The organism is Paenibacillus sp. Marseille-Q7038 (genome assembly GCF_965111595.1).
The window spans coordinates 3,115,967-3,231,309 of record NZ_CBCOOM010000001.1; the positions used below are offsets into that span (position 1 = coordinate 3,115,967).

Consider the following 115,343-nt stretch of genomic DNA (forward strand, 5'->3'; position numbering starts at 1 on the left):
TTTAAATACAATCGTTTTTTTACTGATATTGATTAAGGCTCTGAGCTAAAATAGAACACTAAAAAACCACCAGAACAAGCGACTTATCGCTTCTTTCCCTGGTGGTCTTCTTTTTTTAAAATAATAAAATTGATTTCACATTACAGATCCTTCTTGCGGAATCGCAGAACTCCCCATACAAAAGCAATGGCAGCATATAACATCGCATAGATTACAAAAGTACCCGATGGGACATCTCCAATGAAAAATCCAGATATCATATGGCTTACCTCAACAACACCGCCTAACTCATCGAGTCCGATGAGTCCATGCATCATTTTTCGCTGCAATGCATCTACCGGCATAATGATGGACATCAGCCCTGAAATATTAGACAGCGTATTACCGAGATCTTCTGCGCCAAAGGCCTCAAAAATCCCGATCTTCTGCACCTTCTCCAGCATGCCGCCAAGCCAACCAGCCCCAAATAACATCGTCATGAACACACCGTTTCCAAGTGAGGTGAATTTGGTAGAACCAAGCATCGTAAGAGAAATAAGCAAAACAATAATAAGAGCAAGTAACAGCAGAGCCTTCACATGAACCATTGGTTCCTTCGGTATCGCCGCATGAATATCCGTAATGATCATTATTGCTGTATATAAAATCACCGTATAACAGCAGAGCAGCGTGACGAATCCGAGCCAGCGACCAATATAAAATTGAGATCTTGATATCGGGCGTGTAAGTAGCGCCTGCATGACTCCCTGCTCCGCTTCCCCAGCAATCGAGGAGAACGCACTAAAGATCGAGAGGAGTGCAATGACAAAACCAGCAAAGAAGAAGCCAATCATCATCATAAGAACTCCCGCCGAATAGTTAGCAATGATCGAACTTCCATCCGAAAATCCCCCAAAGCGCTCGCTTCCTGTCACAGCATCTGCAATAAACCAGTATGCAACAAGAAAAAAGAGGGTCAGGATCATCGCAAGAATCATCACTCGCTTACGAATCATCTCTTTCCAGGTCATATTCATAATGAGTATCATGCGTCTTTTTCCCCCCGATGGCTGAGCCCCTTCACTGCCGTTAGGAACCAGTCTTCCAATTTACCGCTCTCTTTGCCAACTTCATAGAGCGTAAGGCCTTGCTCAATGAGTAATGAATTAATCCACCCCGCCTGTTCTTCATTCTGTAATTCAGCTTTGAGCCAAACTGTATCATGCCCTGAAATAACAAACTCCTGCTTCGCTGCATTAGCTATATTAATTGGCAAATCCGGTTTATGTACCGTTTCTACTTCGAATTCAAATCCCGTCTCATCCTGAAGCCACGTTCTCACAAGCGGTGTATAACCGCTCACTTTAAAGCGGTAGGTTACTTTTTGCTGAAGTACATTCCCTACATCGCCCGTACGCAGAATCTCCCCATTATTTAGAAGTGCAATTTGGTCACATACCGCTTCTACATCCTCAAGCATGTGGGAATTCAAGAAGATGGTTTTGCCTTCTGCTTTCAATTTCATCAGAATCGAGCGAACCTCTTTACGTCCAACAGGATCAAGGGCTGAGGAAGGCTCGTCTAGAAAAATAATATCAGGATCACTGACGAGTGCTGCCGCAAGTCCTAGTCGCTGCTGCATTCCTTTGGAATAGTTCTTGATCTTGCCTTTGCCCCGGCTGCCAAGTCCTACCTCATCAAGCAATTTGGGAATTCGCTCTTTAGCTGTTCTTACATCCACTCCGCATATTTTCGCATGAAGCTTCATCACTTCTTCCCCTGTCAGCCATTCTTGGTACCTAAATAGTTCAGGCAAATACCCAATTCGTTTTTTTGCTTCGAGGGTATGTATGGGATGACCGTAAATCGTCGCAGTCCCCTCTGTAGGATGGATTAAACCGACCAGCATTTTTACAAAGGTACTCTTTCCTGCCCCATTCGGTCCGAGGAAGCCAAAGGCTTCCCCTTCTTGAACGTTGATCGATACATCACGGCAACCACGGCCATTATCGAATTCTTTCGTCAATCCTTCGGTATGAATAGCTGCTGTCACTGGTTCATCAGCTCCTTGATTTCTTGGATCATTTTCTCTTTTGTATCAAACAATGTATCCCCCTCTAAGTGATACAACACATCACCTTTAGTCCAAGTAGCCGTATAATAAATAACCTCTTCTGTACCTGATGGTTGATAATAGTTGTAAGTACTCTTTTCTAATATGACAGGAATACCATCAACACTCACTTTTTCAGCAGAACCATCAGTAACTACGGGTACTGGAAGTTTCCCTTGTAATATTTGCTCCGCTTGGATTCCCGTCTTTAGATGATCAGGTAATAATGGGAAGTTCAGTACTGCTTTTACTGCATCTTCAACAGCCACTGATGAATCTACATTAATAGTTGGAATTTTTCGTTGAGATAAAATCGCCCGTTTCTTTTCATCATCTGTTTGATAGGTTTGGTACAATGACTCTGGTATCTGAAATGTAATAACCTTTCCATCTAGTGATTCTGGCATAAGATCATCCGCTCCGAGTCGTTTCATTGTTGCATTTACTTTAGGAATATCCAGTTTCATCGTTATCGTCTGTGAAATGCCAAGTCCGAATTTTTTTGGATTAATATATTCATCTGCAACAGGTTGTAAACCGATCTCCTCACCAATCTGCTCGGTCGTTTTGTTCTTCGACTTGATATGCTCGCCTGATTCATTTGTAAACGTTCCATACTTACTAATGAATTCTCCCATATCTTCTCCCTCAGAGATGGTACTCATAAAATCCATAAGTGCTCCTTCATCTACGGATGTGACTTCCTCCATTCGGAATTGATTCAGGATCGCAGCAAGGGCTTTATCCCCAATAGGTGTTGCCACCATCACGCCGGCAATCGCCGCAGCAGTTGCAATGCTAATCCACTTTTTAGCAGGATGTCTTCTTGCTTTCTTCCTCTTTGGCTTACTGTCTTGGTTTCTAGTCACTAGATTTTGTTGTTCATCATTTACCTGCATTTCTCTCATCTCTCCTTTAATCACTTTGGTTGCGGCTTGATTTACTTGATCTATTTCTATCTCATCTGATTTCTTCATATCCAGTTGGCTCGACGCCCAAGCTGCCCATTTGGGACTCATCTCTTCTTTCTGGAGCTTGGATGTGAGCTTCTGCCATGCATCATCTATCCGTTCCTGCTCATTGTTGTCTTTTATTGAGGTCATGGATATTCAACTCCTTTTCTTTCATTTTCCGTGTACTTGTTTACTTAAGTTGCCGAGTTTCGTATTACTTTCCGTTTCAATTTATTCGTTGCCCGGCTCAACATGGAGCCGACAAGAGGCGGTCTTACATTCAGTTCCTCCGCAATTTCAGCGTAGCTGTAACCCGAGTATTTTAGCATCAGCACCTTACGATCTCGTTCAGGCAGTTCTTCCATCCACTCCCGAACCTCTTCTTGATCCATGCGCCTCAGCACTACTTCTTCTCCAGAAGCCATCTGCTGCCCCATATCATAGTGTTGCTCCTGCTTATCTTTCAATTTACGCTCTCTAATCTGTTTACTTATATAGTCATAGCCGATATGAGTCAGTACACGATGTAACCATGCACCCATTGCGGCCGGATCGTCGGGCGGATTACGGTATAACCTGATAAATACTTCTTGCGCAAGATCTTCCGCCGCGGCTTCATCCTGAACTAGTGCAACGAGTTTACGTTTCACGATCGGATAATGCTCTTCAAATACGGTGCGGAATATATCGATTTCCGGTCCTTCCATACGTTATTCGTCTCCTTTCAGCTGCAGCTATCTATAAGACGGAACCTGTAACTATTTTGTAGCACTAATTATAAAATATCTAGCATCGTGGACCAATGATCACATAGAGTTAGAAGAAGGAAAAGAACGAATTAACTCGAATATAGAAAATAAGATAAAGAACTTTATCGAATTTTCATCCTGACGCGCTGTATGCCGAAAGTAAGAGAATCTACAGGGCGGAACATTAAACTACCTAGTTTAAACACCGTCCTTCACCGGATAACAGGACAACGGGCTCGTCCAGACAAGGAGAAACCAAAAAACATCCACCAAAGAACTTCCTAAAACAACTATAATTCGACATAAACTGAGAGATTTATAAATCATTATAGATATGGGGGATAAAAAATGTTCAATTCAACGTTGGATATTCACGCTACAGCTATTGTTCATCCTACAACGGTAATCGGAGAGAATGTTACCATTGGGCCGTTCAGCATTGTTGAAGAAGGAGTGAAAATCGGAGATGGATGCAAAGTGGGGAGCCATGTTCTTATTGGTTCACACACACAGTTAGGGGAAAATAACCAGATATTTCAAGGTGCAATCATTGGGGCAATCCCGCAGGATAAATCATGTAAAAACGGAGGGGACCGACTGATTATCGGTGATAACAATACAATAAGGGAGTATGTAACCATTAGTAAAGGAACACACAAGAGCGATGGTGTGACACGTGTAGGAGATGGCAATCTCCTTATGAATTACGTCCACATTGGGCACGATGCGATCCTGGGGAGTCACATCGTGATTGCTAATAGTGCTCAATTAGCGGGTCACGTGGAGATTGAAGACTATGTATTTATTGGCGGCCAGGTTTGTATCCTTCAGTTCTGTAAAATCGGTAAACTTTCCATGGTTGGTGGGACAAGCGGTGTTTCTCAAGACATTGTACCCTACTCTCTAGCTAACGGTGAACGGGCAAATATATCGGGTGTAAATATTGTCGGGTTAAAGAAAGAGGGAATATCCAGAGATGAAATAAAGATCATAAAAGAAATACACTCTATTCTATTTCGCCAAAAGTTATCACTTGCCAAATCTATCGAAGTGATAAGTGCCTTACCCTCGTCGGAGTGCAAGCAGCATACACTTCAATTCCTAAGTAAATCTACACAAGGGATCGCAAGAATGAATGATAAAGATTCCTCCTCCTTTTAATATTGATACCTTGCTTGGTTCGTTCCAACTACTCAAAAAAGCTGCCGAGGAATACTCCTCAGCAGCTTCTTTCGCTTCCATACAGTAGAACTTGAACTTCAAATCCTAATAAATCGTTCGATTCTGTTCATCCGCAATCCCTGATTTACGATAGAAATACGTATTAATAATATCTCGCCATTCTTTAGCATGCTTATGCTGATGTTCAAGTCTTGCCGTCACACCCGCATAACGCTTCGCATCGATCTTTCCCTCCAGACTGCTCCACTGCTGAATAAGATTCTCTACTCCTTCTACTCCGGCAAAGTGAGTATCATAAATATGCTGGATAACTGTACTTCCCGAATGCAGCTTATGCGTATACGGTACATGATGGAAGAAGAGCAAAAGCTTATCCGGGCAGGTCACAAGTGACTCATATCGTTCGGCATTTTCCGGGAAATATTGACCTGTGTACCCTGTGCCGTTTTTTACCGTACGATTCACCCCAATCCCATCGCAATCGGCAAAATGATATGTACCCCAGACCGAATATTCATATCCGTCCACATTAGGCCCATAATGATGCTCTGGATTGACCATCCAGCCCACACCAAGCGGAGAGGTATAACTTTCATAGATCCCCCAAGACTCAGCAAGCATAGAGCTTACATGCTCTATAACATCCCGATCATCTCCAAATGTTTGATGTATCCACTCCGAAGTGATTTGCTGTTCAGACAAATCTGGATTCCAAGTTAATCGTCCGTACCCATACAAATTAGCTTGAGCCAGCGTATGTCCTGTCCAGTTGTCATCGTCCCCCACATTTATTACAGCTGAAATCCCGCTGTGCGCATACGGATACAGTTCACCAGATACTACTTTCTTAATCTCGGATCTGGCACTTTTAGCGTATGTATCAAAATCAAGGATCTCTTTCCACTGCGGAATCAAATAACACAGATGCCTTTGCTGCCCCGTATATTCCTGAGTGATCTGGAACTCCAGTATTTGATTCGTATTCGGCATGGCACCAAGCAGCGGAGATACCCCTTCACGCACTTGGAAATCCATCGGTCCATTCTTAATCTGTAAAATTACATTATCTTTAAACTGCCCATCCAGTGGTTTGAAATGATCATATGCTGCTCTTGCACGATCTGTTGTGCGATCCCGCCAGTCTTGCAGGCAGTTATATACAAAGCAGCGCCAAATCACGATCCCGCCATAAGGTTCCAGTGCTTCAGCCAGCATATTCGAGCCATCTGCATGAGTTCTTCCATACGTAAATGGTCCGGGTCTATGCTCCGAATCTGCTTTGACCACAAATCCGCCGAAGTCCGGTATAACATGATATATTTCTTCCGCTTTCGTCTTCCACCATGCACCGACTCTTTCATCAAGAGGATCTGCTGTCTCTAGTCCTCCAAGTTGGATCGGGCTCGCATAATTGACACTCAGAAACAATCGGATTCCATACGTTCTAAAAATCCCCGCTACTTCCGCTACATCCGGTAAAAACTCTGACGTAATCAGCTTCGTCTCTACTTTATGAACATTTACATTATTAATAGAAATCCCATTGATCCCAATGGAAGCCATCATCCTTGCGTAATCCCGAATTCGCTCATCATTTTGCACAAACCGGTTATCTTTGAAAAAGATCGACTTTCCTGCATATCCTCGTTCAATTGAACCGTCCATGTTATCCCAGTGATTCATCATACGGAGTGGGTTCTTTGGATTTTCGATAACATCAAGCTGAGTAAGCGTCTCTCCCTCTGACTGCAGAAGCCGCAGCAGATGGAACGTTCCATACAGTAAGCCCTTCTCTGTTTTCCCTATAATATATACTGATTCACCTTCTCCTTGCGGCAGTGACCTCAGGGCAAAGCCTTCTTCCCCCAGCTGTTCCGAGAGTTTCTTCGTCTGTAACGCTTCAGGCAAGTCTTCCGCAGAAACCAAAGCAAACTGTAAATGCGGACGATGAGCAGCATCATCAGATAGGTGGGATGTCGTTGTCAGTTCAGGTTCAATTCCGGTCATCTGTACAATAGCGTAACGGAGTTCACGTATGGCGGACTCTGCTGTTTCTCCTGATGCGGAGTTATGTCTTACAATCGTGGATAAACAAGGTGAATCCTGTCTTTTCTCATATCGTAACCAACCTTGGTCGGCCGAAGAATATGGAAGCTGTTCCAACACAGTCATGAGGTCACTCATCCTCTCTATTCCTGAAAGTTTTTAAACCACTGAAGGGATTATAGAATGATTCAATTAGACAAAATAATGCGGATATTTCTCCAACAAGAAATCTTGTTCCACTACAGCGAGCCGCAAGTGATTTTCCATGATTTGAACGGCCTGCGACGTCTCTTTGTTCACAATCAATTGATAAATCTCCTTATGCTGAGAAATGATATTATCCCAGTTCAAGTCTTTGGATAATCTGAGCAGACGAAGCCGATTGAAATGAATATTCAGTTGCTGCAGCATTTTCCAAGTCCGTGCCTTTCCTGTACCCTCAAACAAAATCTGATGGAACTCTTCATCGAGCTCATAGAGTTTGTAAAAATTATTCTTGCCCGCACAGAGATCCTGCATCGCAATATTAGTTTCCATCCGAAACCGGAATTCTTCGTCAAAAGATTCGCACGCAAGTGCTACAATCTCTCTCTCAATCTTCTCTCGTATGAACCTTCCTTCTTCCACATGTGCAAGATTAATCAGGGATACCGAGCTTCCACTTTGCGGAATAATATCAAGTAGTTCCTCTTCTGCCAGTTTCATAAAAGCCTCACGTACAGGAGTTCTGCTGACATTAAGCTCCTCTGATATTTCTTTCTCGGAGATTTTCGTTCCTGGCTCCAATTCCAAGTGCATGATTTTATCTTTCAAATAATGGTACGAGTAAGCCCGAGTAGAGCCTTTCAGCTTTTGTTCTGTAGACATATGGTTCCCTCTTTCTTCTCCAATACTTATATCTCTCTAGTTATCTACTATGTCACAACACCTTAATGCCCCGAGAATTGGGTATAAAATAAACCGGAAGATCCGGAAAATGATCTTGTATCTGCTGAGCAACTGCTTTCATTCCTGGCTCTTCACTAGCTGCATGACCAATCAGGATTTGCGATTGCCTACTTCCTTGACTCACCGCATCCTGTACATATTCCGGTGTTTCCCACTCCGGACCTTCTCCTGCTATTAGTAAATCGATTCTTTGTTCTGTGAATAAAGGAAGCGAGATATTGCCCCCACCCCGATAACCGACAGTAAGGGCAATTTCACTACACTCTTGTTCACTGTCTCCAGCAAAACGAACATAAGGAAGATCAAGTCTATCTTTTAGATGATGAACGATCTGCTGCACGCTTAGCGGCTCAGGAAGAGTAATAATACATGCATACTTCAGATGGCTATATTGATACCTATCCCAGCCTAACGCTTGAAGGAGACCATGGGTGATGATATCGGGAACCGTTTGATGCGGAGCGTCATGATATCGGTATAAAACCATTTGGTGCGATTGAATCTGTTCCTGTTTTCTTAAGATGACAGGGTCATTTACTTCCTTCTCTTCCGCTCTGCTCCCACGATGTTCATAAAACACCCCTTCATGGGTAATAAAAAGATTGGCTCCAAGCTCTGCTGCTTTCTCGATAGCTTCATGGGAAGCAACAAAGGAAACCACCACTCCCTGAACAATTTGTTTCAAATTCCCCGTAATAAGCCCATCTACCGTAGAACCCTCAGGTCCAGATGAACGAGGAAGCACACGAATCACATCCTGAACAGTCAATGACAAATGATCACCTTACCTTCTGTGCCTTAGATCAGAGAACGGGAAACTATTTTCCTTCTTTGTACTCTTTATATGTTGTGTTCGCAAGTTCTAAGTACTGTGTTAGTCCTTGACTCTCCAGTTCTTTAACAAACGCATCAAACTCGGATAGATCTCGGTCACCCAGTATAAATTTAAGTGTGTTTTGATCTGTATAATCCTTAAGCGGTGTACTTAAAAGAGTAACTCTCTCACGCTCTTCTATAGAATACGGGATTGGAGGTTCTGCTGGAAGGACCTCTTTCACTTCTTTCATGTCATTCTGGAACTTTAGTTCTTCTTCACTGAACATCGAGTGCAGCAAATCCGTCGTCCCGCCATATGCGAATACCCCACCGGAGAAACCATAATCGATACGTAAATCTTTCGTTCCTTTTGGATTCAGTCCATTGAAGTTAATATCATCTACGAGTTTACGTACACCATTTTCTTTCGTATACGTTTCTCCTTCGATTCCCCATTTCGTGAACTCTTGTCCTGCATCGCTGTAATATAACCAATCAATAAACTGGAGAATGGCTTCAAAGTTTTCACTTTCCTTTGCTTTTGCAGAGATCATCACTCCGTTCTCTAGTCTGCCCCCAGACATGAGCTGACCGGCAGGTCCACCAGGTACCGTGATTTTGGCAACAGAGAAGTTATCTTCTCCAAGCGTTTTATTCATATCATTGCGGTGAAGAACAACGGTTTGAGAATTCCCATTAATAATAAAAGATTTCCCGTTTATAAATTTTTGAATAGCCTGATCATCATCTTGAGTAAAGCTTTCTTTATCCAGCAGCCCTTCTGCTACGAGCTCGTGGAAATAAGTCAACATATCCTTATATTCCTGTGTAGCCGCAGTATATACGAACTCATCTTGTTCTGGCTTGTAAGTCAGGCCGCTTCCAAATCCCCATCCGCCTTTCGTTCCAAATCCGGTCGAGGCAACGTTTAATGTACTAAGGAATTTAAAACGATCTGAGAACGGAATGGAATCTGGGTACTCTTTTTTAAGCTCCTGCATAACGGTCTTCAGTTCATCCCATGTCTTCGGTATAGCAAGATTGTGTTTTTCTAAAATATCTGTACGTACGATCAGCGTATAATCTGGCCAAATTTCTTCGTGTAAGCCTGGAAGAACATAGTATTTCCCGTCCTCTTGACGGAGACCTTCTAGTTCATCTTCTAACTTCCACTTTTCTACTTTGTCCTTGAAATTCGGCATCAGGTCAATGTAGTCACTGACAGGCAGGATTGCACTAGAGGACACAAAGGCAGATTCTTCACCTGGATACGTTTTAGGAATAATGAGCGGTGCATCACCGGAACTAATGAGCAAAGATCGTTTTTGAGCATAATCACTCATCGGAACAATAACAGGATCGAGCGTAACACCGGTCATCTCTGTGATTTTATTGAATAGCAACCAATCTTTTTTATAAGGATAGAGCGGCTGGTCACTATACATAATCGATAGATTAAAAGGTTCCGTTGCTTTAAACGTATCGCCTACGGCGTATGATTCCATTGCTCCTTTATCTTGGATCTCTGCTTCTTTCCCACCCATACCATTGCTGCAAGCTGCCAGTGCTAAACTGAGTATGGCTGCAAGTGTTGTTTTTCCTATCAAGCGTAGAGAAGGTTTCTTCATTTTGTTATCCCCCCATAATTTGATGATTCCCTTACGAATGAACGACCTTTCCATGTCTCAGCTATTAGCCTTTGACGGATCCAAGCATGATACCGGATACAAAATACTTCTGGACAAAAGGATAAATCGTTAAAATAGGTAGAATCGTCAAAACCATGGTGACTGATTTGATGTTAGCCGAAATTTGAGTCAAATTATCAGCAGAGGTAGCCCCTGCCGACGTTCCCCCTGTAGCAGCAGCAATCATATTTCGAAGATAAATGGTGACTGGGAACTTTTCTTTCTGATCAAGGTACAGAAAAGCCGGAAACCAGGAATTCCAGTGCCCAACAGCATAGAATAGAACCATCGTCGCCATAACCGCTTTACTGAGTGGCAGAATAATACGGAACAAGATTCCATATGTGCTTAATCCATCAATAGCTGCGGCTTCTTCTAATTCTTCAGGCATATTCTCAAAAAAGGACTTCATAATGAGCATGTTATATATACTGATCGCTCCCGGAATGACAAGGGCCCACATGGAATTACTAAATCCAAGACTGTTTATCAGTACGTAGTTTGGAATCAGTCCACCATTAAAGAACATAGTGAATACGGCAAACATCGTTAAGAACTTTCGTCCCATGAGTCTTTTTTTAGATAAGGCATAAGCAAAGATCGTAGATAAAAACATGGAGATTGCGGTTCCCACTAAAGTATAAACAACCGTGTTCTTGTAATTAGTCCAGAACATATTGTCTTTTACGACGGTCTTGTAAGTATCGATATTAAATCCCCTTGGAATGAGACTGACCTTACCCGAATTGATATAGGCTTCACTGCTGAACGACTGTGCGACTACATTCAGAAAGGGATACAAAGTGATGAAGACAATACATAACAAGAAGACCGCATTACAAGTCTTAAAGATTTTATAAGATACGGATTCTCTCATATCGCTCGCCCCCTTACCATAAGCTTCGTTCTGTCAGTCTGCGTGAGATCGCATTTACTGAAAAAACAAGGATAAGACCAATCACGGATTCAAACAGACCAATCGCTGTTGCATAGCTGAAATTACTGGATCCAATCCCGACACGGTAGAGATAAGTGGATATCACATCGGAAGTCTCGTAGATCAGCGGGTTGTACAGAAGGAGAATTTTTTCAAATCCTACCGCAAGGAAACTTCCCATATTTAGAATAAGCAGAGTTACGATCGTTGGTAAAATACCTGGAATGGTTACATGCAATGTCTGTTTCCAGCGATTCGCTCCATCAATCCTTGCTGCTTCATATAGAGAATCATCGATTGTAGTGAGTGCTGCCAGATAGAGTATGGCTCCCCAGCCCATGCCTTGCCAGATTTCAGAGGTAATATAGATGGTACGGAACCACTCTGCCCGCTGCATAAAGTTAACCGTCTCACCTGTGAAGAATTGTACCAGTGCATTGATGGAACCATTTGTAGCAGTCAGTTGCAGAATCATCCCTGCCACGATAACGATCGATAGAAAGTGTGGGAGATAAGAGGCAGTTTGAACAAATTTTTTGAACTTCTTACTCTTCACTTCATTAAGTAGAAGGGCAAAAATAATCGGCATCGGAAAAGTAAGAAGTATTGTGAGTCCACCTAAAATGATCGTGTTTGTGAATACTCGCCAAAAGGTTGGATCTTGGATAAACATCTGAAAATAATTTAGCCCTACCCATTTTTCTCCGAAAATACTTCCGCCAGGAACAAAACGACGAAACGCAATAATGTTTCCAATCATCGGTCCGTATTTAAATATGAGTAAGTAGATAATAGGCAGGACAAGCAAGGAATATAGCTGCCAGTCTTTGCGAAGAAGGGAACCCATCGTTTGCAGTTTGTTTTTTGGAGCCACTTTTATTTGGGGCTGTGAACTGCTTACGGTTTTCGTATCCATGTTCATCATTCACTCCAATCCATTTAAGCTCGACCCTGCTAGATGTCATTACTGTACTTGGAATCTAAGTTTCAACTCACGAATGAGCTCACGAATGAATATCCTTATCACTCGATGAGTAACCACTTCTATTAATTCTGCGAATCTTTCCCCCTTTTCTATTAGATCAATAGGTTTGAACACAATAGACACATTCCATATTACATAACGTATCCCATAGACCCACCCATTTAAAAAAGCGCTTACAATACAGCTTTTAAAACAACACGGCTTTTTCAATAGGCTCTTTACAAAACGCCACTTGAAGAACAAGCAACTACTGAAATGCCTCAAAACTGACTTCAGCTGCTTTTGAATACTAGTCATACTAGTATGTTAGTTGGGTTTATTGTAATCTACCATTTCCATTAATTCAATATATTTCTTATATTTGGTCCTGATTTTTTTCTGAGACTCCCTAATTGCCTCCATTTGCTCACAAAAAAAAGCACCCTCTAAGAATCAAGTATCCTAACCCTATGGTTAGTTACCTGATCTATAAAAGTGCTATAGTTATTTATCTATTCTTTTTTTGATATTGCATGAATTAGACGATCCGCCATCTTCACCATCTCTTCTTCACTTAATGCTTCACTTGCGCTATCTTCCATAAAGTATACTGTGGAAGTTGATTCATCATACCAAGCGATTTTGGTGGTAAAGTAAGTGTTACTTGGATCCTGCATAATCAGTGCTTCCTGTGTACCTATCTTTATTTTCCTGCTTATCGCGCCAGCTGGTTGAGGTACGCTTATTTGGGTACCATACGAGGCAAGGACTGAAAGACTATACGGTTCATTCTTTGTAGAAAAGTAGAGATGAACGCCACCCGCCTTACTCCACTGCAGAGTCTCTGAGGTTATTTCTTCGTTGGTTCCCTTTGCTTTCGAACTCAGCCTTTGAAGCAGCTTATCATATTCGGGGCCTTCTCCATCTCCAGCTAAAGGATATTCCGGCCAGATTTCTGCATAATAAAATGAATATCCTTTTGGTAAATAAGAGGACAGAATCACACTAGGTGCACTTGTACTTTTCGCTTTTTTATAATACTCGTTGATATCGTAATATTGGATGGGTTTATACTCATAAAGAATTTCAGTTGGGCCAAGGTATGCTTTCAAGTCAGCTTGATTGGGAAAATATGCTATGAGTTCACCGGGTTTGGCTTCTGGCTTCAATTGCTCTATCCGTTTAGATTCTTTTGAATAATAGTTACGATCTTTCATAGGAACCGTGTCAACGAGGATTTTGCCCTTCTTATTATAGATTTGCACAAATTCCGCAGTGGCATAAGTTGTTACAGAAGCAATGCACACACAGAGGATAAGGATAACAGGCACCGCTGTCCACCTTTTGTTACTTTTTTTCTTGGTTGTTGAGTTCGTGATCTGATCTATAACGCGCGGGGCAACCGAAATCTGCCTAAGTTCTTCGTCTGTGACACTATGCTGCCTTATGCTTTGGTTTTCATTAGGGTTATCGCCCATTTCTCCTCATCCTCCCGCTCTATCATTATTTTTTTCACTTTCATCTTTGTTCTGCTGATTCTTTTTCGGACAGCCTCTGAGCTGGTTGTTCCTGTTATGTCCGATATTTCTTGATAATTTTTTTCATGAAATACATGAAGAATGAGTAGACTCCTCTCTTGATGACTCAGACTTAGAAGTGCTTTTTCAAATGCAGGGCTAAAAATACTTCGCTCTTGAACTTCCGTATTTGTTTTACTTCTCTCCTCCAAAAAAAGCAAAGACTTTGCCTTTTCATATACTTTTCTTTTTCTCAGGGTATTAATACAGTGATTATAAGCAATCTTGTACAGCCAAGAGTTAAAACTATACTGTGGTTTGTAGGAATGGATCGACTTATACGCCTTGAAGAAAATCTCTTGGATCGCATCCTCCGCATCTTGTTCGCTATTCAGGATCCGACTGCAATAGATGAAGATCTGCCTTTCATATTGATTTACAATATAACTGAATTTCTCGATGTCTCCGGCCTTGATGTCAGCTATGTATTGTCCGATCCGATCCATTTTCCTCTCCCCCTTTCTGCTTGTTTATCTATATAACAGTTATGAACTTAAGACACGGACACAGTAAAGTAAATATCTTTATTCTCTTTAGTACATTACTTAAAAAACGACCCGAATTCGTTCCTAAATCGCCGTTGCTAATAATAGGGAATCTTTATTTAATTTCATCACAACAAAAAAGACCCTGATATTCTATCAAGGTTCTCAGATTCATATTCGATTTTAATACTCCAGCTTGTAAACTACTTCCCCATCGATTAGACGACCCTCTGGTACAAAACCTAATTTCTCATATAAATGCTTTGCCCAAGCATTCTCTGGTTCAAAGCTTATGTAAATTACCTGATACTTTTTATCTTCTTTAATCCTATCAATTAATTTCTCCATCGCAGCTTTTCCATAGCCTTTTGACTGATACTTCTCATCAATCATTAAGCGGGAGATCCAGTATTCTTTATCCTCATCATCTATACCGTACATCGTGAATCCTACTAAAATGTCATCGTGATAGATTGCCAAGCCAATACACTCCGGAAATGCCTTAGCCTGTGCCAAAGAAAACAAATTATCCGCTACAAACTTTTTCTGTCCATCTGCTACACCCAGCTTAATAACATCAAAAAAATTAGTTCTATCGATCTCCCTAAATTCGATCATAATCTACTACCTCCACATATAATCTGTTATCTCTTATTGATTGTGAACAACCCTACCTATTAGTTCATATTTATGCTATCCGAAAAACTCTCTTTCTTTTGGTATATCATGTCATAATCAGCAACATTGGGACAAGGGGGATATTAATTTAATATAAACTATCCTATCAGCCCCTCTTATAAAAAAACATAAGAACCTTGATATTATTCAAGGCTCTCGATGAGTTCGCTACTAAATGTTAATTATTATTTTTCTAATAATATAGATTCAAACGATAGATTATCTTTTATTAAACTAGTGCTATCTGTTAGTTAATTTTATGATATTTCAATTTCCCCTTAAGTTCATCGCTTGGAGCCTTTAACTCCATACCCTCTTTCCAAATTAAGATGTCCTCACTCGAGGATCGGAAGTATATTGCTTTTAAATCCGTACCATATCTATTCTTGTAAACACTTTTCTCATGCTCAAGATTGTTATATATTTCTGATGAAATTTCAGGATCTTTCTTTGTTCTGATTATAGAATGAAGCGGTACTAAATAAAAATTCCCCTGTTCATCCATTTCATATTTAATACGATTTAATTCGTATCCATCTGTTATTTCGGCATGATAAACAACTCTACCATTCCATAATTCAGCTACTTCATAAACCTCAATCCGATCAGAAGGTACTTTCATGATTTGCCACTGTGTCAAACCCACGTACATTCCAAATATCAGTGAGGCAACAAGAATTCCTATGACAAAAGCTCTTAACTTGGATCGCCTCCAAACCAACCGCAGTCCTTTAATTGCTTCTGCTTCATTCTGGTTTTCTGCCACTACTGGTTGCGGAAGGCTGATCTCTGTTTTAATCCGATCCAGTTCGATACGACAACTCTCGCAATTTTGGAGATGATCTTCGACCAATTTTATAGACTCTTTACTGCATACCTCATCGTAATACAGTGGCAGCAAATCTTGTACGATCTCGCATGAGATCTCTTTCATATATTTATACCTCCTCTAATAAACACTGGATTTTCCGCTTCGCTCGATGGAATGTAACCCTAGACCAACTCTCTGTTTTCCCAAATATCTCGCTGATTTGAGCAAACGACAATTCACCAAAGACTCGTAGTGTAAATACTTCTTTATATGGTTCCTCTAGGTCATGTAAAACTTTATGAACTCGGAATGTCTGTTCCTTTGAAAGCATCATTTCTTCGATACTATGTGTACTTGATTCATCGTTTCGTTCATGTGCCACAAATCGCTTCTGCTTCTCTGCATAAGAGAAATATGTATTCTTCGCAATTTGGCAAAGCCAGACGCTGATCTTACAATTGCCTTTAAATTGGTTTATACTGCCTAATGCCTTAAAGAAAGTTTCTTGCGTAATCTCTTCAGCAATTGCCCTATCCCTACACATCGACAATACAAATCTATATACATCTTTAAAATATTGATTGAATATATTCTCAAAATCGGTCACATTTTCACCTCCTACTGAGTATTAGACTAACTAATGATCGATTCGTTACAAAGATTATCAAAAATAAGCAAGCCTAAGAGCTTGCATTAACCAATAAAACGGATTAACCACTATCTTTCTGGTTTATCTTTCATTTCTTATCGCATTAACACCGACGGAAATCGTACCGAGCTTTTATCTCATTTAAAATGTAAAAAGATAAGTATACAACGAGCCTATGGTTAGCAAAAAAAGAAGGCAACCCTATTGGTTGCCTTCTTTTCTTATCCTCTCGGAATTCCATCGTCTATTCTGTTGTTGTCGTTTCTGTAGGATCCGTGGAATCTGTAGATTCAGTAGATTCTGCTTCCTCAAGTTTATTGGTTATCTTTGCATTGGAACGCAAATCGCTTAACCATGTTGGGGAAAGTTCACTAACTTGTTGATCTACTAGTAACTTACGAATCTCTTCTTTTTTATCTTCAAGCGTTGGATTTGCAGCTTCTTTATGATCTGTTTTCTTAATGATATGGTAACCATTTTCAGTCTTCACTGGTTCACTAATTTCATTAATTTCCATGGAGAAAGCCGCTTTCTCGAACTCTTCTACCATTTGACCTTCACCGAAGAATCCTAGATCTCCGCCATTTACGGCAGAAGCTGTATCTGTAGATTTTTCTGATGCCAGGGTAGCAAAGTCTGCTCCTCCATCCAGTTCTTTCTTAATCGCTTCAGCTTCTTCCTTCGTTGCTACAAGGATATGGGAAGCTTTTACCTGCTCTGGAGTTGCAAACGAATCTTTGTTCTCCTCGTAGTACGTACTAATATCTTCGTCTGTTACCTTCGTTTGTGGCTCTAGAATTTTACGGATTTTCACTTGTATTTCCGTGTTTTCCTTGAGATTATCAAGTGTCATACCTGACTGGGCAAGAGCTGCATTCAGGGCTTCTTCACCGCCAAATTGTGTCTTAAGCGCTTCGATCTCAGCATTCACGTCTTCTTCCGTAATAGAGACATTAGCCTCCGCTGCCGCCTGATCAATCAATTCCATAGTAATCATATTATCAAGTGTGGACGCGCCTCCGAGTGCCACCAATTCGTTATATAGGTCGTCCTTCGTAATCTTGGTACCGTTAACTGAAGCCACAGCTTCGTTAGTTCCCCCAAACGGAGGCTTTATTAGTACGATTATAAGAACTACAGCAAGAACTCCTGATACAATCATCCAAACTAAGCTGCTCTTCCCTTTTGTAGCAACCTCAGAATTATCATCTGCTAACTTCTCCGTATTTTCCTCTTGTACTTCTGCCTCTGGAGAGGTTTCTTGCAGTGCTGTTTCCTGCTCTTCAGTTAAAGAGTCTTTCTTTTCTTCTTCATTATCATTTTGTAATGGTTTATTATCCAATTTTTAAAATCTCCCTTCGTGATTTCCTTCTCACTCTATTAAATATAAGGGTTTTATAAAACAAAACATTAAAATAACATAAAAAATTTAAAAAATATCAAATTTAATGACTTTTTTCAAAAGATTTGTATCGAGTATCTCTTGTGTTCACTTAGTTCTGTTCACCCGATTCCCCTACTTTCCACTTCATTAGAAAAACACTATTCCAAAATGACAAAGCTTGAAAAAATAAAATACAGCCCTAAAACAAGTACAAGAAGCACTACCGTATTAAATACGAGCACATTAACTGCCCTTCGTTTCTTATACAAAATCACGGCTATAAAACTTGTAATTATTGATAATATGGAAAACGTAATGCTAAGTACAACAGGTAAAAACATAATCGACAATAATGCAATGATCCCTAGAGTATATGAGATCCGAATCATGCCCCAGTTCTCTCCTTTTTGAACTTTCAATGGTACCTCACTCCTAAACTTCAAATACCGCCTTATTTTACCATATTGAGACTTGAAGAACCTAAAAAAACTGCACCTCCCTTGTTAGTCGTATTTAACAAGTGTGAGCGCAGTTCAACTATAGAATCGATCTATTCTTTTATTTTATTGAATTAACCTATATTTCTTCAAATCAATTAACTTATTCTTTTCATTTTTCACATTAAAACTAACAATGCACTTCATTCGCAAATAATAAAAAGAATATGTGTTACGTATGTGTATCATCAATATAACTTCCTAAGATGAGAAGATCATCTCATTCTTTTTAGTTGTTAACACCGCTTGTCACAATTACTAGCAATGTTTCTGCTGGTAATGATGGTCTTAGAAGTACAAGGTCCAGCCGAAAAAGAATTACCTCGAGTATTCAATACTTACTCCCTTATAAAGGTAAAAATAATAAAAACCCCTTCGCTTTCGCGAAGAGGTTTACAAATGAAGCGGGTGATGGGAATCGAACCCACGCTATCAGCTTGGAAGGCTGAAGTTCTACCATTGAACTACACCCGCGTATAAATATCGGGATGACACGATTTGAACATGCGACCCCCTGGTCCCAAACCAGGTGCTCTACCAAGCTGAGCTACATCCCGTAATATATGATGCCGGTGAAGGGACTCGAACCCCCACGGTTTCCCTCACGATTTTGAGTCGCGCGCGTCTGCCAATTCCGCCACACCGGCTTGTTGCTTATTTCATATTTAAAAATATAATGGCGCGCCCTGAGAGATTCGAACTCCCGGCCTTTTGATTCGTAGTCAAACGCTCTATCCAGCTGAGCTAAGGGCGCAAAAAATATAAAAGCGGACGACGGGAATCGAACCCGCGACCCTCGCCTTGGCAAGGCGATGCTCTACCGCTGAGCCACGTCCGCAATTAAAGGATGCGCGTGAAGGGACTCGAACCCCCACGTCAAAGACGCTAGATCCTAAGTCTAGTGCGTCTGCCAATTCCGCCACACGCGCATATAAATGATGGTGAGCCATGAAGGGCTCGAACCTTCGACACCCTGATTAAAAGTCAGGTGCTCTACCAACTGAGCTAATGGCTCGTACTAAAAAAATGGCTGGGGATATAGGATTTGAACCTATGCATGACGGAGTCAAAGTCCGTTGCCTTACCGCTTGGCTAATCCCCAACAGTGATAAGGTTTAAAAATGGGCGATCGATGGGACTTGAACCCACGAATGCCGGAGCCACAGACCGGTGCGTTAACCCCTTCGCCACGACCGCCATACAACGACAAACTTTGAAAATAAATCTGGTGGAGGATGATGGATTCGAACCACCGAACCCGTAAGGGAGCAGATTTACAGTCTGATGCGTTTGGCCACTTCGCTAATCCTCCATATGAAACTGGTGCCGACGAGAGGACTTGAACCCCCAACCTACTGATTACAAGTCAGTTGCTCTACCAGTTGAGCTACATCGGCTAATTTTTGAATGGTGGCTCGGGACGGAATCGAACCGCCGACACGAGGATTTTCAGTCCTCTGCTCTACCGACTGAGCTACCGAGCCTTATTCAGAATAAAAATGGCGGAACTGACGGGATTCGAACCCGCGATCTCCTGCGTGACAGGCAGGCATGTTAGGCCTCTACCACAGTTCCAGGTATTACAATTGCGGGGGCAGGATTTGAACCTGCGACCTTCGGGTTATGAGCCCGACGAGCTACCGAGTCGCTCCACCCCGCGATATTTATATGGTGGAGATTGAGGGGATCGAACCCCCGACCCTCTGCTTGTAAGGCAGATGCTCTCCCAGCTGAGCTAAATCTCCATATAAAGTGACCCGTAGGGGATTCGAACCCCTGTTACCTCCGTGAAAGGGAGGTGTCTTAACCCCTTGACCAACGGGCCTTACTGTATTAAACATTCTAGAAAATTCGCAACGGAGAAAGAGGGATTCGAACCCTCGAGACGCTTGTGACGCCTACACGATTTCCAATCGTGCTCCTTCGGCCAGCTCGGACACTTCTCCAGAAATGGCTCCCCGAACAGGGCTCGAACCTGTGACAACTCGATTAACAGTCGAGTGCTCTACCAACTGAGCTATCAGGGAATATTGGTGGAGCCAAGCGGGATCGAACCGCTGACCTCCTGCGTGCAAGGCAGGCGCTCTCCCAGCTGAGCTATGGCCCCATAATGGAATTATAAATTTGAATGGTGGGCCCTAGTGGACTCGAACCACCGACCTCACCCTTATCAGGGGTGCGCTCTAACCAGCTGAGCTAAGGGCCCTCATCGTTAATGAGTAACGATAAGGCAAAAAAATAACCCAAAAGGGTATTCGCTTGGCGACGTCCTACTCTCCCAGGACCCTGCGGTCCAAGTACCATCGGCGCTGGAGGGCTTAACGGTCGTGTTCGGGATGGGTACGTGTGGAACCCCTCCGCTATCGCCACCAAACGAGCATTTGTGTAACAAATGCGATCCGCGTTGGTTTTGGTACATCACTATAACGTGTGTATAAAACCAATAGCGTATTCAAGGAATTGCTCCCTGAAAACTAGATACGAAACGTTTTTTTGCGATTTTTATTTTAGGATAAGCCCTCGACCGATTAGTACTGGTCAGCTCCATGCATTCTTTGCACTTCCACCCCCAGCCTATCTACCTCGTCGTCTTCAAGGGGTCTTACTAATTGGGAAATCTCATCTTGAGGTGGGCTTCGCGCTTAGATGCTTTCAGCGCTTATCCCTTCCATACATAGCTACCCAGCGATGCTCCTGGCGGAACAACTGGTACACCAGCGGTATGTCCATCCCGGTCCTCTCGTACTAAGGACAGCTCCTCTCAAATTTCCTACGCCCACGACAGATAGGGACCGAACTGTCTCACGACGTTCTGAACCCAGCTCGCGTACCGCTTTAATGGGCGAACAGCCCAACCCTTGGGACCTACTTCAGCCCCAGGATGCGATGAGCCGACATCGAGGTGCCAAACCTCCCCGTCGATGTGGACTCTTGGGGGAGATAAGCCTGTTATCCCCAGGGTAGCTTTTATCCGTTGAGCGATGGCCCTTCCATGCGGTACCACCGGATCACTAAGCCCGACTTTCGTCCCTGCTCGACTTGTAGGTCTCGCAGTCAAGCTCCCTTGTGCCTTTACACTCTGCGAATGATTTCCATTCTGAGGGAACCTTTGGGCGCCTCCGTTACTCTTTAGGAGGCGACCGCCCCAGTCAAACTGCCCACCTGACACTGTCCTCGCACCGGATCACGGTACCAAGTTAGAACCTAGATACGATCAGGGTGGTATCCCAACGTTGCCTCCACACAAGCTGGCGCTCATGCTTCTCAGGCTCCCACCTATCCTGTACAGATCGTACCCAAATCCAATATCAAGGCGCAGTAAAGCTCCATGGGGTCTTTCCGTCTTGTCGCGGGTAACCTGCATCTTCACAGGTATTAAAATTTCACCGGATCTCTCGTTGAGACAGCGCCCAAGTCGTTACGCCATTCGTGCGGGTCAGAATTTACCTGACAAGGAATTTCGCTACCTTAGGACCGTTATAGTTACGGCCGCCGTTTACTGGGGCTTCGGTTCATAGCTTCGGATTGCTCCTAACCACTCCCCTTAACCTTCCAGCACCGGGCAGGCGTCAGCCCGTATACTTCGCCTTGCGGCTTCGCACAGACCTGTGTTTTTGCTAAACAGTCGCTTGGGCCTTTTCACTGCGACCCCCTCGTGCTATTCACACTACCGGGGTACCCCTTCTCCCGAAGTTACGGGGTCATTTTGCCGAGTTCCTTAACGAGAGTTCTTCCGCGCGCCTTAGAATTCTCTTCTCACCTACCTGTGTCGGTTTACGGTACGGGCACCTTCATCTGGCTAGAGGCTTTTCTTGGCAGTCTGAGATCATGACCTTCGCTACTGTAATTTTCACTCCCCATCACAGCCCAGCCTTACGATGTGCGGATTTGCCTACACATCAGCCTCACTGCTTGGACAGACATCCATCAGTCTGCGTCACTACCCTACTGCGTCCCCCCATCGCTCGTAACGATTTACGGTGGTACAGGAATTTCGACCTGTTGTCCTTCGACTACGCCTTTCGGCCTCGCCTTAGGTCCCGACTTACCCTGAGCGGACGAGCCTTCCTCAGGAACCCTTAGGTTTTCGGCGGATCAGATTCTCACTGATCTTTTCGTTACTCATACCGGCATTCTCACTTGTATACAGTCCAGCAGTCCTTCCGGTCTACCTTCAACCCGGTATACAACGCTCCCCTACCCCTGATACATAGTATCAAGCCATAGCTTCGGTGGTGTGTTTAGCCCCGTTACATTTTCGGCGCAGAGTCACTCGACCAGTGAGCTATTACGCACTCTTTAAATGGTGGTCGCTTCTAAGCCAACATCCTGGTTGTCTGTGCAACTCCACATCCTTTCCCACTTAACACACACTTGGGGACCTTAGCTGATGGTCTGGGCTGTTTCCCTCTTGACAATGGATCTTAGCACTCACTGTCTGACTCCCGGAATACAAGTCTATGGCATTCGGAGTTTGACTGAGCTTGGTAACCCTTGCGGGCCCCGCACCCAATCAGTGCTCTACCTCCACGACTTACTTGTTCCGAGGCTAGCCCTAAAGCTATTTCGGGGAGAACCAGCTATCTCCGAGTTCGATTGGAATTTCTCCGCTACCCCCACCTCATCCCCGCACTTTTCAACGTGCGTGGGTTCGGCCTCCAGTGCGTGTTACCGCACCTTCACCCTGGACAGGGGTAGATCACACGGTTTCGGGTCTACGTCCACGTACTAACTCGCCCTATTCAGACTCGCTTTCGCGCGGCTACGGCTTTTCACCTTAACCTTGCACGGGAACGTAACTCGCCGGTTCATTCTACAAAAGGCACGCCATCACCCCTAAAACGGGCTCTGACTTTTTGTAAGCACACGGTTTCAGGTTCTATTTCACTCCCCTTCCGGGGTGCTTTTCACCTTTCCCTCACGGTACTGCTTCACTATCGGTCGCTAGGGAGTATTTAGCCTTGGCAGATGGTCCTGCCGGATTCATACGAGGTTTCACGTGCCTCGCACTACTCGGGATCCGTCTCGGAGGGAACAGACTTTTGACTACAGGGCTTTTACCTTCTCTGGCGGGCCTTTCCAGACCTCTTCAACTAATCGGTTCCTTTGTAACTCCACGTGAGACGTCCCACAACCCCAACCAGCAAGCTGATTGGTTTGGGCTAATCCGCGTTCGCTCGCCGCTACTGACGGAATCACTATTGTTTTCTCTTCCTCAGGGTACTTAGATGTTTCAGTTCCCCTGGTCTGCCTTCAACCACCCTATGTATTCAGGTGGAGATAACTATCCATTACGATAGCTGGGTTTCCCCATTCGGACATCCCCGGATCAAAGCTTGCGTACAGCTCCCCGAGGCAGTATCGTTGTTCGCCACGTCCTTCATCGGCTCCTAGCGCCTAGGCATCCTCCGTGTGCTCTTAATAGCTTAACCATATGCTCATTTTTGACTGATTCACTCCGGTTGGCATTCGCCAAAAGTCGTTCATCATTCAAAAATTTCGCTATGCAATCTATTAATCTTCACTTGTTTAACACAAGTTCAGCTTAAAGGATATTTCTAAAATCGCAAAATTGTTTCGTTATCTAGTTTTCAATGAGCAAAGCTGTTTCACTGAAACAGCGATCATGGAATTTTGGTCCAACACAAACCGTGTAGATAAAATTACATGACTTGATTTTGAGAGATTAAACTCTCAAAACTGAACAACGAGTGAGTGTGTTTGGAAGCTTAGCTTCCGATTTGAATGTTTCCATCGCAGGAAACGATTCTCCATAGAAAGGAGGTGATCCAGCCGCACCTTCCGATACGGCTACCTTGTTACGACTTCACCCCAATCATCTACCCCACCTTCGACGGCTGGCTCCTTGCGGTTACCCCACCGGCTTCGGGTGTTGTAAACTCTCGTGGTGTGACGGGCGGTGTGTACAAGACCCGGGAACGTATTCACCGCGGCATGCTGATCCGCGATTACTAGCAATTCCGACTTCATGCAGGCGAGTTGCGGCCTGCAATCCGAACTGAGACCGGCTTTTAAGGATTTGCTCCACCTCGCGGCTTTCTTTGCCCGTTGTACCGGCCATTGTAGTACGTGTGTAGCCCAGGTCATAAGGGCATGATGATTTGACGTCATCCCCACCTTCCTCCGGTTTGTCACCGGCAGTCACCTTAGAGTGCCCAGCTTTACCTGCTGGCAACTAAGATCAAGGGTTGCGCTCGTTGCGGGACTTAACCCAACATCTCACGACACGAGCTGACGACAACCATGCACCACCTGTCTCCTCTGTCCCGAAGGAAAGATCTATCTCTAGACCGATCAGAGGGATGTCAAGACCTGGTAAGGTTCTTCGCGTTGCTTCGAATTAAACCACATACTCCACTGCTTGTGCGGGTCCCCGTCAATTCCTTTGAGTTTCAGTCTTGCGACCGTACTCCCCAGGCGGAATGCTTAATGTGTTAACTTCGGCACCAAGGGTATCGAAACCCCTAACACCTAGCATTCATCGTTTACGGCGTGGACTACCAGGGTATCTAATCCTGTTTGCTCCCCACGCTTTCGCGCCTCAGCGTCAGTTACAGCCCAGAAAGTCGCCTTCGCCACTGGTGTTCCTCCACATCTCTACGCATTTCACCGCTACGTGGAATTCCACTTTCCTCTTCTGTACTCAAGTTACCCAGTTTTGGGTGCGACCCGAGGTTGAGCCCCGGGATTAAACACCCAACTTAAATAACCGCCTGCGCGCGCTTTACGCCCAATAATTCCGGACAACGCTTGCCCCCTACGTATTACCGCGGTTTGCTGGCACGTAGTTAGCCGGGGCTTTCTTCTCAGGTACCGTCACTCCTTGAGCAGTTACTCTCAAGGACGTTCTTCCCTGGCAACAGAGCTTTACGATCCGAAAACCTTCATCACTCACGCGGCGTTGCTCCGTCAGACTTTCGTCCATTGCGGAAGATTCCCTACTCTCGCCTCCCGTAGGAGTCTGGGCCGTGTCTCAGTCCCAGTGTGGCCGATCACCCTCTCAGGTCGGCTACGCATCGTCGCCTTGGTAGGCCTTTACCCCACCAACTAGCTAATGCGCCGCAGGCCCATCCATAAGTGACAGATTGCTCCGTCTTTCTTTCTTCTCTCATGCGAGAGAAGAACCTATCCGGTATTAGCTACCGTTTCCGGTAGTTATCCCAGTCTTATGGGCAGGTTGCCTACGTGTTACTCACCCGTCCGCCGCTAAGTCTCAGAGAAGCAAGCTTCTCATTGACTCCGCTCGACTTGCATGTATTAGGCACGCCGCCAGCGTTCGTCCTGAGCCAGGATCAAACTCTCCAATAAAGTTATTGAAAAGAGCGATATGCTCATTTAGAAAATGCTGACGAGAACTAAAAGTTCTCTATTCAATTTGTTATGACCAACAAATTGAATTTGTATTAATTCACTCACGAGTTTTACTTGCGTAAAACTCCTCGTTGTTCAGTTTTCAAAGATCAATCTCGTTAACAACTCTTGTCGTCAACAACTTTTATATCATATCATGTCCGGTTCAGAATTGCAAGCTTTTTTTCGAAGTTTTTTCAACTTCGTTTTACGAAGTAGGTTATTCAGTGTGTTGCTTACTGGCTAACTTCTTGGCCGGAATTAGAATATACCATGCTGATAAATATTATGCAAGTCCTTTTTTCAAAAAAATTAATAACCATTTTTTGGTGTTAGTTTGCAGTACACAAAGCATCAATTACAGTCTATATCTTCTATATATAAGTACAAACCCATTGCCTCTCATCGAGGTGTGCACAACACAGGTAATTATCTTACCGTCTATCGTGTTATCAATGCTCATAAATAAAGGTTAGTCCACTCCGTTGTGATCAGCCTTATTCTTTTTGAATCTATCATTTCCAAAAGATGATCGATCCCATCAACCAATACTTGCTCCTACTACCAACCACTCAACATTTGTTTTGGTGTCAATGTACTGCAAATAGCCTGTCATTGTTTCTTCGGTAATTTCTATCGCTTCTGTTCGGCTATCTTGGACATTATTATTGACTGCATCCTTTTTAACAGTCGCGCAACCTAATAACAAAAAAATCGTCAGTGAGAATGAGCACTCCCTTGTACTTCACTCTATTAAAACAGCTTCTCAAAAACTAGGGATACTGGATACATCAACGCCTGACTATGATTTTGTGTTCCATTTAAAAAATAATGATCTTTTTTCATTTCTATATTGGTTGAAAAACACCGAGGATATAGATGAAAATGATAAGTGTACATGATAATGAGATTATTTCTTACGAAGTGAATATGAAGAATCATACGATTACTATTACTACAATTGAGTATCGAGCTCAAACAACATTATTAGTTAAGATTGAGTTCTCTGAGGTTTTAGCCCATATGTTTCGAACAGAATTAGAAGGCAGTATTATATTTGATAAAATCAGAAATCACTGATTTTGTTAGTGATAATCGCGATATGCTAGATGAATACAAAAACTATTCTTGGCCGATCGTTTATAACACAATTGAAGAATTGTCAGATGAACTGCTCATGGAGAGTTATAATTATTACACTATAATGGCTTCCTTAGGGCTCAATGGTTGGGTAGTAGCTAGAGAATACAAAATAATAGAAGGCTAGTATTCCTCCCCTCTCCTTCTTACTCAATATTCAGCACTACTAGGGAGAATTCTATCAAGAAGAAAAAAATCACGTATATTTGACTCCACAATTGACATTATATTAGAAGAGAAACTTGGTAACCCTGAACATGTCCCTTTCGTAGGCAGACTGACTACATGTGAGGAGAAATTAGTGCAGCATTCTATAAACAATTGGATTCAAGTGAAACAATAAAATGTTTTCCTGATACATGTTAAAAATAAAATTGAGCCTATCTGTAACAGACAGGCTCATTGATTAGATATTCATTCAATCCACTTAGGATAGCGTATTTTCTATTATTTACTCACTAGCTCATCTCTTCTTGTTCCTATGACCTCACATACCTATTCCAAGAGTTGATTCGGAATATCTTCTTTTTTTATTAAAATCCATTCTTTCGTATATGCTCCCTTGGAAAGCACTCTAACATAGGAATTCAGATCCAGTTCTTTACTTGAAGAGAAAGTGACCTTTTCCTTCTCTCCCTGCGCTGTGGTACCTGTCAGATTGTATCTGTAGCGTATACGTTCATCTTTACCTTCGACTTTACCTGGCTTCGTGATTGCAGTATAGACATACTGTTCTTTATACAGTGGATTGAACTGATCAAACTCCCGTTTGTATACTATATATAGACCCGAGCAAATCAGTACAAAGATAAGCATAAAGGTAACTATTTTTTTCATGAATATACCTCCGTTAATCGTTTTTTATGACATAGCGTTTCTAACAATCTTCCGGTAATAACCTAGCGTGAAGAGAGCGAACAGAAAATAAATGGCAGTGTAAGCAACTATGGAAATAACGGCTGGAATGGTAATATCCGAAATAATAATGAATGAAGCAGCTTTAATTGCAAAGACGGAATGCAACACACCGATAAACAGCGGGAGAAGAAACACAACCATCTGCTTTCGCGCAATGCCCTTCATTAACATTTTCTCGTCAAATCCGAGCTGTCGAAGCGTTTTAAAGCTCTGTTTTTCCTGCTCCGCCTCCGTCATTTGTTTGAAGTACAGGATGCTGCCGGTAGAGGCTAGAAATGCAAGGCCCAGAAAAGCAGCTATAAAAATCAACAGTCCAGAAATCTCAAGTGCTTGTTTATATTGTGAATAGAAATCGGACGTAGAATATTCATCAAGATTATATTTCTGATATAGAGAGGAAGCTAAGGCAAGCTCTTCTGTGTCTGGAATACGGTACGTATCTAGCTGCACCCTCTCGTAACCAGCAGTACTAGACATACGTTCCTCAATTTCTCTTAATGTAGTTTCAGATACTAGAAGTTGATTACCAAGTATATTGGAATTCACGAGATTTTCCACGACCACTTCTTTTAACGGATAGCTATCTGTCTGCCCATTTGACTCCAATTCAATTTTTGTTGGGTAACGCTTTGAAAAATCACTATCGTTAAATGCAGTAGCAGCATAAACACTGTATTCTACAGCCTCGCCATATGAAGGAACGGTCAATTTGTTCCCTGCTCTTAAAAGCTGTTCGGCTGGAAGCCACAACAAGTTTCCCTCTAGTCGGCTGGATTCATCAAGTGGATTAAGAATAATCCCTGTAGTTCGAAATGCCTCAATGGGAAAATAGCGGAAGTTAATCCCTTCGCGTTCAAGCTCCTTTGAGAACGATTGTGCATCTTGCTGCCTATTCTCAAACGAAAAATCAAAAGGCATCGCCATGCGGGTTTCTTGTTCCGCAGAATAGTAAACAGAATAAGCCATAGTAACGAGTGTGATAGTTAAGGCCGACAATATGGTAATCAAGGTCAGCGAGTTGGCATTCCCTTTCATCCGGTGCATCAGTGGAGCAAGTGACAGGCTATTATACAGACCAAGATTACCGTTTTTCTTTTTGCGTAGCCAAGTAAAGCACCATCTGATCGTCACCCGAAACAATATATAGGTCCCTGTTATCGTAGATATAAGTACCAAGAGCGCATTTAAAGTTAACTGATCATCTACCATTCGACCCGACAATTCGTAGCCATAACCAATAAGCACAATACCAAGCAAGGCAAAAACTGCCGTAAAAATAGAAGCAAGTTTAGACGGTGACTGGCTGGATAAGTCAGGCTGTTGATCGTCTTGAAATAAGTTTAGCAGTGTACTGCGATATATCCTGATTATCATTTGAATGGAAGTAATAACAACGACAAGGACAAAGACGAGTGCGGTATCAAAGGTCGCGGGTAAGGAAAAGTCAATGGCAGGCAGTCCATTCAGACGAAGCAATTTCATTAAGATCAGGACAAACAAACGAGAAACCAATGCACCGCAGATAATTCCTGCGATTAGTGCACCCAAACCGAGTAGTACATTCTCAATGATTAGATAACGTGCAACCCATCCCTTAGATAAACCGATGAGCTGATACAATCCGAGTTCACGGCTGCGCCGCCGAAGGAAGATTCGGTTAGATGAGATGGTGAAGATGATTATTATTACAATCAGCAGGATTGCTGCAGACTGAAAAGCTACCAGAAATCTATCACTTGATTGCAGCATAGACTGAACCTGCTGATCATGTTGCAGGGAAGAGAAAACAAAGAACAGACTCATACTGAAAATCAAAGCGAAGAAATATAAATAATAATGCTTCACATTTTGCCGCATGCTGCGAAGTGCTAATTTAAATACTGTCAATATGGTCGCCCCCTAAAACAGCCTGGACATCAATGATCTCTTTAAAAAAAGACGGTCTAGATTTCTCTCCCCTATATAGTTCGGAATAGATCTTTCCGTCCTTCAAGAACACGACACGGTTACAGTAACTGGATGCGACTGGATCATGCGTGACCATGATAATTGTGACCTTTCTTTCCCGGTTCACCTCCTCCATCACTGACAATAACGAGGAAGCCGCTTTGGAATCTAAAGCACCTGTAGGCTCGTCTGCAAAGATGATGGAAGGCTGGTGAATTAGGGCTCGGCCAGCTGCAGTGCGCTGTTTTTGTCCACCTGATATTTCGAATGGGTATTTTTTCGAAAGTTCCTCAATTCCTAACACATTTGCTATCGCTGTAAACTCGTTCTCTGCCTGCTGTTTGCTTATTTTGCTAAGTGATAGTGGCAAGAGGATATTCTCCTTTACTGTCAGCGTGTCAAGAAGGTTGTAATCTTGGAAGATGAACCCTAGCTTGTTACGTCGGAATGCCGAAAGAGCAGTATTATTCATGGTAGAGATATCTTCATTCTCTATTAGGATTGTGCCATCTGTTGTCCGGTCTATCGTCGCAAGTACATTAAGTAGTGTTGTCTTTCCAGAACCGGATGGTCCCATAATTCCTACAAATTCTTTGCGAAGTACACGTAAATCGATTCCTCTTAATACTTGTTGGGCACCGCCCTTTGAACCATATGATTTTTGAACATTACGAGCGTGTAAGACGGTTTCTTGTTCATTTATTGCATTCATGTTTTGTTGTACCTCCCAAATTTGATTGTAGCTTAAGTGTAAGCCTAGGCTCCGGACCTGTCGTACGTTCTAGGTGACGAGACCAACAGGTACATGACAAATTTGTCACGTTCATAAAAAAAGCAGTCAAGAAATTTATCTTGGCTGCTTATAACGGAATATTGTTCTCTTGTTCTCTTCTGACCGTTTCGAATGCATTGGGATCTGTAAAAGTGATTCGCATCGTCGTACCTTGCGTCTGACCAGGCAGGACATAAAGTGCAACACCTATTCTCTCTGCTACCATTTGGGCAAGATAGAGTCCAAGTCCGGTTGCAGCATTGTGAATTCTTCCATTCTCGCCTGTAAATCCTTTATCAAAAATACGGGGTAGATCATGCGGTTGTATCCCTGGACCTTCGTCAATTAAGTCTAGGCTCACGCTCTGTTTTTCCGTCACCGTTGTCAGAAATGTAATCGCTTTGTCTTCGGGACTGTATTTAATGGCATTAGTCAATAATTGTCGGATGATGAAGCGGCACCATTTACGGTCTGTAACGACCATGGCATCTTTCCCTTCGATGCTGACCGCCAAATTTTTCTCCATACACCAAGGAGCCAGTTCCCGAATTTCTTCTGCAACAAGGCGGTGTATAGATACTCGTTCAAGCATGTAGTCCGATTCCAAAGCAGGAAGACGTGACATATACAACTGACGGTCTATAAGTAAATGAATTCGCAACCACTCTGATTCCATTCTACGTAGGTCTGGATCACTTTTTCGAGCGTCTAAAATCAGTTTCATCGCAGTAAGAGGGGTTTTCACCTCATGAATCCAAGAGGCAGTAAAATCATTTTCGATCAACTGGGCTTCTTTAGATTGAGAAAGCTTACGCTTAAACTGGTAAAAGGCCGTCCGAAATACATCGTTCGTCATGCGATCCAGTTCATTATCCGGTTCGGGAAGGCTCTCCATCCAGTCCGAGTCCATATTTTCTTGTAGCTTCAATACCACTGCTACATATTTAGTTTCTTTTTTGTAACGCCATAGAAAAAAAACAAGAAATAAAATAATGTAAAGAGCATTTAGATAAAGCAGAGATGTGAATTTTACATTTATCCCTTGCTCAATAAGGATAAGTAAATCGGTCAGACCCAGCAACCCGACAAACAGAAAAACCCAACTTTTTCTTGAATCGATGTAACGGATTAACATTACACTATTCCTCCTATAAAGTGACGGCCATATAACCCATCCCTTTCTTTGTTACAATCGCGTCTGAAAGTCCAAGCGGTTCTAATTTTTGTCGCAAACGGGTGATATTCGCTGTAAGGGTATTATCGTTCACGAACTGCTCGTCTTCCCATAGCTTACGGATCAAGTCATCTCGTGAGATAACGACATTATTTTCCTTCACCAGTGCAATTAATAAAAAAAATTCGTTTTTTGTTAAGTCTGCTTCTGTGTCTGAGTTTCGGATTAGACCTCGTTTTAAATCAATCAAGGCAGCATTCCATTCGAGAATATCTGTCTGGCTATCTCCATAAGCATACGTTCTGCGAAGAATAGCTTGAATTTTGGCATAGAGCACATCAGTATGAAATGGTTTCTGGACGAAATCGTCCGCTCCCATATTAAGGGCCATGACCATATCTAAGGGGTGATCGCGTGAGGATAAGAAAATGATAGGCACCTCGGATACGGAGCGAATTTCTCTGCACCAATGAAAACCATCGAATTTAGGGAGCGTGATGTCCATAATAACAAGATGAGGTTGCTCTTCAAGAAACGAATGCATGACCTCTTCAAAATCACTCGGTCTCGTTACACGAAACGCCCATGATTCCAGCCCTATTTTGAGCGCTTCATATAACGCATGATCATCTTCCACTACGAATATAGTAAACTCCATCAAAGTGAACCCCCTTCTACTTAAAAAATGAAAAAGCAGTCGATGATTGTATCGGCTGCCTCATTGTTTTATTCAACACGTTTAGTGTCATACTAAACCGCCTAGAAAAATTTAGAAAGACCCTGCAGCTTGTTGATTACGTGGAATAACAGGAACGACGGGATCATTTACATCTACTCCTTGAACTTCCCACTGTGTGGATTCATTCAACCCGTAATGAAGTGTAATTGTTTTTTCCATATCTGAAATCCAGAGTTTATCACCTACAATGGCAGTGATCTCCACCTTCAGTTCTTCCTCTCCCTCTGTAAATTTCACTTCCCATTCGTCAAAAATTAGAGGGGTTAAAGCGATTTTTTCATCTTTCTCCTCTGCATCACCTAATAAAATATTAGAAGCCGACATTTCAGCATCTCGTATTACCTGATCGGGTGTAGGTAACTGGGGACTTCGTTCACTCCCACAGCCTACTAATCCAAGCAATAAAATGAGTACTAGGCTAATAGTAGTACAGGCTTTTATTATGATGAACTCCCCCTCTAACTTATCTACTCGTTGAAGAAAGCTCCCGGTTCTCCCTTTCACCTTCGCTGAGCACCAGACTCACGAAAGCCATTTATCCCTATCACCTTCAATGAGCACAGACCTGAGTGACTTTTGGCTTTGGCTAGACCTCCTACTTCGGAGCATTACTCCGTTCAGACAAGACATGTGGAGCACAGGGCTCGTGAATACCATTTCCCTTCTAATTACGCTAATCACAGAGCTCGGAACACCGTGCCCCCTTCCACGCACCAGTAATCATCCTTCATTAGACACGTTGCTTTCCCTCAAGAAGCAACGTTGTCCCTGCCCCTCCCCGTATCAGGGGGAGCTGTTTTTCATCACTCCACTTTGCCGATTCAAAGGGCGTAACTCCAGGGATTTAGGTGTTCTCGAGATCTGAGCGACTTTTGGCTTTGGCTGGACCTCCTACTTCGAAGCAATACTTCGTCCAGACAAAACAAGCGGAGCACAGAGCTCAAGAACACCGTTTTCCCTTCCACTTACGCTAACCTCACAGCTTGTGAACACCGTTTCCCCCTTCCACCTTCGCAGAGCACCAGTAATCCCTATCCTTTACACCACGTTCTTTTTCAGCTGCCCATGATACAACTCACTATAAAATCCATCCGCCTCCAGCAATTCCTCATGCGACCCTTGCTCAATCAGCTTCCCATGCTGCATCACAAGTATCTTGTCTGCTTGGCGAATTGTATTCAGCCGGTGAGCAATAACAAAGCTCGTTCTGCCCTTCATCAGGCGCTGCAATCCTTCTTGAATCTTAATCTCCGTTACCGTATCAATACTGCTGGTCGCTTCATCAAGAACAAGCATAGCAGGATTCGCGAGCATTGCCCGGGCAATAGCGAGCAGCTGCTTCTGCCCCTGACTGATCCCGCTCCCATCTGCATGAAGTACTTGGTCGTAACCATTCTTCAATCTAGTAATAAAAGAATGGGCATTGGCCATCTTCGCCGCTTGCTCTACTTCTTCATCGCTAGCACTCAGACGACCGTAGCGGATATTTTCACGAATTGTCCCCTCAAACAAAAACGAATCTTGCAGTACAAATGCCATATGAGAGCGCAGACTCTTTCGCTGAATGGTAGTTACATCCTGTCCATCTACCGTAATCGTCCCTTGATCTGGACTATAGAATCTTGAAATTAACTGAATCAGTGTAGTTTTACCTGCCCCGGTAGGTCCGACAAGTGCAATCATTTCCCCTGGTTTGGCTTCAAAAGAAATATCTTGAAGGGTGGCTCCCTTCTCTTCATAGCCAAAGGATACATGATCAAACTTTACTGCACCTTCTACATGATCGAGTTTCTTAGCTCCAGCTTCATCTATTACCTCAGGGTCTTCATCCATAATTTCAAAGACTCGCTCCGCCCCTGCAATCGCAGATAAAATGGTATTCCACTGGTTTGCCAGATCATTCAGCGGTCTTGTAAACTGCCGTGCATACTCAGCAAAAATAATAATGACACCGACACTAATCGATCCAGAGATCGCCATGATCCCGCCAATCCCTGCAATAATCGCAAAACTAAGATTGTTCAGTCCATTCATCAGCTTGGGGATGAATCCAGATATGGTCTGTGCCCAAAAACCAGATAGACGAATTCGATCATTTCGCTCTTTAAACGCAGTAAGAACTCGTTGCTCCTGAGAAAAAGCTTTTATAATTCGCTGTCCAGACAAGGTTTCTTCAATATATCCGTTCAGTTCTCCCAAATTACGCTGACGTTCCTTAAACAAAGGACCAGTCCGTTTCGTAATCCAACGCATACCAAGAGCCATCAAAGGAACGACGGTAAAAGTGAGCAGCGTGAGCAGCGGACTCAGTGTCAGCATAACAATGACAACCCCTGCAAGTGTCAATATGCTGGATGTAATCTGAATAATGGAACCATTTAAAGTGGCACTGACATTTTCAATATCGTTCGTGAGCCTGCTCATAATCTCGCCTTGCTGACGCTTACCGAAGAAAGGGATGGGCAATCGATGAAGATGTGCAAATAAATCATGACGCATCCGGTATACCGTTTCCTGAGCAACTTCAATCATCCAAATGTTCTGCAAGAAAGCAAAGAGTGGATGAAGGAGATAGACACTGCCGAGCGCAATTAAAAAATACACCCATGTGTTCTCTCCCTCTCCTGCGAGATACGTATCTACCGCTGTACCAATGAGGTACGGTCCAAGTAGTGCTAAGGCAGAAGTAAGAACGACCATAACCAGGACCAGAATCAGCTTCAGCCTTCTTTTAGCGAGATAATCCCATATTCGGAGGAGTGTCCAAGACCAATTTTTCGCTTTGACTGCTTTTTTACGGGTTCCCTTTTCAAATTGGTTCGTATCTTTAAGTGCCTGGGAACGTTCCTGACGAAACGGTTCGACAAGTTGTTTAAGCATGCTGCGCCTCCTGTCCGTATTGGGATTCATAGATGCGGCGATATAGAGATGATTCTATAAGCAGCTCCTCGTGTGTACCACTCGCAATCAGTCTTCCTTCGTCGAGAAGTAAAATGAGATCTGCGGATAAAGTAGATGATATTTTTTGCGTAATAAGAAACGTCGTAGAAGATAATTCATTAAGTTCATGTAAAAGGGCAGCTTCCGTCTTCACATCAAGCGCACTTGTACTGTCATCGAGAATCAAAATCTGCGGATGACGAACGAGTGCTCTAGCAATAGATAAACGCTGTTTTTGTCCACCTGACAGGTTGACTCCCCGCTGTCCAAGCATGGTATCGTAACCATTTGGCAAGGAGAGGATCGTATCATGGATTTGTGCTTTGCGAGCGGCCTCTTCCATTTCTTCAAGACTTGCATTCTGATTGCCCCAAGCTATATTGTCACGCACTGAACCAGTAAACAGGACCGCTTCCTGCGGTACGTAACCAATCGCGTCTCTCAGTTGTTCTACCGGCATCTCTTGAATATCATGACCTTGAATTGTAATAGTCCCTTGGTTTGGCTCATATAACCGGAGAAGCAGCTGAACCAGCGATGTTTTCCCCGATCCCGTTGCACCCATAATAGCGATCCGTTCACCGGGCTTGGCCTGAAAGGTAATATCACTTAGGACATTCATCTCCCCTTCTGGATAATGAAAATGAACGCCTCTATACTCAATGGTTCCTTGTAATGATACCGGACTGAGAGAACTTGCACTCTTCTTGGTATCGTACACATCCTGATCCGTTTGCAAAACTTCCTGAATTCGGTCTACAGAAGCATTCGCCCGGGAAAAGGTCGCTACGATCCATGACAGCATCGATAATGCTCCCATTGTACGAACAGCGTAGTTGATCACGGCAACGACTTCCCCGAGAGAAGCACTGTCCGTTGCTACAATTTCTTTGCGTCCAAACCATAAGATGAACAGAACACTTGTGTTCATGAGAAGCATAATAAAAGGCATGGTTGTCTCCGCGAGACGCTGGGCTGACATTGTTGAAGTCATTAACTTATGTATCGAACGACCAAATCGTTCTACTTCATGACCCATACGCACAAATACACGAATAAGCCGTATACCAATGAGGTTTTCCTGCGCTACTCCGTTCACTTCATCTAGCCGTTTCTGTACATTCCTAAAGAGAACAGATACCTTTTTCATAATAAAGAAAATAAAAATGAGCAGGATAGGCACCGTGACAGCTAGAAACAACCCCAATCTCACATTGACAATCAGTGCCATAATGACACTGCCGATGACAACTAATGGTAACCTTGTTGCGAAACGCAAGCTCATAAATACCGTGTCCTGAATTTGCGTAATGTCTCCAGTGAGCCGAATAATAAGTGAAGACGTAGCAAAGCGGTTAAAAACTGCGTACGAAAATGCCTGTACTTTTTCATACAAAGCTTCCCTGAGATCTGACCCGAAACCTTGACTGGCATGCGCTGCATAAAATGAACTCGAAATTCCTGCTACAAAGGCGACTACCGCACTACCTAGCAAGAATCCGCCCCATTTCCATACAACCGCCAGGTTCTCCTGCTGAATCCCATCATCAATAATCTTCTGAATGAGGTAAGGTTGAATCAGTTCCACCGTGAGCTCGAGCAGCAGCATAAAGAGTGCAGCGATTGCGGCCACTCGGTATTTCCGTAAATAAGTGAACACTAGGGCCATATTCATTCCTCCGACGTTTGAAACGTATAGTCATAATTGGATTGTCTCTACTCCACTCTTACCCCAAATAATACACTCATATCCATATTATAGCGTATACATCTATCCCATTCTTCACTTCAGAAAAATTCACCCAGAAAAAGTTAGAAAATCAAAATTAAGATACATTCATTTCCTTACTAGTCTTGTCAAAATAAAAAAAGACAGTAGGTAAACTAGTTTAAGCTAGTTTACCTACTGTCTGAACTGCTGAGTTTTCCTAGGCAGCCTTTGAACTATAATAAGGGTTCTGCCGTTCCATTATATGTAGGAATCGAAATCCCCCATTTTATATATCATGCCTGATTTGCTCTTTGTTTCTCCAGATTACGAAGCTCAATCCGGCGAATCTTACCTGAACTTGTTTTTGGTAATTCACTAATAAATTCAATCTTACGCGGATATTTATAAGGTGCTGTTATCTCTTTTACATAATGCTGAATTTCTTTGATGAGAGAATTGGAACCTGTGGTGCCGTCTTGCAGCACAATGAACGCCTTCGCAATATGCCCTCTTGTCTCATCCGGACTTGCTACTACAGCACATTCTTTTACCGCGGGATGCTTCATAAGTGCTTCTTCCACTTCAAACGGTCCAATCGTATACCCCGAACTGATGATAATATCATCCCCGCGGCCTTCAAACCAGAAGTACCCTTCCTCATCAATACTTGCACGGTCTCCCGTAAGGAAGTAATCCCCTTTTATACTTGCCTGTTTCCGGTTCTCATCTAAATAATAGGCACTGAAAAGTGCTGGCATTTCCGTATGAACGGCAATGTTTCCTACTTCTCCAGGAGGAACCAGCTGTCCTTCCTCATCTACGATCTGAACAAGTCCTGGTGATATAGACATCCCCATCGAACCTTTACGGAAAGGCATATCTTTCAGGTTACCGATCAGCAGCGTACTTTCGGTCTGCCCATAACCATCACGAATCGTAATATCAAAATGGCGCTGGAAGCTGCTAATCACCTCCAGGTTCAACGGCTCACCCGCAGATACTGCGCTGCGCAAGCTCGACAAGTCATAATGACCTAATCCATCAAGTTTTGCCATCAACCGATATTCCGTCGGGGTACAGCAAAGCACATTGATTTTGTGATCTTGCATAAACCGTAAATACCGCTTCGGCTCAAACGAACCGCTGTACACAAATCCCGTTGCTCCGTTTCCGAGTACGGAAAGGAAGGGGGTCCAAATCCATTTTTGCCATCCAGGTGCAGCCGTAGCCCACACCATGTCTTGTGACTTTATATCGAGCCATGACGAAGTAATTCGCAGATGAGCGTAACCCCAACCGTGATTATGAACAACCCCCTTGGGATTTCCCGTTGTACCTGATGTATACGTCAGAATAGCTGCATCATCCCGATGTGTTTCCACAGCTTCGCGTACCTCTGGTTGTCCTTCCATCAGTTCATTCAGCATACGGTATCCGGCTTTTTCTTCCCCTGGTTTAGCAGATACCGCAATTCGATAAGCCAAGGAAGGAATCGTTTCTTCCATCTTATCAACTTCGTCCGTCACACTGGACCATACAATGACAGCACGAGCTTTCGAATGTACAAGCCGGTAAGAAAGGTCTTTTGCTCTGAGCATCTCAGAAGAAGGAATAATAACAAGGCCGAGTTTCAAACAAGCAATATAAATGGCGTACGCAATTACGTTTCTTGGGACCATAACAAGTACCTTGTCACCTTTAGTTAGACCAAGATCTGCGAGGCCACCTGCAATTTGGTTTGCCTTTTTTAGCAAATTCCCATAAGTTACTTCCTCTTCATGTTCATGCTCATCCAAGCACTTGAGTGCAACGTTTTCAGCCGGATGATGTTCCATTTCTGATGTCATATTATATTGTTCAGGTGCAATCCAGTGCTCGTAATTCACGCTCATCGTCTCCTTAATGTCATGTAGGTATTAGGACCATTATAACATTAATTAGTACCTGGTGCTAATTTTTTAAGGACCTACTGTTTCCGTCCCCTCTTGATTCTTAAAACGAATCAATAGACTTGGCAACACACTGATGAGAATAATAGCTGCTGAAATCAGGTAAACCGTAAGTAAAGATGTCGCATTCATGAGAAGACCTGTAACCGAAGATCCAATAAGAATGGCTCCCATAAATAAAGGCATAATGGTTCCATTGACTCTACCAATCATCTTCTCTTCCACCTGCGCAACCATAAAGGTCGAGATGACCACATTGATAAACGCTAAACTAATAGCACCAAAAAAGCTGATGGTCAGAGTCAAAGCGAAGGAAGTAGATAAAGCTTCACCTATGGTAGTAAGTGCCATCACACACATCCCTGCAACAAGCAGGAACGTTTGATTTATTTTTTGACCTATAAAAGCAGCAATTCCGCTTCCTATAAGCAGACCGAGACCTGATATTCCCGAAAGATAGGAAACATAAGTTGCTTCCAGTTCTAATCTATCGGTAACGATAAAGATCTGTAAGGGACTAACCAACCCTTCTGCGAGACCTACAATAGCGAAGACTACGGCGAGCCATTTTAGAGAAGGCGTCCTTAGAATGAAGCGCCACCCTTCGAGCAGATCCTCGTATAAAGAGTTCTGTTTTTCCCTTTCCGCAGTAGTTGAAGGCAGAAAAGTAAGCAATACAGCGGACGAGATAAATAAGAAGAGTAAGGTATATAGGGAGGCTTGCAGTCCAAGAGTGGTATAGATGAACGTCCCAAGCAGCGGACCCACAATAATAAACAGTGAATGAAGACTTTGCGTAAGTGCAATTGCGGACTGAACGTGCTCTTCTGGAACATTCCTTTTAAAGATTTTAGCTGAGGAAGGCTGTGAAAACTGGCTCACGATGGCAGATACAAAAGTGGCTGCATACAGCACCTGCCAGTACCCAAACCAGAACAGGGTAATAATCAGAACAATGGAAAGCGTGCTTAAGATATCACCCCATATCATCGTTTTTTTAGGATTCCAGCGATCTGCAAATCCCCCGCCAATAAAGGAAAAAACAAAAATGGGGACATATTCTAAAACCGTAATGAGCGAAACAGCGAAGGGATCTCCCCCTGTCCGTTCAACAATAAAATACAAGATCGCCATATTTCGTATCCAAATCGCTAGATTTTGCAATAAATCAGAACCCGTTACGATTAAAAATGACTTGTTGCGAAGCAGTTGGTTCATTTTATCTCTCCTTTGCCTTCGTTTTTAGACCGACCGTTCGGTTTATTATTATGAAAAAGAAAAACTGATCCTTCCATCAGTCCTCTTCTGTCATTATCTTTTCGGTAGGCATTTCCATTCCGGCTAGCAATATTTCTATTCCTTTTCTGTAAATACGCCGTATCTCTTCTAAATCTTTTTCGTAATAAAGCATACTCATTCCGTTTAATAGTCCATTAAGTATATACATCACATCCTTCGGACTATCTTTCTTCAGCTCCCCGCGCTCCATGCCTCTTATAATCAACTGTTCGTACGTCTTATAAGGAAGCCGTGTCACCTCTAACATATCATTTAGCATATCCTCAGTGACGACTTGGCTGGACATGAACTCATTAACCGCATGAGTGAGTGGATTGTTCATATCATCTACATAGTGATCCGCTAGAGCAAAGAGCTTATCTCGGGTTGTCTCGTGTGCTACTTCCTTAGCCATCCAGGCTTCCATCCACTCCTCGTTGTTCAGCTTGATGAGATACATAAACATTTCCTCTTTGCTCTTAAAATGATAATAGATGCTGCCTTTACTTCGGCCTGTAACTCGGCAAACCTCTTCCATTGACGTGGCATTGTATCCCTTTTGTGAAAACAGATCCTTGATTTGATGAGCGATATCTTTTTTAATCTGAGTTGCATCTTTTCTTCGCTTGATCTCGATGAGAACCGTCTCCTTTCCCTAAACCGACTGTTCGGTATAATAGTAATATATGGGAATGATGGATGTCAATTAAAAACCCCTTAACCTCGCCAAGACCTTGTTATCTCAGCAAATATAAGGGGTTCTCTATTCTTAATCGCACCATAAATGGTCTGATTTTAATTCTCTCTTACGAAAGCATTCCTTTATACATTCCAGGAATCGAACCTTCAATAACGGTAGCACCGGTTGTTTTTGCATAAAATTCGGCCGGCCCTGCTCCTCCGATAATGGCATATCCGTAACCTTCCTGCTTCATATAATCCATTGTATACAGCAGCAGCATTTTCCCGATCCCCCGTCCACGCTCGTTCTGATCTACTCCGGTAGGGCCAAAAAAGCCTTTAACCGTAGCATCATAACAAGCAAAACCAAGCATTTTACCGTTCTCTACCGCGATAAGACAGGTAATAGGCGACCTTGCGAAAGCAACTTCCGCTTCACTTACCCATCCCTTTCCAAAATGCTTTCCCACCCAGTCGGCGACAACGTGCTTTTCTGGTGCAATCGCACGGCGTATCGTAACTCCTGTACGCTGTTCATAACTTCTTATTGGTTCCATTTCAGGCAAGTCATATAGTTTCACGAGCATATCGGGCATAAGGAGTACCTCCGCTGATTTCTGCATCGATGTTGAACAAGAATAATGTAGTGTATCAATGTTCAACATCGATCAGGTCTATTTTGGAATATATCGCTATAAGTATACTCGGATGATGGTCTTATTGGCTTGTTCTAATGCGCTGTCTATTTGCAAAAACTTGCGATTATGAGTTAAACCCGATAAGTATTTATATTGATTGGATAAAAATTAAAGAATCTTTAGCGAGATAAAAAATCCCCCTGATCATCTGACAAGGTGAAAAACCTTGATGGAATGAACAGAGGGATTTAACATCGTATTCCTAGTTATAGATTAGCGATCATTAATATGTACGTAAATAGCTTGGCAAGATCTCTTGAAACATTCGGTCCCAGCTGAAGAGCAGGTTTTCCAGAACTCAACATAATATCACCATAGATCAAGCCCCAGTCACTTGTGAATTTCGGCTGTTGTGGCTCCGGCGGATCAAGATCATATTGCCTTCTTATTCTGTCTTCTTCTTCCTTTGATAATGACAATTCCCTTCCCTCAGCAAGGTTGTTTACCCGCTCCATCTGAGTAGAAAACGTGCTAAGCGTTGCCACTTGTGCCTTGGTATTTATTACTCTCTGTGCTTCAGCAGTTTCGAGTTGAAACAATAAGAGAATCACACAGAAAAAAGCGGAAATCATTCCTTTATACATTTCTTCTCTCCTCTTTATTAATACATCCCTTTGTAAATACCATACAAATGGTATAATTGTATTTAATTATTAAAAAATCTCCATGTTTTTATCTTTAAAATGGAAACTCTAATATAACACAAAATTATCGTTCTCTCAATTGGTAGAACATATACGAAGGAGGACTTAGCCATGGTATTTTTGATACTTTTACTGTTATTATTTATTATTTTCTTGTTATTTAACATTAATTCTAAAATTCCACCGCGGGATTATGTGAAGGAAGCTCTGGAGAAAGATGAAAAATGGCGTCAGGACATGGAAAAGAAAAAAGAACAGGAAAAATGGAATACTTAAGGATTGTAAGTATTCATTCTAATAAAAAATGGATACCGTTATGGTATCCATTTTCCATTCTCTTTTATTACTATCGCGAATTACTTCTAACCAGTTTCTTCTATTTAAATAGTCAGCTTATTCCAGACCTACTGTAACATTCACATTTCCTTTAATGGCTTTAGAATAAGGGCAGTAATCATGAGCAAGTTTCACATACTTCCGTGCTGTTTCCTCATCCAGTCCATCAATACGAACGTTCAGTTCGACTTCTAGTTTAACTCCATTGTCCTCAGGATCTGCTTTTAGCATAACAGTCGCTGTTACTGTACTCTTCTCAATCTTTACTTGATTCTTCTTCAATTGAAATTCTAGTGCAGAGTTAAAGCAAGCACTGTATCCCGCAAACAAACAATTGTTCAGGGTTGGTCGCTGTCGTTTCTTTTCCTCCAAGTTCAGGCGGTGCGGCCACATCTAGCATAAATGTATTATCTGGAGATTGTACAAATCCTTGGCGTCCACCTGTGTTGGTCACGGTTGTTTCATATAATGTTTTCATTTTTCATTCTCCTCTGGATTACTCATGTATTGTTTTTTTTCGTTTAATCTTACTTCATTTTATTTCAAATCAATAAACTTTCTAACAATTCAATTGTACACAATCTAATATTGAAAGTAAATCCTTTTCTTAAAATGAATGTATTTTGCTCTCTTTACTCTTTTCAGAAATTCCGAATAACGCGTTCCCATGTAACGAACACTACCTTTGTCCTTTTTAGATATGTCCCTAGGTTGTAGGGGTCAAACCCCAGTATCTTTCCTTTGAATTTGTCAAGGGCTTTGTTTACAATTTTTATTGACTCCAGTAAAAAACCTTATAAATTTCAAGCTGCAAGTTGATATCGTTTTCTAAAATTCTGGCCAGTTTGTTTTTCGTATAATTTTACAAGGAGCGTGGATTCATGAAGAAACCCAGTGAAAGAACGGTTCAAATGACCCGGTTTCTTCTTGCAACGCCAGGCCGCTTTGTAACCGTACGTGAGCTGTCAGATGAATTGGATGTTAGTGAAAAGACGATTAAACGCGAGCTGTCAGCTATGGAAATATGGCTCAGCGATTATGCTCTTACGCTAAATCGCAAACCCGGAGCTGGTCTTATGCTTGAAGGAGAACCTTCTGCTTTCGAATCCGTTCGTGACGCGATAGAAAGCTTTAAAGCACCCACCAGTTATACCCGAGATGAACGCCGATATTTTATGATTAGTGAGCTTTTGCTGAGTTCTGAACCTATCAAACTTTTCAACTTCGCATCAAGATTTAAAGTAACGGAAGGTACGCTCAGCCACGATCTGGATCTTATAGAAGGCTGGCTCGAAGCCTTTCACATTAAGTTAATGCGTAAACCTGGATATGGGATTTATGTAGAAGGCACCGAAAAAGATTATCGTGCCGCACTCATTCATCTGCTTCATGAAAGTGTGGATGAATATGAGCTCATTCGTCTGGTTCGCGACCCGCTGAATGAAAGCGGTCAAAATATAGGACGAATTCAGCAACATATCCGAAACCGTCTCTTGAATCTTGTTGAAGATAGTACGATTGTGATTATTGAGAAGTATTTGACAGAACTCGAAGCAAAAACCGGCATGAAGCTGACGGACAGCGCCTTTATCGGACTCGCCGTCCACCTCGCTCTCGCGATCGAGAGAATCAAAAAGGGACAGCGTATCACTATCCCCCCAAGCGTGCTAAGCGAACTGCGATTGCACCCTGATTTCAATGCAGCTCAGATGCTTGTAAAACGCTTAGAGGAAGCCCTTAATCTGACGATTCCCGAAGATGAAGTTGGCTATATTACCATGCACCTAAAGGGTGCCGAGACAAGAATTCAAACCGAAGCCGAATCAGAGGCAGCTTATGAGAATGTCAGTTTTGAGCTGGTTCGTCTGGCTCGAAAAATTCTTAAAGAGGCGGAATCAGAAACAGGTTTTGAATTAAAAAGCAACAGCAAGCTTTTCTATGGTTTTATCAGTCATCTAGGTCCTGCTATTGAGCGATTACGGCTTGGGCTCGATATTCGTAACCCTCTGCTCTCTCAGATTAAAGAGCAATACGCTGCCACCTATGAGGTAGCAAGAAAGTGCGCCAAAGTTCTAGAAGATTATCTAGAAAAGCCTGTACCGGAAGCGGAAATCGGTTACATTGCCCTCCACATCGGAGCGATGTCGGAGTATGCAGGAGTTAAGTACAGAGAACGACCTGTTCGTGTCTTAATCGTATGTGCAAGCGGGATGGGCACCTCTAGTCTTCTCCAAACCAGAGTAAGAAAAGAATTCCCATCCCTTCAAATTGTCGATGCCATCTCTGCTGCAGAGATCAGTGAGCTTGATGAACAAGTCGATCTGGTGATCTCAACCGTAGATCTGACTAGCAAAAGACAGGTAGTCAGGGTATCACCTCTTCTTGGAGAAGCGGATATGAAAAACGTAAGAACTTCTCTGGAACATCTTGAACCTTTACCTGAACTTCGACCTGCTTCGAATGAAGCACCCGCTTATCTACCAGATACGCTGGAAAAGCAGAAGAATCTAATTCAAGGTATTCAAGATCTCATGAATAATCTGGTGATTGAAGATCAAGTGGAATCAAGAACGATTAATGAGCTGATCCATAAGATTGCTAGGCAATTTACGACTGAGGAAGAAGAAGCTTCTACACTTAGCCTTGAACTTCATGATCGGGAACGACTTGGGGAAACGATTCTTTCTACTGAGGGAATCTTTTTACTACACTGTAGATCGACCGTTATTCATCGTTTAGCTCTTGGTATTATCCGCTTTAAAGAACCGCTGACATATGGCACAGAAAATGATGCAAATCTCTATGCTGCCATCATTTTATTAGCACCAAAACAAAGCGAACGTACGTATCTAGAAGCGGCAAGCGAAGTCAGCAAATCACTGATAGACCGTCCTGGCTTTGCTATTCGTTTAAGTGTAGCTCGCCAAGCTGCCTTAACGAAAGAAATTCAAGGTATTTTGAAAGATCTATATTTACGAAAAATGGAACAATATACAATGGAGGTAGAACAAATATGAGTACGCTGGAAGCTACTAATGAATCTGTCCCTAAAAAAACGGGCAATATCAAACAAGCAACTCAGAAATTTGGACGCTTTCTAAGTGCAATGGTTATGCCGAATATCGGTGCCTTCATTGCCTGGGGGCTTCTGACTGCTCTCTTTATTGAGGCAGGTTATTTCCCGAATGCTACACTGGCATCCCTTGTGGATCCAATGATTAAATACCTTCTTCCCTTGCTGATTGCATATAGCGGCGGTAAAGCTGTTCACGATCATCGAGGCGGGGTACTAGGTGCCATTGCCGCAATGGGTGTTATCGTCGGAGCTGATATTCCGATGTTTATCGGTGCCATGATTATGGGTCCGCTCGGCGGATGGGTAATCAAGCAATTTGATAAATATGTCGGAAGCAAAACTCCTTCTGGTTTTGAAATGTTGGTTAACAACTTCTCTGCCGGTATTATCGGTATGCTTTTGGCCATCGCAGGACTTTACGGTATCGGACCTGTCGTAGCCGCATTCACTAACATTTTGGCATCCGGTGTAGATGCGATGCTGAACTGGGGAATTCTCCCGCTTGTATCCATCTTTATCGAACCAGCAAAAATCTTGTTCTTGAACAATGCAATTAACCATGGAATTCTGAGTCCAATCGGTATTCAGCAAGCAGAATCTACGGGTCAATCGATCATGTTCTTGCTTGAAGCAAACCCAGGACCAGGTCTTGGTGTACTGCTTGCTTACAGTTTCTTCGGAAAAGGCTCAATTAAAGGATCCGCTCCGGGCGCAGCAATCATTCACTTCTTTGGTGGTATTCATGAGGTTTACTTCCCATATGTCCTGATGAAACCAATTATGTTCGTATCTGTTATCGTATCTGGTATGGCTGGTGTATTCACATTTAACATGCTTGATGCAGGTCTAATTGCTGCATCTTCTCCAGGAAGTATCATTGCGATCATGGCGATGTCAGCTAAAGGTTCTTATCTCCCTATTCTTGCGGGTGTTCTTGTATCTGTTGTTGTATCTTTCTTGCTCTCTTCCTTATTCTTGCGCAGATCTTCTGCAGATGAACAAGACCTAGAAAAAGCAAAAGAAGCAGTAGCAGGCATGAAAAAAAGCAGCAAAGGGATCACAGAGACTCCTGCAGCTAACTTGAATGATAAAGCAGAAATCAAGAAAATCATCTTTGCATGTGATGCAGGTATGGGTTCAAGTGCAATGGGTGCTACTTCTTTCCGTAAAAAAGTAAAAGCAGCGGGTCTGCCGATTGATGTAACAAACACAGCAATCGAGAATATTCCGAGCGATGCAGACATTGTTGTTACTCAGCAGAACCTGACACCACGTGCTAAAGGAAAAGCACCGAATGCAATTCACGTCTCGATTGATAACTTCGTTAACAATCCGATTTATGACAAGTTAATTGCAGACTTAAAAGCAAAACAAGAACAAAGTACTTCTCCAATACCTGAACACGCAAAAGAGGATGTATCTGGTGCAGCAGACAAAGCAGTGCCTGAAGAAGTGAAAGAAACTTCCGAAGATACAAAAGGCGGCGACGTACTACGTAAAGAAAACATTGTACTTCAGCTTCCATCCGAAAGTAAGGAAGATGCAATCCGCCGTGCAGGTGAATCCCTTGTTGCCGCAGGATATGTAAAACCACATTATGTGGATGCCATGATTGAACGTGAAGGGGTAGCAACCACTTACATCGGTAACGGTGTAGCGATTCCTCACGGAGTAGGCGATGCGAAGAAAGAAATTAAAACAAGCGGTATTGTCGTTCATCAATATCCAGAAGGTGTTGAATTCGAAGGCGGCCGTGCATATCTCGTTATCGGGATCGCTGGAGCAGGTAGAGAACATTTACAGATTCTTACGAAAATTGCAGAAGCCATTGAAGATGAATCTACCGTAACAAGACTGGCACAATCCAAAGATCCTAATGAAATCTACAGCATTTTCGGAGAATAAAGAATAACAAATCTTTAAAACGAAAGCGGGTTTTTCATATGAAAAAAGCAATTCAATTTGGAGCAGGAAATATCGGGCGTGGCTTTATCGGCGCCCTTCTCTCCCAAGCTTCTTACCATGTCGTATTTGCCGATATTAATGAAGAAATGATCAATGAACTGAACGAGAAAAAAAGCTACCAAATCCACATCCTTGATTTGGAGCAAAGACAAGAAACAATTACGAATGTTTCCGGTGTACTCTCGAATGGTCCAGATATCGTGAACGAAGTGGCAGAGGCTGATATCGTCACTACTGCAGTAGGTCCAAACGTTCTGAAAATCATTGCTTCTACGATTGCTAAAGGGATTGAAGCTCGTAGAGAAGCAGGCAGAGGTGTTCTGAACATCATCGCTTGTGAGAACATGGTCGGCGGAAGCAAGCATTTAGAAGAACAGGTATACACTCACTTGTCCGAGGCAGGTAAAGCATATGCTGAGGAGAATGTAGGTTTTGCTAACTGTTCCGTAGACCGTATCGTTCCTCCTTACCAAGGCGAGAACATGCTTGATGTCGGTGTTGAGTCCTTCTATGAATGGATCGTAGAAGAACCTTCCCTTAAAGGTGAAGTGCCTCAAATTCCAGGAATGAAACTGACAGATAACCTGCTCGCTTATGTTCAGCGTAAACTGTTCACATTGAACACAGGTCATGCGATTACTGCTTACCTTGGTTACCTTGCTGGTATGGAAACCATCGAAGAAGCAATCAACAATGATGAAATTCGTGCAGTGGTACGTCAAGCAATGGAAGAAAGCGGCGATGCACTAATCAAAAAGCATGGTTTTGATAAAGAAGAACACTATAAATACATTGATAAGATTGAAAAACGCTTTAAAAACCCATATATTCGCGATGAAGTTATTCGTGTAGGCCGTGAGCCGTTGCGTAAGCTCGGTCCAGCAGATCGCCTAGTAGGTCCTGCTAATATGGCGATTCAATATGGACTTGGACATGTTGCTCTTCTGAAAGGTATTGCTGCTGCATTCCATTATGATAACCCGCAAGATCCGCAGTCCAAAGAGTTGCAAGAGCAAATTGCCCAAAATGGCATTAAATCTGCTGTGTCCTCTGTTACTGGATTTACGGAAGGCAGTGAAGATCACCGCATCATCTGTGAAGAATATGCGAAGACTTCCAAAGCCTAATAAATGTAATGTGAAGCTCAATTATTCTGTATCAACCGTCATCCTTAGAGGATGGCGGTTTTTTGTATCTCCAGTACAACTTCCTCTACTAAAATGGTTCTATTTGTCTATATATAGTTACAAATTTATCGTGTTAATGAGTTTTGAAATTGATTTTTGTATATAATGTTTTTCACAAATATGTTAATCATTTAATCATAATGGGTATTCTATAAATATATAAAAGGATAAACAGGACTATTTACATCTTGTATTCACATAAGCAATTCCCTTATATTAAAAGAAAGCGATTACAAAAATATATCTTCACTTTTTTCTTCCTGCTACCGACATAGTTATTATGAACTACTCAAAAGCGAACGGAGGAATTACTATGATGAAAGAACTACAAATTGCTGAGCGAAAAGGTTATTCTGTACATCTTTCTTTAACGGATGGATCTGTCTATTCTGGGGTCGTAAGTCTTCAGCTCCCGTATAAGAAGCTTCGTCTAAAACATACACAAGGTATTGTCAGTATTCCTTTCCAGGAAATTAAACACTGCTCTACGCTCATTCCTGTCCCTTTTTGAATCTTAGATCCCTATCCTATCATACTTTTTACTAGACCAGCCGATGTCCACTCTTTTAATAAAAGGAGCGAATATCGGCTTTTGTTATGGAGTTTTACGGAAACAAAAACCATACTTACCAATGTGATTTTAGACATATTCTCACTCACACAACACTCCTGCTACATTTTGTATACAAGAGAATTATTTATTTTAATATAATTTAAAATAAATAATTAAGAAATAAATAGCAAAAAAGCCCTTATATAGGGCTTTTCAAACTTTCTAAAATATTTATTGTCCTAACATAAACAAACTTACAGCACCCAAAACCAAAATCACGATGGAAAGCACCTGAATCCATGATCTAAGCTCCCAATACCGAATAGCATAGACCACAGACATACTAAGGAAAAACCAGCCTAGAGAAATCGTTGAGTTCACTAGCGAAACAATGAGTAAAATCAGGGCGAGGGCAGTAGCAACCGCCTCTGCTATAACAAACTTAGGATTGCGTTTTTTCTTACCCGGGTTCAGGATAACAATCACCTCCGGATACCATTTAACCATAGGTTCTAGTCACTTGAAAACAGCTTGTCTTCATATACATATGCCCTTATTTCACACCATTATATACGAATGCTTTAATAATCGATCGCTGTGCAAAAAAGAAGATAATGAGAATCGGGACAACCAGTATCAAATTCCCTGCCATAAGAACATTCCATGTGGTTAGCCCTTCTGTTTCTCGAAGCTTAGCAATCCCGAGCGGGAGGGTACGTGCCGTTTCGTTCGTTGTCATCACCAGGGGCCAGAAATAGTCATTCCAGTGACTAATAAAACTAAACAAGCCGAAGGTAATAAGTGCAGGACGAGCCATAGGGATCATAAGTTTTAGCATAATCTTCCACTCTTTTGCTTTATCTAGACGAGCTGCCTCAATCAGTTCATTCGGCACTTGCTTAAACGATTGCCGCAGAAGAAATATCCCGAATGCACTGGACGCAAAAGGTAGGATCAGCCCAAGATGCGTATTAAGCAGATTCCAAGAACTGAGTTCAAGATACACGGGCAAGAAGATCAACTGAGAAGGAATCATCAGCGTTATCATGACAAGTCCAAACAAAACACCTGATCCCTTAAACTCAAACCTCGCAAACGCATAGGCAGCGGGAATAATCGTAAGCATCTGCAACAGCAGAATACCTCCGGAGATCATCACGCTGTTCATAAAATAGTGAAGAAACGGTCCTGAGTTCCAAGCTTGAGTAAAGTTTTGCCACTGCGGGCTTGCCGGAATCCACTCGGGCGGAAAGATCATCGTCTCCGGCAGTGTTTTGAGTGATGTGGACACCATCCAAACAAAAGGTAAAGCAAAGATAAGAACAAGCACTCCCATTAGAATCACATTAATGACGGTTAGGAGACGGTTCACCACCTTCATCCCACTTGCTTCCTCTTTCACTTTGTCTCGCGCGCTGCGTTTTGCGCTTGCTGCGGGATTAACTACATTCATTAGTACCCTCCTCTCTCTTTTTACCGATAATGAACCTTTTTGGATAGTAGACGGAAATAGATAAGGGTAAGAACTCCAACAATCATAAGCAAGATTACTCCAGCCGCCGAAGCATAGCCAATCTTAAAGAAACGGAAACCATACTGATAGATGTAATAGACCAGCGTGTTTGTTGAATTCACAGGCCCACCCTGCGTCATAATCGCGATCGTCTCAAATACTTGAAAGGAACCAATCATACTCATAATCGCCAGGAAAAACAGCGTTGGAGATAACATGGGTAACGTTAATCGCGTAAACGTACGCCATGGTTTGGATCGATCCAGTGCAGCTGCTTCATATATACTTTGCGGGATGCTTTGCAGCCCGGCAATAAAGACAAGAGTGTTGAACCCGATCCCTTTCCACACCGCCACCAGAATGAGTGACATTAGAGAAGTATCCGGATGAGATAACCACTCTAATGGTCCAAAGCCCAATAGGCCGATAACCCAGTTCAAAAGCCCATACTCCGGGTCCATCAGCCAGCTCCATAATAGGGAAATGGATACTAAAGAAATAATATGCGGACTGAATATGGCCCCTTGGACAAATCCATAGAAAGCTCCGGAACGATTTAACCAAAGAGCCAGCAGTAAAGAAATACTAAGGGTGAGAAGCACCGTAGCAACGGTGTATATTGTCGTATTTAGTATGACCTGACGAAACTCTGCATCCGACAATAAAGCCGAAAAATTTTGCAAACCGACATAATCCTTTGTTGGGCTGACAAAATTCCAGTCAAATACACTGAGATAGATCATATAAAAAATAGGATAAATGAAAAATACACCAAAAACGGCTAGTGCCGGCGTTACCATTCCATAGGGTCTAAGCTTATGCCATATGTTCGATGTCGAACCCACCATGCCCTTAGCCTCCTCCGCTCACCGAAATGAGTTCAAGAGATTTCGTAGCATCATTTTCAATCGCAACGGCTCTATATTCTGCTTGTCTTACCCTGAGTCCGCTAGAGTCAAAATAGTACAGCTGCTCGTATGGAACCGTAACGGTAACCATGGTATTCATAATAAGAGGAGCGAGGAACGTCTTAACGGCGAACATACCGAAGCTAGACTGGATCTGGTATATATTTTCTGCCCCAAGGCTTTCCCGTGTCATGATTTCTCCGCTGATTCTAAGACCCTCTCCTTTTAGCTCATGCCCAGCATGCAGCTGCGCATGCTCCGGACGAAATCCAAAATGGCGAATCTCTTCTTTGCTGTTTGCCGATAAAGAGGGGAAATGGATCCCTTTATAAGGAAGAATGTTCATTGCAGGAGTTCCGATAAACTGAGCAGCAAACCTATTTGCTGGATTGTGATACAGTTCAATTGGGGAAGCTGCTTGCTGAATAACCCCTTTATTCATAATGACTATTTCATCGCCCATCGACATGGCTTCTACCTGATCATGGGTTACATACACAAATGTCGTCCCCAGCCTTTTATGCAGCTGAATAAGCTCTGTCCGCATCTGATGGCGGAGCTTCGCATCTAGATTACTGAGCGGCTCATCGAGTATAAACACCTCAGGTTTTTTAACCATAGCGCGAGCAAGAGCTACACGCTGGCGTTGTCCGCCGGAGAGCATCTCCGGTTTCTTTTTCATATAATCGCTCAAACCTACAATTTCAGCGATATCGGCAATCAGCGTCTCACGTTCCTTCTTCGGAATCTTCCGATTAATCAGTCCAAATTCGATATTGTCATAGACATTCATGGTTGGATAGAGTGCGTAGTTTTGGAAGACCATCGCCACATCACGCATACCCGGGGGAACTCCATTTACTCGCTTACCATCAATCCATATATCACCGCTGGTTTGGTCATCAAGCCCCGCAATCATGCGGAGCGTTGTTGATTTACCACAGCCAGATGGACCGACAAGCACCGTAAATGAACCATCTTTTATCGTAAGGTCAAGGTCCTTAATTACCTCTTCCTGCTTAAAAAACTTGCTGATTCCTTTTAGCTCAATTTGGCCCATCTTCTCCACTCCTTTTATTTACTTAACAGTGTATTTGCTTTCTCATTCGCTTCGTTCATCGCATCCTGGGCAGAGACTTTGGGATCAAGCAATGTTTTCTCAATTGCATTCTTAACGATCTTCGCAACTTCAGGATACGCCGTCTCCATCGGACGAGGTCTAGCATAAGCCAGTTGATTTACAGCAACTTTATATTGCGGGTATTCCTTATAGAGCGACTGTAATTCTTCACTTTCGAGTGCTGAGATTCGAGTAGGTAAGTATCCCGTGTATTTACTTTGATACGTTGTACTCTCAGCCGTTGTCATGAAGGTAAGGAATTCCCAAGCTGCCGCGGTTTCTTCTTCACTAAGTTTTGATGTAATCACTAGCTGACAACCGCCTGTAGGCACTCCATATGATTTATTCGCCGGCATAAAGGCCGTATTGAATTCAAAATTATTCCCTTGTGAGATTTCAATAGCACCGGCAACCCCTGCAGTTGAACCAAAACGAAACGCAGATGTCTGGTTAGCCCAATCTTTTTCCGCAGTTGCTCCGGCTTCATCTCCCACTGGAATTTTAATGATCCCTTCGCCGGCTAATTTCTTCCAGAACTCCACAGGAGCGATCCCCTCAGGAGAGTTAAATAGAGCGGACTTCCCATCATCGGTTAATACCTGACCACCAGACTGTGCTACCAGTCCCTCATAGAACCAGATATCTGTAGGCATTGTCATTGCTGTTTTTCCTTTTGCTTTCAGCACTTTACCGTACTCTTCGAATTCGTCCCATGTCTTCGGTCCAGCAGGGTCAAGCCCGGCCTCTTCTAGCATGCTAACATTCATGTACATAATCGGTGTACTGCGCATAAACGGAAGCCCGTATAACTTGCCATCCACATAGGCATTCCCCATCAGTCCTGGGTTAAAATCGTCAATTTGCAGTTTTTCTTTATCCTGTTCTGCTAAAGCAGTAAGGTCCGTTATCATCCCGTACCTGGCAAAGGTCCCGGTGGAGGAAATCTCTAGATCCGATACGGCTGGCGCATTGTTTGCAGCAAAAGCAGCTTGTACTTTGGCATGTAAATCATCATAGTTTCCTTGATACTCGGCAACGACTTCGATTCTGTCCTGAGATTCATTAAAACGTTTCACCAATTCTTGTTTCGCCTCTTCAATCTTTTCTCCATAGGCATACCAGTATTTAATTTGAATCTTTTCCTCCGTATTTCCGCTGTTCCCTGAGGCAGCACCTGCAGTACTTGTTGCATTGCTTCCTCCTGAATCCGTACCGCAAGCAGCAAGTAGAACGCTCATTCCTAGTACAAGTGTTAGTAAATTCCGTCTCTTTCCTCTTCTCATCCTTTATATCCTCCTTAGAATGAACATCATTGACCCAGCCTCAGCCACCTGGTTATAACAAAAAGAAGAAACCTCTATCAGACCAAGAACAGCCAGTTACAGGCTCCCTCTTGATCCGATTAGGTTTCTCCATCACTCCAACCCGGGTACTTATTTACTTGTCAGGAAATACGTTAGTTCACTTATCTCTTCTTATCATAGGACGTTACTGTTAACCGAATTGAAGATTCGTGTTAAGTAAGGATAAACTTTATTATTTACAATTTGGAAGGAATCACTCTTAGAATGATTTTTCCCACATTTGCTGACTAGATGAAGAAATGGCCGTTGCCCCCTCCAATAAACATGCTTCCGCATGCTCTCGCTTTTGCAGCAGACCGCCGGAGATGACAGGAATGTCTGTCATTTCTCTTACCTTGTGGAGTACCTCAGGAATACGTGCGGGCATAATCTCAATAATATCGGGTTCAACCTGAGCGAGACTTTGTGCAATATTAGCAAGTCCTTCAGAATCAACAAGAAAGAATCGCTGGATGGTAGTAAGACCTAATTTCTGTGCTTTCTTAACGACTTGAATTTTCGTTGTAATAATCCCGTCAGGCCGAATCGCATTTGCTACATATTCAAGCCCCTGCTGGTCATAAGAGAGCCCTCCAATCTTCTCCACATGTACGAAAACCGGGACATGATGTTTTTGAAATAATTCTACATAACTTTTAATCACACCAATACTTCCGGTAAGAAGGAACACCGCACTGAGCTGATCTCGATAAGAAAGAGCGGTTTCAAGGTAACGTACATCCCGAATGGAGGCTACATTACGATATTCGGATAGTCGTTTTAGCAGATCATCCACAGCATACTGCTGTTTTGTTTTTTTAGTGAAAAGTTTTGTACTTTCCGCTCCTTGGGCTAACTGAGATACACTGTTAGACATGCGCTTTATCTCCTCCGTGTCTGGTGTCTGCACTGATTTGCAGGTCCTCTTCATTCAGCTCCGCTTCCAATGCATCGAATAAATCTGATTCATTCAACCGATCGCTCAGTAGCTGCACATTGCACTCTCGCTCCTGCTGTTTTCCGCGAGCATGCGGAGTAGCTCTAAAGTGGTTCATATAGGTAAGAATCTCTGGCAACTGGTCGGTAAGGGACGTATCCGTTATATCCACCGCCTGAATCCGGACTTCTTCTCCTGTAATTTCGGCGATACGATACGCTTGCTCATCCAGGCAGGCAGACAACTGAATGAAAGTCCATCCATGCCGTTCCGTAATTGAATCTACATGAGTATGTCCGTTAAAATAAACCCCTGTTCCTTTTTTCTGGCGGAGAATATGCCACATATCAATGGAAGGGTCGATGGAACCTTTTTCACGATCCGATCCTGTCGTCGTTAAATGAACCGGGTGATGTGCAAAAACCAGCATCGGCTTTGATCCAGACATTTGGACCACTTCTTCGAACCAGTTCAGTTGCTCTTCGTCTAGCCAACCTCCCCAGTTTTCTAAATCCATCTCTCTTGTGGTATCTAGAAAAACAAGAATGAAATCTTCCATGGTTATGGAGTAATAACAGGCTTGTCCTGTTTGTTTTTGAATCTCTTTTTTAGGCTGAGTATACGTATCGTGATTACCCAGAACATGATGAAATCTGCGTTCATAGGAATGTATGATCTCATAAACTTCTTGCAATTCGCGCTTTGTTCCCAGATTAGTCAGATCCCCAAGTGATATATACAAGTCGGCTTCAGAGCTTAAAAAATGATGCAGCATATTTTTATAAAATGCATCTCTTGCTTCTGTCCAGTTACCTAATGTTTGATCCGCCTCATGATAATGTAAGTCACCTATCATTGCTATCCTCATGGTCTTGTACACTCTCCTTTGAGTTGATCTGTAATGAAGTATAGAGGGAGAATGTTATCTGAGATCTTTATCCAGTCGTGTTTTTTGTAAATGTAGAGTCTGATAATTATATATTGACATTTTAATGTAAATATGTTATAATAATTAATTAAAGTTTACGTATGTAATTTAAATTGGTATGATAGTGTCCACCATATTTAAATGGAGGGATCTTACCATGTCAGTGTCGATATCGAAACATATTAGTATGCTTGAATTGTCTCAAACGGTGATGGGCTCTGCCCAGACTATCTATCCGGTTCTTTTACACGATGATAAAGAATTGATTCTGGTCGATACCGGATATCCTGGTCAATTACCTCTTCTTGAAAAGGAGTTGGCAAGTCTAGGATACAGAGTAAGTGATATTAATCGAATTATCCTGACACATCAGGACCTCGACCATATTGGCAATCTGCCTAGCCTTAAACAAGCTTCACCTGCTGCCGAGATTATCTCAGATCCACTTGAAAAGCCCTACATTCAAGGAGACTTGCTACTCCTTAAAATAACATCTGATTCCGTTACAAGTTCATTAGAATCTCTACCTGCTGAGATTTCGGATCAGATGAAGCTCGCCTTCAAACAAACACTTGAAAATCCGCCAAAGGCACCTGTAGATAGGACGGTTATTCATAAAGAAACTTTACCGTATGCCGGAGGAATCATTATTATAGAGACTCCGGGTCACACCCCGGGACATATTAGTCTCTATCATACAGCGAGCAAAACACTCATTGCGGGCGATGCTCTCGTTATAGAAAACAGTGAATTATTCGGACCAAGCCCTGCCCACACATTAGATATGAATAAGGCTATTTCCTCTCTCCAACAGCTAGACAACTACGATATAGAATGTGTCATATGTTTTCACGGTGGTATATATAAAGGAGAGGTAAATCAAAGAATTAATGACATAATTAAACAATTTTCACATTAATATTCATATGAAGAAAGGGCACGAATACATCGCGCCCTTTTATTGTTTACATTTTTTTCATCCAAATGTGAAATAATTCATAGGATTGCATATCCCGATCGCTTATTTTAATTTAGGTCGAGGTTAGATGCGTTCTCTTCTTACCTTAGTATTTTGACTAGAAATACATACACTGACTTTAACATGGACATAATCTTGTAAAGAATCTGGAATCATTATCGATTTACTATTTGTTTCGCAGAATACGGAGGGATCCATTTGGAAGCAGAAGGTTTACGACAAGTTGAGAAATATGCGTTAAGAAAGCAAAGAGTCTACCAAAAAGATTGGAAAATGTACATTCTACGAGCGATGCTTGCCAGTATGTTCATTGGATTCGGGGTTATTGTTGCTTTTAAGACAGGCAACTATTTTTACATAGCGGATTCACCGGCAGCTTATCCTATGGCCGCCCTTACATTTGGAGCAGCGATCATCCTGATTGCTTATGGCGGAGCGGATCTGTTTACTGGTAACACCTTTTACTTCACTTATGCAGCCCTTAAGAAAAAAATGGAATGGAAAACCGTATACAAACTATGGGGGCTCACCTATGTTGGCAACCTGCTTGGTGCACTGGTATTTGCGTTTCTCATTGATGTAACGAATCTCTACGCCTCACCTAGTGTTAACTCATTCCTGATTAATGTAGTGGAACATAAACTGGATGCTACCGTAGTTGAATTGTTTTTCCGGGCTATTCTATGTAACTGGCTCGTATGTCTCGCTTTTTTTGTACCGATGTTCATGAAGGAAAATGGCGCAAAATTGTTTGCAATGGTCCTCTTTGTCTTCTGCTTTTTTATATCGGGTTATGAACATAGTATTGCTAACATGTGTACCTTTGCGATTGCACTTGTGCTAGATCATTCGGAAACGATCACGATTGGTGCAATACTCCACAACTTAATTCCGGTTACGATTGGTAATATGGTCGGCGGCGTATTTATGATGGGGTATTTTTACTACTACATCAATAAACCGTTTGAGGACGATGAAGAAGAAGTGCAACACTAACATACGCTTAACGATAAACAGGGTGCGGGGAACGACTAATGTTCCTACACCCTGTTTATGCATTCACTTAATATAAGGAGCAGCCTGTACTTAGTCCCCTGATCCCTTAGTTACACTGCAGCCATTTCAATATGAATCGTTGTTTTTAAACCAAGTGCATTCATCACACTTTGAATCTTTTCTGTCGTTGCCCCTTCATATTCATTTCGTTCATCTCTTGATACTTGAGCTTCCGATACCCCAAGTCTTTTTGCAAGTTCAGCCTGAGATAAGTTCATATAGATCCGATGAGCAATTAAATTTTTGCCGACTTCCATAATCGTCTCAATCGGAAGAAAGATTCCTTGTTTAATCATCTCATAATGTTGAATATCTTGTTCAAGCTCCCCCTTAAAAGCAAGCAGCGGCTGAACAGCATGGGAAATTTGGTCTTTACTAAGTCCCATACTTTCTAATCGAAGTTTCTCATTCGCGATATAGGCTTTGTGGTCTTTCAGTTTTTCTTTTGCTCTGCGGTAAGCGGTTTCAGTCTTAATCATTCTATTTATCCTTCCTTTACTCTTTTAGCTTATTATTGAACGTTCATGTTGTTCTTATTTCCTTATGTAATGCAATCTATACCTAAATTATGCCTTAAAAATGAATCTATTAGTAAACTTAACAGCTGTGTTAATATTATAATCTTGAATTATATAGTGGTCAATTCATTCCTTAGTTTACAAAAAAAAGACTGTTTCCATGAATAGAAATACAGTCCCTTTTATCATCCTATGTATCACTCTTATGGTTATTACTTCTTTTCCCCTTTGATACTGTGTTAGCCTTTCATTCCAAAATGACCTGGAATTTCTTTTACTACTACACCGAACAGGAGGATACACAAGTAACCAAACATAATAACCATATCTATACGTCTACTCATCTTATTTCCTCCTATAACTTCTTTTTTATTAATTTAACAGCACACTAACCATTTGTATATATTTTCCTTTGTCTCCTTCGAACAAAACCATTTCACCCTCTTTCTTTTTATCGAATAAAGAAGCGTATTTCTGTAGAGAAGGTTGGCCATAAATAATAAAAAGCACCTGCCATGGTAATGACAGATGCTTTTTAGAAGCATACTTTGTTTTGTTATTTCTCTACTTTCTCCCGGTCCTTCCCTTTATCCGACTCTCCTGCATTTCTAGATGCTGCTTCGCGGTCTTGCTGCATCTCCTCCACCGTCTTCACTTTAATGCGTGCCGCACCTTCGTAATCTTTAACCGGAATCCAGGTGTCTGAGGCCATTCTTTGTTTTGCCTCGACCACGGCATGACCGTATTGCGGAAGCCACTCTTCCTGTGCAACGAGCATCTCATCCACCATCTGCCAGATCTCATTTGGATTACATACCGCACCTACAAGCGGGTCCATCATAAAAGCCTGACGAAGCAGCTGATCATCTCCCTGAATTGCCGCCTCTACGGCAAGGCGCTGTACTGAAATACTCACATTACATACCGCAGCCGGTCCAAGGGGAAGTTCACCTACATGCGGCATAGAGATACCGTTACGATCTACATACCCTGGAGCTTCGATCACGGCATCATCCGGCAGATTCGAGATAACTCCGTTATTTATGACGTTAAAATGTCCACGATAGATTCTTCCCGTTTCGAGGCTCTCGATAATATAAGAGCCATGTTCCTGACCACGCTGATCTGCTGTAAAACGATTAGGTTCATCCTTCATCCAGTTAGGAAAATCCGTCTCAAACCAGTTGCGACCTTCCGTGCACACACGCAGATATCCACCTGTTTCGCCATTAATCCAGCTACCGAGGTCAATCCAATCCTTAATCTCTTCAGGACGTTTACGGTACCATGGAACATATTCACTGAGATGTCCATTGGATTCTGTACTGTAGTATCCGAATCTGCGAAGCATATCAATCCTTACTTTTTCGGTACGGCTATATTCTGGATGCTTCAGGAAGGCTTCAAGCAGACCTGCAGTCAGATCTTTACCTTCATGACTTGCTTTAATATACCAAGTCTGATGATTAATCCCCGCACATACAATGTCCACTTCTTTCATATCAAGTCCGTATACTTCAGCAATTTGATGATGTCCATGCTGTACACCATGGCACAAACCGATGGTGCGAACACCCCCATATTGATTACACGCCCAAGTAAGCATCGCCATTGGGTTGGAGTAGTTTAGCAGTAGTACATCTTCCGAACACACGTTACGGATGTCTTTACAGATCTCCATCATTTCAGCAATACCGCGCTGACCATACATGATTCCGCCCGCACAAAGTGTGTCCCCTACACACTGATCGACACCATATTTTAGAGGAATATCGACATCGCTCGCAAAAGCTTCCAGACCGCCGACACGAATCGTACAAATGACATATTTTGCGTCTTTCAAAGCTTCGCGCCGATCGGTTGTCGAATGAATCTGTATGCTAAGTCCATTCTCTGTAATGTCCCGCTGACACAACTCGGTTACCATATCTAGATTATGTTTATTAATATCATGAAAAGAAATATCAAGGTTGCTGAATTCCGGTACGGTTAATAAGTCACGTAGTAATCCACGTGTAAATCCAATACTTCCAGCTCCAATAAAAGCAATTTTACATGACATATAAGATGCTCCACCTTCCATTATTGAAACCTTCTCCCGTAAAAAAAGGATCCGATTTGTATACGATTATTGTAGCAATCGCAAGATAGGAAGCGTTACCAATATCATGACTTCTTTTCGCTAACTTCGTATAATATTCTCACTTTTATTCTTGTTTTTCTCTATTTCATTGTTCGTTATCTCACATCTACAGCATGCTCTATAAGAGGAATAGAGAGGCCAAGTTCGTAAGCAGATATGACTGCTCCTATAAAATAAATAATGAACCAAATGTCACTGCTTGAGTATCCGATATGATAATAGTAAGTCCGTTTGTTCTCACTTTGAAACCCCTTTGCTTCCATCGCCACGGCAATCCGCTGCGCTCTTCGAATACTTTGTGCCAGCAGCGGAATCGCATATGGTTTTATCAGCGCATAAATATTCCACTTTGGTGCTCGGTTCCCTCCTCCTCGTATCATCAAGGCGTGCCGAAGTGTCTGAAATTCGTAGACTAGAATGGGGATCAGATTCATCGCAGCCAGGAAACTATAAGCATATTTAGGCGGAAGTCTCCACTGTTGCATCAGAGAGTAGAACAAGCGCACAGGCCTCGTTGTCAGCCCAAATAACAAACCGATCGCAGCCATTGATAACGCCCTGCAGCCCAGATGTACACCGCGCAAAAAACTCTCTTCTGTGATATGGATAATGCCATATTTCCACCAAGTCGTTTCTCCTTTTCCGAAAAACATCATTCCCGTCGAAGTCGATATAAATACCAGAATAAATGGGGATGCATACAGGAGTAGACGAAGCGGAGGATGACCGGAACCGATTAAGAGAAGCAGCATAGCGATTGTTAAATAGATCATCATATTGAGATTGTGGATGAGGATTACCACAAGAAACATCAATGCGAACGTAATCAGCTTAAACCCGGGGTTAACCCGGTGCAACCAAGTGTCATGGTATGGGATATTTAATTGCAAATGGTGATTCTCCCCTCTGCTGCCTGCCATACAGAAGTACAATACCGAGCTACGATCTCTTCGTCATGAGTCACCATGATAATAGCTGTTCCTTCACTTCGCAGACGCTCAAGTTCATCCAGCATCGCAAATGTATTTCTTGCATCCTGCCCAAAGGTGGGCTCATCAAGCAGCAATACACGGGGATTACGAACAATTGCGGAAGCAACACTCAGCCTTCTTTTTTGTCCAAGAGACAGCTCGTAAGGATGCCTGTTCTCTAGTCCATTCAGATGGAACCTTTGCAGCAGTTCTTCCACTCGTACTCGGCGTTCTTTCTTCGATATGGGCTCAGACAGCAGTGAATATTCAACTTCATTCCATACGGAATGCGTAATAAACTGCAATTCTGGATTCTGGAATACATAGGCCATCTGCTGTGCTGCCTGCTTGGTATTTTTCGGCTCGATACCTTTCATTAGATACGTACCGGTCATAGGGAGCAGCTTCATTAATCCAAGCAAAAATGAACTCTTCCCTGCACCATTGGGTCCCGTAATTCCAATAAAGTCACCAGGTAGCACCTGAAGCTCCTCTGCTCGAATCACAGGCTTGCTGCTACGATGAATCACACATTCACGAAGCAAAAGAAGTGGCTCTGCTCCCTTCTCAATAGCTGCGGCATTCTCCTGCCTAAGAGGTCTAGGCCAATTCTTCCAAGTCCCCGGATACCAGATGCCATAATCCGTTATCGTCTGCTGATGCTGACTGAAGATCTCTTCCGCCCTGCCATCTGCCATGATCTCTCCTTCGGAAGATAAGACAATAATGCGATCTACAAAATCAAGGATATAATCAATCTTATGTTCGACTATAATCACGGTACGTTCCCCAGCAATGTCTCGAATCGTAGCCCATACTTCAAGCGTCCCTTCTTTATCTAGCAGCGCTGTTGGTTCATCTAGAAAAAGGACACTAGGTTCTACTCCAAGTACCGAAGCAATGGCCAGACGCTGTTTCATACCTTGGGAGAGAGCTTGCACCGGTGTATGTAAGTCAGGTAAGTCAAGTCCAACAAGACTTAGAAGTTCTCTAATCTTCGCTTGCATCTCTTCTCGGGGAACCTGACGATTCTCTAACACAAAAGCCAATTCCTCATCTACATAGGGCATACAAAACTGAGTATCTGGATCTTGAAAAACAATACCTGGATGGGCAGGAATATGTACATGATCTGCCTTCATCGGCACATCAACGGAATGAGGAATAAGTCCGCTCAGCACTTGAAGTAGTGTTGACTTTCCGCTGCCACTAGCACCAAGCAGTAACACTTTCTCCCCTTGATTTATAGTTAAAGATAATTTGTTGAACCAAATCTGAGATTCTCCGGGAAACTTCAGACGCAGATCGTCAATAGCTACTGCTACTGACTGCTGAGTAACGTATGCTTTCTCCTGTGTCTGCAAAGCTTTGTCCTCCATCGGACCTGTTATAGAAGGACACATTAGTGCAGTGCCTCCATATCTTCTTTCGTCGTTTTTCTTAAAGATTTCGTTACCCCCGTTATTTCCAAAGCTTTATACAGTGAATAAGCAACAATACCAGCTAACAAAATACTTCCGGCTAATCTTAGCCCAATAAGCAACGCATAACTCCACGTTTGCAATGAATCGATATAACCATATCCAAAATCAAGGATTAGGGAGCCGGCCGCTGATCCGATAGCAGCAAGTGACGTAATCCATACATTTACTTTTCGATAGAAAAACAGCGCAAAAATAAGTTCAGCTCCGAGTCCTTGTACCGCGCCATAGATCAGCGTAGAGATCCCCCACTCACTTCCTAAAAATGCACTTACGGTCGATGCCGCAATCTCTGCTAGAAGGGCAACACCTGGTTTACGAATGACGAGAAAAGCAAAGGTCCCTGCCATAAACCACATGCCGTAAATCATTTGTTCCGCATGGAGTCCAAACGGTTTGACTAGATCATAAGTAGGTCCCCATATTTTATAAATGATCCCAAATACAACAGCAAGCACAATCGTAACTAGAATATCGGTTAATGTAAGTCCTTTGCGCCCTGACTCTGAACTACGGCCTTTTGTCTGCAACATGTACAATTCCTCCTTAGAATATCAAAAAAAGCCTCCCCAATTCGGGCAGGCCAGGTAAGGACGCATCTGTATTCGCATCTAAAAAACAAAGGGTACACTTGGTCGGCAGCAATGGCTTGGAGAGTTACCTCACATCATTTCGTTCAGCTGGCTGCTTCTGCATTCATGCATCACATTTGTTCCTACATACGATTCGCGATATTCGTTCTCTACGCTGGCATTACCCAGATCAGATCTACGGTCAGCGGCATAAGGCCGCTCTCTCAGCCTGACTTCATCAAGCTCCCGTTCGTGCTTTTTAAGTTAGTTACAATGTACATGAAATATGCTTAATTGGCAATTACTTCTACAAAGTCACCAAGATCTGCGCTCCGTCTGTTCTCTGTAGGTACTAGGAGTGAGTCCGGTATGTTTTTTAAACAGAGTATGAAAATACTGACTGCTGCTGACCCCTACATAGTCACATAGTTCGTATATAGGTATGTCTGTCTGCTGAAGCAGCATTTTGGCTTTTTCCATCCGAATCCCAGTCAGATATTCTGTCAGCGTCTGGGATGTGCTTATCTTAAATATTCGCTGTAGATATCCCGGATGAAGACGGACTTCCGCCGCTAAATCCTTAATTTGAATATTGCGATCATAATTCTGATGCATGTAGAGAATACATCGTTTGACATAACCTTCTGCACTCGGTTCTCTTGTCATTACCACTTCTTCGCGGAGCCTTGCAATACGTACAAACAGTTGTAAAAACAACAGATCCGTCATCGTATTTTTCTGTCCTACCGGTTGCCGGTCCAGCTCCAACACCAGACTTTTGAGCACATAATATACCTCTTCCGGATCGGAGAGGACCATGTACTCAAAAGGAGATTTCACAAAATCGGATAAGGCCTTTTCTTCTGCCAATAACGATTTCACTGACGAATCAAATGAAGTGTCTCCTTCTTCAAAACCAAACTCCACATTTAGCATCCGGCAGGCAACTTCCGGCTCTACGATGAGTCTATGCGAGACATCTGCGTCCAAAATAATAAACTCGCCTTTACGCAGCATGATCAATTCACGATGTCCATCCTTGCACTTCACATCAATGGTACATCCTCCTTGAATCACATACATAATCTCAGTCCAGCGATGTTCGTGGTAGGCCATCTCATAGTCTTTCCATTGCTTATAGTAGTAGGCATAGAAGTACGGGTTCCACGAGCCTTCTGACGGATGCATGCAGAAGAAACTGCCTGACATGTTAAAGCCCCCCTGTATTTCGAATCAGAATTATAGATTCAGAAGATGAAATACCACCAGGGGACCTTACGTCAGTCGTAGGGTTCTGAACTTCTCGATAACCTCAGATATTGAATTCATACTTAATGGCTTGCTTATATATTCATCCATGCCCAAAGACATGTACTTCTCCCGATCTCCTTTTATTGCATGTGCCGTTACAGCCACAATATAAGGACTATCCTCTGCTAGCTGTTCACGAATCAGGCGTGTAGATTCCACTCCATCCATGATCGGCATTTGAATATCCATAAACACGATATCATAGGAATCTTCCAAACAAGCTTTCAATGCTTCTTTTCCGTTAGGAACAACAATAGCCTTGTAACCTAATTTATTCATCATTTTAACAAGGACGATCTGATTAACCTCATTATCTTCTACGACAAGAATACGCAGTCCACTATCTATTTCATCATCGTATCTTTGATTATGTCTGTCCTCGATCAATTCGAGGTTGGTCTGCAGAGAAAAGTAAGCAGTAAACACAAAACGTGAACCCGATTGGTACCTTCTAGGCTCATATCTGATCTCTCCGCCCATCAGTTCTACCATCTTCTTACTGATCGCAAGACCGAGTCCCGTTCCTTCGATTTGTCTTGTCATGTAATGATCCACTTGGTAAAAAGGTTCGAAAAGCCTTTCTGCTTTACTTTCCGGAATGCCAATACCCGTGTCCAACACTTCGAATTCAAGACACACTTCATCATCGTCTTGGTCGATTTTTTTGGCAGATAAAGAAATGGTACCCTTCTGTGTAAATTTAATCGCATTACTGAGCAGATTAATTAAAACTTGTCTCAGCTTATTACCATCGCCCATCAGCTTATCAGGAATACTCTCATCGACTGATATTTCTACATGCAAATCTTTATTCTTAGCCCTTGGCAGATTTAGATAGTAGACATCAGAAAGAATCGAGTTTAACTGCATCGGTTCAATCGATAGTTCCATTCTTCCAGATTCGACTTTAGAGAAATCAAGAATATCATTAATGATCGTAAGGAGCGCTTCCCCACTCTGCTTAATGATGGATGCATACTGCATTTGTTCATCAGATAGCTCCGTCTCCACAAGTAAATCTGTCATTCCAATTACACCATTCATCGGAGTTCGTATCTCATGACTCATCATAGCTAAAAACTCACTTTTTGCTTTGTTCGTTCTTTCCGCCGCTTCTTTTTCAATAATAAGCCGCTTCTCTTCTGTCATATCTTTCGCAATTAGATAAAAACCGACTTTATGATCATGGATAATAATAGGCGCCAAAGTAGCGAGTATTTCCACCACATGTCCATCCTTGTGACGAACCACATTAATATCTCGTTCAATTGCCGTATAATCCTCGTCTACAAAAGCCAGATTGGCAATGGCTTCTTCCCCTACAATACGAGAGATCCGAGTACCAATTAATTCAGAAATTGTATATCCCGTAAGACGTTCTGCTATCTGGTTTCCATTAATGATACTCCCATCAAGCCCAAAAGAAATAATCGCATCATGATTATACTTTTTAAGTGATGTATACCTTTCCACACTCTCTAATAGTTTCAGTTCTGCCACCTTACTGCTTGTAATATCTATCATATGAACAACATAATAGGCAGGTTCTCCCGTTTGTGGATCACAGTATAAAGAGATATAGACACAAGCCCAGACTACATTACCGTTTCTATGTAGATATTGTTTTTCATTCTCGTAACCAGAAGACATCTTCGATACAAGTTCAGTTGGGGGTATATCCTCTGATAGTATATAGTCAAGTGCAGGAAGCGTAATAAGCTCTTCTCTGCTAAATCCTATGATTTGGCATGCTGCAGGATTCACATCGATCCATTTACCGTCTAATGATACAAATGCAACTCCAACAGGCGCTTGAGTAAAAATGTGCTCTACTAAATTTATATTTTCTAATCGTTCCAGGTCACTCATCTCAGCACCTCCTCACATGGACTATTATACAACTAGTGAGTGGACTTGTGGACGGGTTGTTTTATGAAAAACTACCATAATGATCAATATTTTTGTAAAAAACGGTTAAAATACTCATTTTCTAAAAAGTAAGGCTGATTCCAGCTTTTTTTCGCTTCTTTTTCTCGTTTATTCTCACTAAAAAAGAGATGACATATGCGCCATACAAGGCATGTCATCTCTCTTTATCATGATTTAAAATGCAGGAATCATCGTATCCTTATGATAATCTTCAATAAATTTTCTAGCTTCGTCACTTGTCAGTGCAGCTGCCAGTTTTTGAATTGCTTCGGAGTCTTTGTTATCTTCACGTGCAACCAGCGATATAGCAAATTCCTCATCCAGTGCTTCCGTGACAATCGCATCCTTAGGTGTTAAACCAAGCGGAGAAGCATAGGCAGGATAGAGTGTAACCATATCCACGTCATCATAAGCACGGCCAAGCATGAGAAGATCTACTTCTTGGAACTTATAGTTCTTCGGATTCTCGATAATATCAGACTGAAGGGCGTTAATACCCACGCCATCCTTTAGTGTAATCATTCCGTTCTCAGCAAACATCGCAAGGGAACGTCCAATATTGGCTGGGTCATTCGGAATTCCAATCGTTGCACCCTCTGGTAACTCCTCAATACTGTTGTATTTCTTAGAGTAACCACCGTAAATAATGTGATAAATGGGTGTAACCATGACGAGGTTTCCGTCATTATTTTCGTTATATTGCTCCATGAACACTTTATGCTGGAAGAAGTTCGCATCCACTTCTTTGTTCTTCAAAGCCTCATTAGGCTGAATATTATCGGATACACTCACGACTTCAAGCTGAATGCCATCTTCTTCAAGCACCGGTTTTATCGCTTCCATCATATCGACCATTGCAGACAGACTACTAGCTACTTTGATCTTCTGCATCTCTCCTTCTTGAGAAGCACTTGAGTCCCCCTGAACCCCGTCACTGCTCTCTGAACTACAAGCAGCTAGAGCTAACATCAATACCGCCAACATAGCAAGTCCAAGCCATTGTTTCATGCCATTCTTTTTTGTCTTAATCATCTGTTATTCCTCTCTTCTTCCTATTCGAATGCAAAACATTGTACTTATTAACGTTTATCCAGAATACGTGCCAAAAGATTCCCCAAATACTGAATAAGCTGCACGAGTACAATCATAATGACAATTGTGAATACCATAAGTTCGGTTTCATACCGCTGATATCCATATCTAATAGCAAAATCGCCAATTCCTCCGCCGCCAACGACACCGACAACAGTGGAGTAGGAAATAAAGCTGACCGTAGACAAGGTTAAACCTCGAACCAGGCCTGACCTTGCCTCGACATACAAAAATTTATAAATAAACTGAAACAGATTCGCACCCATGGAAGACGCGGCCTCAACCACACCTTTCGGCACTTCAAGCAGTGACTGCTCAGCCAGCCTTGAATAACTGGCGATGGCTACAACAGCAAGCGGAATCGATGCAGCGGTTGTACCAAGCGCGGTTCCTACAATCATTCGTGTCAAAGGAATCATAAAAACAACGAGCAACAAGAATGGAAAAGAACGAATGATATTTACGACAACGTCAAGTATGGTGAATAATACAACGTTCTCATATTTTTGACCTTTTCGCGTTAAGTATAGCAGTGTTCCCAGCGGAAGTCCGATTAGGATTGCAGCCGCCAGCGAGACGCCAACCATAAAAAAGGTTTGTCCGATGGCTTCCCACATTTCACTTTCATATTTTTCTATATACGTTTCATAAAAATTCATCTCTCGTCATCACCTGCTTCCTGCTCCTCATACCAGGCGAGCATATCAGGTGGCAATGACCCTTCCCTAATTGGCAGTGTACGCACGATTTTTCCTGAATCCATAAAGGATACAGCCGTACACAGCCGCTCAACAACCGGAACTTCATGTGTGACGATGACGATCGTAATCTTCAATGCTTCGTTAACATGTCTAAGTACCTCGAGCACACCCGAAGTGGTCTTTGGATCAAGCGCAGAGGTAGGTTCATCACAAAGCAGTACCTGAGGTTCATTTGCAAGTGCCCTGGCAATGGCCACACGCTGTTTTTGTCCACCGCTAAGCTGCGCAGGATACTGCTTCGCCTTGTCCTCTAGCCCCACAAACCGTAAATATTCGTGTACCCGGGTCATACGTTCATCCTTTTTCACACCTGCAAGCTCAAGCGGAATGGCTACATTCCCTTCTACCGTCCGGTTTCCAATCAGGTTAAAATGCTGAAAAATCATTCCGATCTTTCTTCTTGCTTCTCTGAGCTCCGCTTCTTTCATCTGCGTTAGCTCTTGTCCACCTATGTAAACCTGCCCTTCTTCCGGTCTCTCCAACAAATTCATGGTGCGAAGCAGTGTCGATTTCCCCGCGCCGCTTGCCCCTATAATGCCATGAATACTGCCCTGTTCGATATGTAGCGAAACATTATCTACTACCGTCAGTCGCTCTCCATGCTTCTTAGGACCAAAACTCTTGCTGACATGGTCTAGCGATATCAAGCCTATTCCTCCTTCATTATTGACATAAAGAAAGCTCGCGCAAGACATCCGTCTCGTGCGAGCATGTATTTCTATCATCGTATTTCTTAAAAATGCTAAAATCCAGTTTGTCAATTTCATTTCGCACTTTCAAATCATACCATACGGATAGGGATTTGACTCTAATTTTTCTTAACAAATTCAGAGGAATTTCACATCCAATTTTATGAAAGCTCTATTTTCTTATTTAAACCAGCCTTTTTCTTTAAAATGCTTAATGGCTTCAATCCGGTTGCCCACCCCGAGCTTGTCTAAAATGACGGACACATAATTTCTAACCGTTCCTGTGGTGATGTATAGTTCATTTGAAATTTCTTTCGTGTTTTTGCCATCTGCGATCAGTTCCAGTACAGCTTTCTCTCGTTCCGTAAGCGGATTTTTCTCCCCATATCCTTCATCCACAAGTTCCGCTGCATAGATTCTTCTTCCCGACATAACACTGCGAATCGTCTGCGCTAGTTCTTCAATGGGACTGTCTTTCAGTAAATATCCGCTGACGCCCGCCTTCAGTGCCCGTTCAAAATAACCGCTGCGAGCAAAAGTGGTTAGGATAATAATTTTCACATCCTGCCCCTTCATCTCTTCCGCAGCATCAAGTCCACTCTTGACCGGCATTTCGATATCCATAATACATATATCAGGTTGATGCTCCCTGACAAGGTTAACGGCATCTTCTCCGTTATTTGCCCGTCCAATGACTTCCATATCTTCTTCTAAATCAAGCAAGGAGGCGAGGGCTCCAAGCAGCATTCGCTGATCCTCAGCAATGACTATACGAATCATATTAACTCAAACTCCTCTCACATTTGACGCTGAACGGCCCGGGGCACTGCAATACGCAGCTTAGTACCTTCTTCCGAAGTAATCGCAAGACTGCCGTTAACAAATTCTAAACGTTCTCTCATTCCCCGAAGTCCATTACCGCGAATCCGTTCCGGCGCGTCTTTCATCCCTTTTCCATTATCTTTTACGGTGATAACAAGTTCGGTATGATTCGGTTCAATCCTAATCTCACATATACTCGCTTCACTATGCTTAATGACATTCGTAACTGCTTCTTTCAGGCACATACCCAGCACATTCTCTGCCATGAGAGAGACGCCTGTCAGATTATCTTCTCCTTCGATCTGCAGCTCGATGTCCGCAACCTTCAGTATCTGTCTGATACGGAACAATTCATCTTCAAATCTTGTGCCTCTCATCTGGGTGACCATCTCCCGTACTTCCTTCAATGCCGTTCTTGCTGTTATGGTCACATCCTTCATTTCTTCCTGAGCTTTAGCTGGATTACGTGTTACCATCTTGCTGGCAAGCTCACTCTTCAGACCGATAAGCGAAAGCTTTTGCCCCAGTGTATCATGTAAATCTCTTGCAATCCGCTGTCTTTCTTCCTGTTTGACTAGTTCTGATATACGTTTATTCGCATCTTCCAGCTGACCCTGAAGCGCGTCTTGTTTATTCTTGTTATATGTACTAACGGGCAGCAGAATAACAGCGATCATACTAATAAGTACAAAAGGCAGCTGTTGAATTACCACGGGATTAGCGGAGGCTAGCGAGTAATTAATGGTAACAAAGGTACTGACTAAATGAACTGTGTATAACGTAATGAAGCCGGCTTTATTTTGAATCGTACCAATAAAAAAAGCGAGAAATAAGGAGAAATAAACGAAACCAAAAATAAGTGCCATTAAAATGGAAATGGCAATCTGCAGACCATACCAGATATATACCGGCCAGCCTTTCATCACAAGCCCGAGCAAATTAGAAGCAAAAAACAGCATAATCGCCAGGACACCAAAGACGACATATCCTTTGGAAGAGGAACCAATGATAAAGTAGAAAGGGAGGATCAAACACACTAACCATACATACGGATTCAGACCCGTATTTTTGCGAAAAACGTCCTGCCAACGATGCATCATACTCACGAACTCACACCTGCTTCTATTCCGAAATATCAAGAAAAAATGACTATAGATTCTAATCATCTATAGTCATTTATCTCATTTTAGCTTATTAAATATTGTATCATATCCTGTGCTTTAACTGACAGGCGCTGAAGTAGATACCTTATCTTTGCGAGACTCTTTTTGGGCGAGCTCCAGCTTCTGCTCGTGAAGCACTTTCTTGTATTCTCTAAATGTTACAAAACGCTTGCTCTTCTCATCCCAAAGTCGGAACCGCATAGCCTTTAGACTTGTAGCCACTGTGATTGTCGTCGCTTTGTGCAAAGGAGGTGTCGCATTATGTGCTTCCTCCAAAAGATAATTCGGCACTCTTGGACTTAAATGATGCACATGGTGGAAACCAATATTCCCCGTAATCCACTGCAATACTTTAGGAAGCTTATAGTATGAGCTGCCTTCTACAGCTGCCTGAATATAAGACCAATCCTCTTCATTCTCGAAATAGGAATCTTCAAATGTATGTTGTACATAAAACAACCATATGCCCAGCATACTTGCAAAATAGAAAATAGGAACTTGAATCATTAAGAAAGCTTCCCATCCTACTGTAAGGCACAAAGCAGTGTAAACCGCTACAATCAGCAGATTGGTCAGGTACGTATTCATCCGTTCTTTACGTTTCACATTTTTCCGATTAAAACGATATTGAATTAAGAATACAGCGATCGGGCCGACCCCGAACAAAACAATGGGATTACGATACAGGCGGTAATACAATTTCGTCATCCATTTAGATGATTGATACTCTTCCGTAGTCATCATCCAGATGTCGCCTGTTCCTCGCTTATCCAGATTACCACTGGTTGCATGGTGCATAGAATGACTATACTTCCACTGCATATAAGGAGTAAGGGAAATGACACCCACAAGTGTCCCTACGATATCGTTTGCCTTGCGGCTCTTAAAGAAAGACCCATGACAGCAATCATGAAAAATAATAAATGCACGAATAACAAATCCGGCGGCAATCAGACATAGGGGCAATGTTATAAAATAAGAAACCGACAGACTTTCAAAGGCAAGATACCAGAGTAAAAAGAGTGGTACCAATGTATTAATCATTTGAATGATACTGGATTTCAGTTCTGTTTTCTCATAAGGGGCTACATCTTTTTTCAATTGAGTTTTAAAGGATACGGACATGGCATGTTCTCCTTCACGCGTATGAACTACGCATATAATATCCTAATTATATAAGGAGACTGTCATATGGGTAAGTCATAAACGTCAGTGATAAAGTATGATAAATGTCATACTCCATTGACAAAAGGAAACCGCCTATTTTATAATCTTCAGGTTGCATATTACTTATACTTAAAGTAAACTGTCATATACAACTTGTTACATGAAAGGAAGGTAGATAACAATGATCATCCCTTCAATCAATAGGATTAACGAACTGAGCCGCAAGCAAAAAACAGAAGGCTTAACTCAGGAAGAGCTTGCTGAACAGCAAGTCCTGCGTAAAGAATATCTGCAAGCCATTCGCGGACAAGTCATGTCCACCATTTCCGGTCTTACCATTGTTGATCCCAATGGTGAAGATGTTACACCGGAAAAGCTCAAAATTGAGCAACAACAAAATAAATCGAAGCTTAACTAAAGCGTAAGACGGATATATTTCGTTATAGATCAAAAAGGATAGGAACAAGGCAGTTATGCCCTGTCCCTATCCTTTTTTTCATTGGACACTATATAGAAAGAATCTCCCGAATTTCATGCTCACTGAGCGGTGAAACTGCTTCTTGCCCAGGCTGAATAATCTCTTCGATCAGATTTTTTTTGCGTTGCTGAAGTTCGTGCATTTTATCTTCTACCGTTCCTTGGGTCACTAGACGTATGACCTGAACTACATTTTTTTGTCCCATACGGTGTGCTCTGCTTGCTGCTTGATCTTCAACCGCGGGATTCCACCATAAATCATACAAGATCACCGTATCGGCCCCCGTTAGATTAAGCCCTGTACCGCCTGCTTTCAATGAAATCAGGAACAGATCGCTTTCCCCTTCATTAAAACGTTCGCAGAGTTCGACTCTTTCTTGGCCTGGTGTTTGACCATCAAGGTAGAAGAACGGAATTCCTTGTAGTCCAAGTTCTCTGCCAATGATTCCGAGCATCTCCGTAAACTGAGAGAACAACAGAATTCGTTTTCCTGCACTCCGACTTTCTTCAATCAATTCCATCAGCTGCTCAAACTTCGCAGAACTGCCAGTATATCCTTCTACGAATAAGGCAGGATGACAGCAAAGCTGTCTCAATCTCGTTAATCCTGCTAGAATTTTAATACGGTTCTTCTGAAATCCTTCTTCATTTAAGTGCTTTACCGTTTCCTGTCGTAGCTTGGCAAGATAAGCAATGTACAGCTTTTTCTGCTCTGGCAACAGTTCGGAAGCTTGCAGTGATTCGATTTTATCTGGCAGTTCCTGCAGTACATCAGATTTTACCCGGCGCAGCAGAAATGGACGGATTCGTTTGGCAATCGATTCTCTGGATAACTCCTGAAAAGCTTTTCTTCCGGAAAATAGTTCGGGAAAAACAGCATCATAAATGGACCATAGTTCTTCTTGACTGTTCTCGATCGGAGTACCCGTAAGTGCAAAACGGTGTTTCGCCGAGAGTTGCTTGACCGATTGTGCCGTCTGCGTCGAGTGATTCTTGAAAGCCTGCGCCTCATCTAGAATAAGGATATGGAACTGATGCTTCGCATATAGGTCGCCGTCTCTTCGAAGCAGTGGATACGAGGTAATGACCACATCCACCTCTTCGATCTGATTCATGACTTCTCCTCGTTCTCCCTTACTGCCATCTGCAATGACGGTTCGAAGATCGGGAGCAAATTTCCCGAGTTCATTATGCCAGTTATAAACAAGCGATGCAGGGCAAACAATGAGTGCCGGCATTTTGTGTTCTCGCATTGTATCGATCTCCGATAGAATAAACGTTATACTTTGCAGGGTTTTTCCAAGTCCCATATCATCAGCCAAAATCCCGCCAAACCGGTAGGAAGCCAGCATTTTCATCCACCTGTAGCCTGTCTTCTGGTAATCACGAAGTTCGGCATTTAGAGAGGAAGGTAGCGGATAATTCATCTTCTCAGGGTGTGCGAGATTGACAAGAAACCGCTGGAGAGTTTCACTGAGTTCAATCTGCTCCGATTGCTTATCCATCAGGGATAACCCATGGTGGGCAGGGAGTTTGGCCTCTCCTCGGCTTAGATCTCCCTTACGGAACCCCATCTCGTTCATCAGTCTCACCATCTCTTGAAACTCAGGAGTGGTCAGCGGCTGCAAAGCTCCATTTTTTAGCCGATGGTATTTTCGTTTTGCCTCCACACTCGTTAATACTTCTTTGATCTCGTCATCCGGTATTCCTTTGATATCAAATTTGAATTCAAGCCAGTCCGTTCTTTCATCCAAATGAACACGGATCAGAGGAACCACGGGTGAGCTTACAACTCGCACTTTTACCGCCGAGGTGGCGAGCACCTCAACAAGCTGCTCCAGCTGAGGCATGGTATAGTACAGAAAATCAAACTCTGCATCTTCATCTTCCAAGTAATATCCTGCTTCGGTTCTCGCAAAACTACTGGTTTCCATGAGCCGAAGAATCTGTTCTTCCTGTACCTTGTCACGAATCATAATCCGGCCGGAAGGAGTACGTTCTTTCTCATCCAGGGGATTAATTACGATATCTCCATACTGGAATTCAAGCCCTGCCAGCAGTTTCTCTCTCACTCGGTCTAAATACAGCCGGGCTTTAAGCGGAACTTTCACCATCTGACTCGAAATCTCTTCCCCCACATGTACACGGCCAAGGCGCATGAGTCCAGGTACTACCTTCTCCATATAAGGCCCCATCTGTTCCGGGGGAATACGCAGTACAGGAGACTTTTTAGATGATAATTTATCCCTAAGTCCTGCTAAATGATGAGCGGATTGCTCTGGTATCCTATAAAAAACACCACGATGCAGTACCATAGAATAATCCCTTAGAATAATCATCTGATGAAGTCCCGGTATTTCTAGCTGAAATCCACTATCTGAGGCTTTTGAAAATTCAAAATCAAGGGGCAGCGTCTGATCAGGCAGCGAAAAACGACTAAACCGTTCATCTTCCTGCTGTACATAAACATCGGCTGCGGCCGATAGTAACGGAGCAATTTTCTCCCAAGCCAGCGGCGGGATCAGCAGCATTCGATCTTGGCTTCGCGCTTTCCCTATTCCCGGATATCCGCCTAGTGACTCTAGATACATTTCTTCTTGACGCTCCAGATGAATTAGTTCAGCGAGGACCGCGTAATCCTGTGGCAAAAAGCAGTGAACTTTAGGATCATATGTGAAGTTTTTCGAGAACACATGTGGTTCCTTGCGCGCTAAACGACTTAAAAATTGTTTCACTTGTTGCACAATGTATAATCGTTTAGGACCCAGTTTTATCTCAAGACCAAGCATTTGTTTATGATAGCCATAAGGTACCGATTTAATTGTAAACTGAACAGACAGTCGTTCTCTGGTGTCCAAAATTGTATTTGTAACTGCAACCGAAATGCGTGATTCACTGCTAAACAAAGAAAGGATATCCTCTGCTCGCTGCTTTTCGGCCTGTTCAGAGGAATCTGCACGCTGAATCCTTGGGGTTAAGTAACCTTCCGGCAGTTCATAAGCAGGTTTGTGCAGCAAGGATGGATAAGCACTGACTTGGGCAGTACCTTCCTCTTGTAAATGACTAATCTGAATGAGTACAGCCGCAATATGGTTGCAATAGTAATCATGTTTAGGAAATGCAGGACATGAACAGCTGGCCAGCACATCTCCATTCCGATCTAAATTCACTTCAACATCATATCTATTTTTGGTCCCGTCTTTGACTACAGCTCGGAACTGTCCTTTGTCTGCATCAGATAAGGTAATTCCTACACTGCCTGAATCATACGTGTATTCTCCCTGTTCATAGAAACGGGGACCGCAAAGCAGTTTTATTTTTCGTCGATTCAGCATAATATTCATTCTATTTATTTTCCTTTCCCTATCCTCAGTCGATGAGAAAAAGCGCCCCTAAGGACGCCTTTCTTCACATGATAACCAGGCTATAATGAGTTTTATGCACCGGCACCAAATCGTTTGCGATAACCGCATTTACGGCATAATTCTTCCACTGCCTCCCGGCGGGAAAACCCATAAAATAAATCATTCGCACGTTTACTCTCCACGATCTCAGAGAATGGCGTGGCATTGATATTACCGAGGTTAATTACCCCTTCTCCATCAAGACAACATGGAATCACGGTTCCATCTACGAGTACACCTGCCTGCGAACGCAGTCCGTGACAGAAGCCTTTTCCATCATCTTCTTCCGCAGCAAGGCTCGGCCACTCAAATTCATGGTCTTGATTCAAATAAATGTTTTTGGCGATTTTCACACCACTACCTGGTACTACCTTCTCTTCGATCTTAAAATCGAGTCCAAATTCATGTTCCAGTATATCTAGTGTTTCCCGGTTACGTTGTTTTTGCAGATTCGTCATATTGTCCTCGGTTAGATTCCAAAGCCGGAACGAAACGATAATATCTTGTTTGACTGCTTCTCGTACAAAGTCAATGATGCGGTAGAGATATCCTTCGCGATCCTCACTTCCCTCATGACCATCAAAACTATGGAGAGAAAAGTTCATTTGTCGCACTGCAGGTTTCCCAAGAATACGATGTCTCGCCTTCTCAATTAACGTTCCATTGGTCGTCATATTGACTTTAAAGCCTTTCGTATCAGCAGCATCAAGAAGCTGATCAAGCTTTGGATGAAGCAAAGGTTCACCTTTAACATGTAAATAAATATGATTGGTATGTGGTTTAATTTGATCAAGTATGTTATTGAATGTATTCAAATCCATGAACTTTGCTTGTCGCTTCGTCTGTGGACAGAAGCTGCAAGCTAAATTGCAGATACTTGTAATCTCAACATAAACTTTCTTGAATGTTTTCAAGCCCATTCTCCAATCCCTTATCGTTTTAATAAGTTATGAAATTGATTTATCTATCATTATAAAGAAGCCAGCTCCATACGACCAGTAGAAGTTCCATTTAGAGATAGCTTCGCAAAGTACCGCCGTAATAAATTAAGACCTCCTATTAAAAAAGACAGCCGCATGATATGCGGACTGTCTCAATCTGATCTATCTTTTGTTTTTAGATAGGTGCTGCTGCATTTCTGCTACAAAACTTTCATGCTCTTTATTAAAAACAGAGGTTTCCTGATTGAATTGTTGTTTCAGTTTATTCGCCTTTGCAAAAGCCTTATTGCGTTCGCTCACTTTGCTTTTCAGCTTGGATAATGTAATGGTATCCTCTTGTTCTTCCAGCAAAACGTACAATTCTTTATCTTTCGCTAGACTCTTATTATACTGTTCGTAGAACTCACCGAATGTTGCCTGACGTGCTTCATAAGCATTCCACAGCTGATCTGCCTTTTGAACCATTTCTTGTTCTTTCGTATCCTTATTATAAACATCCAGAGCAGATCTCCAAGATTTACTTTTCACTTTAGCCGCATCCATAATCTGTTTGGCTGATTCGAGATGCTCCTTGCGATCATCTACATGCTTTAGGGCATCTTCTAGCAAATCATCCAGCTTCGCATCAGCATCTTTACCTTGCTCCATAATCAGATCATACAATTCTAAATCTTGCCCTTCTAAATCCGCAATCTTCTGTAAATATGCCTGCATCTCACTCTCTGTGTTCACCGTATCTTCCATGGCATTCATCGTATTAAGCGCATCCTCTTTACTGCAGGCTGCAAGGAGTACCATGCATACAATCAGCAGAGTACCCAGCTTCCCTTTTGACCACATAAAATAAAGTCCTCCTGTATCTATTTATAAGCGTAAATCATTTTTAAAATTCATAACAAGGTGATTCTCAGGGTTATAGACTTCGATCTTATACCCTTTCTTTTTCAGATGTTTGATAATCTCCGGAAGTGCCTCGACTGTCTGCTCTTTTTCATGGAATAAAATAACTTCCACATCCTTGTGTACATCTCGTTTTACATTGGAAATGACTTGTTTTGGGTTACCCGGCAAATCCCAATCCAGTGAATCCGTGGTCCAATCCCACAGCTTAAATTGTGCTTTAGCAATATCGCCTCGGAACTTCTCGCCGATCTGTGGAGCACTGCCAAATGGTGCACGTATCAAAAACGGTTTATATCCTGTCAATTCTTGAATTATCTTTTGTTCCTGCTTCACTTCTTTTATAAAATTGGCTGAACTTCCGCTCTTGTATAGTGTCTGATATTCATGAGTCATGGTATGCATACCCGGATAACTGCCTTCTTCGACCATTCGCTTCACTGCATCTGGATATTTATGTATTTCTGTCCCTACCATAAAAAAGGTTCCCTGCACTTTATTATTTTTAAGCACATCGAGAATCTCATTCGTATATTTACTTGGACCATCATCAAAAGTGAGGTATGCAACTTTTTGAACTTTACCCTTAAACCGAACAGGCTCTTTTTTCGCCATCGGTACAACGGTAAATCCCCCTAGCATACTAGGTTGTTGTACTACCACCGAAGATTCTGCTACTTGCGGGAATCGATCTAAAGCAAAACTTCCAATCTTCCAGATGAGAAAAACCGAGAACGCCAAAATAAGTCCGGCAATTATTACTCGATCATATCGAATTTTTCTTCTTGCTTGTCTTCCACGAAATTCGGGTCGTTTTTGTTTTCGTTGTCTTCTCAAGGTTGTCACTTCTTTCTATAATTTAATAGACCGTTTATTACGCCATAATTCTCCATGCATCTATGTCGATTCTACTTGACGTAAATGGGGAATTGTCATAATTTGTGGTTATTTCTTAGCCCCAGATATAAGATTAAAGGAATTCCCTTCCTGTTGAATGACAACGAGGTTACAATTCAGATAAAATAAACGTAATAACTACATACCAACTTTTTTCCAAAGGAGCCTATCTATCGTGAGTCCGTATTTGTCACAGATCATCCAAAGTATGGTTAATCGGAATCTCGAAACCTATTATAACAAACATAAAGAGTCCGTACTTGTCATCGGAACTGTATACGGAAATGAAAGACGAGTCTATGGAATGGGTGATATTCATCCCTATACTACGACGAATTACAGTGAACTCATCTATGAAATCGGGTCTATTACGAAACTATTTACGACCACATTACTAGCACATTTACATCATGACAGTTTCCTCGACATCCATGATTCACTAGGTCAATATATCCCGCTTCTGCCCCCGGACTCACCGGTTACATTTCGTCATTTGGCGACGCATACCTCCGGTCTTCCGGAAAAGCAAATCTGGAGAAAAGTCCGTAACTTACTTGATTCTGAGAAAAGCCGTGACTCCTGTTCCACTTTTAGTCTGTCTGAAGCCGCTTTCTACTTACGGCGCGCTTCCGCTGAAAGTGTAGGAAAGACCTACCGTTACTCCAATGCTGGGATCGGTCTGCTTGGGCATATTCTTGCTACAGAGATGCAGACTTCTTATGAACATGCGGTACAAGACATAATTACCATTCCCTTGGAAATGCCAGATACATCGATTCATCTCACAGGCGAAGCAATGACAAGACTTGTTCCCGGTTTTAGAGGCCACCGGTCTGCTCCCTCTATAGAGCTGAATGATTTTCCTGGTACAGGTGCGCTACGTTCTACGGCTAGTGATTTACTAACTTTTCTATCTGCACATATGGGTGTACATCCAAATAGGGGAATTTTTGATATTTATTCTATTACCCAAAAAAACTATTTCCAAAAAAATAATCAGTTTAGAGTTGGGTTAGGCTGGCATCAAAATACACAAGAGGGGATTCTCTATCACAGCGCTGGTACCCATGGATATCAAAGTTTCATTGGTTTTCGTCCTGATCTGCCGTTTGGTGTCGTGATCTTATCGAATATTCGTGATCATAGCCATCTAAACCCGACTACCATGGGGATGGAACTTCTGCTTGCGGCAAAGCAGGGCACTAAAAAAAGCTGATGCCTTTGGGAACTTTCGTTTCCTAAGGCGTCAGCTTCTTCATTTCTAAAAAGTCTTAGGGTGAGATGCACGTAAGTGATCTATTGATCTTTCAGTTCTTCATAGAATACAGCTTGTGCTGCTGAGAAATAAGGACCTACAAAAAACCAAGCAAGTCCAAAAGTAACGGCCGTTAACAAGAACCATCCAATGAAGCTAAGAAGGAATAGTACATACTTCCACTTGTACCCGTCCATAAGTCTTCTGCTCTCGGTGATCGCTTGTGTTGCTGAATATTCAGGATGATCTTTTAATACGTACAATGTCTGCGAATAGGAAATACTTTTGATAATTCCTGGAACGATGAGCAGCAGAGTCCATAAAAATATAAAGAAGATCATAACAATATACGTCCATATTAACTTTAAGGTTAATCTACCATCTTGGTATATTTTAAAGATATTACGAATTTGCGCTTTTTCTTTTCTAACAAGACTGATGTAAAACCATAATACTCCGGCGTAAAATGGCATTAATACGATTTCATATACAAAACTAAAAAGAGAACCAGGTGCCTCCTCGTTAACCCAAGGTTCAACCCCTCCACTGATTTGTATATCCACCGATGTTGGAATAATCACGGTAAGTATAGAGATAAGGACCGTCAATAAGATGGCTTTTCCCCAGTTTCCTTTCAGCGCATCAAGTGAGCGGCGCTTCATTTTCATAATGCCCATTATTTATTTATTCCTCCTGTCAAAACTTGATTATAGCACGGTTGTTCAGCTCAGGGAACCTTACGTAAAGATTACTTTATTTGGTCTCTCAGCTCCTGAATCGTTTGCACAGCAAACAGCGCTAATTCCGGAATATCATTCATTTGTTCTTCGTTAATTTTTCGAGGAAATATGATTTCGCTTGTATTGAGCATTGGCATTATTTTTTCTGGATCGTATACGTAACTGATCGTCTGCGTTAGCGTCTGAGCCGGCCAAATTTTCTCCAACACTTGCTGAATCTGCGGACAGATTTCATCGGGGTTTGAAACTGGCATTTTGTATCTGATGGTCAGCATACAGCCTGGATTTGCACCCTCTTGTTCCAAAATTTCTGAGGCCAACTCTTGCAGTGATGCCTCTAGTTCGATTTCACCCATAATAAGATTATCATCCGGCATTTGAAACTGAATCCGAAATAACCGTGACATCACAGCAAGTTCCATCCGGTCTACTCTGCCTGTTATACGTACACGATGATCTAGATTGTCCATATCATACAATTCATTCTCCAGTGCTACTTTTAAGTTATCAAAAACAGTAGGGTCAAACATAATAGCTCCTTTCCACATATCAAAAGTCAAATGTGACTCCAGCCTAAAGACATGAAAGTGACATAAACTGAACCTTCTTTTCTTTCATATATAAATGTAAATACTGCTCTTCATTCACCTGGTAGCTCCATTTACCCCTGGTCATTTTATTCGGCTCACCGAGTCGGCTTACCACATCATGCGTGCTGCTGCCAATGGATATTCCGAGGGCGGTCTCTACCTCGTTTTTCGTAAAGAAAACACTTAAACCCGTAAATAAAATACCCATTTGTTCATCTACACGAATGGTCTTTATTCTATCCTCTTGAATCGAATAAAAACGCATCTGTTTCATGTACTTAGGATCTCCCTCGATGTGATCGCTCCATTCAGCAAAGTTCTGATTTTGCACCTTTAGTACACTCGCATCGTCATGATGGCTTTGATTCAGTACATATTTTGATGTATCTTCCGTCTCCATATCCGTCATCCTCATTTCACCGAGCGCAGCTAAAATTGTACCCGGCCGGCAAAATAGATTCATATATACAATCGTATTATATGTAGCATAATACCTTTGTCCACCTAGAGTATACGTATTACTATTCAAATCATAAGCAACGGAATAAACTACATCATCTGCATGAAAACGAATGTAGATGATCCCATCTGCAGATGGTTCTGGAATGTCGGCTTTTGCGCTGGATAGATTAATGCTGCCGAAAGCTTCGAGTATCATACTGTTATTTTGAGGCGGTGTGCTGAACGTTTTTTCCCCTTCACTCGTATGTACCAGAATACTTGTTTTTCGAATCGAATGTTTCGCAAAAGGATTCTGATCCTTAATTCTGCCTTGATCAGACGTCAGCGGCACCTCAAGATCGTTAGGATAATAGGGATTAACGGGTTGTTTTACCGTACCTCCACTTTCTTCTACGGAGGTATCCTGTTTGGTTTCATAGGATTCAGTTATTATCTCCGGATTTATGTGATCTATTTGAGCGTGCTCTTTGCCTTGGAAAAAAAACAGAATTATCGTAATCAAAGTCATCACGATCATGAGTAGACCTATCATCAATAACTCTATTCTTTTTATACTTTTCATTATAGAAACTCCCCTTTCTAAGGAACAGTTTCACCCTATCTTTCAAGATGTATTTTCAATATAGCAGATGCGCGTAGAGATAATTGTCGAAATTTGTTGTTTGTTGCTATCCGTTTTCACAAGAAAAAGAAAAGAGGCTCCCCTGCAAAAAAGGAGAGCCTTCGATTTCATTATATTCCAGCGGATTATAGCGGAACCTTCCACTGATAATCACCGGATCCCGTCTGAATTTCCATTCCTTGCGCAATCGAGTTAACTGACATCACCCCTTCCTCTTTTTGATAAGATTCAATCCATTCCTGCAGCTCTGCTTGCGGCAGTGAACTCGGCACCCTAATAAGGGCTGTCGTATTGGATGGAATATTAACCTCGAGAATGATATGTTCCTCTTCGATGCGCCATACTGTACGAATGAGACCGTACTCACTCTCATAACTTGCTTCTGTATAAGTAATCCCGCTATTCTCCTGAATCGCCGGCTGAATAACCAACTTTTTATACCCCGGGACATGAGGATCACGATCCAGCCCAGCCACAACCCGGTATAAATAATCTCCAATCGCACCATATGCATAATGGTTGAATGAATTCATATCCCGGCTCCAGAAGGAGCCATCTTCCTTGATACCATCCCAGTGTTCCCATATCGTAGTCGCGCCCTTGATGACGGGGTATAGCCATGAAGGATATGAGGTTTGCATCAGCAGACGATACGCTATATCGGTATATCCCTCAGCTGACAAAGCAAAACACAAATGTGGTGTGCCCACAAAACCAGTTGTCAGATGATCATCCTTATCTTGGATCAATTGGTTCAACCGCTGCGCTATTCTTGCCCTCGTCTCACCTTCTACCAGTTCAAATGCGATAGCAAGTGCATGTGCAGTCTGGGTATCTGCAGTGAGCTTTCCTCGTGGAGTAACATATTCCTCTTGAAACATATTCACAATCCTACGGTGTAATTCCGAATACATCTCATAATCTTCACGATGATTAAGTACGGATGCGGTGTCCCTGACGATTCTTGTAGAATGAGCGAAGTATGCGGTAGCGATCAGATCTTTAGGAGTAGCCCCATCATAGCTGTCTTCATGCGCATCCAGTCCAAGCCAATCCCCAAAATGGAATCCGGTATTCCACAGGAAGGGTTCGTCTCCTTGAGCCTTAATATATTCCACCCACGCCTTCATACTCTCATACTGATCTTCAAGAATTCTTTTATCTCCATATTGTTGGTACAGAGCCCAAGGTATGATGGTAACGGCATCTCCCCAAGCCGAAGATATCGGTATATTCCCAATGGAGGGAATAACAGAAGGAACACTTCCATCTTCCCCTTGATCTGCCATAAGATCTCGAAGCCATTTTGTAAAGAATGGAGCGCCTTGATAGTTGAACAAAGCCGTATTTATAAACACTTGTGCATCCCCGGTCCAGCCGAGACGCTCATCACGCTGTGGACAATCGGTTGGAACATCCACAAAATTACCGCGTTGTCCCCATAGAATGTTAGATTGAAGCTGATTTAAGAGCGGATGTGAGCAATGAAAGTGGCCTGTTCTTGGCATATCCGAATGCATCACTTCACAGGTAAAAGACTCGAGAGGCACATGGTTTTCCAATCCAGGGTAGCCTTCAATTTTCACATAACGAAATCCCTGAAAAGTAAAATGCGGTGCGTAGCTTTCAGGTCCATTTCCCTTGGTGATATACTCCACTTGTTGTTTCGCTCCGCGTAGGTTATCCGTGTAGAAATTGCCTTCTTTGTCTAACACCTCAGCATGAGACAGCCGAATTCGTGTTCCTTCTTCTGCCTCTACCACAAGGCGCATACGGCCTACCATATTCTGTCCCATATCCAGAACATAATCTCCTTCTGGTGTGACAACATAGCTGATTGCTGGGCGAGATTCTGTTATTCGAACTGGCCAATTCTCCTGTGCAACCAGATTTGCAGGCACTTGATCTGTAACGATCACTTCATGCCAGTCGGCATCGTTATAGTTACTTCCTGACCATCCCTCTTTTTCAAGCCTCGCATCATATCGCTCACCGTGATAGATTTCGGCATATCGAATCGGTCCTGTACTTGACTTCCATGTCGGATCGGTAATGATCAGATCCTCTGATCCGTCCTGGTACTTCACATAAAGTTCAAGCCGAGCGGCACGTATATTTCCATAATGGCCCTTTCGTCCTTCCCAGCCAAGTTCCCCCTTATACCAACCGTCTGCTACGATTAGTCCCACCGCGTTGGTTCCATCACGTAGTTCATGCGTAACATCATAGGTTTGGTACTGCAAGCGGTGTTGATAAGAAGTCCAGCCGGGTGTAAGTAGATCTTTTCCTACTCGCTGTTCATTCATATATAGCTCATATAGCCCTGCACTGGTGCAATATACACGGGCAGCAGCGATATCTTTTTTGAGTACAAATGATTTTCTTAACAGGAAAGCCGATTCTTCTGCGGGATTGATCATTGCGGGATGAGGTGTAATCCATGAGGATTGCCACTCTTCTTGACTTAGAAAAGCCGTTTCGAAAAAGTCAGGATTACTCCATAAAGACTCGTTCCCCTGATCATCCCAGACCTTCACTCGGTAATAATAACGAGTTCTGGACATCAGTTCCGGTCCTTCATAAGGAATAAGAATCGCTTCTTCTGAGCCTACTTTTCCCGTATCCCACAGCTTTTTCGTAAAAGAATCATCCTCTTTTGCCACTTGAATCTGATAGGCACTTTGCAGCACCCCTCTCCGATCAGATAACGTCTTCCAGCTAAACCGTGGTTTTCGAATATCGGTTCCGAGTAATTTCTGCCTGTACTCTACAGATGTTTCCTTTACACACCATACTTTCATGTTCATCTCAACTCCTGTTTCACCGTTTTTGAATGCCATGTCTCTGCTGGTTGACTAAGTTGGAAATCGCTTTCATTTTAGCATAAAAAAAGATCCTTTCTGCATAAAAGCAAGAAAAGATCTTTTTTTATTTTATCGTTCCTATTTACTCGAATTTCAAAATTCCGGTTGAATGTAAAAATACAAAGATCATCAGAATCGGCGCTACATAACGAAGCATGAACAGCCAGATACGGAACCATTTCGTCGTAAGGCCCGCTTCTTTTGCAGCTGTCTTCCAAAAGTATCCGGCAAATAGAGTAACAATAAGTCCGCCGAGCGGAAGCAACCAGTTCGATGCAAAGAAGTCTACATAATCAAAGAAATTACGTTCCCCAATATTAATTTGCATAAGACCCATAGAAAGAGCGGATGGGATACTTACCAAGAAGATCAGTAGGGAAATAATCCATACCGCGTTGTTACGCGTCCAATTCCATTTTTCCATTGCATACGTAACCGGTACTTGCAGCAAGGATACAAGAGAAGTCAGTGCGGCAATTGCCAGCAAGATAAAGAACAGACCTCCGAATAACCAGCCGAGCGGCATTGCTGAGAAAGCAGCCGGCAAAGCTACAAATACGAGTCCCGGACCGGAACTTGGATCAATTCCAAAAGCAAATGTCGTTGGGAAGATAATTAGACCTGCTATGAAAGCATAGATCAAGTCACCTGCACCTACGGCGAGGGTAGCCGTTCCTAGGGATTGATTTCGGTCCACAAATGCTCCGTAAGTAATCATCGTTCCCATTCCTAAAGATAGAGAGAAGAAAGCATGTCCGAGTGCAACAAGTCCGGCCTCTGGAGAAAGTTTCGAGAAATCAGGAGCCAAGAAGAAATTCACACCTTCCATCGCACCCGGCAGTGTGACAGAACGAATCATAAGAATGACAAGCAGAACAAGCATTCCGGGAATAAGCACTTTATTAAATTTCTCAATTCCGCCAGATATCCCCTTAATAACAACCAAAGCAACGATCGTCATAGCAACAAATGCCCAGATTAAAGGCAAATAGCTTCCTGTAAACTTATCAAACTGAGCATTGAAATCTACACCCGTCGTCATCTGCCCGCTGAAGGACAGTATTGCATAATGTAGAGTCCAGCCGGCTACTAAGATATAGAACGTCATGATCAGGAAAGGCGCAACAACGGAGATAAACCCTAGTTTTCCCCATATTCTCCCTCCTCCTGCTTTTACGAAGGATGAAGCTGCACTTCCCCGGCCCGCGCGGCCGATCGCAAGCTCCGCAAGTAGAACAGGAAGTCCTACTGCAACCAGGCATGCAATGAATAATAGAAAGAAGGCTGCGCCTCCATTTTCCCCCGTGATATAAGGGAATTTCCACATATTACCAAGTCCTACTGCACTACCAATAGCGGCTAGTATAAATCCTTTTGAGGAAGAGAACCGTTCACTGGTTCCTGTGCCTTTTTCGTTTGTCTTATTTGGTCCCATGAAGCCCTCCATCTCGGTTAATTCCGTATTTATTAATTTCTACTAAATAAATAATAATGTATTATACAAGATAGAACTTTAAACGTATATATGTAATGTTATGTAAAATAACGAATAAGTCTTTATGCCTAATCAGGTTCACGGTTTGTACATTAAAACGAAAATATCAAATCTAATTTTTTACTGATTTTAGATCCATTTTATTTTTTTTGACTATGTTAATTCTCGTCAGATAAAAAATAAAATAGACTGCAGGCAAACTAGTTTAAGCTAGTTTGTCTACAGTCTGAGAGGCAGTATTACTGCCTCTATTACTGCTCGTTCTCTTTATTTAATTGTTTTTAAATATGATTCCTTGTATTCAGACATCAATTGGTCGCCGCCTTGCTTCTTCCATTGTTCTATCGCTGCCTGCCATCCGGCTTCATCAATTTGACCCATAATGTACTTCGTCTGTGCATCGGTGGCCATCAGTTCCAGTTCCTTACCACGTTCCGCGTAGATAGCAGAATCTAGTGTCAGAGCAGGGTTAGGAACAATAAATTCGTCGTTTTCTTTCACAAACTTTTGACTCTTACGGAACAAATCCGGTTGCTTCGCAAGTTTTACAATGTTGTAGTTCTCGTTACGGTTCGGCATCGTATCACGGTAAGGCTTCACTTCTTTCAGATCCGCATCACGGTCCAGTACCTCTGTTACATCGCCTGCATCCTTCCAGTGTTTGTTCTCTACCCCTTTAACTAAAAGAGTTGCCATTTCTGGATCCATCAACTGATCAACAAATTTCAGAATCAGCTTCATTTCTTCTTCTGTTTTTACCGTCTTCTTAGGAATAGCTAAGAATCCTGCGTTGCCTGTCTCTCCAGGGAGTCTGCGTCCTTCTGGGCCCGTTACCGGTGCCACATCAATGACTGCTTCTGGAACGTTCTTGATGACTTTATCCTGCCAAGACTGGGCATTTCCTCCGGAGAAGCGAATTCCTGCACGGCCGGACTCGTATAATTTATCAATTTCGCTCGTATCCACGACTGCAAAATCCTGATTAATTAATCCTTCTTCAAACAGACGTTTTACCAGATTCATTGTATCAAAGTAAGCATCGGTCATAAATTCGGGTGTGAAGTTACCTTCTGCATCAACCGCCCATTTGTTAGGTGCACCTTGTGAAACCGCGAGACGAGTCAGCGTAGAGGCCGCTTCCTGATTGTATTTTTTATCAAATACAAGGCCATATGTGTCATCTTTTCCGTTCTTATCTGGATCTTCCTTAGCAATCGCTTTCATAACGTTGTACCAGTCATCTAGTGTAACAGGAGCCTGAAGCCCAAGCGTATCGAGCCAGTCTTTCCGGTAGTGTAACGTCGCCCGTCCTAGATCACGGAACAAAGGCACCCCGTATATTTTACCGTTTACGTTGATGTTATTATAGAAATCTTCGCTCTGTGCTGCCAGGTTAGGGTAATCCTTGATATAGGGTCCCACTTCCCAAAACTGTCCATTCTTGAGTGCGCCGATCGTTGTTGGATTATATCCGAGCTTGATTAGCTGTGGAAGCTCTTCCGAAGCGATCATGACATTCACTTTTTCATCATAAGCCGAGGCTGGAATCCATTGGATATTAAGATCAGTATTCGTGTACTCCATAATTGCTTTCTCGATCTCATTTCCTTTTGTCGGAATCTCTCCTACCTGATTTACTACATATTTCAGTGAATAAGGCTTACTTCCATCGATCACGGCGGCCTCTTTTCCCCCGCCACATGCGGATAATACCAGCGCAGCAGTCATAACGGAAGCGGACAACAAATGAACTTTCTTTTTCATCTTTTTTCCCCCTATATCAAATGATAAGTTAACCCTTAACTGAGCCTAGCATTGCTCCTTTAGCAAAATGTTTTTGCAGGAACGGATATACGACCAAAATAGGAATCGTTGCAAAAACAATGACCGCCATTCGAATCGTCAGCGGCTGTATCTCCGCATCGTCAATATTGGTGTCGCCGATACGGCCCGATGCGAGAATAACGATCTCACGAAGTAATACTTGAATAGGCCATTTCGTATTGTCATTGATATAAAGAATCGCGTTAAAGAACTGGTTCCAGTGCCCAACCGCATAGAACAGACCAAAGGTCGCCATTGCCGGTAAGGATAGAGGCAGAACAATCCGAATGAGAACGCCTAGATCATTACATCCATCGATTTTCGCTGAATCTTCCAGCCCATCAGGGATTTGCTGAAAGAAGTTTTTTAGCACGATAAGGTTAAAGGCACTGATTGCAGTAGGAATCATTAAGGACCATAAGGTATCCGTTAGATTGAGCGCTTTGACAACAAAGTAAGTGGGGATCAGTCCGCCACCGAACAGCATGGTGAAAAGAACTCCCATCATAATTGTCCTGCGTCCGCGAAGATGTCTTTTCGCCAGTGGATAAGCCATGAGTGAAGTGAACACCAGATTAATAAACGTACCGACTACCGTAATGTAAATAGAAACCATCATACTTCGCATCAGTGTATCGGTAGAAAAAATGTAACGATATGCCGAGAGTGACCATTCCTTCGGAAATAGAATGATTCCGCCTTGAGCCACTTGAGCTGGGCTCGTGAAAGAGACGGCGACCACATATATAAATGGAAGCGAACATGCTAAGGCCACAAAGAGCAGCAGTGAGTTGTTGATGATATCAAATAGCCGGTTTCCTATGGTTTTATCTTGGTTCATTGCATTTGACCCCTTCCTTTAATAAACGCCTTCTTCGCCAAACCGTTTAGCCAGCCAGTTTGCCGAGACGACAAGGACCAGTCCCACAACCGATTTGAATAGTCCAACAGCTGCAGAGTAGCTATACTGCGCCTGGGTCAACCCTTTCACATAGACGTACGTATCAAATACTTCACCTACATCCCGAGTGGTTGGGTTCAGCATCAGGAAGATTTGCTCGAAACCGGAATCGAGGAAATTACCGAGCCGAAGAATGAGCAAAATAACTATGGTACTCTTAATCGCAGGCAAAGTAATATGCCACAGCTGACGCCATCTCCCCGCGCCGTCCATTCTCGCTGCTTCATACAGCTGCAGATCTACGCCAGCAAGTGCAGCAAGGAAAATAATCGTGCCCCAACCGACCTCTTTCCATATGGATTGAGATACGATCATCGTTCGGAACCATTCCGGATCCTGAAGAAAAGCGATTTTCTTACCTGTTAATTGGAATAAAAACTCATTAATTAGTCCATTTTCCGTCGTAAAGAGCATGTAGAAAATACCTACTACAACAACCCATGATACAAAATGCGGAATATACACTAAGGTTTGGACAAATCTTTTATAAAAAGAAGATCTAACCTCATTCAGCATCAATGCCAGCATAATCGGCAATGGGAAAAAGAAAATCAAGTTATACAACGCTAGAATTGCTGTATTACGGAACAACATCCAAAACTGCGGTTCACCAAAAAATCGTTCGAAATGCTTGAAACCTACCCATGGACTGTCAAAAAAACCGAGGTAAGGTTGGTAATCCTGAAAAGACATCGTAATGCCGTACATGGGGACATACTTGAAAATAATAAAGTAAGCTATGCCCGGCGCTAACATGAAATACAACCATCTATCCCGAATCAGATCACGCATGACCGCACCCTTCATCTTAGACTTAGGTACGAATGCATCTGCCTGCTCCGGATTATGTAACGTCGATTCGCTCTTCATTTGCGGTGGTTACCTCCTTTGTCGCTTGGTGACCTGATTATGACAGTCAGGAATCAGTGCAAGCTATACCTACGGGGCAACCTCCACAAAATGTGAATCTAACATCGCTGATTACACCTGTCATTGCCGTACTTATGCGCAGCAGGCAACCAGCGATGTGCAGGGTACAACTTTATCATTTTTACTCCTTATATAAAAAAGCAGCACCCCGAAAACTCCGGTATGCTGCTTTTAAGAAAAGAAAGGGAATCCATCCTTGTTCAGGCATGATCTACGGACTTTCCTTCTGCAGCCATTCGTGAACTGCTTCGCTCTTCTCTATATTGTCCTGGTGTTGATCCATACATTTTACGAAATGCCCGGATAAAGGCACTGATGTTTTTATATCTTAATTTCTCACCAATCTCCGAAATTTTCATATTTGTCGTCTCCAGCATGTGTTTAGCCATCTTCATCCGGAACTCACTTACGTAATCACTAAAGGTATGTCCTACCTCTTTCTTAAATACACGGCCTAGATAAACCGGATGAAAATGAAGCTCTGCTGCAATCGCTTCAAGTGAGAGTTCCTGATCGTAGCGTTCGTGTATAATGGATACAATTTTTTCAGCCGCGCTGACAAACTGACTCTCCTGCCGTTCTTGCAGTATACTTGCAATCGGTGTAAGCAGTCGATTCTGGAACCACGACCTAATCTCCTCGTGAGTCTGTAGCTTTAGGAACCGCTCAATTGTTTTTTCTCCTTCAATGATCTTATGGACAGGAATTCCTTGTTCTTGAACAATCTGCAGAATTCGCATCATCAGCTGCAAAAGTAGAATCCGTCTTTCTTTAACGTAGCTGTTTTTATGCAATACAGCAGACAAGTACTGATCCAGCATTCCCATGTTTTTTTCAAGATCTGCTTCCCGCAGGGAGTGCACAATCTGCTCTTCGAGCGGTTTGAGATGTCCATATACCGCCGTTTCGCCTGACGCGCGTTTGTCGATTTCTTCAACACGGACAATCATGCCGGAACCAAGGCTGTTTCTGCAACTCAGCGCTTCAAGACTTTCCCCATAAGCGATGACCGCATCTGCTATATTATGAAAGGGTCTGCTCACCCCAATACTAATCTGCAACTGTAGATATTCCATTGCTTTGGCTTGTATCATTTCTGCTTGTTCTGCTGCATAATTCAAAATTTCTTCTTTGCTTCCTTCCGGGTTTGCAATTAGTGTAATCTGAGTTCCACCAAGTAAAACAGGACTAAACCTGCGATCAGGGGGCAGCAATTCCTCTACGATATTATTTAGGGCAAATAATAAAAGTTCGCGATCCTCATCCGCGTACCTCGTATAGGATAGATCATCAATTTGTACGGCAAACACGAGCAGGTGCTCCCACTTTTTCGGAAAGCCATACATATCGGATCGCTGAATCAGCTCTTCCTCCGACATTTGCCCCGTGAAGAGTTTGATAACAAAAAATTCGCGTAAATGCCTGATTTGTCCTTGCATTACGTGCTTAAGTTTACTTTTGGTAGAGGCCAGTGTCTGGATTCCTTCCTGAATCAGCACTAGATCGTCCTTCTGCTCCATCATGTCTGATTCTTCATTAGCTTCTCTAGTTAGCTGCGTCAGATAACGAATCGGCTTATACATGCGCTGGCTGCCAAAGTATGAAATTGCCGCCACGAGCAGCAATATAGATACACAAACAGCGATGGTCATGAGACCGATTGACTGAGATTCCTTTGTCACAGCAGCGATCGATGATACAGATACATACACCCAGTCATTGTAATCGGAAACACGGTAACTCACTCCGAGTTTCTTACCGTCTGACTTCGTGTTTAAAAAACCGCTGGAAGAAGATGTTTCCTTCATTTGTTCCCTGATGGCACGGTTAATCTCTGCATACTCTTTTTTTTCAGAGGCGGAAGAGAGAAACATTTGGCCTGAAGCATCCAAAATATAACTGTTTCCGAGTTCTTTACTTCTCGTCAGCACTCTTCTTATCTCATCTGACATCACGCGGACAACAATCATGCCTTCCGGTTTATCAGTCCCCGCGAGCAAAGGCAGTTTATAGATTAAACTTATCGTTTCCTCTGGAACCTCCAGCGCATCCTTTGAGTTATCACTGTCTGGTTCCGTTTGAGCTGCGGGCTGAGTCTTTGCTCTTGTATTCCACATCAGCCCCTTAGATTCACTTGCATATGCTTCAAATTCATCTAAATTCGGCAATTCCTGAAGCTTTCGGAGGGCAGCAAAATGAATCGCCCATTCTTTTTCAAATTGAATAATATACGCATCTTTAATATCAGCCGAAGACCTCAGATTCGCCATCTCGTTCGTAAGCTTTCGAACGGTAACGAAGTCTTCGCTGGTAAGGGATTGATGAAAGGCCTCCTGAACTAAGGCCGTGTTAGCAAACTGCGTGACTGAATCTTCTAACGTATGCAGCATTTGCTCTACTTGCATTTCGGTCTGTTGCAGCACAAGCATATTGGCTGCCTGAACTTTATCCTTAACATCCTGAGAAGCTGTGATGTAAGAAAATAAGCCGATAAATAGTGTAGGTACCGCACCGAGTAAAAGACAGAATACCAAAAGCTTGATCCAATAGTTGCGCATGACTCACCCTCCACCTCTAACCCAAGCTTAACTTTTATGGTAGCGTTTACACTATTATTTGAAATAATTATTCATTAATACTAAATTATACTATATATTTCATTCGACATGACTTATATGACTCCTTTTTACTTACATCAATTTGTTGTATTAAAAAAAGAGTCACCCTGTCTGCTTTTAAGCAAACGGGGTGACTCGATCGGCCTTATTTTCATTAATTAGTAAACGCGTTTAATTGTCTTTTCCTTTTATCACCGTTACCGTAGTCTCGGCAAGTGTCCGGTTGCCTGTATGATCAATCGCTTCATATACAATCGTATATACACGCTCTTTCGATCCGCCTTTTACTTCAGCACGAAGCATAAATTCAAAATCAGGAGTCCCAAACTCTGCTTCTTGAATATCTGCTCTTTGGTGTCCTTCATGTTTCTCTTCATCACTGCTTGTAATCGACACTAGATTAATCGCTGCTACTCCGGAAAGATCATCTTCAGCAGAAGCTGTTACTTTGATCGCTTCCAGCTTATTGCCCCTTGGATATAATACCGGATTATCAACGGAAAGAGTTAACTGCGGCGGTGTCTGATCGATTTGTTCTTGTGCAGTAAACTGAATTGTATATTTCCGTTCACTTCCATCTTGTGCTGTGACCGTGATAAGAGCCTGCCTTGAATCAACGTCCGCCTGTACAATTTCCACTTTCGCAAAGGCAGAACGCACCGCCGCTTTTAGTAAAGGCAGATCCTCACCGGCACCTAGTGTAATTTCATAGGATAGGCGGCTTCCATCAAATTCTGGCAGCGGCTGGCCGCCAATGATGACCGAAGATAACGCCGTATCTCCGTCCGGAACAGCAATCATAGAAGCCGGGTTCCATCCATCGCCTCCTGAAAGAATCTGATCAGGAGTGAGCAAAGATGCTTCTTCGTATGTCAGCTGTGTTGACCAAGCGTATCTTGCCGATGGATTAGCACCAGGACCGTAACTCGCAAATTCCCCATAGCGAGCTGTTAGTTCATTCGTAGGATTGCTCCAGTTATCCCATCCAGTCGGTTCAATGTGCTCACCGAGTTCACTGTTAATAACATATACATTAGAATAGGGTCTCCACGGACGTCCCAAAGGAACTGTGCCCGTAAGTCCAGGTTCTGCAGTGAATCGGCTATTCAAAAATACATAACCTAGTTTGTCTTCCGGGGTTGATGCTGCTGTGACGTAACCATCATTCAGACTGTGAATAACACTGTTCTCGAAAACAACTGTAGCTCCGCCAAAGATAAAGTCAACATCCCCTTCAATATAACTGTCTACAAAATACTGACGACCATCATTGGCATAGAAGGTATCTTGATAACCCTTCAGGTTCACTTCCCGGAATGTCATACGATCTCCTTTGGTATACAAGGCAACCGCCTGACCGGCGTCATCTCCCGCATCATTCATAATCGTTAATCGCTCTGCTGAATAGTCATTTGCCAGCACCTTAAATCCAGAGCTATTAGAAGTTCCCATTGGCTTGCCGTCTGCGCCCGGTGTATTGGCACTGTCGCCATACACGAGAACGGTACCTTCCCTGCTCTCCCCGATCATACGAATGTTTGGTTTCGTGGCCGGAATGACCAGTTTCTCGCGATATGTGCCGTTCTTAATATAAATAATCATCTGGGCTGTATTCTGCTCTGGTACTGCATCTATAGCCTCTTGTACGGTCTGATAATCTCCGCTTCCGTCCGGTGCCACGGTAATACTTCTTGCTGGAATATCACGGACGGGAAGTGATGCTGCGCTTTCTACTCCCCCGATGACGGCAGATACAATATAGTAATAAGACTCACCGTTCGTAAGGCCTGTGTCAGTGTAGGAGGTATCTGTCAAACCGTCCGCAATGGTTAGATAAGAGCCGTCTTCAGATGAGCTTCTTTTTACCGAATACGTATCGGCTGAAGCTAAAGACTCCCAATTCAGGGTTAGCATTTCATTGCTCGGCACAATCGTAACCCCCTGAGGTCCTGCCGGTGGCGATCCCTCCGTTTCTTGTGACTTCACAACAACCACTTTCGATCCCAAACTACGTGAATCCTGATTTTTGGCGATTACCTGATAGTAATATGGCTTGTGGCTAATTACATTCGTATCGGTATAGGATGTCGATTCGACGATCCCTAGTTCCTCGAACGGTCCATCAGCGTATACTGCTCGCTGTACGGAATAGTTCTCAGCTGCATCCACAGCAGACCAAGAAATTAGAGCGCCCTCAGCGATACTTTCGCCTGTTACTTCCGGTGTTCTCAACTGTAGAACAGGCGTAACTTGAACCGGTTCACTATCGGGTCCCTCTCCTGCAACACTTGAAGCAGATACCGTATAGTAATATACCTGACCATTTACAAGACCGCGATCTCGATAGGAGGAACCGCTAATTTTACTAGCAACCATCTCGAAAGGTCCTGTCATGGTTTCACTGCGTTTTACCGTATAAGTTACTGCCTGTGTAAGCGGCTGCCAATTTAGATCAATCTGACCACTCCGGGCAGTAGCGGTAAGTCCGCTTGGAGCTTCTGGTTTCACCGCGCTTGCCCTCGGCAGTGCTGTTGCCTGATTGGATAGGCCGCTCTCTCCAGCTGGTCCTGTTGCCGTCACTACGTAATAGTAATTAACTTCGTTCTTAACGGTTTCATCGACATAGCTAAAATCGGTCAGTCCTTTTGCTAATATCTCATAAGGACCGCCATCTTTTTGACTGCGTTTCACCGTATAAGAAGCAGCTCCTGCAGCCGGCTGCCACTCGAGTTGGACTTTTCCATTGCCAGGTAAAGCTTTAAGTCCTTTTGGAGACGCTACAGGTTCGTTATACACTTTCAGGTTGTCATAATAGATGGTGCCCTTGCCGCTTCCCGGCATCTTTCCTATGATGCGGCTGATTCCACTAGCTCGCACATCCGCTTGAAGCGGTACATCATCTGCGCTAAGCACATGATCAATATAGATATCCGCAGTCTGTGCAGTGATGTCCACCACTACCTTCACATTATACCAGCGGTTATTTTCCGGACGGTCTGCCAGCTTATAGTCCGCTCCACTGCGTTTATATATGAAAGTGTCCGTTCCTTCTGCCGCTGGCTGGGTTGGTTTCCGAATTTCAATGGACAGCGGAATCTTGGTACCTGTCTCATCCTGAAGCTGAAGCAGAACGGAAGTACCCGGCCATGACTCGGACATGACGTCAGCTTCTACAACAAATGCTCCTGTCTGTTTTGTAAACTGCCGAGTGAATTGGGTGTTCACTGGTGCATTATCATACACTTTTAGACTCTTCGCCGATGAATTCCCGGTTGAACTTGCCGGAGTATCCACCACAGTTACCGTATGATCTGCATCCTGTGGATCGGGAAGAACGACATAACCTGCAGGTGTGGTACCGAGTTCGGCCTTTTCAAAGTTATCATCTACTACATGAATTGTTCCAACCGATCCTGTCGGTATGGCACTTACCTCGGAAGAACGGAAGCTCTCGCCGCTCGCGTTCACTGTCGTCAAAACATAATGATAAGCAAGCCCCGAAGTCAGACCCGTGTGAAGGTATGAAGAACCTGTAACAGCGGATGCGATTTGTTCATAAGGTCCGCCAGGTATCGTACTAGAATAGATTTGATAACTCTCTGCCTGTGGAGCTTCATTCCAAGACAATTTCACTTGCTGATCTCCAGCTTCAGCCTTTATTCCCGTTGGCGCTACAGGATAATCAGCTTCTAGTTTCTTTGCCACTGCTCCTGTTAACCTTGAAGTATTATATTTCAGCACCTCATCATTTGCTTTGGAGGCATCTGCTGCAAGACCGTAATATACCTTTTCATTCATCGGAAGAGTGATCGTATCCAGTTGGGTCCATTCAATCCCATCCTTTGAAGTAAGTGCTGTGATTTTGTCTTCCAGGCGCATAAGTTTGACCCAGTACGGTGTATTCACAAAAGAATCAGGCTCTTTCGTTACCGCATTTTTACCGCTCGCGGTTCGCGAAATCAATACCGTCTTCTTTCCTTCCTTAACGTAGGGAATCATTAGAGCAGCCATCTTGGCACCCGGCTCAAGGCTTTCACGAATCATCACGCCTGCTTCAGCTCCATCGTCCGTGCCTGTCACATGCTCTACTTTAGCTACAATTTCACCATTACCGGTAAGCTCTTGATAGGCAAAATGAAATGCGTCAGCCGATCCGCTGATATCTCCTGCACTTTTCAGTGTCACTTTGGAACTGTCATCTCCCACTTGCAGATGACCCGGTACTCCTGGTGTTCCAATATCTTTTGACATCCATGGCTCTGTACTTCCTTCAGTGTTGGCATGGATCGTCACTTTGTCTGACTGTGCAGCAGTTCCCGTATTATCGATTGCTTTGGCCGTTATATAAAACGTACCATCCGGTATGTCCTTCCATTCATAAGAATACGGCTCAGCCTTATCTTCCCCAAGCAGCTGATCCCCTTGATAGAACTCTACTCGATCAATCGATCCATCTGGATCCATTGCTTCTGTCGCAAGGGTAACCGAGTCTCCTGCTGCAATAATCGTATGATGTGCCGGTGAATCAATTGTAACTACAGGACTCACGGAGCCACTACCGACAATTCCGTTTAGATATACCTCAAGGTTCGTATATCCAGACTGCTGCGTTCCATTCCGATCAGAAGGATCGTTAGGATTCAGCCCATGCTGAGTCTCCCATACATTCGGCATTCCGTCCCTGTCATCATCCGCCAGATCAGACTTCACAGACGCAAATTCCAGATACCCTCCGACCTCTTTCTGAGAATTGATATGTTCCCCGGTCCGTTCCGCTGTATCTCTGATAATCCTTGCGTCAACCGAGTCTCTTCGCGGAAGCACAGCTCCTGCTCCTTCGAGTACACTCTCATAAGCATCCGTCGCTGTTTCCGGTGCAGAAAGGTTTGGCATTACAATCGGTGTATTCAGTTTGGAAGCTGGGTTACGAACAATCGGTACCCCTTTCCAGTTATCATTGGTCACTTCCTCTGAACCATCTACATAGTTGCCGCCAATATATATTTTTGAGCCTTCATGAACTTCCTGAAAAATATTGTCACGTACCGTACGATAGGTATTTGGCCCATATTTGTAGTAATTATTTCGAATGTTGTACTGCCCGACTTCCCCTCCATAAGTGGAGAAAAATCCCCAGTTATAGATTATGTTATTATAAAAATCCACGTTATCTTCTGGAGATTTACCTGGAAGCCGAGGATTTCTGCTGGCATTATGAGCAATTAGGTTATGATGGAAGGTTGCATTCTTTCCTCCCCATATCCCGCCATATCCATGCCTGCCTTTAAAATGTGTGGTCATAAGCATACTTTCAGAAACGATGGACCACTGAATTGTTGTATTTTCGTTATCATAGACGCTGAGCACCTCATCAACTGACCAGCTGAATGAGCAGTGATCAATGATAATGTTCTTATGGTACCGACCGCCAAATGCATCATCTTCACTGACATAACGGTCGCCAAGCCTGAATCTTAGATATCGAACAATGAGATTATCTCCTGAGAAAGAAGTGGTGTAATCAGAAATCGTTATGCCTTCTCCCGGTGCGGTTTGCCCTGCAATCGTTAGATTAGAACCCGTAATTTTGAGCGGAGACTCCAGATGGATGGTTCCTCCCACTTCAAAAACGATGGATGCATTACTTTTAGCGACTGCCTCTCTTAATGAACCCGGTCCACTGTCTTTTAATGTAGTGACGTATACTGTTTCACCGCCACGTCCCCCCGTCGTATACATACCTCCGCCCTCAGCTCCAGGAAATGCCGGAAGAGCTGGTGCTTCTGACGAAACATCAGACGTTGCCGCAGCAGCCGGCTGCATAGATGCAATAAGCGATAGAACAAGCAGCAGCATACCGAGTTTTTTCATCATTAAATAATCCCTCCTCAAATAATTAGCTTCCTTGCTTTACATCCTCCTTACCTCCCTGATGTGAACGTTCCATAATTTTTGTCCCAGAGATTATGCTCATTATCAGCCAGGGCAACACTTACAAGCTACCTATCTGAAACAACCTTCCGAATCAGAATAAGGTTTTTATGTAAGCGTTATCATTAAAGTTGTTTACTGCATACTTCTTGCTCATATCTGCACATCACTACATTAGGACAAAAAAAGACCCCTCTCATGCGCGAGAGGAGCCTTTCTCCCTATTTACTTACGATTTCGATGCTTCGTGATCGTCTTTCCTACTTCCGCGAGTATGCTGTCCAAAGATGCTGGATCATGCACATCATACTCATCAATGTTCAATTTCAGCACAGGGCAAGCGTTGAATTCACCGATCCATTTCGCATAACGTCCATGCATCTCTTCCCAATAGGCCGGATCTGTCTGAATTTCCATCTCGCGGCCGCGTTCTTTGATCCGGTTCAAGATCGATGGAAGGCTTCCTTCGAGATAGATAAGTACATCTGGATGTGGGAAATAAGGAGTCATGACCATTGCTTCAAATAAGCTTGTGTAAGTCTCAAAATCCGTTACACTCATCGTGCCTTTGTCGGCATGCATTTGAGCAAAAATTCCGGTATCTTCATAGATCGAGCGATCTTGAACATATCCTCCGCCTGCTTCAAAAATATTCTTTTGCTCTTTAAAACGTTCTGCTAAAAAATAAATTTGAAGATGGAAGCTCCATCTCTCAAAATCATGATAAAACTTCTCCAAATAAGGGTTATGATCCACCTTCTCTAAAGAGGTTTTGAATTGAAGTCGATCCGCAAGCGCAGCGGTTAACGTAGATTTTCCTACACCTACGGTACCCGCCACCGTAATCAAAGCATTTTGCGGAATGTTGTAGTCGTTCATTGAATGTACTCCTTTATCTCAGACACAATCAGGTCAAATTGCTCAGGACTTGCTACAAAATCGATCTGATTACCGTCAATTGTAATAATTTTTGTATCTGGCTCTCGCTCAGCAAGCGACTTCATCGCTTCATCGTAATCGATAATGAGCTGTTCCAAATAAGCGGGGTCCATCTTCTGTTCAAAAGAGCGTCCGCGTTTAGCAATTCGTTTAAGCAGCGTATCCAGATCCGCTCTAATATAGATAATAAGATCCGGCTTTGGAAGATCATCGGTAAGGATATGATAGATCTTGCGATACTTTTCTCTTTTGACACCCTTCAGCGTGCGCTGTGCAAAAATCAAGTTTTTATAGATATGATAATCGGAAATAACTCTTTTTTGATGTTGGATATAGTTCGTCGTCGTGTCTTCCAACTGCTTATACCGATTACACAAAAAGAACATTTCGAGCTGAAAGCTCCATTCATCTATATTTTCATAGAATTTTCCGAGAAACGGATTCTCTTCTACGATTTCTTTTAATAAAGGGATATCTAGTTCCTTGGAAAGCATGGACGAAAGTGTCGTTTTTCCAGCTCCTATTGGACCCTCAACCGCAATAAACATGCCTTTTGTCATGTGAATCCTCCTGTTATGTTCGTAACCGATATTACCGTCATAGAGAGTATATTGTATCACAGAATATCTCTTTTCGGAGCGATTAAAAAAAGGAAGAAAACATTACAATTCCCAATCCACAAAAAGATATAAACAGCAAAAAAACCACTCCCTATGCAGATGCACTGGAAATGGTCTGAATGATTGGCTGTTCTCTACTTTAGTGCTACTTGATATACCTCTGCATACAAGGTATCCCGGCAAGAACGAAACTGTTCCTCTGTAAGCAGACTTGGATAACTCATCAGCAGCAGAGGGAAATCGGGTTGCCCCTCTCGAAGCGGCGGCTGTACATAAGGATAGGAATTCACATGAAAACCAAGCCGCTCATAAAAACCAATTCTTCTTTGTTTTATTTCTTCATCCGGCGGCTCCACTTCAAGCACGACCGGCTTATTCGTTTGCGCTATAAAGTCCATCATCAGCTGCTTACCCAGCCCGCCACCGCGAATGGATGGTTTCACAGCAATGTGCTCCACAAAACAGAACTCATCAAATTCCCAACCGCCCAGAAAAGCGATGATCTCACCCAGGTCATTCTCTTTGGTGAGCAGTCGATAGCTTGGATTGGAAAGCAAAGCTTGCTGTCCTTCAAAAGTACGATATTCAATCAGAGGAAATGATTCCTCCATAATGCGGTACACCTGTTCAAATACATGGGACTGAATCTTGCTCATAAAGTCACTTCCTTCTTGTTGTTACCTTCATTCTTCCCAGCGTAAGTTAGCACCAGTCTATCATTTGACGTGAAGCTTATCCAGTTTTGCTGAGTTGAAAACAAAAAAATAACCCGTACCACGAGAGTGGCCGAGTTATCTTCTATAGATCTTCCTAGTTCACATCCACACGCGGTGACTTTTGTCCACCATGAGAAGAACGTGAACTTCTCATCATACCGGATACCGTAGTGAAAACTTTATCACGTGCCGTTTTATTTCTCATCAAGTACGTTACCCCGGCACCAACAGCTGTTAATAACAAACCTCTTTTTTTCAACATTTCAATTTCCTCCTTTGTAAGTAGTATGGTTACCTTCTTGTTTGAAAATTACCCTTCTTACAGGATTCGAAACGCAGAGAGATGCTTACTTTTTGTTGTAATATGGGATTATTTAGAAAAACTAGTCTCATCACTCTTCCTTCTTCCTCTCAGACGCTGCATGAATTGCCTTAGCTTCGACATCAAGCTCTCTGATACTCCGGTTTAATCTCAATAAGGAGCTATCTAGTTTATCAAGACGTGCCCCGATGGTTTGTAGAACATAGCGAAGTAAAATAACACACACTGCCATTGGGAAACCTATATTCGTAATGAGATAGACCATTTCTTCCAAGTTCAGGTTTTCCATTGTTCATTCCTCCTTTATTAAGAAAGGAAATAAGAATGGCGATTTTACAACCTAAAACAGATAAAAAATCAAGTGCTGTTGTTATCAGAACCAAAGGTTCATGATTATCGTGAATATAAAAACTTAAAAACCAAAAATGGTTGCCATTATTATCGATTCACTGATAATAATGGCAACCATTTACGAATCACTCTTTTAATTAATATGGATCAGCTTCATGGCTGTTTTTCACCGCATCCGTTGTTGCTTCGTTTTCGGCTAGTGAACCTTGGCGATATTTGGACTGACCCGCTTCACGGCCTGGAAGCTTGTTATCGTTTTTCATTTCCTCAAGTTCTTTTCGTTTTTTCTCTAACCCTTCCCTCACACGACGGCCATAGTCTTGATCCGCCTCTGTAAAGTGTTCGATCATGGCATCTTGAATTCGTTTGTCACAGACCGCAAGAGCATCGGATAGGTTCTTGATCAGTTCATCACGTTCCCAGTCCTCGAAATTACGATAGGTTTCACCTGCTTGACCGTAATCATTCGTCCGGTCAATGGGAGCACTCATCGCCTCCACATTATACGTTGGACGGTGCTGAGGACGACCTTCACTAGTTGCCTCCTGATAGCCCCCAATCATGGATGGCTCATAATTCACATGCGGATTGTCTCCCGACTCTTTTGGATCACGAATATCCATTTGTCCGCGATGCTGATTCGTCCGAACAGGTACTTTCGGTGCATTTACCGGTAATTTAAGATAGTTCGCACCTATACGATAGCGCTGCGTATCTGAGTAAGAGAAGGTACGTCCTTGCAGCATTTTATCATCTGAGAAGTCCATTCCGTCAACCAGAACCCCAGTACCAAAAGCAGCTTGTTCAATTTCGGAATGATAATCTACTGGATTCCGATCCAGGACCATACGGCCTACCGGCAGCCACGGGAACTTGTCCTCTGGCCAAAGTTTCGTATCATCAAGGGGATCAAAATCAAGTTCAGGATGGTAATCATCCTCCATGATTTGTACATACAGCTCCCATTCAGGATAATCCCCTCGTTCGATAGCCTCATACAAATCTTGTGTCGCATGACTCACATTTTTCCCTTGAATTAAGTCTGCCTCTTCTTGAGTTAGGTTACGAATACCTTGTTTGGGTTCCCAATGATATTTCACGAGAACAGCCTCACCCTGGTCATTCACCCACTTATAAGTGTTTACTCCGGAACCCTGCATATGACGGTATGTAGCTGGAATTCCCCAAGGAGAGAATAAGAATGTAATCATATGGGTTGCCTCAGGCGAACGAGATACGAAGTCAAACATCCGCTGAGGATGAGCTACATTGGAAGCTGGATCTACTTTGAAAGCATGAATCATATCTGGAAACTTCATCGCATCTCGGATAAAGAAAATCTTTAGGTTATTACCTACCAAATCCCAGTTGCCATCCTCTGTATACATTTTCACGGCAAAACCACGGGGATCTCGTGCTGTTTCCGGTGAATCTTTCGATCCTGCCACAGTGGAGAAACGAACCATGAGCGGTGTTCTTTTACCTGCACCCGAAAATACTTTAGCGCGTGTATATTTTTCTACAGGTTCGTCTCCCACTTTTCCGTAGGTCTCGAAATATCCAAACGCTCCGGTTCCACGTGCGTGAACCACACGCTCTGGCACTTCTTCTCGATCAAAGTGAGATATCTTTTCAATAAAGTGATAGTTTTCAAGCGTTGCAGGGCCCCGGTTTCCAATGGTACGAATGTTTTGATTGTCCGTCACCGGATGTCCCTGACGAGTGGTTAATGTCTCTCGTTTCACATCTTGTCCTGTTGTCGTGTTCTTATTATTGTCTTCTGTCAAAATGTAAACCTCCTTAATTAAAATAGTCCCTCGTGCCTTGTAGGCTGAAGGATTATAATGAGAATAATGAGACCAATTTCATTCTCACTTCTCCAATATTTCATTACACACGCTCCGCTTTATATAAACCGCTCAAATGACCAACTTCACCAAAAATTCTCCTTCTACACCCGATCTTCATCATTCATTAATCAAGGTCCTATTCATCGTCCGCTAAAACAAAAAAAACCCGCCGAAATGGCGAGTTCTTTACTACATGGCTATCAATCTCATATGTCATAAAAATTAGCGAGTATCGGCTGAGCCGCCTTCACTATTTTCTGTTTTCTTTGTACCTTTACTCTTGTAAGGTTTAGGAGAATTACTAGCGCGCCGTTCGCCTGCTTGCCAGCGGTTCCATCCTTTTTTCCCCGTACCTCTTCCTGTTCCGCCCTTACCTTTTGCCTTACTCATCCAATCACTCCAGCTCTATTCCTATGTTATGCCTGAACTATACAGGAAAAATGGCGATAAGTACAGTAAAGACGTGAAAAGCAAAGCTCCTGCTTCTCACGCCATTCGTTGAAATCTAGATGCTGCTATAGCTGTTCTATCACCTTAGAGGCAGTCTTCTCCCCATTCGCAATACAGTCTGGAATGCCAACGCCATAATAAGAGCAACCCGCCAGAATAACACCTGGGAAGTACGCAGACATCTTCTCTTCAAGTGACGAAACCAGCTCATGATGCTTACGGTGATAATTCGGCATTTCTTCATGCCATACTCTCACATGATGAGTAACCGGGGCTTCAGACATACCAAGACTTTTTCGTACATCTTCTACTGCCACTTGTAACCGTTCTTCCTCCGTCATATCCTTCATCTGTTCGTAAGCAGGATTCACGCTTTTGTAAAAGAGTCTGACTAACAGCTGACTCTTCTTCGAAGTATGTTTCCATTTGCGGCTCGTCCAAGTGCAGGCATTGCATACTAAATCACTGTTCCCGGAAGTGATAAATCCGGTCCCATTCGCAGGAAGCCGTTCGTCCGGCACATCATATCCAAGATAGATGCTGATCATCGATGAACTGCGCAGTTGCTCAAAATCCTGATTCAGTTCTTCCTGCTGAAGCATCTTTTGTACTGCCTTATGGGGCGCAGCGAGGATGATCTGGTCTACGATGATATCTTCTCCATCTGAAAGGGAAACCGTATAGGTTCCTTCCTGAGGTCCATGCACTATTTTCGTAACGGCCGTATTCTTACAAATGGTTACATCCGTCAGTTCTCGCTCATAGGCATCAATAAGTTCAACCATCCCGCCTTCAAAGGATAAAAATTTCTTACCTTCTTTAGGACCTTTCAGCTCGCTTCGATGGGCATCCAGGCCACGGATCAAACTTCCATACTCATTTTTGTAATCCAATAAATACGGCATCGTGGATGCAAGTGTCAGTTCATGAATATCTCCCGAATACACGCCGGAAATTACCGGAGCAATCTGCTTCTCCACAAACTCCGCACCAAGAAATTCCTCAAGAAAATCCCCTAGCGAGTCCTGTTTTGTAAATGTTTCGTTAGGGGTGTAAAGGTCTTTCAAGGCGGCTACTTTTCCTTCTGGTGATACCAGCGTGGTGCCGGCAAGTGACTCTATGCTCATCGGGATCCCAAACATCGCATCTTCCGGTATCTGCTTAAGCTCTCCATCCGTGTGAATAAAAGAAGTCCCTGTCTCGTTATAGACAACTTTCCCCTTCAACTTCAACTCTTCAATCACTTCAAAAATATGTTTTTTGCGCGTGACAATAGAATCTGCACCTGTCTCCATCGTAAAGTTGCCCTCATGAGCAGAACAGATCTTCCCGCCCAGCTGACGGTTCGATTCGAGTAAAATAACACGAGCAGCAAGTTCTCCTTTTTGAATCTCTTTTTGCAAGGTATATGCTGCGGATAATCCGGTAATCCCGCCTCCAATTACAGCTATCGTCTTCACAACCGTTCACCTACTATATCTGAAGTCTATGGTTATTTAACTTATAAATCATGCAATAAAGTATACCATACCCGGCCTGTCGGTTCTTATGACAAAACGTAATTGAACACAAAAAAACATCTGCCAATCCTATCATGTTGATGTCCTTTCATCAACGTAAGGAATAAACAGATGCAGACTCTCTATATGGACCAATGGTCTGTGTGAGCACTAAAGAAACAATGTATAGTATCCTTCTTTCGGTCATTTTGCAGCAATAATAGCCGCACCGATGACAATCACTACCACTCCGATCCAGCGGTTCAGGGGGACACTTTCCCCAAAGAAATACCAAGCCGCCACGATTCCGATGGCATAAGCGAGGCTTTGCAGCGGATAGGCTAAACTCAGCGGTAAGCGGGACAGCACAATAAACCATAGCCCCGTAGCCAAGCCATAGAATAGGATACCCAGCAGGATCAGTGGCGAGAACAGGACAGACAGGAAATTACTGAGGTGAATGCCACCCTGCTGTTCGAGACCCATTTTCCAGACGATCTGGCCAGAGACGAGAAGTAATATATTGAGAAACAACATGACATAAGCCATATTATCGAATCTCCTCCCTGTTTGGATCATGAGGGGGAACAGCATCCAGATCTAAAGCCTTAGTGAAGCCTTGGTTATAAGATTGTTTCAGAGACAGTCCAGAGGATTGCGAGAAGTCCGGAATGGCTATCCCCCTCTCCTCTTCTTCAATCCTACTTAACCTCGAGTTCTCCTTCGCTTTTTCCGCCATCTGCTTTTCAAGTTTTTGAATACGATCTTCCTGCAGCCCCAGCGTCTGAGTCAGCACGACGACTCGGTTCGTAAGTGAGGATACGGTGATCGTCAAATGCAGCAGTATGAACAGTATTGCAACTACACTCAGCAGATAAAGCAGCGACGGGGCATAGAAAATATGAATCCGTACCGCCAGTTCGTCCAAAATGGACGGAAATAAGGACAAGATCATCATAATCGCACTCATCAAAAGCCAAAGCAGAGCGTACTGCTCCTTTAATTTTCGCTTGCGAATTAAATATAGAATCGTAGTGGCAAATGCTAAACTGATACAAAAGCTGACGAAGTAAACGTTAAGATTCATAGCTATTTTCCCACGCTCTCTTTTTCATGGTTTTCATGAGCAAGACAGATAGGATCACCTTGGACATATAGTATACGGATTTCATTGCCGATATGCTGGATACTCCGCCTTGACGTTCCTTCATGATGACAGGAATCTCAGTAAAGGTGAGTTCCCGGTTATACAGCAGCATCAGTGCCTCTACTTCTGGGTAATCGGTCGGATACTCACGAGCGAACAGAGAAATAGCTCGTTTTCCGCAGAAACGATAGCCTGAAGTTGGATCGGTTACGGTCTGCCCGGTAAGCCGTGTCAAAAGAGCGGACAGCAGACCGATGCCCATTTTGCGGGCAAAGGTCGACTGAAATCCTTCCTTTGTAATAAAGCGAGAACCAATAACCATGTCAGCTCCCGTCTCCAGTATGGCATCTAGGAGCCGATTTAGATCACTCGGATTATGTTGTCCATCACCATCAATCTGCACAGCATAATCGTAATGATGTTCAGCCGCGTAGCGGTAACCCGTTTGCACCGCTCCGCCGATGCCCAAATTGCAGGTGAGATCAATAACGCTCGCACCTGCTGCTCTGGCGATCCGACTAGTATCGTCACTTGATCCGTCATTGATGACCAGCACATCCACATAGGGGATATCTTGACGAATCTGGTGAATCACTTGCCCAATGCCTTCCGCCTCGTTATAAGCAGGAACAATGACAAGCACTTTGAGCGAAGAATTATGAGTTGTTGGTCGATCCATCATAGATAACAGCTCCTTTCTGTGAATGTGAGGGTCTTACGTATTTATTCCAAAACCAGCGTAGGATAGCGACCCCGACCACCGTATCCAGCATAATGATAAGCGGCATTGAAGTGTAGTTATATCGGTATTCTGGTACAAAAGCTAAGCGTGTCACCGTCATAACCACGAGGATCAGCGTAAGCAGTGTGAGTGGCTTCCTCCACTTCCGAACAGCAGCAATTAAGGCGACTGGACAGAACCATACGAGTGCTAAATGAAGCATACTCCCGAGCGGACTCGGCAACACACTGTATATCGGGGTATGACCGCTGCCAAAATACATATTCGAGTAGATGTATTTCAATTTTCCAACCGTGTACCATTTTACAAACGTCCATGTGTGTTCCGTAAAACCGACCTTCAGCCGCTCTTTTGCGACCTCCATTTGGGTTTTACCATGACGATCTACCAGTCCATCATTGTAGTTTTTATCTGGATAAGTACCTGCCGCAAAGGGATTGACCTGTGTAGAAGCAATGACGACCTCGTTCAGAGTCACGATGTTGCGGATCACCCAAGGCGAGAGAACAATCCCCGTACCAATGCAGGTGAACAGCAGTAATTTCAGCGTGAACTTGAAGTTCTTTTTCCAGAAGTAATAAAACACATAAACCGCTGGGATCAGAATTAAGAATTCCGGACGCGTAAGCACAAGCAGTCCCATTGCAGCACCGCTAAGCAGAGCGAGGGTTCGTGTTTTCTTCTCAAACGTCGAAAGCTGTAGGCGGATATAAAGCATGAGGAAAAAGCATGCCAGCACCTCCGTGAGCACCGCGCCGTTACTCCAAATAAATGGAGGATATACAGCGCTTATGAGCAGCACAATGATCGCAACCGTTTGGCCCGCAAGCTTTCGGGCAATTGAATAAATCAGTCCCAAGGTAACGAGACTAATACCGACCTGGATATATCGAATGTATGGAAAGGGATCATTATTTTGATAATCAACCATCTTATAGATTGCCGCCATAAAAAGCGGATAACCCGGCGTAACCTGGGCGTTTGGCTCCGTATCCTTATAAGCATAAATTCCTTCTTCCAGCAGCTGCCGAACCATAATGTCGTAATTCACCGTATCATGCGATACTTTATGATTGACCGACACTAGAAAGTCGAGTCTTAGAAAAGTAGCCAGTCCGAAGATCAATACGATCATCGTGATAAGCAGTGTTTTTTTATGTGTAAGCATCTTAGACGCCATCGTGTCCATTCCTCAGTCTTGCTCCTTCCTGAAGTGATATGTCAGAGGCACCAGCTTATTGAAGGTACTTGATGTCCTCTTGCTAAAGTCAAGACTACAAGACAGATCTTAACGGTTCTTATCTAAATGCTTAACAAACTCTTAAGTTTTCATTGATTTATTTAACATTCCCTCATTCCGCTCCACGAACCCCTTACATTGAACAGTCCATAGGCTATTCCAAGGTGGGCAGTCGCGTCTCGAACACCGTCTGTCTAGATGAGCTCTCTACGGAAATTTCTCCCCCGTGAACATCGAAGATACTCTTTGTGATGGCAAGTCCCAAACCCGTTCCGCCCGTTTCTTTTGAACGGGACTGTTCGACGCGGTAGAAACGTTCAAAGATATAAGGAAGGTCCCGCTTGGGAATAGGTTCCCCATAGTTACAGATGCGTACAACAACCTGTCCCTCTTTTTTTTCAATGTAAATGTCTATATATTTACCGCTGCTTGCGTACTTAATCGCGTTAGAAATGAGGTTTTCGTATGCTCGCACAAGTTGGTCGCCGTCAGCCTTAATCATCATCGGATGATCCGGTACATGCGTTCGAATGGTCATATTCGCCTGCTCCAGAATGGGAACGAATTCCTCAGCCAGCTGCTCAATGAGCCCCGTTACATCCAATTCACGTAAATGAAGAGGCATGCCATTGTTAATACGGGTATATTCAAATAGATCGTCGATGAGTTTTTTGAGGCTAAGTGACTTTTCATAGGCAATATTCATGTAATAGCGAAGTTCCACCTCGCTCGTATAACGGTCTTTATCAATGATTTCTAAAAATCCGAGTATAGAAGTAAGCGGGGTCCGAAGGTCGTGGGAAACACCCGTAATTAAATCATTCTTCGTTTTCTCCGCGTTTCGCTCTTCTTGAATGGAACGGTTCAGCTGTTCGCTCATCGCATTAATACTCTCTGCAATCAGGCCAAGCTCATGGTTTTCTCTAACCGGAATTTCATGGTCAAAATTCCCCTTAGCGATTTTCGCAAGCCCGTGATTAATCTCCTCCAAGTACGTATGGATTTGCTCAGACACACTGTTGATGTTTCTTGCGATCGTACCGAGTTCATCGGAAGCCTTCACCTTTACCGTCGTATGAAGCCGGCCACCCGCCATCTCCTCAAGAACGCTTGCAAGCTCCTTCGCACGTAAGACAAGCGGACGAGTTGCAAAGATATATAAGGTGATAAAAAAGGCTGTTCCAAAAATAAGAATGGTATTTTGAGAGCCAATATGGTTGATGATCCACGCAAGGGGCACATTATAGGGACTCAGATTGATAACGTAGGAGGCGAGAAGTCCCCCAAGCAGAACAAACAGCAGTGTGAGCCCCATGCATCCAAGGAAAATGGCAAGGAATTTCCAACGAATACTGATGTATACTTTGGTATTCATATCCCTTACATCTCCTTTGCAGATCTCATTTTGTAGCCGATGCCCCAAACTGTTTTAATGTAAGCGGGATGCTGCGTATCCTTCTCGATCTTTTCGCGGAGCTTGCGGATATGTACCATGACCGTATTTTTTGAATCCATGAATGGCTCGTTCCAGACTTCCTCGTATATTTTGTCCATGCTCAGAACAATTCCCTGATTAACGGCCAGAAGCTTTAAAATATCAAATTCGCGGGGCGTCAGCTTTACTTCCTGATCCCCCACCGTCACGGTATGAGTAGCGGTATTAATCACAAGATCGTCAATCACGATCTCATCCTCGCCCATATCACTCCGGTTATTGAGCATCTTGTACCGACGGAGCTGTGATTTAACCCTAGCCACCAGTTCAAGCGGGTTAAAAGGCTTAGTAACATAATCATCCGCACCGATGCTCAGACCTGAAATTTTATCCATATCCTGACTTTTTGCAGACAACATGATAATTGGAGTATTGTTTTTCTCTCGTATTTTCATGCATGCTTGGATTCCGTCCATCTGTGGCATCATGACATCGAGTATAATTAAATCAACCGGATTGTTGCGCAGTATTTCGAGGGCCTCCACCCCATTGAATGCCTTGAATATTATGTAGCCTTCATTCTTTAAATAAATTTCAATGAGTTGAATAATTTCTTTTTCATCATCTACAAGTAAGATCGCTTCTCTGGACATGCTGCATTCACACCTCTTTGAGTATTCTAAAATCTAAGACTATGCTTTAATAAAATGATTTAATTTCATGATGAAAGTAATTCAAATAGCATTATAAACCAGAAACCTTAATATTACGGTCGCAAATATCTTAATATTAGCTTAAATTGCTGTTGATGAATTCTCTTTAGAATGAGCAATCTCATGCTTTTTATACTATGAATAGGAAGTTAGATGTAGAAAAAAGTATCGGTAAATCAAAGGTTAACAAAGGAGAAACCATCCTATGGATAAAGAGGAGAATTGTCGTCCCGTCATTGCCCTTACCGGCGCTTCGGGATCGATCGGACAATACCTAATGACTGAACTACAAAACAATTATGATATCATCGCGATATCCCGTAATAGAGATCAACATATCAGTTCGGAGCATGTCACTTGGCGTGCTTGTGACTTCTTCTCCTATGACGATGCAGAAAAAGCACTGCGCGGAGCAGACTATGCCATCTATCTCATTCACTCCTTGTTACCTTCCGCCAAACTGACTCAGGGCAGCTTTGAAGATATGGATGCAATCTTGGCAGCACATTTTGCCAGAGCAGCCCAGCGGAACAGGGTGAAAAAAATCGTATATATAAGCAGAATGATTCCGCCGGAGGTAGAAAACAAAGACGTATCCCAACATTTGCGAAGCAAACTTGAAGTAAAGCGAATCTTAGGCTCATACGATGTTCCTGTGACTACCTTTCGGATTGGGCAATTTGTTGGCCCGTTTAGTTCTCCTTTTCCCATTAAGGGTTTAGCGAAAAAATCGATGAAATCAGATGTGAGATCCATACAGCGGATCTGTTTACCGGAAGGAAAAAATGCACAGTGGGTTCTGCACTATTACATAGAGTGGCTGTCACGTATTACGAAACCGTTCATTCAGATTAAAAGAAGGGAAGATCAGATTGTCCGCATTTTACTTAGAGCCACAAAAACTCCACTTCTCGAACTAACCTACGATAAAACGAAAAGCAGTCCAACTCATGCTTTGTACCAAATTTCAGGCGGAATCTTGGTTAATAGGAGAGAAATTCATAATGGGAGACTTGAGTTTTTACAGTTGCCCAATTCGAGAGAATGTATTGTAGCCATTCACGATTATCTGCCTTCATTACCTTGGTTTATCTATAAATACACTCAGGCCACACTTCATCTGTGGGTTATGAAAGCCTTTGACCTTCACCTTAAGGAACTTAGCGAAAATAACAAATAATGCCCTACGAATAATCTACCGTTTATGTTTGAGTGCTGTCGGATCGGGTATCTATTATTATATCGAAATCAACGTTAACCATTTTAAGGAGGTAATTCAGATGCAACAACAAACGGGAGATAAAGTACGTAACCAAGAGGATAGCAAAAACAATTCCCCTGAGCAGCAAGAGAAAGTGAAAAAACATGAGGATATTGAGCCTCAAGCGGAGAACTGGAACCCTCGTGACCTTCCTAATCCGAACAAAAAGGATTAATCTAAATTCATAAGTAGTCATTCTAATAAAAAAGACCACGCAGATTAGCGTGGTCTTTTTGTCGTTGTTTTACGCAGCAATATTAAATTTAATATAGAGCAAGATCATAAGACGAAGGGCGCATCCTCTCCTTTGACTCGTAAGATGACTTGGAGAATAATTTCAATACTTATTGGTATAGATGTGCTGCTCATTATATTACACAGCGGGGGCTACTATCTTCGACTATTTCCACCGGACAGTCTGGTATTATCTATGTTTATTTTTAACAGTATTGTGCTGTTGTCTATGGGAATCATAGCAAAGATTTATACCATTGTTGCTGCATTTGTGCCTGGAGTTATTATTGTATTTCTCATTCTGTACTTCAGCCACGCAATCAATGATGAACATTATACAACCATTCACTCACCGATCGGAAACGAAGCTGTAGTGGTTAAATACTCCGTAACTACTCTAGGAGAATCTATCTATTCTTATGGCTTCTACCAATCATTACTAGGGGGACTACTGCTAAAAGATCTGAGCAGCTATTATTATATGGATCATGGCACTTACGACTCAGCTCAAGATGTACTAGGAATGAACGATCCTACGTGGAGAGATAGAAAACATCTTATATTTCATACTGCATCAGGAGAACACACCTTGAAGCTAAAATGAAAATATCAGATAAACGGGTTGTCATTTTTTACAAATTAATGTTATTTTATATAAACGAATATACATATCACATAAGTCAGGAGATCAAAAAATGCTGAATAATGATCCATACGTTACACCTGAAAGAGATACTCCGCCAGAGGCTCCCATTGTAAGCGTCAAAAGTTGGATGCTTACGATGTTCCTTTTAGCGATACCTATCGTCAATATTATTCTTTTGTTTGTTTGGGCTTTTGGAAGGGTTGCAAATCCGAGCAAAGCCAATTATGCAAAAGCGTACTTATTATGGATCGGTATCGTGATCGCAATTTATATTGTCTTCATCTTAATCTATTTATTTGCTACTACTACAAGTAATTAGTTCTACCCAAATAAAAATCCCCCAGTCCTATAGGACTGAGGGATTTTCTGCAATCTGCACTATATCGAAACGTAGTTTACGCCATAATTTTGCAAATATCATTAGTGAAAGCCACAGGGTCTTCGACCTGCAAGCCTTCAATCAGAAGCGCTTGATTGTACAGTACGCTTGTGTACACAGCAAACTTCTCTTTATCATTCTCAAATGCTTGTTTCAGTGAGCTAAAGACTTCATGGTTTGCGTTAATTTCCAGCACTTTATCGGCTTTCACTTGCTGTCCATCTGCATTTGGCATGGCATTCAGCACTTTTTCCATCTCAATTGTGATTTCCCCGTCAGCAGACAAGCAAACCGGATGAGATTTCAGACGTTTGGAAGCTTTGACTTTCTTCACTTTACCGGCAAGCAGCTCCTGCATTTGTTCAAACAATTCTTTATTCTCGTTTTCCTTCGCTTCCGCTTCCTGCTCATTCGCATCCGCTTCAAATCCAAGATCACCGCTCGATACAGAACGGAATTCTTTCTCTTGGTAGTTCTGAAGCATCTTGATTGCAAACTCATCCACATCATCTGTGAAGTACAGAATTTCGTATCCTTTATCAGCTACAAGTTCCGTTTGCGGCAAGCGGTCGATACGCTCTACAGACTCACCTGTTGCATAGTAAATATACTTCTGATCTTCCGGCATACGGGATACATATTCAGCAAGGCTCACAAGTTTCTTCTCTTTAGAAGAGTAGAATAGGAGTAGATCTTGAATATCACCTTTATTCATACCGTAGTCATTGTATACACCGAATTTCAGCTGTCTGCCAAAGGATTCATAGAACTTCACATAATTATCGCGCTCATCCTTCATCATGGATTGAAGTGCGGATTTGATTTTGTTCTTGATATTCTTCGCAATCAGTTTCAGCTGACGATCATGCTGCAGCAATTCACGAGAAATATTGAGTGATAGATCCTCGGAGTCTACCATCCCTTTCACAAAGCTGAAGTAATCGGGCAGC

Annotated in this window: 94 protein-coding genes, 20 tRNA genes, 3 rRNA genes, 1 pseudogene and 1 riboswitch (1 of these 119 cut by a window edge); of the genes and pseudogenes, 15 read left to right on the forward strand and 103 right to left on the reverse strand. The window is 42.8% G+C overall.

Features of this window, described 5'->3' with window-relative positions:
- Positions 1-140 precede the first annotated feature (140 nt).
- Genes ACWPWY_RS14765 through ACWPWY_RS14780 form a run of 4 tightly spaced genes read right to left on the reverse strand, consistent with a single transcriptional unit; the run spans position 141 to position 3,752 of the window.
- Positions 141-1,028, reverse strand: coding sequence for an ABC transporter permease (locus ACWPWY_RS14765; protein WP_454192358.1), 888 nt, complete (start codon positions 1,026-1,028; stop codon positions 141-143).
- Positions 1,025-2,032, reverse strand: coding sequence for an ABC transporter ATP-binding protein (locus ACWPWY_RS14770; protein WP_454192359.1), 1,008 nt, complete (start codon positions 2,030-2,032; stop codon positions 1,025-1,027). The genes ACWPWY_RS14765 and ACWPWY_RS14770 overlap by 4 nt, the downstream gene beginning before the upstream one ends.
- Positions 2,029-3,195, reverse strand: coding sequence for a hypothetical protein (locus tag ACWPWY_RS14775; RefSeq protein WP_454192360.1), 1,167 nt, complete (start codon positions 3,193-3,195; stop codon positions 2,029-2,031). The genes ACWPWY_RS14770 and ACWPWY_RS14775 overlap by 4 nt, the downstream gene beginning before the upstream one ends.
- 44 nt (positions 3,196-3,239) lie before the next feature.
- The gene (locus ACWPWY_RS14780; RefSeq protein ID WP_454192361.1) at positions 3,240-3,752 is read right to left on the reverse strand and encodes a sigma-70 family RNA polymerase sigma factor; all 513 of its coding nucleotides are present in this window, start codon (positions 3,750-3,752) and stop codon (positions 3,240-3,242) included.
- Between the two features lie 390 nt (positions 3,753-4,142).
- Here ACWPWY_RS14780 and lpxA point away from each other — a divergent pair, with 390 nt between their 5' ends.
- Positions 4,143-4,955, forward strand: coding sequence for an acyl-ACP--UDP-N-acetylglucosamine O-acyltransferase (lpxA, locus tag ACWPWY_RS14785; protein WP_454192362.1), 813 nt, complete (start codon positions 4,143-4,145; stop codon positions 4,953-4,955).
- Between the two features lie 105 nt (positions 4,956-5,060).
- Here lpxA and ACWPWY_RS14790 read toward each other — a convergent pair whose 3' ends face one another.
- The 36 genes from ACWPWY_RS14790 to ACWPWY_RS14965 form a co-directional block, all read right to left on the reverse strand.
- Entirely contained in the window at positions 5,061-7,148 is a 2,088-nt protein-coding gene (locus tag ACWPWY_RS14790) for an alpha-glucuronidase family glycosyl hydrolase (protein WP_454192363.1), read from the reverse strand.
- A gap of 66 nt (positions 7,149-7,214) precedes the next feature.
- On the reverse strand, positions 7,215-7,889 hold the full coding sequence (locus ACWPWY_RS14795) for a GntR family transcriptional regulator (RefSeq protein ID WP_454192364.1): 675 nt from the start codon (positions 7,887-7,889) through the stop codon (positions 7,215-7,217).
- A gap of 52 nt (positions 7,890-7,941) precedes the next feature.
- On the reverse strand, positions 7,942-8,739 hold the full coding sequence (locus ACWPWY_RS14800) for a Nif3-like dinuclear metal center hexameric protein (RefSeq protein WP_454192365.1): 798 nt from the start codon (positions 8,737-8,739) through the stop codon (positions 7,942-7,944).
- 49 nt (positions 8,740-8,788) lie between these two features.
- Entirely contained in the window at positions 8,789-10,414 is a 1,626-nt protein-coding gene (locus tag ACWPWY_RS14805) for an ABC transporter substrate-binding protein (RefSeq protein WP_454192366.1), read from the reverse strand.
- A 64-nt stretch (positions 10,415-10,478) separates the two neighbouring features.
- Entirely contained in the window at positions 10,479-11,351 is an 873-nt protein-coding gene (locus ACWPWY_RS14810; RefSeq protein WP_454192367.1) for a carbohydrate ABC transporter permease, read from the reverse strand.
- Between the two features lie 13 nt (positions 11,352-11,364).
- The gene (locus tag ACWPWY_RS14815; RefSeq protein ID WP_454192368.1) at positions 11,365-12,327 is read right to left on the reverse strand and encodes an ABC transporter permease; all 963 of its coding nucleotides are present in this window, start codon (positions 12,325-12,327) and stop codon (positions 11,365-11,367) included.
- A gap of 560 nt (positions 12,328-12,887) precedes the next feature.
- Complete coding sequence (locus ACWPWY_RS14820; protein WP_454192369.1) at positions 12,888-13,853, reverse strand: hypothetical protein; 966 nt, start codon at positions 13,851-13,853, stop codon at positions 12,888-12,890.
- Complete coding sequence (locus ACWPWY_RS14825; RefSeq protein ID WP_454192370.1) at positions 13,820-14,398, reverse strand: RNA polymerase sigma factor; 579 nt, start codon at positions 14,396-14,398, stop codon at positions 13,820-13,822. The genes ACWPWY_RS14820 and ACWPWY_RS14825 overlap by 34 nt, the downstream gene beginning before the upstream one ends.
- 222 nt (positions 14,399-14,620) lie before the next feature.
- A complete protein-coding gene (locus ACWPWY_RS14830; protein ID WP_454192371.1) occupies positions 14,621-15,055 on the reverse strand; it encodes a GNAT family N-acetyltransferase in 435 nt (144 codons plus the stop codon).
- 307 nt (positions 15,056-15,362) lie between these two features.
- Complete coding sequence (locus ACWPWY_RS14835) at positions 15,363-16,049, reverse strand: zf-HC2 domain-containing protein (RefSeq protein ID WP_454192372.1); 687 nt, start codon at positions 16,047-16,049, stop codon at positions 15,363-15,365.
- A gap of 4 nt (positions 16,050-16,053) precedes the next feature.
- Positions 16,054-16,533, reverse strand: a complete 480-nt coding sequence (locus tag ACWPWY_RS14840; RefSeq protein ID WP_454192373.1) for an RNA polymerase sigma factor — start codon at positions 16,531-16,533, stop codon at positions 16,054-16,056.
- 286 nt (positions 16,534-16,819) lie between these two features.
- Positions 16,820-17,917, reverse strand: coding sequence for a foldase protein PrsA (locus ACWPWY_RS14845; protein ID WP_454192374.1), 1,098 nt, complete (start codon positions 17,915-17,917; stop codon positions 16,820-16,822).
- 200 nt (positions 17,918-18,117) lie between these two features.
- The gene (locus ACWPWY_RS14850) at positions 18,118-18,378 is read right to left on the reverse strand and encodes a hypothetical protein (RefSeq protein WP_454192375.1); all 261 of its coding nucleotides are present in this window, start codon (positions 18,376-18,378) and stop codon (positions 18,118-18,120) included.
- Positions 18,379-18,859: 481 nt separating this feature from the next.
- Positions 18,860-18,930 (reverse strand) — tRNA-Gly (locus tag ACWPWY_RS14855).
- A gap of 9 nt (positions 18,931-18,939) precedes the next feature.
- A tRNA-Pro gene (locus ACWPWY_RS14860) sits at positions 18,940-19,013 on the reverse strand.
- A 10-nt stretch (positions 19,014-19,023) separates the two neighbouring features.
- Positions 19,024-19,103 (reverse strand) — tRNA-Leu (locus ACWPWY_RS14865).
- Positions 19,104-19,133: 30 nt separating this feature from the next.
- A tRNA-Arg gene (locus ACWPWY_RS14870) sits at positions 19,134-19,210 on the reverse strand.
- Between the two features lie 12 nt (positions 19,211-19,222).
- Positions 19,223-19,294 (reverse strand) — tRNA-Gly (locus tag ACWPWY_RS14875).
- Positions 19,295-19,304: 10 nt separating this feature from the next.
- Positions 19,305-19,385, reverse strand: a tRNA-Leu gene (locus tag ACWPWY_RS14880).
- A gap of 10 nt (positions 19,386-19,395) precedes the next feature.
- Positions 19,396-19,471: transfer RNA gene (locus ACWPWY_RS14885), tRNA-Lys, on the reverse strand.
- Between the two features lie 12 nt (positions 19,472-19,483).
- A tRNA-Gln gene (locus ACWPWY_RS14890) sits at positions 19,484-19,558 on the reverse strand.
- A 22-nt stretch (positions 19,559-19,580) separates the two neighbouring features.
- A tRNA-His gene (locus ACWPWY_RS14895) sits at positions 19,581-19,653 on the reverse strand.
- A 29-nt stretch (positions 19,654-19,682) separates the two neighbouring features.
- Positions 19,683-19,768: transfer RNA gene (locus ACWPWY_RS14900), tRNA-Tyr, on the reverse strand.
- Between the two features lie 9 nt (positions 19,769-19,777).
- A tRNA-Thr gene (locus tag ACWPWY_RS14905) sits at positions 19,778-19,853 on the reverse strand.
- An 11-nt stretch (positions 19,854-19,864) separates the two neighbouring features.
- Positions 19,865-19,940 (reverse strand) — tRNA-Phe (locus ACWPWY_RS14910).
- A 16-nt stretch (positions 19,941-19,956) separates the two neighbouring features.
- Positions 19,957-20,031 (reverse strand) — tRNA-Asp (locus ACWPWY_RS14915).
- Positions 20,032-20,042: 11 nt separating this feature from the next.
- Positions 20,043-20,116: transfer RNA gene (locus ACWPWY_RS14920), tRNA-Met, on the reverse strand.
- Positions 20,117-20,125: 9 nt separating this feature from the next.
- Positions 20,126-20,201, reverse strand: a tRNA-Val gene (locus ACWPWY_RS14925).
- An 8-nt stretch (positions 20,202-20,209) separates the two neighbouring features.
- A tRNA-Glu gene (locus ACWPWY_RS14930) sits at positions 20,210-20,281 on the reverse strand.
- A gap of 32 nt (positions 20,282-20,313) precedes the next feature.
- Positions 20,314-20,402, reverse strand: a tRNA-Ser gene (locus tag ACWPWY_RS14935).
- 5 nt (positions 20,403-20,407) lie between these two features.
- Positions 20,408-20,483 (reverse strand) — tRNA-Asn (locus ACWPWY_RS14940).
- Positions 20,484-20,487: 4 nt separating this feature from the next.
- Positions 20,488-20,563, reverse strand: a tRNA-Ala gene (locus ACWPWY_RS14945).
- 22 nt (positions 20,564-20,585) lie between these two features.
- Positions 20,586-20,662, reverse strand: a tRNA-Ile gene (locus ACWPWY_RS14950).
- Between the two features lie 51 nt (positions 20,663-20,713).
- Positions 20,714-20,830, reverse strand: a 5S ribosomal RNA gene (gene rrf / locus ACWPWY_RS14955).
- Between the two features lie 134 nt (positions 20,831-20,964).
- Positions 20,965-23,888 (reverse strand): 23S ribosomal RNA (locus tag ACWPWY_RS14960).
- A gap of 345 nt (positions 23,889-24,233) precedes the next feature.
- Positions 24,234-25,785, reverse strand: a 16S ribosomal RNA gene (locus ACWPWY_RS14965).
- The 16S, 23S and 5S rRNA genes sit together here with 20 tRNA genes alongside, the layout of an rRNA operon.
- A gap of 1,099 nt (positions 25,786-26,884) precedes the next feature.
- On the opposite strand from ACWPWY_RS14965, the gene ACWPWY_RS14970 reads away from it, so the two are divergent.
- The gene (locus ACWPWY_RS14970; RefSeq protein WP_454192376.1) at positions 26,885-27,094 is read left to right on the forward strand and encodes a hypothetical protein; all 210 of its coding nucleotides are present in this window, start codon (positions 26,885-26,887) and stop codon (positions 27,092-27,094) included.
- 368 nt (positions 27,095-27,462) lie between these two features.
- On the opposite strand, the gene ACWPWY_RS14975 is transcribed toward ACWPWY_RS14970, so the two are convergent.
- From ACWPWY_RS14975 to ACWPWY_RS15035, 13 genes are all read right to left on the reverse strand, one after another.
- A complete protein-coding gene (locus ACWPWY_RS14975; RefSeq protein ID WP_454192377.1) occupies positions 27,463-27,804 on the reverse strand; it encodes a YxeA family protein in 342 nt (113 codons plus the stop codon).
- Between the two features lie 24 nt (positions 27,805-27,828).
- Positions 27,829-29,772 (reverse strand): FtsX-like permease family protein, encoded by a 1,944-nt coding sequence (locus ACWPWY_RS14980; RefSeq protein WP_454192378.1) that lies wholly within the window; start codon positions 29,770-29,772, stop codon positions 27,829-27,831.
- The gene (locus tag ACWPWY_RS14985; protein WP_454192379.1) at positions 29,759-30,544 is read right to left on the reverse strand and encodes an ABC transporter ATP-binding protein; all 786 of its coding nucleotides are present in this window, start codon (positions 30,542-30,544) and stop codon (positions 29,759-29,761) included. Before ACWPWY_RS14985 ends, ACWPWY_RS14980 begins: the two co-directional genes overlap by 14 nt.
- A 148-nt stretch (positions 30,545-30,692) precedes the next feature.
- Complete coding sequence (locus tag ACWPWY_RS14990) at positions 30,693-31,739, reverse strand: sensor histidine kinase (protein WP_454192380.1); 1,047 nt, start codon at positions 31,737-31,739, stop codon at positions 30,693-30,695.
- Positions 31,740-31,752: 13 nt separating this feature from the next.
- A complete protein-coding gene (locus ACWPWY_RS14995) occupies positions 31,753-32,436 on the reverse strand; it encodes a response regulator transcription factor (RefSeq protein ID WP_454192381.1) in 684 nt (227 codons plus the stop codon).
- 111 nt (positions 32,437-32,547) lie between these two features.
- Positions 32,548-33,021: a hypothetical protein gene (locus ACWPWY_RS15000; protein ID WP_454192382.1), complete on the reverse strand. Its 474-nt coding sequence runs from the start codon at positions 33,019-33,021 to the stop codon at positions 32,548-32,550.
- A 534-nt stretch (positions 33,022-33,555) separates the two neighbouring features.
- Positions 33,556-35,397 (reverse strand): ABC transporter ATP-binding protein, encoded by a 1,842-nt coding sequence (locus tag ACWPWY_RS15005; RefSeq protein WP_454192383.1) that lies wholly within the window; start codon positions 35,395-35,397, stop codon positions 33,556-33,558.
- Positions 35,390-37,126 (reverse strand): ABC transporter ATP-binding protein, encoded by a 1,737-nt coding sequence (locus tag ACWPWY_RS15010; protein WP_454192384.1) that lies wholly within the window; start codon positions 37,124-37,126, stop codon positions 35,390-35,392. Before ACWPWY_RS15010 ends, ACWPWY_RS15005 begins: the two co-directional genes overlap by 8 nt.
- Before the next feature lie 335 nt (positions 37,127-37,461).
- A complete protein-coding gene (locus ACWPWY_RS15015; RefSeq protein ID WP_454192894.1) occupies positions 37,462-39,015 on the reverse strand; it encodes an acyl--CoA ligase in 1,554 nt (517 codons plus the stop codon).
- A gap of 111 nt (positions 39,016-39,126) precedes the next feature.
- A complete protein-coding gene (locus tag ACWPWY_RS15020; RefSeq protein ID WP_454192385.1) occupies positions 39,127-40,335 on the reverse strand; it encodes an MFS transporter in 1,209 nt (402 codons plus the stop codon).
- Positions 40,336-40,411: 76 nt separating this feature from the next.
- Positions 40,412-41,026 carry a TetR family transcriptional regulator C-terminal domain-containing protein gene (locus ACWPWY_RS15025; RefSeq protein WP_454192895.1) on the reverse strand — a complete coding sequence of 205 codons (615 nt, stop codon included), beginning with the start codon at positions 41,024-41,026 and terminating at the stop codon, positions 40,412-40,414.
- Positions 41,027-41,201: 175 nt separating this feature from the next.
- Positions 41,202-41,672, reverse strand: coding sequence for a GNAT family N-acetyltransferase (locus ACWPWY_RS15030; RefSeq protein WP_454192386.1), 471 nt, complete (start codon positions 41,670-41,672; stop codon positions 41,202-41,204).
- Positions 41,673-41,980: 308 nt separating this feature from the next.
- Positions 41,981-42,358, reverse strand: coding sequence for a hypothetical protein (locus ACWPWY_RS15035; RefSeq protein ID WP_454192387.1), 378 nt, complete (start codon positions 42,356-42,358; stop codon positions 41,981-41,983).
- A 171-nt stretch (positions 42,359-42,529) separates the two neighbouring features.
- On the opposite strand from ACWPWY_RS15035, the gene ACWPWY_RS15040 reads away from it, so the two are divergent.
- On the forward strand, positions 42,530-42,694 hold the full coding sequence (locus tag ACWPWY_RS15040) for a hypothetical protein (RefSeq protein WP_454192388.1): 165 nt from the start codon (positions 42,530-42,532) through the stop codon (positions 42,692-42,694).
- A 117-nt stretch (positions 42,695-42,811) separates the two neighbouring features.
- Here the strand turns inward: ACWPWY_RS15040 and ACWPWY_RS15045 are convergent.
- Positions 42,812-43,232 (reverse strand): annotated as a pseudogene (locus tag ACWPWY_RS15045) (organic hydroperoxide resistance protein).
- A gap of 403 nt (positions 43,233-43,635) precedes the next feature.
- Between ACWPWY_RS15045 and ACWPWY_RS15050 the strand changes: the two are divergent.
- From ACWPWY_RS15050 to ACWPWY_RS15065, 4 genes are all read left to right on the forward strand, one after another.
- Positions 43,636-45,771, forward strand: a complete 2,136-nt coding sequence (locus ACWPWY_RS15050) for a BglG family transcription antiterminator (RefSeq protein WP_454192389.1) — start codon at positions 43,636-43,638, stop codon at positions 45,769-45,771.
- Complete coding sequence (locus ACWPWY_RS15055; protein ID WP_454192390.1) at positions 45,768-47,735, forward strand: PTS mannitol transporter subunit IICBA; 1,968 nt, start codon at positions 45,768-45,770, stop codon at positions 47,733-47,735. The genes ACWPWY_RS15050 and ACWPWY_RS15055 overlap by 4 nt, the downstream gene beginning before the upstream one ends.
- 38 nt (positions 47,736-47,773) lie before the next feature.
- Positions 47,774-48,922, forward strand: a complete 1,149-nt coding sequence (locus ACWPWY_RS15060) for a mannitol-1-phosphate 5-dehydrogenase (protein WP_454192391.1) — start codon at positions 47,774-47,776, stop codon at positions 48,920-48,922.
- Between the two features lie 373 nt (positions 48,923-49,295).
- Positions 49,296-49,493: a hypothetical protein gene (locus ACWPWY_RS15065; RefSeq protein ID WP_454192392.1), complete on the forward strand. Its 198-nt coding sequence runs from the start codon at positions 49,296-49,298 to the stop codon at positions 49,491-49,493.
- Positions 49,494-49,766: 273 nt separating this feature from the next.
- On the opposite strand, the gene ACWPWY_RS15070 is transcribed toward ACWPWY_RS15065, so the two are convergent.
- The 7 genes from ACWPWY_RS15070 to ACWPWY_RS15100 form a co-directional block, all read right to left on the reverse strand.
- Positions 49,767-50,042, reverse strand: coding sequence for a hypothetical protein (locus tag ACWPWY_RS15070; protein WP_454192393.1), 276 nt, complete (start codon positions 50,040-50,042; stop codon positions 49,767-49,769).
- Between the two features lie 46 nt (positions 50,043-50,088).
- Positions 50,089-50,871, reverse strand: coding sequence for a carbohydrate ABC transporter permease (locus ACWPWY_RS15075; RefSeq protein ID WP_454192896.1), 783 nt, complete (start codon positions 50,869-50,871; stop codon positions 50,089-50,091).
- 137 nt (positions 50,872-51,008) lie between these two features.
- On the reverse strand, positions 51,009-51,896 hold the full coding sequence (locus ACWPWY_RS15080; RefSeq protein ID WP_454192394.1) for a carbohydrate ABC transporter permease: 888 nt from the start codon (positions 51,894-51,896) through the stop codon (positions 51,009-51,011).
- 4 nt (positions 51,897-51,900) lie between these two features.
- Positions 51,901-53,016: an ABC transporter ATP-binding protein gene (locus ACWPWY_RS15085; protein WP_454192395.1), complete on the reverse strand. Its 1,116-nt coding sequence runs from the start codon at positions 53,014-53,016 to the stop codon at positions 51,901-51,903.
- Between the two features lie 14 nt (positions 53,017-53,030).
- Positions 53,031-54,359 (reverse strand): ABC transporter substrate-binding protein, encoded by a 1,329-nt coding sequence (locus ACWPWY_RS15090; RefSeq protein ID WP_454192396.1) that lies wholly within the window; start codon positions 54,357-54,359, stop codon positions 53,031-53,033.
- A gap of 280 nt (positions 54,360-54,639) precedes the next feature.
- Positions 54,640-55,296: a glycerol-3-phosphate responsive antiterminator gene (locus ACWPWY_RS15095; protein WP_454192397.1), complete on the reverse strand. Its 657-nt coding sequence runs from the start codon at positions 55,294-55,296 to the stop codon at positions 54,640-54,642.
- Positions 55,289-56,224 carry a metallophosphoesterase family protein gene (locus ACWPWY_RS15100; protein ID WP_454192398.1) on the reverse strand — a complete coding sequence of 312 codons (936 nt, stop codon included), beginning with the start codon at positions 56,222-56,224 and terminating at the stop codon, positions 55,289-55,291. The genes ACWPWY_RS15095 and ACWPWY_RS15100 overlap by 8 nt, the downstream gene beginning before the upstream one ends.
- A gap of 217 nt (positions 56,225-56,441) precedes the next feature.
- Here ACWPWY_RS15100 and ACWPWY_RS15105 point away from each other — a divergent pair, with 217 nt between their 5' ends.
- Together ACWPWY_RS15105 and ACWPWY_RS15110 are read left to right on the forward strand one after the other, a co-directional pair.
- Positions 56,442-57,203 carry an MBL fold metallo-hydrolase gene (locus ACWPWY_RS15105; RefSeq protein WP_454192399.1) on the forward strand — a complete coding sequence of 254 codons (762 nt, stop codon included), beginning with the start codon at positions 56,442-56,444 and terminating at the stop codon, positions 57,201-57,203.
- A gap of 258 nt (positions 57,204-57,461) precedes the next feature.
- Positions 57,462-58,259, forward strand: coding sequence for a formate/nitrite transporter family protein (locus ACWPWY_RS15110; RefSeq protein WP_454192400.1), 798 nt, complete (start codon positions 57,462-57,464; stop codon positions 58,257-58,259).
- Between the two features lie 110 nt (positions 58,260-58,369).
- Here the strand turns inward: ACWPWY_RS15110 and ACWPWY_RS15115 are convergent, their stop codons facing one another.
- The 13 genes from ACWPWY_RS15115 to ACWPWY_RS15175 all read right to left on the reverse strand — a co-directional run bounded on the left by ACWPWY_RS15115 (position 58,370) and on the right by ACWPWY_RS15175 (position 72,896).
- Positions 58,370-58,798, reverse strand: a complete 429-nt coding sequence (locus tag ACWPWY_RS15115) for a helix-turn-helix domain-containing protein (protein ID WP_454192401.1) — start codon at positions 58,796-58,798, stop codon at positions 58,370-58,372.
- A 595-nt stretch (positions 58,799-59,393) separates the two neighbouring features.
- Positions 59,394-60,899, reverse strand: coding sequence for an alpha-galactosidase (melA, locus tag ACWPWY_RS15120; RefSeq protein WP_454192402.1), 1,506 nt, complete (start codon positions 60,897-60,899; stop codon positions 59,394-59,396).
- A gap of 176 nt (positions 60,900-61,075) precedes the next feature.
- The gene (locus ACWPWY_RS15125; RefSeq protein ID WP_454192403.1) at positions 61,076-61,870 is read right to left on the reverse strand and encodes an energy-coupling factor transporter transmembrane component T family protein; all 795 of its coding nucleotides are present in this window, start codon (positions 61,868-61,870) and stop codon (positions 61,076-61,078) included.
- Positions 61,861-63,330: an ABC transporter ATP-binding protein gene (locus ACWPWY_RS15130; protein ID WP_454192897.1), complete on the reverse strand. Its 1,470-nt coding sequence runs from the start codon at positions 63,328-63,330 to the stop codon at positions 61,861-61,863. Before ACWPWY_RS15130 ends, ACWPWY_RS15125 begins: the two co-directional genes overlap by 10 nt.
- Before the next feature lie 23 nt (positions 63,331-63,353).
- Entirely contained in the window at positions 63,354-63,965 is a 612-nt protein-coding gene (locus ACWPWY_RS15135; RefSeq protein ID WP_454192404.1) for an ECF transporter S component, read from the reverse strand.
- A 189-nt stretch (positions 63,966-64,154) separates the two neighbouring features.
- A riboswitch (TPP riboswitch) is annotated at positions 64,155-64,264 on the reverse strand.
- A 55-nt stretch (positions 64,265-64,319) separates the two neighbouring features.
- Positions 64,320-65,213, reverse strand: coding sequence for an AraC family transcriptional regulator (locus tag ACWPWY_RS15140; RefSeq protein WP_454192405.1), 894 nt, complete (start codon positions 65,211-65,213; stop codon positions 64,320-64,322).
- A gap of 66 nt (positions 65,214-65,279) precedes the next feature.
- Positions 65,280-67,184 carry a PAS domain S-box protein gene (locus tag ACWPWY_RS15145; RefSeq protein ID WP_454192406.1) on the reverse strand — a complete coding sequence of 635 codons (1,905 nt, stop codon included), beginning with the start codon at positions 67,182-67,184 and terminating at the stop codon, positions 65,280-65,282.
- A 234-nt stretch (positions 67,185-67,418) separates the two neighbouring features.
- On the reverse strand, positions 67,419-68,276 hold the full coding sequence (locus ACWPWY_RS15150) for a MetQ/NlpA family ABC transporter substrate-binding protein (RefSeq protein ID WP_454192407.1): 858 nt from the start codon (positions 68,274-68,276) through the stop codon (positions 67,419-67,421).
- A gap of 47 nt (positions 68,277-68,323) precedes the next feature.
- Positions 68,324-68,995, reverse strand: coding sequence for a methionine ABC transporter permease (locus ACWPWY_RS15155; RefSeq protein WP_454192408.1), 672 nt, complete (start codon positions 68,993-68,995; stop codon positions 68,324-68,326).
- Positions 68,992-69,744, reverse strand: coding sequence for a methionine ABC transporter ATP-binding protein (locus ACWPWY_RS15160; RefSeq protein ID WP_454192409.1), 753 nt, complete (start codon positions 69,742-69,744; stop codon positions 68,992-68,994). Before ACWPWY_RS15160 ends, ACWPWY_RS15155 begins: the two co-directional genes overlap by 4 nt.
- A gap of 222 nt (positions 69,745-69,966) precedes the next feature.
- Positions 69,967-70,566, reverse strand: coding sequence for a response regulator (locus tag ACWPWY_RS15165; protein ID WP_454192410.1), 600 nt, complete (start codon positions 70,564-70,566; stop codon positions 69,967-69,969).
- 17 nt (positions 70,567-70,583) lie between these two features.
- A complete protein-coding gene (locus tag ACWPWY_RS15170) occupies positions 70,584-71,705 on the reverse strand; it encodes a sensor histidine kinase (protein ID WP_454192898.1) in 1,122 nt (373 codons plus the stop codon).
- Between the two features lie 123 nt (positions 71,706-71,828).
- Positions 71,829-72,896, reverse strand: coding sequence for a fatty acid desaturase (locus ACWPWY_RS15175; RefSeq protein WP_454192411.1), 1,068 nt, complete (start codon positions 72,894-72,896; stop codon positions 71,829-71,831).
- Between the two features lie 223 nt (positions 72,897-73,119).
- On the opposite strand from ACWPWY_RS15175, the gene ACWPWY_RS15180 reads away from it, so the two are divergent.
- Positions 73,120-73,356: a DUF896 domain-containing protein gene (locus ACWPWY_RS15180; RefSeq protein ID WP_454192412.1), complete on the forward strand. Its 237-nt coding sequence runs from the start codon at positions 73,120-73,122 to the stop codon at positions 73,354-73,356.
- Positions 73,357-73,444: 88 nt separating this feature from the next.
- Here ACWPWY_RS15180 and ACWPWY_RS15185 read toward each other — a convergent pair whose 3' ends face one another.
- The 4 genes from ACWPWY_RS15185 to ACWPWY_RS15200 form a co-directional block, all read right to left on the reverse strand.
- Positions 73,445-76,759: a DEAD/DEAH box helicase gene (locus ACWPWY_RS15185; protein ID WP_454192413.1), complete on the reverse strand. Its 3,315-nt coding sequence runs from the start codon at positions 76,757-76,759 to the stop codon at positions 73,445-73,447.
- Positions 76,760-76,851: 92 nt separating this feature from the next.
- Positions 76,852-77,733 carry a radical SAM/SPASM domain-containing protein gene (locus ACWPWY_RS15190; protein WP_454192414.1) on the reverse strand — a complete coding sequence of 294 codons (882 nt, stop codon included), beginning with the start codon at positions 77,731-77,733 and terminating at the stop codon, positions 76,852-76,854.
- 189 nt (positions 77,734-77,922) lie between these two features.
- Complete coding sequence (locus ACWPWY_RS15195; protein ID WP_454192415.1) at positions 77,923-78,600, reverse strand: YkyA family protein; 678 nt, start codon at positions 78,598-78,600, stop codon at positions 77,923-77,925.
- A 24-nt stretch (positions 78,601-78,624) separates the two neighbouring features.
- Positions 78,625-79,506, reverse strand: a complete 882-nt coding sequence (locus ACWPWY_RS15200) for a polysaccharide deacetylase family protein (protein WP_454192416.1) — start codon at positions 79,504-79,506, stop codon at positions 78,625-78,627.
- A 226-nt stretch (positions 79,507-79,732) separates the two neighbouring features.
- Between ACWPWY_RS15200 and ACWPWY_RS15205 the strand changes: the two genes are divergently transcribed.
- Complete coding sequence (locus ACWPWY_RS15205; RefSeq protein ID WP_454192417.1) at positions 79,733-80,773, forward strand: serine hydrolase domain-containing protein; 1,041 nt, start codon at positions 79,733-79,735, stop codon at positions 80,771-80,773.
- Positions 80,774-80,853: 80 nt separating this feature from the next.
- On the opposite strand, the gene ACWPWY_RS15210 is transcribed toward ACWPWY_RS15205, so the two are convergent.
- The 24 genes from ACWPWY_RS15210 to ACWPWY_RS15325 form a co-directional block, all read right to left on the reverse strand.
- Positions 80,854-81,489 carry a DUF975 family protein gene (locus ACWPWY_RS15210; protein WP_454192418.1) on the reverse strand — a complete coding sequence of 212 codons (636 nt, stop codon included), beginning with the start codon at positions 81,487-81,489 and terminating at the stop codon, positions 80,854-80,856.
- 71 nt (positions 81,490-81,560) lie between these two features.
- Positions 81,561-82,082 (reverse strand): hypothetical protein, encoded by a 522-nt coding sequence (locus ACWPWY_RS15215; protein ID WP_454192419.1) that lies wholly within the window; start codon positions 82,080-82,082, stop codon positions 81,561-81,563.
- Between the two features lie 43 nt (positions 82,083-82,125).
- Positions 82,126-83,166 (reverse strand): hypothetical protein, encoded by a 1,041-nt coding sequence (locus ACWPWY_RS15220; RefSeq protein WP_454192420.1) that lies wholly within the window; start codon positions 83,164-83,166, stop codon positions 82,126-82,128.
- A gap of 185 nt (positions 83,167-83,351) precedes the next feature.
- Entirely contained in the window at positions 83,352-86,027 is a 2,676-nt protein-coding gene (locus ACWPWY_RS15225) for a family 78 glycoside hydrolase catalytic domain (protein WP_454192421.1), read from the reverse strand.
- Between the two features lie 145 nt (positions 86,028-86,172).
- Positions 86,173-87,525, reverse strand: a complete 1,353-nt coding sequence (locus ACWPWY_RS15230; protein ID WP_454192422.1) for a sodium-dependent transporter — start codon at positions 87,523-87,525, stop codon at positions 86,173-86,175.
- 327 nt (positions 87,526-87,852) lie between these two features.
- Positions 87,853-89,349, reverse strand: a complete 1,497-nt coding sequence (locus tag ACWPWY_RS15235; RefSeq protein WP_454192423.1) for an extracellular solute-binding protein — start codon at positions 89,347-89,349, stop codon at positions 87,853-87,855.
- 28 nt (positions 89,350-89,377) lie between these two features.
- On the reverse strand, positions 89,378-90,250 hold the full coding sequence (locus ACWPWY_RS15240; RefSeq protein WP_454192424.1) for a carbohydrate ABC transporter permease: 873 nt from the start codon (positions 90,248-90,250) through the stop codon (positions 89,378-89,380).
- A gap of 18 nt (positions 90,251-90,268) precedes the next feature.
- Entirely contained in the window at positions 90,269-91,177 is a 909-nt protein-coding gene (locus tag ACWPWY_RS15245; protein WP_249717717.1) for an ABC transporter permease, read from the reverse strand.
- A gap of 323 nt (positions 91,178-91,500) precedes the next feature.
- Positions 91,501-93,858, reverse strand: coding sequence for a helix-turn-helix domain-containing protein (locus ACWPWY_RS15250; RefSeq protein ID WP_454192425.1), 2,358 nt, complete (start codon positions 93,856-93,858; stop codon positions 91,501-91,503).
- Between the two features lie 231 nt (positions 93,859-94,089).
- Positions 94,090-99,792, reverse strand: a complete 5,703-nt coding sequence (locus ACWPWY_RS15255) for a pectinesterase family protein (RefSeq protein ID WP_454192426.1) — start codon at positions 99,790-99,792, stop codon at positions 94,090-94,092.
- Between the two features lie 282 nt (positions 99,793-100,074).
- Positions 100,075-100,728: a deoxynucleoside kinase gene (locus ACWPWY_RS15260; protein WP_454192427.1), complete on the reverse strand. Its 654-nt coding sequence runs from the start codon at positions 100,726-100,728 to the stop codon at positions 100,075-100,077.
- Complete coding sequence (locus tag ACWPWY_RS15265; RefSeq protein ID WP_454192428.1) at positions 100,725-101,348, reverse strand: deoxynucleoside kinase; 624 nt, start codon at positions 101,346-101,348, stop codon at positions 100,725-100,727. Before ACWPWY_RS15265 ends, ACWPWY_RS15260 begins: the two co-directional genes overlap by 4 nt.
- Before the next feature lie 194 nt (positions 101,349-101,542).
- Positions 101,543-102,064, reverse strand: a complete 522-nt coding sequence (locus ACWPWY_RS15270; RefSeq protein WP_454192429.1) for a GNAT family N-acetyltransferase — start codon at positions 102,062-102,064, stop codon at positions 101,543-101,545.
- Positions 102,065-102,218: 154 nt separating this feature from the next.
- Positions 102,219-102,386 (reverse strand): hypothetical protein, encoded by a 168-nt coding sequence (locus tag ACWPWY_RS15275; RefSeq protein ID WP_454192430.1) that lies wholly within the window; start codon positions 102,384-102,386, stop codon positions 102,219-102,221.
- 130 nt (positions 102,387-102,516) lie between these two features.
- Positions 102,517-102,735, reverse strand: a complete 219-nt coding sequence (locus ACWPWY_RS15280; RefSeq protein WP_454192431.1) for a hypothetical protein — start codon at positions 102,733-102,735, stop codon at positions 102,517-102,519.
- 199 nt (positions 102,736-102,934) lie between these two features.
- Entirely contained in the window at positions 102,935-104,584 is a 1,650-nt protein-coding gene (locus ACWPWY_RS15285; protein ID WP_454192432.1) for a catalase, read from the reverse strand.
- Positions 104,585-104,869: 285 nt separating this feature from the next.
- Positions 104,870-105,037, reverse strand: coding sequence for a DUF3934 family protein (locus ACWPWY_RS15290; protein ID WP_454192433.1), 168 nt, complete (start codon positions 105,035-105,037; stop codon positions 104,870-104,872).
- A 125-nt stretch (positions 105,038-105,162) separates the two neighbouring features.
- On the reverse strand, positions 105,163-106,557 hold the full coding sequence (gene hemG / locus ACWPWY_RS15295; protein WP_454192434.1) for a protoporphyrinogen oxidase: 1,395 nt from the start codon (positions 106,555-106,557) through the stop codon (positions 105,163-105,165).
- A 243-nt stretch (positions 106,558-106,800) separates the two neighbouring features.
- Complete coding sequence (locus ACWPWY_RS15300) at positions 106,801-107,145, reverse strand: EamA family transporter (protein ID WP_454192435.1); 345 nt, start codon at positions 107,143-107,145, stop codon at positions 106,801-106,803.
- A gap of 1 nt (position 107,146) precedes the next feature.
- Complete coding sequence (locus ACWPWY_RS15305) at positions 107,147-107,683, reverse strand: DUF2304 domain-containing protein (protein WP_454192436.1); 537 nt, start codon at positions 107,681-107,683, stop codon at positions 107,147-107,149.
- The gene (locus ACWPWY_RS15310) at positions 107,673-108,425 is read right to left on the reverse strand and encodes a glycosyltransferase family 2 protein (RefSeq protein WP_454192437.1); all 753 of its coding nucleotides are present in this window, start codon (positions 108,423-108,425) and stop codon (positions 107,673-107,675) included. The genes ACWPWY_RS15305 and ACWPWY_RS15310 overlap by 11 nt, the downstream gene beginning before the upstream one ends.
- Entirely contained in the window at positions 108,400-109,674 is a 1,275-nt protein-coding gene (locus ACWPWY_RS15315) for an ArnT family glycosyltransferase (RefSeq protein ID WP_454192438.1), read from the reverse strand. Before ACWPWY_RS15315 ends, ACWPWY_RS15310 begins: the two co-directional genes overlap by 26 nt.
- Positions 109,675-109,879: 205 nt before the next feature.
- On the reverse strand, positions 109,880-111,100 hold the full coding sequence (locus tag ACWPWY_RS15320) for a sensor histidine kinase (protein ID WP_454192439.1): 1,221 nt from the start codon (positions 111,098-111,100) through the stop codon (positions 109,880-109,882).
- A 5-nt stretch (positions 111,101-111,105) separates the two neighbouring features.
- A complete protein-coding gene (locus tag ACWPWY_RS15325) occupies positions 111,106-111,813 on the reverse strand; it encodes a response regulator transcription factor (protein WP_454192440.1) in 708 nt (235 codons plus the stop codon).
- Positions 111,814-112,078: 265 nt separating this feature from the next.
- Here ACWPWY_RS15325 and ACWPWY_RS15330 point away from each other — a divergent pair, with 265 nt between their 5' ends.
- The 4 genes from ACWPWY_RS15330 (at position 112,079) to ACWPWY_RS15345 (ending at position 114,333) form a co-directional block, all read left to right on the forward strand.
- Positions 112,079-113,053 carry an NAD(P)H-binding protein gene (locus tag ACWPWY_RS15330; RefSeq protein ID WP_454192441.1) on the forward strand — a complete coding sequence of 325 codons (975 nt, stop codon included), beginning with the start codon at positions 112,079-112,081 and terminating at the stop codon, positions 113,051-113,053.
- A gap of 100 nt (positions 113,054-113,153) precedes the next feature.
- Positions 113,154-113,309, forward strand: coding sequence for a hypothetical protein (locus ACWPWY_RS15335; protein WP_454192442.1), 156 nt, complete (start codon positions 113,154-113,156; stop codon positions 113,307-113,309).
- Positions 113,310-113,441: 132 nt separating this feature from the next.
- The gene (locus ACWPWY_RS15340; RefSeq protein ID WP_454192443.1) at positions 113,442-113,972 is read left to right on the forward strand and encodes a hypothetical protein; all 531 of its coding nucleotides are present in this window, start codon (positions 113,442-113,444) and stop codon (positions 113,970-113,972) included.
- A 91-nt stretch (positions 113,973-114,063) separates the two neighbouring features.
- Positions 114,064-114,333, forward strand: coding sequence for a hypothetical protein (locus tag ACWPWY_RS15345; RefSeq protein ID WP_454192444.1), 270 nt, complete (start codon positions 114,064-114,066; stop codon positions 114,331-114,333).
- 76 nt (positions 114,334-114,409) lie between these two features.
- Here ACWPWY_RS15345 and htpG read toward each other — a convergent pair whose 3' ends face one another.
- Positions 114,410-115,343, reverse strand: the 3' portion of a protein-coding gene (gene htpG, locus ACWPWY_RS15350; protein WP_454192445.1) for a molecular chaperone HtpG. It continues 953 nt past the right edge of the window; only the last 934 of its 1,887 coding nucleotides appear in the window; the start codon falls outside the window, past its right edge; its stop codon occupies positions 114,410-114,412.

Bases quoted from the DNA above. Each gene is read 5' to 3' on its own strand.
- ACWPWY_RS14765 (WP_454192358.1), bottom strand. From the start codon at position 1,028: ATGATACTCATTATGAATATGACCTGGAAAGAGATGATTCGTAAGCGA.
- ACWPWY_RS14775 (WP_454192360.1), bottom strand. From the start codon at position 3,195: ATGACCTCAATAAAAGACAACAATGAGCAGGAACGGATAGATGATGCA.
- ACWPWY_RS14780 (WP_454192361.1), bottom strand. From the start codon at position 3,752: ATGGAAGGACCGGAAATCGATATATTCCGCACCGTATTTGAAGAGCAT.
- lpxA (WP_454192362.1), top strand. From the start codon at position 4,143: ATGTTCAATTCAACGTTGGATATTCACGCTACAGCTATTGTTCATCCT.
- ACWPWY_RS14790 (WP_454192363.1), bottom strand. From the start codon at position 7,148: ATGACTGTGTTGGAACAGCTTCCATATTCTTCGGCCGACCAAGGTTGG.
- ACWPWY_RS14795 (WP_454192364.1), bottom strand. From the start codon at position 7,889: ATGTCTACAGAACAAAAGCTGAAAGGCTCTACTCGGGCTTACTCGTAC.
- ACWPWY_RS14805 (WP_454192366.1), bottom strand. From the start codon at position 10,414: ATGAAGAAACCTTCTCTACGCTTGATAGGAAAAACAACACTTGCAGCC.
- ACWPWY_RS14810 (WP_454192367.1), bottom strand. From the start codon at position 11,351: ATGAGAGAATCCGTATCTTATAAAATCTTTAAGACTTGTAATGCGGTC.
- ACWPWY_RS14815 (WP_454192368.1), bottom strand. From the start codon at position 12,327: ATGGATACGAAAACCGTAAGCAGTTCACAGCCCCAAATAAAAGTGGCT.
- ACWPWY_RS14820 (WP_454192369.1), bottom strand. From the start codon at position 13,853: ATGGGCGATAACCCTAATGAAAACCAAAGCATAAGGCAGCATAGTGTC.
- ACWPWY_RS14825 (WP_454192370.1), bottom strand. From the start codon at position 14,398: ATGGATCGGATCGGACAATACATAGCTGACATCAAGGCCGGAGACATC.
- ACWPWY_RS14830 (WP_454192371.1), bottom strand. From the start codon at position 15,055: ATGATCGAATTTAGGGAGATCGATAGAACTAATTTTTTTGATGTTATT.
- ACWPWY_RS14835 (WP_454192372.1), bottom strand. From the start codon at position 16,049: ATGAAAGAGATCTCATGCGAGATCGTACAAGATTTGCTGCCACTGTAT.
- ACWPWY_RS14975 (WP_454192377.1), bottom strand. From the start codon at position 27,804: ATGAAAAAAATAGTTACCTTTATGCTTATCTTTGTACTGATTTGCTCG.
- ACWPWY_RS14985 (WP_454192379.1), bottom strand. From the start codon at position 30,544: ATGAATGCAATAAATGAACAAGAAACCGTCTTACACGCTCGTAATGTT.
- ACWPWY_RS14990 (WP_454192380.1), bottom strand. From the start codon at position 31,739: ATGTTAATCCGTTACATCGATTCAAGAAAAAGTTGGGTTTTTCTGTTT.
- ACWPWY_RS14995 (WP_454192381.1), bottom strand. From the start codon at position 32,436: ATGGAGTTTACTATATTCGTAGTGGAAGATGATCATGCGTTATATGAA.
- ACWPWY_RS15005 (WP_454192383.1), bottom strand. From the start codon at position 35,397: ATGCTTAAACAACTTGTCGAACCGTTTCGTCAGGAACGTTCCCAGGCA.
- ACWPWY_RS15010 (WP_454192384.1), bottom strand. From the start codon at position 37,126: ATGGCCCTAGTGTTCACTTATTTACGGAAATACCGAGTGGCCGCAATC.
- ACWPWY_RS15015 (WP_454192894.1), bottom strand. From the start codon at position 39,015: ATGACATCAGAAATGGAACATCATCCGGCTGAAAACGTTGCACTCAAG.
- ACWPWY_RS15020 (WP_454192385.1), bottom strand. From the start codon at position 40,335: ATGAACCAACTGCTTCGCAACAAGTCATTTTTAATCGTAACGGGTTCT.
- ACWPWY_RS15030 (WP_454192386.1), bottom strand. From the start codon at position 41,672: ATGCCCGATATGCTCGTGAAACTATATGACTTGCCTGAAATGGAACCA.
- ACWPWY_RS15035 (WP_454192387.1), bottom strand. From the start codon at position 42,358: ATGTATAAAGGAATGATTTCCGCTTTTTTCTGTGTGATTCTCTTATTG.
- ACWPWY_RS15040 (WP_454192388.1), top strand. From the start codon at position 42,530: ATGGTATTTTTGATACTTTTACTGTTATTATTTATTATTTTCTTGTTA.
- ACWPWY_RS15050 (WP_454192389.1), top strand. From the start codon at position 43,636: ATGAAGAAACCCAGTGAAAGAACGGTTCAAATGACCCGGTTTCTTCTT.
- ACWPWY_RS15055 (WP_454192390.1), top strand. From the start codon at position 45,768: ATGAGTACGCTGGAAGCTACTAATGAATCTGTCCCTAAAAAAACGGGC.
- ACWPWY_RS15060 (WP_454192391.1), top strand. From the start codon at position 47,774: ATGAAAAAAGCAATTCAATTTGGAGCAGGAAATATCGGGCGTGGCTTT.
- ACWPWY_RS15065 (WP_454192392.1), top strand. From the start codon at position 49,296: ATGATGAAAGAACTACAAATTGCTGAGCGAAAAGGTTATTCTGTACAT.
- ACWPWY_RS15070 (WP_454192393.1), bottom strand. From the start codon at position 50,042: ATGGTTAAATGGTATCCGGAGGTGATTGTTATCCTGAACCCGGGTAAG.
- ACWPWY_RS15075 (WP_454192896.1), bottom strand. From the start codon at position 50,871: ATGGGAGTGCTTGTTCTTATCTTTGCTTTACCTTTTGTTTGGATGGTG.
- ACWPWY_RS15080 (WP_454192394.1), bottom strand. From the start codon at position 51,896: ATGGTGGGTTCGACATCGAACATATGGCATAAGCTTAGACCCTATGGA.
- ACWPWY_RS15085 (WP_454192395.1), bottom strand. From the start codon at position 53,016: ATGGGCCAAATTGAGCTAAAAGGAATCAGCAAGTTTTTTAAGCAGGAA.
- ACWPWY_RS15090 (WP_454192396.1), bottom strand. From the start codon at position 54,359: ATGAGAAGAGGAAAGAGACGGAATTTACTAACACTTGTACTAGGAATG.
- ACWPWY_RS15095 (WP_454192397.1), bottom strand. From the start codon at position 55,296: ATGTCTAACAGTGTATCTCAGTTAGCCCAAGGAGCGGAAAGTACAAAA.
- ACWPWY_RS15100 (WP_454192398.1), bottom strand. From the start codon at position 56,224: ATGAGGATAGCAATGATAGGTGACTTACATTATCATGAGGCGGATCAA.
- ACWPWY_RS15105 (WP_454192399.1), top strand. From the start codon at position 56,442: ATGTCAGTGTCGATATCGAAACATATTAGTATGCTTGAATTGTCTCAA.
- ACWPWY_RS15115 (WP_454192401.1), bottom strand. From the start codon at position 58,798: ATGATTAAGACTGAAACCGCTTACCGCAGAGCAAAAGAAAAACTGAAA.
- melA (WP_454192402.1), bottom strand. From the start codon at position 60,899: ATGTCATGTAAAATTGCTTTTATTGGAGCTGGAAGTATTGGATTTACA.
- ACWPWY_RS15130 (WP_454192897.1), bottom strand. From the start codon at position 63,330: ATGGAGGACAAAGCTTTGCAGACACAGGAGAAAGCATACGTTACTCAG.
- ACWPWY_RS15135 (WP_454192404.1), bottom strand. From the start codon at position 63,965: ATGTTGCAGACAAAAGGCCGTAGTTCAGAGTCAGGGCGCAAAGGACTT.
- ACWPWY_RS15140 (WP_454192405.1), bottom strand. From the start codon at position 65,213: ATGTCAGGCAGTTTCTTCTGCATGCATCCGTCAGAAGGCTCGTGGAAC.
- ACWPWY_RS15145 (WP_454192406.1), bottom strand. From the start codon at position 67,184: ATGAGTGACCTGGAACGATTAGAAAATATAAATTTAGTAGAGCACATT.
- ACWPWY_RS15150 (WP_454192407.1), bottom strand. From the start codon at position 68,276: ATGATTAAGACAAAAAAGAATGGCATGAAACAATGGCTTGGACTTGCT.
- ACWPWY_RS15155 (WP_454192408.1), bottom strand. From the start codon at position 68,995: ATGAATTTTTATGAAACGTATATAGAAAAATATGAAAGTGAAATGTGG.
- ACWPWY_RS15165 (WP_454192410.1), bottom strand. From the start codon at position 70,566: ATGATTCGTATAGTCATTGCTGAGGATCAGCGAATGCTGCTTGGAGCC.
- ACWPWY_RS15170 (WP_454192898.1), bottom strand. From the start codon at position 71,705: ATGCATCGTTGGCAGGACGTTTTTCGCAAAAATACGGGTCTGAATCCG.
- ACWPWY_RS15175 (WP_454192411.1), bottom strand. From the start codon at position 72,896: ATGTCCGTATCCTTTAAAACTCAATTGAAAAAAGATGTAGCCCCTTAT.
- ACWPWY_RS15180 (WP_454192412.1), top strand. From the start codon at position 73,120: ATGATCATCCCTTCAATCAATAGGATTAACGAACTGAGCCGCAAGCAA.
- ACWPWY_RS15185 (WP_454192413.1), bottom strand. From the start codon at position 76,759: ATGAATATTATGCTGAATCGACGAAAAATAAAACTGCTTTGCGGTCCC.
- ACWPWY_RS15195 (WP_454192415.1), bottom strand. From the start codon at position 78,600: ATGTGGTCAAAAGGGAAGCTGGGTACTCTGCTGATTGTATGCATGGTA.
- ACWPWY_RS15210 (WP_454192418.1), bottom strand. From the start codon at position 81,489: ATGGGCATTATGAAAATGAAGCGCCGCTCACTTGATGCGCTGAAAGGA.
- ACWPWY_RS15215 (WP_454192419.1), bottom strand. From the start codon at position 82,082: ATGTTTGACCCTACTGTTTTTGATAACTTAAAAGTAGCACTGGAGAAT.
- ACWPWY_RS15220 (WP_454192420.1), bottom strand. From the start codon at position 83,166: ATGAAAAGTATAAAAAGAATAGAGTTATTGATGATAGGTCTACTCATG.
- ACWPWY_RS15225 (WP_454192421.1), bottom strand. From the start codon at position 86,027: ATGAAAGTATGGTGTGTAAAGGAAACATCTGTAGAGTACAGGCAGAAA.
- ACWPWY_RS15230 (WP_454192422.1), bottom strand. From the start codon at position 87,525: ATGGGACCAAATAAGACAAACGAAAAAGGCACAGGAACCAGTGAACGG.
- ACWPWY_RS15235 (WP_454192423.1), bottom strand. From the start codon at position 89,349: ATGAAAAAGAAAGTTCATTTGTTGTCCGCTTCCGTTATGACTGCTGCG.
- ACWPWY_RS15240 (WP_454192424.1), bottom strand. From the start codon at position 90,250: ATGAACCAAGATAAAACCATAGGAAACCGGCTATTTGATATCATCAAC.
- ACWPWY_RS15245 (WP_249717717.1), bottom strand. From the start codon at position 91,177: ATGAAGGGTGCGGTCATGCGTGATCTGATTCGGGATAGATGGTTGTAT.
- ACWPWY_RS15250 (WP_454192425.1), bottom strand. From the start codon at position 93,858: ATGCGCAACTATTGGATCAAGCTTTTGGTATTCTGTCTTTTACTCGGT.
- ACWPWY_RS15255 (WP_454192426.1), bottom strand. From the start codon at position 99,792: ATGATGAAAAAACTCGGTATGCTGCTGCTTGTTCTATCGCTTATTGCA.
- ACWPWY_RS15260 (WP_454192427.1), bottom strand. From the start codon at position 100,728: ATGAACGACTACAACATTCCGCAAAATGCTTTGATTACGGTGGCGGGT.
- ACWPWY_RS15265 (WP_454192428.1), bottom strand. From the start codon at position 101,348: ATGACAAAAGGCATGTTTATTGCGGTTGAGGGTCCAATAGGAGCTGGA.
- ACWPWY_RS15270 (WP_454192429.1), bottom strand. From the start codon at position 102,064: ATGAGCAAGATTCAGTCCCATGTATTTGAACAGGTGTACCGCATTATG.
- ACWPWY_RS15275 (WP_454192430.1), bottom strand. From the start codon at position 102,386: ATGTTGAAAAAAAGAGGTTTGTTATTAACAGCTGTTGGTGCCGGGGTA.
- ACWPWY_RS15280 (WP_454192431.1), bottom strand. From the start codon at position 102,735: ATGGAAAACCTGAACTTGGAAGAAATGGTCTATCTCATTACGAATATA.
- ACWPWY_RS15290 (WP_454192433.1), bottom strand. From the start codon at position 105,037: ATGAGTAAGGCAAAAGGTAAGGGCGGAACAGGAAGAGGTACGGGGAAA.
- ACWPWY_RS15300 (WP_454192435.1), bottom strand. From the start codon at position 107,145: ATGGCTTATGTCATGTTGTTTCTCAATATATTACTTCTCGTCTCTGGC.
- ACWPWY_RS15305 (WP_454192436.1), bottom strand. From the start codon at position 107,683: ATGAATCTTAACGTTTACTTCGTCAGCTTTTGTATCAGTTTAGCATTT.
- ACWPWY_RS15310 (WP_454192437.1), bottom strand. From the start codon at position 108,425: ATGATGGATCGACCAACAACTCATAATTCTTCGCTCAAAGTGCTTGTC.
- ACWPWY_RS15315 (WP_454192438.1), bottom strand. From the start codon at position 109,674: ATGGACACGATGGCGTCTAAGATGCTTACACATAAAAAAACACTGCTT.
- ACWPWY_RS15320 (WP_454192439.1), bottom strand. From the start codon at position 111,100: ATGAATACCAAAGTATACATCAGTATTCGTTGGAAATTCCTTGCCATT.
- ACWPWY_RS15325 (WP_454192440.1), bottom strand. From the start codon at position 111,813: ATGTCCAGAGAAGCGATCTTACTTGTAGATGATGAAAAAGAAATTATT.
- ACWPWY_RS15330 (WP_454192441.1), top strand. From the start codon at position 112,079: ATGGATAAAGAGGAGAATTGTCGTCCCGTCATTGCCCTTACCGGCGCT.
- ACWPWY_RS15335 (WP_454192442.1), top strand. From the start codon at position 113,154: ATGCAACAACAAACGGGAGATAAAGTACGTAACCAAGAGGATAGCAAA.
- ACWPWY_RS15345 (WP_454192444.1), top strand. From the start codon at position 114,064: ATGCTGAATAATGATCCATACGTTACACCTGAAAGAGATACTCCGCCA.